Annotated in this window: 77 protein-coding genes and 1 pseudogene; 36 read left to right on the top strand and 42 right to left on the bottom strand. The window is 68.8% G+C overall.

Going from position 1 to position 99,371, the window contains the following annotated elements; genetic code table 11:
* Positions 1 to 18 precede the first annotated feature (18 nt).
* A complete protein-coding gene (locus QZ749_RS20465) occupies positions 19 to 213 on the bottom strand; it encodes a hypothetical protein (RefSeq protein ID WP_296950602.1) in 195 nt (64 codons plus the stop codon).
* A gap of 54 nt (positions 214 to 267) precedes the next feature.
* The gene (pssA, locus tag QZ749_RS20470; RefSeq protein ID WP_296950605.1) at positions 268 to 1,059 is read right to left on the bottom strand and encodes a CDP-diacylglycerol--serine O-phosphatidyltransferase; all 792 of its coding nucleotides are present in this window, start codon (positions 1,057 to 1,059) and stop codon (positions 268 to 270) included.
* 143 nt (positions 1,060 to 1,202) lie between these two features.
* Between pssA and QZ749_RS20475 the strand changes: the two genes are divergently transcribed.
* Positions 1,203 to 2,180, top strand: a complete 978-nt coding sequence (locus tag QZ749_RS20475; RefSeq protein ID WP_296950607.1) for a CAP domain-containing protein — start codon at positions 1,203 to 1,205, stop codon at positions 2,178 to 2,180.
* 37 nt (positions 2,181 to 2,217) lie between these two features.
* Positions 2,218 to 2,862 carry an Hpt domain-containing protein gene (locus tag QZ749_RS20480; RefSeq protein WP_296950612.1) on the top strand — a complete coding sequence of 215 codons (645 nt, stop codon included), beginning with the start codon at positions 2,218 to 2,220 and terminating at the stop codon, positions 2,860 to 2,862.
* Positions 2,863 to 2,872: 10 nt separating this feature from the next.
* Here the strand turns inward: QZ749_RS20480 and QZ749_RS20485 are convergent, their stop codons facing one another.
* The 3 genes from QZ749_RS20485 to QZ749_RS20495 all read right to left on the bottom strand — a co-directional run bounded on the left by QZ749_RS20485 (position 2,873) and on the right by QZ749_RS20495 (position 4,839).
* Entirely contained in the window at positions 2,873 to 3,085 is a 213-nt protein-coding gene (locus tag QZ749_RS20485; RefSeq protein ID WP_296950614.1) for a hypothetical protein, read from the bottom strand.
* Between the two features lie 374 nt (positions 3,086 to 3,459).
* Positions 3,460 to 4,023 carry a DUF1439 domain-containing protein gene (locus tag QZ749_RS20490; protein ID WP_296950615.1) on the bottom strand — a complete coding sequence of 188 codons (564 nt, stop codon included), beginning with the start codon at positions 4,021 to 4,023 and terminating at the stop codon, positions 3,460 to 3,462.
* Positions 4,024 to 4,083: 60 nt separating this feature from the next.
* Complete coding sequence (locus QZ749_RS20495) at positions 4,084 to 4,839, bottom strand: SDR family NAD(P)-dependent oxidoreductase (RefSeq protein WP_296950617.1); 756 nt, start codon at positions 4,837 to 4,839, stop codon at positions 4,084 to 4,086.
* A gap of 102 nt (positions 4,840 to 4,941) precedes the next feature.
* Here QZ749_RS20495 and QZ749_RS20500 point away from each other — a divergent pair, with 102 nt between their 5' ends.
* Positions 4,942 to 5,853: a LysR family transcriptional regulator gene (locus QZ749_RS20500; RefSeq protein ID WP_296950620.1), complete on the top strand. Its 912-nt coding sequence runs from the start codon at positions 4,942 to 4,944 to the stop codon at positions 5,851 to 5,853.
* Positions 5,854 to 5,898: 45 nt separating this feature from the next.
* Here the strand turns inward: QZ749_RS20500 and QZ749_RS20505 are convergent, their stop codons facing one another.
* The 7 genes from QZ749_RS20505 to rpmH form a co-directional block, all read right to left on the bottom strand.
* Positions 5,899 to 8,112 carry a hypothetical protein gene (locus QZ749_RS20505; RefSeq protein WP_296950622.1) on the bottom strand — a complete coding sequence of 738 codons (2,214 nt, stop codon included), beginning with the start codon at positions 8,110 to 8,112 and terminating at the stop codon, positions 5,899 to 5,901.
* On the bottom strand, positions 8,109 to 8,801 hold the full coding sequence (locus QZ749_RS20510; protein WP_296950624.1) for a hypothetical protein: 693 nt from the start codon (positions 8,799 to 8,801) through the stop codon (positions 8,109 to 8,111). The genes QZ749_RS20505 and QZ749_RS20510 overlap by 4 nt, the downstream gene beginning before the upstream one ends.
* A 99-nt stretch (positions 8,802 to 8,900) precedes the next feature.
* Positions 8,901 to 10,280, bottom strand: a complete 1,380-nt coding sequence (gene mnmE, locus QZ749_RS20515; RefSeq protein WP_296950627.1) for a tRNA uridine-5-carboxymethylaminomethyl(34) synthesis GTPase MnmE — start codon at positions 10,278 to 10,280, stop codon at positions 8,901 to 8,903.
* A 176-nt stretch (positions 10,281 to 10,456) separates the two neighbouring features.
* On the bottom strand, positions 10,457 to 12,115 hold the full coding sequence (gene yidC, locus QZ749_RS20520) for a membrane protein insertase YidC (RefSeq protein WP_296950628.1): 1,659 nt from the start codon (positions 12,113 to 12,115) through the stop codon (positions 10,457 to 10,459).
* 9 nt (positions 12,116 to 12,124) lie between these two features.
* Positions 12,125 to 12,382 carry a membrane protein insertion efficiency factor YidD gene (yidD, locus tag QZ749_RS20525; protein ID WP_296950630.1) on the bottom strand — a complete coding sequence of 86 codons (258 nt, stop codon included), beginning with the start codon at positions 12,380 to 12,382 and terminating at the stop codon, positions 12,125 to 12,127.
* Positions 12,379 to 12,837, bottom strand: coding sequence for a ribonuclease P protein component (rnpA, locus tag QZ749_RS20530; protein ID WP_296950632.1), 459 nt, complete (start codon positions 12,835 to 12,837; stop codon positions 12,379 to 12,381). The genes yidD and rnpA overlap by 4 nt, the downstream gene beginning before the upstream one ends.
* 33 nt (positions 12,838 to 12,870) lie before the next feature.
* Complete coding sequence (gene rpmH / locus QZ749_RS20535; protein ID WP_040378179.1) at positions 12,871 to 13,005, bottom strand: 50S ribosomal protein L34; 135 nt, start codon at positions 13,003 to 13,005, stop codon at positions 12,871 to 12,873.
* A 357-nt stretch (positions 13,006 to 13,362) separates the two neighbouring features.
* Here rpmH and dnaA point away from each other — a divergent pair, with 357 nt between their 5' ends.
* The 3 genes from dnaA to gyrB all read left to right on the top strand — a co-directional run bounded on the left by dnaA (position 13,363) and on the right by gyrB (position 18,763).
* Entirely contained in the window at positions 13,363 to 14,781 is a 1,419-nt protein-coding gene (gene dnaA / locus QZ749_RS20540) for a chromosomal replication initiator protein DnaA (protein WP_296950652.1), read from the top strand.
* Between the two features lie 117 nt (positions 14,782 to 14,898).
* Complete coding sequence (dnaN, locus tag QZ749_RS20545) at positions 14,899 to 16,005, top strand: DNA polymerase III subunit beta (RefSeq protein WP_296950655.1); 1,107 nt, start codon at positions 14,899 to 14,901, stop codon at positions 16,003 to 16,005.
* A gap of 253 nt (positions 16,006 to 16,258) precedes the next feature.
* Entirely contained in the window at positions 16,259 to 18,763 is a 2,505-nt protein-coding gene (gene gyrB / locus QZ749_RS20550) for a DNA topoisomerase (ATP-hydrolyzing) subunit B (protein WP_296950657.1), read from the top strand.
* A 56-nt stretch (positions 18,764 to 18,819) separates the two neighbouring features.
* On the opposite strand, the gene QZ749_RS20555 is transcribed toward gyrB, so the two are convergent.
* From QZ749_RS20555 to QZ749_RS20575, 5 genes are all read right to left on the bottom strand, one after another.
* Positions 18,820 to 19,119 (bottom strand): hypothetical protein, encoded by a 300-nt coding sequence (locus tag QZ749_RS20555; protein ID WP_296950659.1) that lies wholly within the window; start codon positions 19,117 to 19,119, stop codon positions 18,820 to 18,822.
* A 28-nt stretch (positions 19,120 to 19,147) separates the two neighbouring features.
* A complete protein-coding gene (locus QZ749_RS20560) occupies positions 19,148 to 22,354 on the bottom strand; it encodes a DUF3427 domain-containing protein (RefSeq protein ID WP_296950662.1) in 3,207 nt (1,068 codons plus the stop codon).
* A 48-nt stretch (positions 22,355 to 22,402) separates the two neighbouring features.
* Positions 22,403 to 23,548 carry an acyltransferase gene (locus QZ749_RS20565; protein ID WP_296950663.1) on the bottom strand — a complete coding sequence of 382 codons (1,146 nt, stop codon included), beginning with the start codon at positions 23,546 to 23,548 and terminating at the stop codon, positions 22,403 to 22,405.
* A gap of 173 nt (positions 23,549 to 23,721) precedes the next feature.
* Positions 23,722 to 24,945, bottom strand: coding sequence for a PHA-depolymerase-like protein (locus QZ749_RS20570; protein ID WP_296950665.1), 1,224 nt, complete (start codon positions 24,943 to 24,945; stop codon positions 23,722 to 23,724).
* 172 nt (positions 24,946 to 25,117) lie between these two features.
* Complete coding sequence (locus tag QZ749_RS20575) at positions 25,118 to 25,885, bottom strand: PEP-CTERM sorting domain-containing protein (RefSeq protein WP_296950667.1); 768 nt, start codon at positions 25,883 to 25,885, stop codon at positions 25,118 to 25,120.
* Positions 25,886 to 26,220: 335 nt separating this feature from the next.
* Here QZ749_RS20575 and QZ749_RS20580 point away from each other — a divergent pair, with 335 nt between their 5' ends.
* The 9 genes from QZ749_RS20580 to QZ749_RS20625 all read left to right on the top strand — a co-directional run bounded on the left by QZ749_RS20580 (position 26,221) and on the right by QZ749_RS20625 (position 37,809).
* Complete coding sequence (locus tag QZ749_RS20580; RefSeq protein WP_296950669.1) at positions 26,221 to 27,669, top strand: dihydrolipoyl dehydrogenase; 1,449 nt, start codon at positions 26,221 to 26,223, stop codon at positions 27,667 to 27,669.
* A gap of 423 nt (positions 27,670 to 28,092) precedes the next feature.
* Entirely contained in the window at positions 28,093 to 30,504 is a 2,412-nt protein-coding gene (locus QZ749_RS20585; protein WP_296950671.1) for a TonB-dependent receptor, read from the top strand.
* On the top strand, positions 30,504 to 31,652 hold the full coding sequence (locus QZ749_RS20590; protein WP_296950673.1) for a glycerophosphodiester phosphodiesterase: 1,149 nt from the start codon (positions 30,504 to 30,506) through the stop codon (positions 31,650 to 31,652). Before QZ749_RS20585 ends, QZ749_RS20590 begins: the two co-directional genes overlap by 1 nt.
* A 123-nt stretch (positions 31,653 to 31,775) precedes the next feature.
* On the top strand, positions 31,776 to 32,402 hold the full coding sequence (locus QZ749_RS20600) for an HAD hydrolase-like protein (RefSeq protein ID WP_373896844.1): 627 nt from the start codon (positions 31,776 to 31,778) through the stop codon (positions 32,400 to 32,402).
* 114 nt (positions 32,403 to 32,516) lie between these two features.
* Complete coding sequence (locus QZ749_RS20605) at positions 32,517 to 32,984, top strand: MarR family winged helix-turn-helix transcriptional regulator (RefSeq protein ID WP_296950674.1); 468 nt, start codon at positions 32,517 to 32,519, stop codon at positions 32,982 to 32,984.
* Between the two features lie 2 nt (positions 32,985 to 32,986).
* Entirely contained in the window at positions 32,987 to 35,050 is a 2,064-nt protein-coding gene (locus QZ749_RS20610) for an FUSC family protein (protein ID WP_296950675.1), read from the top strand.
* Complete coding sequence (locus tag QZ749_RS20615; protein WP_296950676.1) at positions 35,047 to 35,253, top strand: DUF1656 domain-containing protein; 207 nt, start codon at positions 35,047 to 35,049, stop codon at positions 35,251 to 35,253. Before QZ749_RS20610 ends, QZ749_RS20615 begins: the two co-directional genes overlap by 4 nt.
* A 9-nt stretch (positions 35,254 to 35,262) precedes the next feature.
* Positions 35,263 to 36,267, top strand: a complete 1,005-nt coding sequence (locus QZ749_RS20620; protein WP_296950679.1) for an HlyD family secretion protein — start codon at positions 35,263 to 35,265, stop codon at positions 36,265 to 36,267.
* A gap of 9 nt (positions 36,268 to 36,276) precedes the next feature.
* Positions 36,277 to 37,809, top strand: coding sequence for an efflux transporter outer membrane subunit (locus QZ749_RS20625; RefSeq protein WP_296950681.1), 1,533 nt, complete (start codon positions 36,277 to 36,279; stop codon positions 37,807 to 37,809).
* Positions 37,810 to 37,938: 129 nt separating this feature from the next.
* Here QZ749_RS20625 and QZ749_RS20630 read toward each other — a convergent pair whose 3' ends face one another.
* The 3 genes from QZ749_RS20630 to QZ749_RS20640 are packed head-to-tail and all read right to left on the bottom strand — an operon-like array spanning position 37,939 to position 41,752.
* Positions 37,939 to 40,158 (bottom strand): xanthine dehydrogenase family protein molybdopterin-binding subunit, encoded by a 2,220-nt coding sequence (locus QZ749_RS20630; protein WP_296950683.1) that lies wholly within the window; start codon positions 40,156 to 40,158, stop codon positions 37,939 to 37,941.
* The gene (locus QZ749_RS20635; RefSeq protein WP_296950685.1) at positions 40,155 to 41,162 is read right to left on the bottom strand and encodes a xanthine dehydrogenase family protein subunit M; all 1,008 of its coding nucleotides are present in this window, start codon (positions 41,160 to 41,162) and stop codon (positions 40,155 to 40,157) included. Before QZ749_RS20635 ends, QZ749_RS20630 begins: the two co-directional genes overlap by 4 nt.
* An 8-nt stretch (positions 41,163 to 41,170) precedes the next feature.
* The gene (locus QZ749_RS20640) at positions 41,171 to 41,752 is read right to left on the bottom strand and encodes a (2Fe-2S)-binding protein (RefSeq protein ID WP_296950687.1); all 582 of its coding nucleotides are present in this window, start codon (positions 41,750 to 41,752) and stop codon (positions 41,171 to 41,173) included.
* Between the two features lie 222 nt (positions 41,753 to 41,974).
* On the opposite strand from QZ749_RS20640, the gene QZ749_RS20645 reads away from it, so the two are divergent.
* Positions 41,975 to 42,397 carry a hypothetical protein gene (locus QZ749_RS20645; protein WP_296950695.1) on the top strand — a complete coding sequence of 141 codons (423 nt, stop codon included), beginning with the start codon at positions 41,975 to 41,977 and terminating at the stop codon, positions 42,395 to 42,397.
* A 63-nt stretch (positions 42,398 to 42,460) separates the two neighbouring features.
* Here QZ749_RS20645 and QZ749_RS20650 read toward each other — a convergent pair.
* Both QZ749_RS20650 and folE read right to left on the bottom strand, forming a co-directional pair.
* Positions 42,461 to 42,736: pseudogene (locus QZ749_RS20650) on the bottom strand (transposase); the annotation flags it as partial.
* A 188-nt stretch (positions 42,737 to 42,924) separates the two neighbouring features.
* Positions 42,925 to 43,491 carry a GTP cyclohydrolase I FolE gene (gene folE / locus QZ749_RS20655; RefSeq protein ID WP_296950698.1) on the bottom strand — a complete coding sequence of 189 codons (567 nt, stop codon included), beginning with the start codon at positions 43,489 to 43,491 and terminating at the stop codon, positions 42,925 to 42,927.
* Positions 43,492 to 43,635: 144 nt separating this feature from the next.
* On the opposite strand from folE, the gene QZ749_RS20660 reads away from it, so the two are divergent.
* A complete protein-coding gene (locus tag QZ749_RS20660) occupies positions 43,636 to 44,520 on the top strand; it encodes a hypothetical protein (RefSeq protein ID WP_296950701.1) in 885 nt (294 codons plus the stop codon).
* A gap of 9 nt (positions 44,521 to 44,529) precedes the next feature.
* On the opposite strand, the gene nudC is transcribed toward QZ749_RS20660, so the two are convergent.
* The gene (nudC, locus tag QZ749_RS20665) at positions 44,530 to 45,348 is read right to left on the bottom strand and encodes an NAD(+) diphosphatase (protein ID WP_296950703.1); all 819 of its coding nucleotides are present in this window, start codon (positions 45,346 to 45,348) and stop codon (positions 44,530 to 44,532) included.
* A gap of 738 nt (positions 45,349 to 46,086) precedes the next feature.
* Between nudC and QZ749_RS20670 the strand changes: the two genes are divergently transcribed.
* Positions 46,087 to 47,202 (top strand): carbamoyltransferase C-terminal domain-containing protein, encoded by a 1,116-nt coding sequence (locus QZ749_RS20670; RefSeq protein WP_296950706.1) that lies wholly within the window; start codon positions 46,087 to 46,089, stop codon positions 47,200 to 47,202.
* 137 nt (positions 47,203 to 47,339) lie between these two features.
* Complete coding sequence (locus tag QZ749_RS20675) at positions 47,340 to 48,392, top strand: glycosyltransferase family 9 protein (RefSeq protein WP_296950710.1); 1,053 nt, start codon at positions 47,340 to 47,342, stop codon at positions 48,390 to 48,392.
* Positions 48,393 to 48,416: 24 nt separating this feature from the next.
* Here QZ749_RS20675 and QZ749_RS20680 read toward each other — a convergent pair whose 3' ends face one another.
* A complete protein-coding gene (locus tag QZ749_RS20680) occupies positions 48,417 to 50,048 on the bottom strand; it encodes a methyl-accepting chemotaxis protein (protein ID WP_296950713.1) in 1,632 nt (543 codons plus the stop codon).
* A 204-nt stretch (positions 50,049 to 50,252) separates the two neighbouring features.
* Between QZ749_RS20680 and QZ749_RS20685 the strand changes: the two genes are divergently transcribed.
* Positions 50,253 to 51,092: an AraC family transcriptional regulator gene (locus tag QZ749_RS20685; RefSeq protein WP_296950716.1), complete on the top strand. Its 840-nt coding sequence runs from the start codon at positions 50,253 to 50,255 to the stop codon at positions 51,090 to 51,092.
* Between the two features lie 289 nt (positions 51,093 to 51,381).
* Here the strand turns inward: QZ749_RS20685 and QZ749_RS20695 are convergent, their stop codons facing one another.
* Positions 51,382 to 52,548, bottom strand: a complete 1,167-nt coding sequence (locus QZ749_RS20695; RefSeq protein WP_296950719.1) for an MFS transporter — start codon at positions 52,546 to 52,548, stop codon at positions 51,382 to 51,384.
* 639 nt (positions 52,549 to 53,187) lie between these two features.
* On the opposite strand from QZ749_RS20695, the gene QZ749_RS20700 reads away from it, so the two are divergent.
* Positions 53,188 to 54,378 carry a DUF418 domain-containing protein gene (locus QZ749_RS20700; RefSeq protein ID WP_296950723.1) on the top strand — a complete coding sequence of 397 codons (1,191 nt, stop codon included), beginning with the start codon at positions 53,188 to 53,190 and terminating at the stop codon, positions 54,376 to 54,378.
* A 7-nt stretch (positions 54,379 to 54,385) separates the two neighbouring features.
* Here QZ749_RS20700 and QZ749_RS20705 read toward each other — a convergent pair whose 3' ends face one another.
* Positions 54,386 to 55,279: a LysR substrate-binding domain-containing protein gene (locus QZ749_RS20705; protein WP_296950725.1), complete on the bottom strand. Its 894-nt coding sequence runs from the start codon at positions 55,277 to 55,279 to the stop codon at positions 54,386 to 54,388.
* Positions 55,280 to 55,382: 103 nt separating this feature from the next.
* On the opposite strand from QZ749_RS20705, the gene QZ749_RS20710 reads away from it, so the two are divergent.
* The 7 genes from QZ749_RS20710 (at position 55,383) to QZ749_RS20740 (ending at position 66,458) form a co-directional block, all read left to right on the top strand.
* Positions 55,383 to 56,363, top strand: a complete 981-nt coding sequence (locus QZ749_RS20710) for a DMT family transporter (RefSeq protein WP_296950727.1) — start codon at positions 55,383 to 55,385, stop codon at positions 56,361 to 56,363.
* Between the two features lie 337 nt (positions 56,364 to 56,700).
* Positions 56,701 to 57,219 carry a gluconokinase gene (locus QZ749_RS20715; protein WP_296950729.1) on the top strand — a complete coding sequence of 173 codons (519 nt, stop codon included), beginning with the start codon at positions 56,701 to 56,703 and terminating at the stop codon, positions 57,217 to 57,219.
* 104 nt (positions 57,220 to 57,323) lie between these two features.
* Positions 57,324 to 60,356 carry a TonB-dependent receptor domain-containing protein gene (locus QZ749_RS20720; protein ID WP_296950731.1) on the top strand — a complete coding sequence of 1,011 codons (3,033 nt, stop codon included), beginning with the start codon at positions 57,324 to 57,326 and terminating at the stop codon, positions 60,354 to 60,356.
* A gap of 12 nt (positions 60,357 to 60,368) precedes the next feature.
* Complete coding sequence (locus QZ749_RS20725; RefSeq protein WP_296950735.1) at positions 60,369 to 61,682, top strand: gluconate:H+ symporter; 1,314 nt, start codon at positions 60,369 to 60,371, stop codon at positions 61,680 to 61,682.
* Between the two features lie 16 nt (positions 61,683 to 61,698).
* A complete protein-coding gene (locus QZ749_RS20730) occupies positions 61,699 to 64,731 on the top strand; it encodes a glycosyl hydrolase family 28-related protein (protein ID WP_296950738.1) in 3,033 nt (1,010 codons plus the stop codon).
* A 7-nt stretch (positions 64,732 to 64,738) separates the two neighbouring features.
* Positions 64,739 to 65,623: an alpha/beta hydrolase gene (locus QZ749_RS20735; RefSeq protein WP_296950741.1), complete on the top strand. Its 885-nt coding sequence runs from the start codon at positions 64,739 to 64,741 to the stop codon at positions 65,621 to 65,623.
* Between the two features lie 22 nt (positions 65,624 to 65,645).
* A complete protein-coding gene (locus QZ749_RS20740; RefSeq protein WP_296950744.1) occupies positions 65,646 to 66,458 on the top strand; it encodes a ThuA domain-containing protein in 813 nt (270 codons plus the stop codon).
* A 135-nt stretch (positions 66,459 to 66,593) separates the two neighbouring features.
* On the opposite strand, the gene QZ749_RS20745 is transcribed toward QZ749_RS20740, so the two are convergent.
* Together QZ749_RS20745 and QZ749_RS20750 are read right to left on the bottom strand one after the other, a co-directional pair.
* Complete coding sequence (locus QZ749_RS20745; protein WP_296950747.1) at positions 66,594 to 67,418, bottom strand: alpha/beta fold hydrolase; 825 nt, start codon at positions 67,416 to 67,418, stop codon at positions 66,594 to 66,596.
* An 80-nt stretch (positions 67,419 to 67,498) separates the two neighbouring features.
* Entirely contained in the window at positions 67,499 to 71,719 is a 4,221-nt protein-coding gene (locus QZ749_RS20750; RefSeq protein ID WP_296950751.1) for an ATP-binding protein, read from the bottom strand.
* 188 nt (positions 71,720 to 71,907) lie between these two features.
* Here QZ749_RS20750 and QZ749_RS20755 point away from each other — a divergent pair, with 188 nt between their 5' ends.
* A complete protein-coding gene (locus QZ749_RS20755; RefSeq protein WP_296950754.1) occupies positions 71,908 to 73,692 on the top strand; it encodes a ClcB-like voltage-gated chloride channel protein in 1,785 nt (594 codons plus the stop codon).
* 14 nt (positions 73,693 to 73,706) lie between these two features.
* On the opposite strand, the gene QZ749_RS20760 is transcribed toward QZ749_RS20755, so the two are convergent.
* The 3 genes from QZ749_RS20760 to ssb all read right to left on the bottom strand — a co-directional run bounded on the left by QZ749_RS20760 (position 73,707) and on the right by ssb (position 76,223).
* Positions 73,707 to 74,567 (bottom strand): hypothetical protein, encoded by an 861-nt coding sequence (locus QZ749_RS20760; RefSeq protein WP_296950758.1) that lies wholly within the window; start codon positions 74,565 to 74,567, stop codon positions 73,707 to 73,709.
* A gap of 9 nt (positions 74,568 to 74,576) precedes the next feature.
* Positions 74,577 to 75,545, bottom strand: a complete 969-nt coding sequence (locus tag QZ749_RS20765; RefSeq protein WP_296950761.1) for a glycosyltransferase family 2 protein — start codon at positions 75,543 to 75,545, stop codon at positions 74,577 to 74,579.
* A 183-nt stretch (positions 75,546 to 75,728) separates the two neighbouring features.
* Positions 75,729 to 76,223 (bottom strand): single-stranded DNA-binding protein, encoded by a 495-nt coding sequence (gene ssb / locus QZ749_RS20770; RefSeq protein ID WP_296950765.1) that lies wholly within the window; start codon positions 76,221 to 76,223, stop codon positions 75,729 to 75,731.
* A 487-nt stretch (positions 76,224 to 76,710) separates the two neighbouring features.
* Here ssb and uvrA point away from each other — a divergent pair, with 487 nt between their 5' ends.
* The 3 genes from uvrA (at position 76,711) to QZ749_RS20785 (ending at position 81,509) form a co-directional block, all read left to right on the top strand.
* Positions 76,711 to 79,560 carry an excinuclease ABC subunit UvrA gene (gene uvrA / locus QZ749_RS20775; protein ID WP_296950767.1) on the top strand — a complete coding sequence of 950 codons (2,850 nt, stop codon included), beginning with the start codon at positions 76,711 to 76,713 and terminating at the stop codon, positions 79,558 to 79,560.
* 84 nt (positions 79,561 to 79,644) lie between these two features.
* The gene (locus QZ749_RS20780) at positions 79,645 to 80,439 is read left to right on the top strand and encodes a hypothetical protein (protein ID WP_296950769.1); all 795 of its coding nucleotides are present in this window, start codon (positions 79,645 to 79,647) and stop codon (positions 80,437 to 80,439) included.
* Positions 80,439 to 81,509: a GSCFA domain-containing protein gene (locus QZ749_RS20785; protein ID WP_296950771.1), complete on the top strand. Its 1,071-nt coding sequence runs from the start codon at positions 80,439 to 80,441 to the stop codon at positions 81,507 to 81,509. Before QZ749_RS20780 ends, QZ749_RS20785 begins: the two co-directional genes overlap by 1 nt.
* A gap of 3 nt (positions 81,510 to 81,512) precedes the next feature.
* On the opposite strand, the gene QZ749_RS20790 is transcribed toward QZ749_RS20785, so the two are convergent.
* The 3 genes from QZ749_RS20790 to QZ749_RS20800 all read right to left on the bottom strand — a co-directional run bounded on the left by QZ749_RS20790 (position 81,513) and on the right by QZ749_RS20800 (position 87,304).
* The gene (locus QZ749_RS20790; protein ID WP_296950774.1) at positions 81,513 to 83,108 is read right to left on the bottom strand and encodes a beta-xylosidase; all 1,596 of its coding nucleotides are present in this window, start codon (positions 83,106 to 83,108) and stop codon (positions 81,513 to 81,515) included.
* A gap of 195 nt (positions 83,109 to 83,303) precedes the next feature.
* The gene (locus QZ749_RS20795; RefSeq protein WP_296950777.1) at positions 83,304 to 85,256 is read right to left on the bottom strand and encodes a phosphatase PAP2 family protein; all 1,953 of its coding nucleotides are present in this window, start codon (positions 85,254 to 85,256) and stop codon (positions 83,304 to 83,306) included.
* Positions 85,257 to 85,435: 179 nt separating this feature from the next.
* Positions 85,436 to 87,304, bottom strand: coding sequence for a phosphoenolpyruvate carboxykinase (GTP) (locus QZ749_RS20800; RefSeq protein WP_296950780.1), 1,869 nt, complete (start codon positions 87,302 to 87,304; stop codon positions 85,436 to 85,438).
* Between the two features lie 370 nt (positions 87,305 to 87,674).
* Here QZ749_RS20800 and QZ749_RS20805 point away from each other — a divergent pair, with 370 nt between their 5' ends.
* Positions 87,675 to 88,673, top strand: coding sequence for a D-2-hydroxyacid dehydrogenase family protein (locus QZ749_RS20805; protein WP_296950782.1), 999 nt, complete (start codon positions 87,675 to 87,677; stop codon positions 88,671 to 88,673).
* A gap of 53 nt (positions 88,674 to 88,726) precedes the next feature.
* On the opposite strand, the gene QZ749_RS20810 is transcribed toward QZ749_RS20805, so the two are convergent.
* Complete coding sequence (locus tag QZ749_RS20810) at positions 88,727 to 89,485, bottom strand: L-asparaginase (RefSeq protein ID WP_296950785.1); 759 nt, start codon at positions 89,483 to 89,485, stop codon at positions 88,727 to 88,729.
* A 139-nt stretch (positions 89,486 to 89,624) separates the two neighbouring features.
* On the opposite strand from QZ749_RS20810, the gene QZ749_RS20815 reads away from it, so the two are divergent.
* Positions 89,625 to 90,110, top strand: a complete 486-nt coding sequence (locus QZ749_RS20815) for an asparaginase domain-containing protein (protein ID WP_296950789.1) — start codon at positions 89,625 to 89,627, stop codon at positions 90,108 to 90,110.
* Positions 90,111 to 90,182: 72 nt separating this feature from the next.
* On the opposite strand, the gene QZ749_RS20820 is transcribed toward QZ749_RS20815, so the two are convergent.
* The 3 genes from QZ749_RS20820 to QZ749_RS20830 all read right to left on the bottom strand — a co-directional run bounded on the left by QZ749_RS20820 (position 90,183) and on the right by QZ749_RS20830 (position 93,359).
* Positions 90,183 to 91,079: a recombination-associated protein RdgC gene (locus QZ749_RS20820; RefSeq protein WP_296950793.1), complete on the bottom strand. Its 897-nt coding sequence runs from the start codon at positions 91,077 to 91,079 to the stop codon at positions 90,183 to 90,185.
* Positions 91,080 to 91,168: 89 nt separating this feature from the next.
* Positions 91,169 to 92,245: a DNA polymerase IV gene (dinB, locus tag QZ749_RS20825; RefSeq protein ID WP_296950796.1), complete on the bottom strand. Its 1,077-nt coding sequence runs from the start codon at positions 92,243 to 92,245 to the stop codon at positions 91,169 to 91,171.
* An 88-nt stretch (positions 92,246 to 92,333) separates the two neighbouring features.
* Positions 92,334 to 93,359 carry an aldo/keto reductase gene (locus QZ749_RS20830; RefSeq protein WP_296950799.1) on the bottom strand — a complete coding sequence of 342 codons (1,026 nt, stop codon included), beginning with the start codon at positions 93,357 to 93,359 and terminating at the stop codon, positions 92,334 to 92,336.
* A gap of 82 nt (positions 93,360 to 93,441) precedes the next feature.
* Between QZ749_RS20830 and QZ749_RS20835 the strand changes: the two genes are divergently transcribed.
* On the top strand, positions 93,442 to 94,392 hold the full coding sequence (locus QZ749_RS20835) for an AraC family transcriptional regulator (RefSeq protein ID WP_296950801.1): 951 nt from the start codon (positions 93,442 to 93,444) through the stop codon (positions 94,390 to 94,392).
* 88 nt (positions 94,393 to 94,480) lie between these two features.
* Here QZ749_RS20835 and blaOXA (QZ749_RS20840) read toward each other — a convergent pair whose 3' ends face one another.
* Genes blaOXA (QZ749_RS20840) through QZ749_RS20855 form a run of 4 tightly spaced genes read right to left on the bottom strand, consistent with a single transcriptional unit; the run spans position 94,481 to position 98,318 of the window.
* Positions 94,481 to 95,254, bottom strand: a complete 774-nt coding sequence (blaOXA, locus tag QZ749_RS20840) for a class D beta-lactamase (RefSeq protein WP_296950803.1) — start codon at positions 95,252 to 95,254, stop codon at positions 94,481 to 94,483.
* A 2-nt stretch (positions 95,255 to 95,256) separates the two neighbouring features.
* A complete protein-coding gene (bla, locus tag QZ749_RS20845; protein ID WP_296950805.1) occupies positions 95,257 to 96,117 on the bottom strand; it encodes a subclass B3 metallo-beta-lactamase in 861 nt (286 codons plus the stop codon).
* 30 nt (positions 96,118 to 96,147) lie between these two features.
* Positions 96,148 to 97,941 (bottom strand): class D beta-lactamase, encoded by a 1,794-nt coding sequence (gene blaOXA / locus QZ749_RS20850; RefSeq protein ID WP_296950808.1) that lies wholly within the window; start codon positions 97,939 to 97,941, stop codon positions 96,148 to 96,150.
* Positions 97,938 to 98,318, bottom strand: coding sequence for a BlaI/MecI/CopY family transcriptional regulator (locus QZ749_RS20855; protein ID WP_296950811.1), 381 nt, complete (start codon positions 98,316 to 98,318; stop codon positions 97,938 to 97,940). Before QZ749_RS20855 ends, blaOXA (QZ749_RS20850) begins: the two co-directional genes overlap by 4 nt.
* Before the next feature lie 151 nt (positions 98,319 to 98,469).
* Between QZ749_RS20855 and QZ749_RS20860 the strand changes: the two genes are divergently transcribed.
* Positions 98,470 to 99,371 (top strand): IS1595 family transposase (locus QZ749_RS20860; RefSeq protein WP_296950815.1); only part of this gene is annotated, 902 nt, incomplete at its 3' end.

The following is a 99,371-nucleotide window of genomic DNA, read 5'->3' on the forward strand; positions in this document are numbered from 1 at the left end:
ACGGCGGAGCCGTCCACCCTACGCAGGGTCGTCGTCCACGTACACCTTCGGCGGCGCGATGCCCGTCCAGCCGCCCTTCCACGCGATGTTGAGCAGCAGCGTCGCCCCGATGTAGAACACGAAGAACAGCGCGAAGAAGCGCGTCTGCAGCAGCGCCAGTTCGCGTAGGGTGGACGGGTTCCCCGTCCACGCGGCGATACGCGACGCCGGCATACTGCACGACGAATCGAAGGATGACTGGACGCGTGGACGGCGGAGCCGTCCACCCTACGCAGGGTCGTCGTCCACGTACACTTTCGGCGGCGCGATGCCCGTCCAGCCGCCCTTCCACGCGATGTTGAGCAGTAGCGTCGCCCCGATGTAGAACACGAAGAACAGCGCGAAGAAGCGCGTCTGCAGCAGCGCCAGCAGCGCCACGCACACGCCCAGCCCCACGAACACGGCCTTCGACCTGGGCTGCTTGGAGCTGGGGAAGCGCACCGTCGACACCATCAGCGTGCCCACCGCCACCATCAGCAGCATGACCAGGAAGGCGTACGGCATGGTCGCCACCGGATCGGGCCAGGCCACGACCACCGAGGCCACGCAGGCGGCGCCGGCGGTGATCGGCATGCCGACGAAGTAGCGCGGGTCGGTCTTGCCGACCATGACGTTGAAGCGCGCCAGGCGCAGCGCGCCGCAGGCGACGAACACGAAGCAGGCCAGGCCGCCCATGCGCACCAGGGTCGGGTGGGCGGCGCCCAGCTGCGCGAAGCCGTAGCAGTACAGCAGCAGGCCGGGGGCGCAGCCGAAGTTCATCACGTCGGCGATCGAGTCGAGCTGCACGCCGAACGCCGACTGGGTGTTGGTGGCGCGCGCCACGAAGCCGTCGAGCGCGTCGAACACGCCGGCCAGCACCAGCAGGATCGCGGCCAGCCGGTAGTCGGCCGGATCGCCCACCGGCGCATTGTCCACCGAGATCACGATGCTGCCGAAGCCGCAGGCGATCGACAGCAGGGTCACGAAGCTGGGCAGGGCGAACTTGGCGCGCGCGAGGCGCTGCTGGCGGGTGGGTTTCAAGTTGTTTGCTCGACAAGACTGGAGAATGGCTTATTTTACATGGGCTTACCTGCATGCGCGGGTGCGCCCGGAGATGTCGCCGGCAGCCGATTTCGCCTAGAATGGTGGCTCTTTTGGCGGACCGACGAATGGGGAGTGAGAAGATGAGCAAACTGCATCGCGCCAGGGCCATCGCGGCCGCGCTCGCCGCCGCCCTGGCGCTCGCCGCCTGCGGCGGCAACGACAACACCAACGATGGCAGCAATACCGGCAACGCGGGCGGCTCGAGCGGCGCGCCGTCGGGCGGGTTCTCGGGCGTGGATGCGAACGCGCCCACCCTCACCAACAACGTCGCCACCGACGGCCTGGCCTGGATCAACTACCGCCGCACGCAGGTCGGCATGTCCACGCTCGCGCGCAACGGCCGCATCGACATCGCCGCCCAGGGCCACTCCGACTACCAGCGCATCAACAACACGGTCACGCACGACCAGACCGCGGGCCGCCAGGGCTTCACCGGCGTGACGCTGCAGGACCGCCTGGCCGCGGCCAACTACACGATCCAGGGCGCCAACGCGATCGGCGAAGTCATCTCGGCCGCCAGCAACAACTCCGGCTTCTACATGGCCGAGGAACTGATCACCGCCATCTACCACCGCTTCGTGATCTTCGAGCCGGTGTTCAAGGAAGCCGGCACCGGCGCGGCGGCGGCATCGAACGGGTACAACTACTTCACCGCCGACTTCGCGGCCAGCAACGGCTTCGGCGCGGGCATCGCGGCCGGCACCCTGGCCACCTGGCCGTTCAACGGCCAGGCCCAGGTCCCGCCCAACTTCCTCAGCGACCAGGAAGAACCGGATCCGGTGCCGAACCAGAACGAGGTCGGCTACCCGGTCAGCGTGCACACCAACCTCACGCGCACGCTGACGGTCCAGACCTTCACCATCCGCGCGCGCGGCGCCGCCAGCGACATGTCGACGCGCCTGCTGGCCTACGGCAAGGACACGAACACCACCACGCGCTCGGCCGCCGCCATCGTGCCGCTCGCCAGGCTGGCCGCGGCCACCACCTACGACGTCACCTTCATCGGCGCGATCGACGGCACGGCCGTCAGTCGCACGTGGTCGTTCACGACCCGCTGACCAGGCCCGCCAGACCAGCGTCCCGCCCCGTCCGTTCATGCGTATTTCCCCAGGCCTGCCCCCGCTCCCCGACGCCACCGCCGTCCCGGCCGTGGACCATGCGGGCGGCGTCGCCCGCCTGATGGGCGACGCCGCCCTGTTCGCCCGCGTGCTCGGACGCTTCCGCAAGGAATACCGCCAGGCCGCCGCCGGCATCCGCCAGGCGCTCGATGCCGGCGACCTGGTGCTGGCGCAGCGCCGCGCCCACACCCTCAAGGGCGCGGCCGGCATGATCGAGGCGGTGCCGCTGGGCCGGCAGGCCCAGCGCCTGGAACACCTGCTGCGCGCCGGCAGCGACGGTGGCGGCGACGTGCCCGCCATCCTGGCGCGGCTGCAGGAGGAACTCGACAGGGTGCTGGGAGAGCTCGATGCGCTCGCCGCCACGCTGCCGGAACGGCCGGCCGCGCGCCCCGCGCGCGTCGCGGCGCAGGGACGGCACGATGCGCGGGAAGATGCACTGGAGCGGCTCGCGGCCCTGCTGGACGAGGGCAATGGCGACGCGGTCGACCTGGTGCGCGACGCGGCCGCAGCGCTGGGCGCGCGCCTGGGCCAGGATGCCTACCGCGAGGTGGCGCAGGCCGTCGAGTCCTTCGATTTCGACGGCGCGCTGGAGCTGCTGCGGCGCGCGGCGCCCGCGGGCTGAACCCGGCCGCTCAGCGGGTGTATTCCGCTTCTTCGTCGAACGCGTCGGAACAGGACTTGCCGCAGAAGCGGCGCACGCTGTCGAGCGGTTTCTCGCAGTACCAGCATGCCCCCTTGGGCGGCAGGCTCAGGCGGGCCGGCACCGTCGCATGGGCGATCGACGCGGCGATCAGCGGCTCGACGGCCACGCTCTTGTCCGGAAAACTTTCCTGTGTCGTTTCCAAGGTTACCCCCTTACCGGCAACACGTCAGCGTTGAACAGCGACGGCCTGGACGGCAATCGTCGATGACGCTGAGATTACTTCAGTGGAACACCGTGTGCATGAGAATCCGCAAGCACTGCGGATGCATTGCATGCTTTTCCAGCTTATTTCCCAAGTCATTGCCCAAGTCATTGCCCAAGCAGTGTGCGCCGATTGCGGCGCCGCCGCAACGGCCGTCGCAAGCGATGCCGTAGAAACAACGCGTGCGCGCGCCCGTGGCAATCATTGCGACCGCTACCGCGTCATCCAGCTGCCGGAAATAATAGCAGTAATATCAAGCTCGCCATCGGGGTGTTCAATCGTGCATCGCGGCCGTGTCGGAATTGCGACGGGCGTCAGCGCTGCGGTTCGAGCGTGACGAACAGCGCGCCGGGCGCGGTTTCCAGCCGGGTCGGGACGAACTGCACGCCGGCGTAGCGCAGGTCTTCGGGGCGGAACGCATAGACCGGCATGTCGCGCACCAGCTGGTTCACGAGCAGGTCGGCGGCGCGTTCGAGGTCGCGCGCGCGGCGGCCGTCCATGCCGGCGATGTCGAAGCGGTCGACGTGGGTGTCGCCCAGGAACACGGCGTTGCGCGCGGCATCCAGCACCAGGTGGCCGGACAGCGCCATCGTGCCGTTCCAGGACTGGCGCAGGAACGGCGGCGCCACCGACACGTCGAGCAGCAGCGCCACGCGGTCGGTTTCCGGCTGGACGACCACTTGCGGGCGGGTCAGGCGCACGTCGAACAGGTCGAGCAGGCGGTTGTTCAGGGGGAAGCGGCGCTCCAGCCCGGCCTGCAGGCGCGCCTGCGACAGTTCGACGCGGCGCGGTCCGATGACGCTGGCGCACGACGCCAGCAGGCCCGCGCCCAGGAGTGCCGCCGCCCCGATGCCGACATCGCGTCGCGTGATTGCCATGCCTGTTCCCCTTCGAATCGATGATGGGGCAAGCCTAGCACATCCGCGGCAGGCCGGCGCCTACAGCATCATGCCGCCCGAGGCCTCGATGCGCTGGCCGGTGATCCAGCCATTGTCTTGCGCCAGCAGCGCCGCCGCCGCCGCGCCGATGTCGTCCGGCAGGCCGGCGCGGCCCAGCGCCGTGAACGAGGCGACCATGCGGTTCACGTCCGGGTTGTCGCGCACCATGCCGCCGCTGAAATCGGTCTCGACGGCGCCCGGCGCCAGCACGTTTACGGTGATGCGGCGTTCGGCCAGCTCGCGCGCCTGGTAGCGCGTCAGCACCTCGACGGCGCCCTTGGCCGCGCCGTACACGCCGGAACCCGGGAGGCTGACGCGCGCCAGGCCGCTGGACACGTTCAGGATGCGCCCGCCGTCCGCCAGCAGCGGCGCCAGCGCCTGCGTCAGGAACACGGGCGCCTTGAAGTGCACGGCCACGATGGCGTCGAACTGCGCCTCGGTGACCTCGGCCAGCGGCGCGTGCAGGCTGGTGCCGGCGTTGTTGACGAGGATGTCGAAGCGCTCGCGCCCCCAGCCGGCCAGCAGCGCGCGCAGCGTGCCGGCGAAGGGGGCGAAGGCGCGGCTGTCGGCCACGTCCAGCTGCAGCGCGGCGGCGCGGCGGCCGAGCTCCTCCACCTGCGCGACGACCTCGCGCGCCGCCGCGTCGTTGGCGTGGTAGGTGATCACGATGTCGGTGCCGGCGCGCGCCAGGTGCAGCGCCATGCTGCGCCCGAGGCCGCGGCTGCCGCCGGTGATGAGTGCGATGCGTTGGGTCATGTAGACTCTCCTTGGAAAGAGGTCCAGTATATTTTTCAGGAATCGCGCAATAAACTCCCCGCTTCTGCATGCACTTTGCAGATTGCGCGCATAATCCTCGCCATGGACGAACTCGACAACATCCAGGTCTTCCTCAAGGTCGCGGAGCTGGACAGCTTCAGCGGCGCCGCGCGCCAGCTCGGCCTGCCGAATGCCACCGTGTCGGCCGCCGTGCGCCGGCTCGAACAGGACCTCGGCGTGCGCCTGCTGCAGCGGACCACGCGGCGCGTGCAGATGACGCAGGAAGGCGAAGCCTTCTATGCCCGCAGCCGCGCGCTGCTGGGCGAATTCGAGGACATGCGCGGCATGTTCCGCCGCGGCGCGGACAGCCTCGTCGGCCGCCTGCGCGTCGACATGTCGGTGGGCATGGCCACCAGCGTCGTGCTGCCGCGCCTGGGCGAATTCCTGGCGCGCCATCCGCAGCTGCAGGTGGACCTGGGCACGGCCGACCGCCGCGTCGACATCGTGCGCGAAGGCTACGACTGCGTGCTGCGCGCCGGCCCGCTGGCCGATTCCAGCCTGGTGGCGCGGCCGCTGGGCAGCTACCGCATGGTCAACTGCGCGGCGCCCGCCTACCTGGAACGCCACGGCACGCCGCGCACCCTGGCCGACCTGGCGCGACACCGCATCGTCCACTACGACGCCCTGCTGGCGGGCAGCAGCCCGCTGTGGGAATGGTTCGACGGCCGCGCCACGCAGACCGCGCCCGTGGGCGCGGCGCTGACCGTGAACGGCACCGCCGCCTATGCGGCGGCCTGCGTGGCCGGCCTGGGGATCGCACAGATCCCGGAAGCCGGCGTGCGCGACAAACTGGCGGACGGCACGCTGGTCGAGGTGATGCCGGACTTCCGGCCGGCGCCGATGCCGGTCAGCTTCGTCTATCCGAGCCGCAGGCACGTGCCGGCGCGGGCGCTGGCGTTCATGGACTGGGTGGCGGGACTGCTGGCGCCGTGGCTGGAGCCGGCGGTGTCCTAGGCTGGCGCGCCGGGGGAGCGCACCCACCGTCCGCGCCTGCCGCCATCAATAGAAATACGGCGTCTTCTTCGCCCACGCGTTGCCGGGGAAGCGCTTGTGCAGCAGCGTGAACGCCTTGCGCGACAGCCCCTTGGCGTCCGGGTCGAGGCAGCCGCCGCGCGTCGAGCGCACCACGGCCGACAGCAGCCAGGGCAGCTCCGGATCCGCCGGCTGGCTGGATGCGCGGGCCAGCACGTCGTCGCCGACGACGCCGGTCGCCGTCCTGAGCGGCGCCAGCTGCGCCAGCTCGGCGCGCAGCGCGGCCGCGTCGCCCACCTGCGGCGGCGGCGGCAGGCGCCACGGGAAGCCCGGCGCGGCAAGCTCGGGCTCGGCCCGGAACGAACACCACATCGAGGCGACCGCCTCCTCGTCCGGCACGCGCGCCACCTTCTCGGCGTGCATCGGCAGTTCGGCACCCAGGCCGTAGCGCATCGCGGCCACCAGCACGACGTGGCGGCGCTGCGCGGCCGACGGCGCCTGGCGGTAGCGCGCGGCGGCATCGGCCAGTTCCGGCGCCAGCGCGGCCAGCAGCGCCGCGGCGTCGTTGCCCTGGCGCGGCAGGTCGAGCAGGCCGGCGCGGATCCAGGCGGCGCCGGCGATGCGCGCGCGCAGCGGCGCCGGCAACGTCTCCAGGCGCGCCAGTTCGACCATGTCGGCCACCGCCAGGTGGCGCTTGAACCAGGCCAGGCCGTCGTCGTTGATCATGTCCTCCTGGTTGCCACCGGCCGTCCCGTCGCCCATGCCCGCATAGTCGACGTTGGTGCGCAGCAGGTAGGCGCCGGCGTCGCGCACCGATGTCGCCAGCGCGAAGCGTTCCTCGCGCAGCAGGTTGCAGGTGGCCGGCGACAGCGTGCGCCGCAGGGCCTCGTCGGCGATCGCGCGCGCCGGCCCGGCCTTGCCCTGCAGCCGGTACAGGCGCGCCAGGTGATAGCGCACGGTGACCCAGGCAGGATCGCCGGCCGGCACGGCCAGCGCCGCCTGCTCGACGTCCGCCGCCATGGTCTCGGACAGCATCAGCGCGGCCACCAGCCAGGGGCGCTGGGCGCCCTGCTTCCAGCGCGCCAGCGCATGGCCGGCCTGGGCGGCGCAGGAGGGCTGCTCGCGGCCGTAGCCGCAGGCGCGCAGCGTCTCGATCCAGTCGGCGAACGCATGGCCGGCCCGGGCCTGCGCCTGCCGCGGCGCGGCGCCGTCCATCAGCACCGACCAGTCGCCCAGGCGGTCGAGCGCGTACGGGTCGGCCTTGGGGTCGTCCAGGTAGCGGCTCAATTCCTCCAGCCGGGTCTCGGGCGTGAGCGCGGCGCGCATCGAGCGCAGCAGCGCGCGCGTCGCCTCGTGCATCGACTGCAGCGCCGCGTCGGCCAGGACGGCGGCGCCGCGCCGCTCCAGCGCCTGCGCGCGCGCCTCGCGCTGCGCCGGCGGCGCTTCCCTGGCGTCGGCCACGGCGCGCCGCACCTCGGAGCGCAGGGCCAGGTAGGCGCCCAGCCCCTGCATCGGATGGCCGGCCGTGGCGCCGATGCGCTCGAACAGGGCGGTGCTGTCGGCATACCGTTCGCCGTGGAAGCTCCAGGCGGCGCGCTGGTAGTCGCGCAGCTGGCGCCAGTAGGCCGGCTCGGACGCGGGCAGCGGCTGCGGCGCCGCGAGCGGCGGCCGCTTGTCCTCGCCGAACTGGTAGCGCGCGTCCTCGGTGCGCTGGCAGGCTTCGCCGACCTGGTACTGCGCGCGCAGCCAGCCCTCCACGCGGGCGCGGCTGGCATCCGGGCGCGCCGCCAGCTGCGCCAGCGTGGCGCGCGCCTGCGCGTTGGCGGCCGGGGCGCAGGCGACCATCCAGCGCGCGGCCGGATCGTCGGCCGCCAGGCCCATGGCGGCGGCGCCACGGCGGACCATGTCCGCCTCGGCCTTGCCCTCCGGCGAATCGGCGTCGATCCAGCCCTGGGCGAAGGCGCTGCCGTCGGCGCGCGCCAGGCCCTGCGGCGTGCCGGGCGACTGCGCGGCGGCGGGGCCGAGCATGATCGCGCGCCACGCGGCATACAGGTAGACGCGGCGCATGCCCGGCTGCAGCACGCCCAGCTCGCCGGCCTGGAAGCGCGCGAGCGGGATGTCGGGCTTGGTGTAGGCCTTGAACATCGTGTAGCTCGGCCCGTAGTCGCCGCTGGCGAGGGCGGTCGCCGCCGTGGCGAGCAGGATTGCGGTGGCGGCGGCCAGCGCCGGCTTGTTCTTCATGGAGCGTCCTTCCATCCTCGTTCGTCGAACCAGTAAGTGCGGCGGTAGCGCCCCGCGACCTCGCGCGGGAACGGTTCCTGCCGCGAAAAGCCGGCGCTGCCGGCACGGCACGATGGATGCAGCGCCTGCGGCCGCCGCGCGACAATCTCGCGCAGCGGCCGGTTGTCGCGCCCCATCCGGAAAAACATCGGCACCACCTCATCGGCCGCCAGGCCGTCGAGCCAGGCCGGGGAGCGGCACCACCAGGCCAGCGCGGTGACCGAAAAGCGCAGGTCGCGCGGCAGCGCGGCGCGGATGTCGGCCACCAGCGCGCGGTAGTCCTCGCGCTGCGACGGCCGGGCTTCCAGGTCGAGCTGCACCCAGCCCGACGTCGACGCGCGCGCCGCCCGCGCCATCGCATCGAGGATGGTGGCGCGCGCCATGCGCAGGCTGGCCGGCGGGCGCAGCACGTCGATCTCGACGTGCACCACCGGGATCACGCGCGTGCCCGCGGGCAGCCGGCGCGGCCGGGCGCCGGGACGCACCAGCACCCGGTCGCCGGCCAGCCAGACGTGGCGGTCGACCACGGCGACGGCGGCGCGCGAAAAGGCGGGGATGGTGGCGTCCTTCCACAGCCAGGCGATGGCGTCGGGAGGCGGAGCGAAGGCGGCAGGCAAGGTGGCGGCTGGCGAAACGTCGATGGCCGCCATGGTAGCAAGGATCGGGGCGTGCAATGCTCACACATCGTTGCAGTGCGCGCAGAAACGAACGACCCCGCCGGGGCGGGGTCGTCGCGGGGAGGCGATCGCTTACTTGCCGATGCAGAACCGGCTGAAGATCACCCCCAGCAGATCGTCCGGCGTGAACTGCCCGGTAATGCTGGACAGCTGGTCCTGCGCCAGGCGCAGCTCCTCGGCGAACAGGTCGAGCGACTGGTCGTCCTGCGCCGCGTGGCGGCCGGCCATGTCCAGGTGCTCGCGCGCGGCGCGCAGCGCGAGCAGGTGGCGTTCGCGCGCCAGGTACAGCGACTCGCCGGTCTGCTGCCAGCCGGCGATGCGCAGCAGTGCCGCGCGCAGCAATTCGATGCCGGTCTTCTCGTGCGCCGACAGGTAGATGTGGGTGGCGTCCGCGCTCTCGTCGACGCCCGGCTGGTGGCCGGACAGGTCGATCTTGTTCCAGACGCGCACCACCGGCACGCCGGCCGGGAAGGCGGCGACGATGTCCTCGTCGGCCTTGGCCGGGCCGAGGCTGGCGTCGAGCAGGTGCAGGATCACGTCGGCCTTGCCGACTTCTCCCCAGGTGCGTTCGATGCCGATGCGCTCGACCACGTCGATGCCCTCGTCGATGGCGCGGATGCCGGCCGTGTCGACGATGTTCAGCGGGATGCCCTCGACCTGGATGGTCTCGCTGACCTTGTCGCGCGTGGTGCCGGCGATCGGCGTGACGATGGCCACGTCCGATCCGGCCAGCGCGTTCAGCAGCGAGGACTTGCCCACGTTCGGCTGGCCCACCAGCACGACGTTCAGGCCCTCGCGCAGCAGCGCGCCCTGGGCGGCCTGGCGGAACACGGCGTCCAGCGCCGCGACGATGCCCGTCAGCTGGCCGCGCGCGTTGGATTTCTCGAGGAAGTCGATTTCCTCTTCCGGGAAGTCGAGCGTGGCCTCGACCAGCATGCGCAGGTCGATGGTCTTCTCGACCAGCGCGTGCACGACCTTCGAGAAGGCGCCGGACAGCGATTGCGAGGCCGACTTCGCGGCGGCCTCGGTGGATGCGTCGATCAGGTCGGCGACGGCTTCGGCCTGGGCCAGGTCGAGCTTGTCGTTCAGGAAGGCGCGCCGGGTGAACTCGCCCGGCTCGGCCAGGCGCAGGCCGAGGTGAGCGCCCGCTTCCAGCACGCGCGCGAGCAGCATGCGCAGCACGACGGGGCCGCCGTGGCCCTGCAGTTCCAGCACGTCCTCGCCGGTGTAGGAATGGGGTCCCTTGAAGTACAGGGCCAGGCCTTCGTCGATGACGGTGCCATCCGCAGCCTTGAACGGCAGGTAGGTGGCGTGGCGCGGGGCGAGCGTCGTGCCCGGGAACAGGGCGTCGACCAGGGCGCCGAGCGCCTTGCCGGAAGCGCGCACCACGCCGATGCCGCCGCGGCCCGGGGCGGTGGCGATGGCGGCGATGGGGGAGGTGTCGAGTTTCATGGGGAGATTGTAGTCGATTGCTGCGGTCGCCCCGGCGCAGGCCGGGGTCCAATTTCTGCAAGCGCTGACGTAACGCGTGCAAGATTGGACCCCGGCCTGCGCCGGGGCGACGGATCTTGTTCTTTCAATAAAAAAAGCCCGTGCAGGCACGGGCTTCCCTTCGACGCGCGGCGCGCTTACTTGGCCGGCGCGAACTTCTTGGTGATGACGTACTGCTGCGCCATCGAGATCAGGTTGTTGACCACCCAGTACAGCACCAGGCCGGACGGGAAGAACAGGAACACGACCGAGAACGCCAGCGGCATGAACAGCATCATCTTGGCCTGCATCGGATCGGCCGGCTGCGGGTTCAGCTTCTGGGTCACGAACATCGAGATCGCGTACAGGATCGGCAGGATGAAGTACGGGTCCGGCGCGGTCAGGTCGTGGATCCACAGCACCCACGGGGCGCCGCGCATCTCGACGGAAGCCAGCAGCACCCAGTACAGCGCCAGGAACACCGGCATCTGCACCAGGATCGGCAGGCAGCCGCCCAGCGGATTGATCTTCTCGGACTTGTACAGCTCCATCGTGGCCTGCTGCATCTTGACCGGATCGTTCTTGAAACGCTCGCGGATCGCCTGCATCTTCGGCGTCACGGTCTTCATCTTGGCCATGCTGCGGTAGCCGGCCGCCGACAGCGGGAAGAACAGCAGCTTGATCAGGATGGTCAGGGCGATGATGGTCCAGCCCCAGTTGCCGGTCATCTTGTGCAGCTGGTCCATGGTCCAGAAAATCGGCTTGGCGATGATCGCCGCCCAGCCGTAGTCGCGCACCAGGTCCAGGCCCGGGGTCACGTTTTCCAGGATGTGCTGGACCTGCGGGCCCGAGTACAGGCGGCTCGCGTTCGAGATCGTCGCGCCCGGGGCCACGGTGCCCAGCGGCAGGATCTCGCCGATCGCGAACAGGTTGTTGCCCAGGCTCTTCGTGTAGATGTCACGCTGGACTTTTTCCGGCGCGATGAAGGCCGAGACGAAGAAGTGCTGCGAGATCGCGATCCAGCCGTCGGTGGCCTTGCTCGTGTGCTCGGCGCTGCCCTTGGCGATCTTCTCGAAGGTCAGCTTCTCGTAGTGGTTCTGCGAGGTCCACAGGGTCGGGCCCGTGTAGCTGCTGTTGAAGAAGGTGTCGCCTTCCGGCTTGCTGCCGTCGTGCTGCAGCTGCATGTACAGCGACGGCGAGACCGGGGCCTGGGTCAGGTTGGTCACGTCGTGGCGCACGTCGATCACGTAGTCGTTGCGCTTGAACGTGAAGGTCTTGGTCAGGCGCACGCCGCCCTGCTCCGCGTCCAGCACGACCTGCACCTGGTTGTTGGCATCCAGCGTGCGCGCGCCCGGACGGACCGTGAACGGCGTGTTGTGGTTCGGCAGGACGCCGGCCGGGCTGGCGCCGGTCAGGCCGGTCTGGGCCAGGTAGACGCGCGCGCCGTTGTTCTGGAACAGCACCTGGTTCTTGGTCGGGTCGATCTTGTCGCGGTACTGCAGCAGTTCCAGGCGGCGGATGACGCCGCCGGCGGTGTCGATGTCGACCTTGTAGACGTCGGTGGTGACGGTGACGATCTGGGTCTGGACCGGCGCGGCGGGCGCGCCCGCGGCAGGGGCGGCGCCCGGCACGGTCGACGGCGTCGTCGCGGCCGGCAGGTCGTTCACCTTCGTCGGGGTCGGCGCGGTGGCGACCTTGGCCGGCGGCGCGGCCGAGAACATCGACTGCTTGCCGTTGGCCACCATCCAGTCGTTCCACAGGACGACCAGCGAGACGGCGAACACGATCCACAGGATGGTACGTTTATTGATTTCCATTGGTCTTATTCAGGAATGCTTGCAACCGCAAGCGGTTGGTGGGGATTGCTCCCCGGGACGAGGCACCGGATCGACGCCGCCCGGATGCCACGGGTGGCAACGGCAGACGCGGCGCATGGCCAGCCAGCTGCCGCGCGCCGCGCCATGGACCTTGACGGCTTCGATCGCGTAATTGGAGCAAGTCGGATAGAAACGGCAATTCTGCCCGAGCATCGGAGACACCATCAACTGGTAACCGCGCAACAGCCAGACGAGCAGCCGGTTCATGACTGTCCCGGCGGCGTCTGGGTGGGCGGCGGCGCAGCCGGCACTGCCTGTGCCGCCGCCGCCGCGGGTACGGGCTTGCGCGCGCGCGGCGCCTGCGACGCGAACAGGCGCGCCAGTTCGGCGTGCAGCAGCGTCTTCAGGGCGGCATTGGTCGCCGGACCGGTCTTGGTATTGACCGGCCGCGCCAGGCGCACGATGCAGTCGAGCGCCGGCAGCTGCGCCGTGCGGAACAGTTCGCGCGTGATGCGCTTGATGGTGTTGCGCGTCACCGCGCGCGGCGCGAAACGCTTGGCCGCGACGACGCCCAGCCGCGCATGAGGCAGGGCATTCGGTCGCGTGTAGAGCACGAAATGCGCGGTTTTTTGCGAGGGGCGCAAACGAAAAACGGATGAAAACTCATCCGTTTTTACGATACGCCGAACGCGCGCGAAGTCGTGCGAACCTTCGCCAGTCATGGGCTGACCGCGATCGACAGCGGCTTTGCCGGCTTAGACAGCCAGGCGCTTGCGGCCCTTGGCGCGGCGAGCGTTCAGGACTTGGCGGCCGCCACGGGTAGCCATGCGTGCGCGGAAGCCGTGCGTGCGCTTGCGACGGACGACGGAAGGTTGGTAAGTACGTTTCATGGTGGTCTCGCTTAAAGCAAATTAGAATGCAAAATCGGTAACCTGCTGCACAGGAGCAGGTTGTGCGCCAATGACATTTCGCAGTTGTTAAGCCAGCGTCACGCCACAGCAGAGCTTGTCGCCCATGCGCGTGATATCGCTTTGATATTGCGTGCGGGCGGGGAACCCTGAATTAGACCCTATTCCGCATTCGACTGTCAAGGCAACCGTTGTGTCAAGACAGCATTGGCAAGCCGGAAATGCGCTTGCCCGGCCTGTCCAGCCTGTTGAGATTTCGGTGGAAAAAGTACGTCGCGCCTGTGGATAACTTGCGAGAACACAGGTAAAATAGAGTGTTACGCTTAACTTAGTCGATGTATGGATAACTTTTGGCAGACCTGTTCCAAGCAGTTGGAACTCGAGCTGACGCCGCAGCAATATACCGCGTGGATCAAACCGCTGGTCGCCCTGGATTACGAGGACGGCAAGCTGCGCGTGGCCGCGCCGAACCGCTTCAAGCTCGACTGGGTCAAGACGCAATTTGCCAACCGCATCACCGAACTGGCTTCCCAGTACTGGGAGCGGCCGGTCGACGTCCTGTTCGTGCTCGACCCCAAGCTGACGGCGGCGCGCAAGCCCGCCCCCGCGCCGGCCCCTGCGCCGGCGGCGCCCTACATGGGCGGCGCGGTCGGCATCAATGCGGCCGCCGACAAGACCGTGCCGGAAACCCCGGTGGTCACGCCGGACAACGTCATCGCCAACAACCCGCGCCGCGAGCAGAGCCGCGTCAACCCGGACCTGACGTTCGAGAACTTCGTGACCGGCAAGGCCAATCAGCTGGCGCGCGCCGCCGCGATCCAGGTCGCCAACAACCCGGGCGTGTCGTACAACCCGCTGTTTTTCTACGGCGGCGTGGGCCTCGGCAAGACCCACCTGATCCATGCGATCGGCAACCAGGTGATGGCCGACCAGCCGGGCGCGCGCATCCGCTACATCCACGCCGAGCAGTACGTGCGCGACGTCGTCACCGCCTACCAGCGCAAGGGCTTCGACGACTTCAAGCACTATTACCACTCGCTGGACATGCTGCTGATCGACGATATCCAGTTCTTCGGCGGCAAGAGCCGCACGCAGGAAGAGTTCTTCTATGCGTTCGAGGCGCTGATCGCCGCCAAGAAGCAGATCATCATCACGTCGGATACCTATCCGAAAGAGATCACCGGCATGGACGACCGCCTGATCTCGCGCTTCGACTCGGGCCTGACGGTCGCGATCGAACCGCCGGAACTGGAAATGCGCGTGGCGATCCTGATGAAAAAGGCGGAGTCGGAAGGCGTCGTGCTGAACGACGACGTCGCCTTCTTCGTCGCCAAGCACCTGCGCTCCAACGTGCGCGAGCTCGAAGGCGCGCTGCGCAAGATCCTGGCCTACTCGCGCTTCCACGGCAAGGACATCACCATCGACGTGGTGAAGGAAGCGCTGAAGGACTTGCTGTCGGTGCAGAACCGCCAGATTTCGGTGGAAAACATCCAGAAGACCGTCGCCGACTTCTTCAACATCAAGGTCGCCGACATGTATTCGAAGCGCCGCCCCGCGAACATCGCGCGGCCGCGCCAGATCGCGATGTACCTGGCCAAGGAACTCACGCAAAAGAGCCTGCCGGAAATCGGCGAGCTGTTCGGCGGCCGCGACCATACGACGGTGCTGCATGCCGTCCGAAAAATTGCCCAGGACCGGGCCAAGAATGCCGAATGCAACCACGAGTTGCACGTGCTGGAACAGACGCTGAAGGGCTGATGCCGGAGCGGGAGGCTCCCCTGCTCCACCATTGGAATCGGAGGGTTTTTCCGTAGTGATTTCTGGCAAAATATTGCGCAAACAACATTTTCACCTATAAATACTACCGAGGATAATATGCAACTGGTCAAATCCACCCGAGACACGCTTCTCCGGCCACTGCAGATCGTGAGTGGTATTGTCGAGCGTCGGCATACCATGCCGATTCTGGCCAATATCCTCATCCGCAAGGACGGCGAAAGCGTCTCGTTCCTGTCGACCGACACCGAAGTGCAGATCACCACGCTGGCGAACATCGGTTCGGGTCCGGAAACCACCGGCACCACCGTCGCCGCCCGCAAGCTGCTGGACATCCTGCGCGCGCTGCCGGAATCCGGCGACGTCACGATGACCCTGCTGAACAAGCGCCTGACGGTGCAGAGCGGCAAGTCGCGCTTCGCCCTGCAGACGCTGGCGGCCGAGGAATTCCCGACCGTCGCCGTGGCCGACACGCACAACGCCACCGTCACCCTGCCGCAAAAGACGCTGAAGCACCTGTTCAACATGGTGCACTTCGCGATGGCCCAGCAGGACATCCGCTACTACCTGAACGGCCTGCTGCTGGTGCTGGACGGCAACAAGGTGATCGCCGTCGCCACCGACGGCCACCGCCTGGCGTTCGCCCAGGTGGAAGCCGAGCAGGAATTCGAGCGCCAGGAAGTCATCATCCCGCGCAAGACCATCATCGAACTGCAGCGCCTGCTGGAAGAAAGCGACGACACGGTCCGCCTGGACATCGCCGCCTCGCAGGTGAAGCTGACCTTCGCCGACATCGAGCTGGTTTCGAAGCTGGTCGAGGGCAAGTTCCCGGATTACACGCGCGTGATCCCGAAGGGCTACAAGAACGATTTCACCATCGGCCGCGAAGAACTGCTGCGTTCGCTGCAGCGCGCCGCGATCATGACCAGCGACAAGTTCAAGGGCGTGCGCTGCCTGATCGCCCCGGGCTCGATGAAGATCAGCTCGACCAACGCCGACCAGGAAGAGGCGGTCGAGGAACTGGAAATCGACTACGGCGGCGACGCGATCGACATCGGCTTCAACGTCACCTACCTGCTGGACGTGCTGAACAACCTGAAGTGCGAGCAAGTGAACATCGCGCTGGGCGACTCGAACTCGTCGGCGCTGATGTCGATTCCGGACAACGGCGACTTCAAGTATGTCGTCATGCCGATGCGTATTTAATTAGGGCAAAGCGCCCATATATTCGTCCTGTGCCGCGCAGGTTCTGGCGGCAGTGGTTGAGCGGGGAACTTGGGTCCCCGCCTGCGCGGGGACGACGGCTCGAAGGCCAGCGGCCCCTCCCCGTCGTTCCCGCGAAAGCGGGAACCCATGCTGAGCTGACCAACACCAGCACTGCACCCCTCCCCCAACCTGGCGACAAGACCGCAGCCACAACCTGCGCCGTCTGATTCACACGTTATTTGAGAAAGCAGTCATGTCCGAGAACACGCAAGCAGTAGTGGAAACCTCCGCCGCCAAGGCGGACGATTACGGCGCATCGTCGATTCAGATCCTGGAAGGCCTGGAGGCCGTGCGCAAGCGTCCGGGCATGTACATCGGCGACACCTCGGACGGCACCGGCCTGCACCACCTGGTGTTCGAGGTGCTGGACAACTCGATCGACGAGGCGCTGGCCGGCTACTGCTCCGAGATCCACGTCACGATCCACTCCGATAATTCCATCTCGATCACCGACAACGGCCGCGGCATCCCGACCGGCGTCAAGATGGACGACAAGCACGAGCCGAAGCGCTCGGCGACCGAGATCGCCCTCACGGAACTGCACGCCGGCGGCAAGTTCAACCAGAACGCCTATAAAGTGTCGGGCGGCCTGCACGGCGTCGGCGTGTCGTGCGTGAACGCGCTGTCGAAGCTGCTGCGCGTGACCGTGCGTCAAAAAGGCAAGGTGCACCAGCTGGAATTCTCGCGCGGCGTGCCGCTGGACCGCATCGTCGAGGTCGTCGACGGCGTCGAAGTCTCGCCGATGAAGATCCTGGGCGACACCGACAAGCGCGGCACCGAGGTGCACTTCTGGGCCGACGAGGAAATCTTCACGACCGTCGAGTTCCACTACGAGATCCTGTCCAAGCGCATCCGTGAACTCTCGTTCCTGAACAACGGCGTCAACATCAAGCTGTCCGACCAGCGCACCGGCAAGGAAGAAGTGTTCGCCTTCGAGGGCGGCACGCGCGGCTTCGTCGAGTACATCAACAAGGCCAAGACCGTGCTGCACCCGACCGTGTTCCAGGCGACCGGCGAGCGCGTGTCGGAAAACGGCACCAACATCTCGGTGGACGTGTCGATGCAGTGGAACGACGCCTACAACGAGCAGGTGCTGTGCTTCACCAACAACATCCCGCAGCGCGACGGCGGCACCCACCTGACCGGCCTGCGCGCGGCGATGACGCGCGTGATCAACAAGTACATCGACGAGAACGACTTCGCCAAGAAGGCCAAGGTCGAGATCTCGGGCGACGACATGCGCGAGGGCCTGACCTGCGTGCTGTCGGTGAAAGTGCCGGAACCGAAGTTCTCGTCGCAGACCAAAGATAAACTGGTGTCGTCCGAGGTGCGCGGCCCGGTCGAGGAAATCGTCGCGAAGACGCTCACCGACTTCCTGATGGAAAAGCCGAACGACGCCAAGATCATCTGCGGCAAGATCGTCGAAGCGGCGCGCGCGCGCGAAGCGGCCCGCAAGGCCCGCGACCTGACCCGCCGCAAGGGCGTGATGGACGGCCTGGGCCTGTCCTCGAAGCTGGCCGACTGCCAGGAACGCGACCCGGCGCTGGCCGAACTGTACATCGTCGAGGGCGACTCGGCGGGCGGCTCCGCCAAGCAGGGCCGCGACCGCAAGTTCCAGGCCATCCTGCCGCTGCGCGGCAAGGTGCTGAACGTGGAAAAGGCGCGCTTCGAGAAGATGCTGTCGTCGGAACAGATCACGACCTTGATCGCGACGCTCGGCACCTCGATCGGCCCGGACGAGTTCAACGTCGACAAGCTGCGCTACCACCGCATCATCATCATGACCGACGCGGACGTCGACGGCGCCCACATCCGCACCCTGCTGCTGACGCTGTTCTATCGCCAGATGCCGCAGCTGGTCGAGCGCGGCCACATCTACATCGCCCAGCCGCCGCTGTACAAGGTCAAGGCCGGCCGCGACGAGCGCTACCTGAAGGACGACGTCGAGGAAGCGAGCTACATGATGAAGGTGGCCCTGAACGGCGCCGCCCTGCTGCCGAAGGAAGGCGAGGACCCGGTCACCGGCGACGCGCTGGGCGACCTGGTCGACAAGTACAACAAGGCCAACGCGATCATGATGCGCCTGTCGCGCGTGATCGACCGCGCGGCCCTGTCGGCCATCATGACCGGCGTGACGCTGGACCTGTCGACGCAAGCCGCCGCCGAGCAGTCGGCGCAGGCGCTGGCCGACGCGATCCACGACCCGAGCGTGAAGGTGGGCGTGCGCTCCGACGAACTGTCGGACAAGCACAGCCTGCGCATCGAACGCATCCGCCACGGCAACGTGCAGGTGACGTCGATCGACGCCGACTTCACCGCCGGCGCCGACTACGCGACCCTGGCCAACTCGGCCGCGACCTTCCAGGGCCTGATGGGCGAAGGCGCCATCATCCGCCGCGGCGAAGGCGAGAAGATGAAGGAATCGCTGGTGCGCGACTTCCAGCAGGCCATGGAATGGCTGCGCGACGAAGCCGAGCGCGGCGTGTCCAAGCAGCGTTACAAGGGCCTGGGCGAGATGAATCCGGAACAGCTGTGGGAAACCACCATGGATCCGACCGTGCGACGGTTGCTGAAGGTGCAGATCGAGGATGCCATCGCGGCGGACCAGATCTTCACTACGCTGATGGGCGATGAAGTCGAGCCGCGCAGGAACTTCATTGAGAGTAATGCGTTGCAGGCGGGTAATATCGACGTTTAAGTCGCGTGCGTACACAAGAACGGCCCTCCTTGGAGGGCCGTTTTTTTATCTAGCACTCAGTCGAAATGCTTGCACATCTTGCTGCAGGACTTGGCAAGCGCGGCTTGCATCCGCTCCGTTTCGACGACCTCTTCCTGCTCCAGCGCCTTCGCTTTCTGCGGATCGGTTTCCCGCCGCCTCTGTTCCTGGATGCTCCTGAGCTTCTGGACAAATTCCGGCTTCATCGACGCCGGTTCCTCGAAGGCCAGCGTGGTACAGCGGCGATAGCAGGCTTCCGCCTTGTCGGCGGCTTGCGCGTTCGCCTTCGAACAGCAAAAGACGGTACCCAGCAAGACAATCCACATCAGGTTTTTCATTCCAGCCTTTCCTTGGTTGAATGGATGACTACGAGCGCAGCACACTGAAGCTGCTGAACGCCGCAGCCGGCAATGGCTGCGCCAGCTTCCAGGTGATGTTCATCGGCCGTTCGCCATGGCTGTGCTGGAAGGTCACCGGGCCGCAGGCCAGATAGGCGCTGTCCTGGTCCGTGCGCACGAACAGCTGGAAGGTCCAGCCATTGGCCGCGTCACCCACGCTGTCGAGATAGCGCCGGCCGGCGGCCGTGGTGGGCGCCGCGCTGTTCTGCGACTGCCAGTGGAACAGGTCGTGGCTCAATGCGTAGTCGTGGTAGGCGATCGTCTCGTGGAAACCGCTGCGCTTGTCCAGCGTCACGAACATGAGCTCGGTCTTGCGCTCAGGCATACGGTACACACCCATATTGAAAAAGGGACGCTTGTGCGCTGTCTGCAACCCGACCGCCGTCAGGATTTCGTTCAGCCGGTAATGCGCATGCAGGCACAGCGGTGTCCACGCCAGGCCCGGCAGTGGAATCGCATGCGGCAGCGCATTGCCTTCGAGGACCTGTGCCAGCTCCGCGAGTTCGCCGGCGACCGCCGGGTGCGCGTGCAAGCGTTGCAGGAAGGCGTGGCCGCTGCCCTTGCGGCTGAGGGCTCCATCCACCTGGTAAGCCAGCATCTGCAGGCGCATCGTATCGACATCGTCCAGCAGCAGGTCCGGCGCATGTGCCGCTCCCGCCTTCGCCATGAGGGCAATCTGTGCCGGATCGTCGATGTGCAGCAGCGCCGTGAAACGCCGGCCGAAATAGTCGTCTTCCGGTCCCGCTTCGCCGACGATCAATCCGGCAGTACGGCGCAGCGCCGTCCAGCCGCTGCGCCCCGTGCTGCGGTAGACGTCGTCGATGTCCAGCGCCTGGTCATGAAGGAAGCGCGCCAGCGTGATATCGCGCCGTCCTTGCAGGCTCGCATACGCCAGCAACTGGGTCGTCATGCGACGCCAGCTCTGGTTGGTAAGCTTGCGCAGGCTGTCCAGGATCTGGTCGCGCCCCTGCTTCTGCAACTGGATATGGCAGCCGGCCGGCAGCTGGCTGAAGCCGTGTTCGACGGCATCGGTCAACTGGCGCCGGTTCATGCCGGTGATCGCGCCCAGCAGGTGGTCGAAGCGGAAATCCGCCGAATGCTGGCCGATGAAGTCGAGGATCAGGCAGCTTTCCTTGCCGCTCGACAGACGCAGTCCGCGGCCGATCTGCTGCTGGAACAGGACCGGGCTTTGCGTGGGGCGCAGCAGCAGCAGCGTATCGACCACGGGAATGTCGACGCCTTCGTTGAACAGGTCGACCGTCACCAGCACGCACACGTCGCCGCTCGCCAGCGCCCGCGGCGCGGCCTCGCGCTCCGCCGGCGACGATTCGCCCGTGAGGCACAGGGCCGGCAATCCCGCCGCATTGAATTGCGCCGTCATGAAGCGCGCATGCGCCACGCTCACGCAGAACGCGATCGCCCGGCTTTTCCTCGGATCCGCGCTCAGGCGGCGCCACTCGTCGCCGATCATCCGGGCGCGCATCATGTCGCCCGTCAGGAGCTTGTCGAGCGAGGCCGCCTCGCCCGGCTGGTGCCACGGAACGTGGCGGAAGTCGGTACGGTCGTCGCAGGCGAAATATTCGAACGGCGCCAGCAATTGCAGGTCGAGCGCATGCCACAGGCGCAGCTCCACCGCCGGGCTGCCGTCCGGCCGGTTGTCGAAGTACGGCAGGATCGACCGGCCATCGCTGCGCTCCGGCGTCGCGGTCAGGCCCAGCAGGATGGTGCTGTCGATCCGGCGCGCGACCGCATCGAAACTGGCCGCCGCCAGGCGATGGCATTCGTCGAACACGACGCCATGCCAGTAGTCGGCACCATACCGCGCCAAGAGGTCGTTGCTGCGGACGCTGTCGATGGTGGCGAACAGGTGGTCCGGGTTGTCCATGCGATGCTGACCGCTCAGCAGCTGGCCGAAGCCCGGGTCGCGCAGCACTTCGCGGTACGTGCGCAAGGCCTGCTGCAGGATCTCGATCCGGTGCGCGATGAACAGCAGGCGCGGCCGGCCGCCGTACTGCGCGCACAATCGTTGGTAATCGAAGGCCGCCACGACGGTCTTGCCCGTCCCGGTGGCGGCGACGACCAAGTTGCGCATGCGCCCGTGCTCGCGCTCGGCCTGCAATTGCTCGAGCATTGCGCGCTGGTAATTCTTCGGGCTGAGGTCGAAGAAGCTGAGCACATTGGCAGGTTGCGCGGCATGTGCGCCACCGCCTTTTTCAACGGCGATCGCCCTGTCCAGCGCCGCGCGATGCGCCGGCTGGGCCGGATCGTAGGCCACGAATTCCGTGTCGTGCCACAGCGTCTCGAAGTGGGCTTGCGCCTGCTGGAACATGGCGCCTTGCCCGCGTTCGGCAAACTTTACCGTCCACTCCAGGCCACCGGCCAGGGCGGCCTGGGTCAGGTTGGCGCTGCCGACGTAGGCGGTCCCGAAACCGCTATTCCGCTCGAAGATCCAGGCCTTGGCGTGCAGGCGCGTGCGCCGGCCGTCCAACGAGATCCGCACTTCGCAATTCGGCAGGCGCGCCAGTTCGTCGACGGCTTGCGCTTCGGTGGCGCCGATATAGGTGGTGGTCAGGATGCGCAGCCGGGTGCGTGCTTTTCCAGCACCATCCAGCGCCGTCATGCCCTGCAGGACGTCGCGGATCTTGCGGATGCCCGAGACGGTGATGAAGCTCATCAGGATGTCGACCCGGTCGCTGCTGGCCAGTTCGTGGCGCAGCTCGTTCAACAGGGCCGGGGATGCCCTGGCGGCGGTGAACAGCCAGGGCGAGGTGACGCCGGTATCGGGAACGACGGGCGCCTGGCGGGTACGGTGGACCGCCCTCAGACTGCGCGCGGGCGCAGCCAGCAGGCGAATAGTGGAGGCGGCATCCTGCTCAGGATATTGCGCCGCCAGCCGATGGCGCAGGTCGACGAGCGTTGCATTGACCAGTTCCAGCTGCGCCTGCAGCCGCGCGGTCTTGCCGCTGGCGTCGGCTTCATCGCGCTCGCCCGGCCTGATGTCCGCCAGCACCTGGGCCAGCTGGTCGGCGAGCGCCTCCGCCAGGCGCCGCGCCGCGTCTCCTTCGTCGAGTGCATCGAGCGTGTATTGATCGCGTTGATAGTACTGCCCGAGTTCATCGACCAGCTCGTTCGTGAGAAGCTGGTCGTACAGGCCATCGTGCAAGGTGCGCGGCATCGGCTGGGAGACTGGCAAAAAAGCCAGTATATCCCGAGAGCAATGAGCCTATCGAAGAACGCGCGCCGCCTTGGTGGAATAGGCCGGCAGCACCGCCGGCTTCACGAGCGCCGCCAGGATACGTCCCAGCGGCGCCTCCACCCAGCGACAGAACGCCGCCCCCGCCGCCACGCTGGTCATCCAGGCGGCGACGACACCCGCCAGCTGCCAGTGCGCTTCTTCCGGCGCAAACCGCGTGAACGCCGCGTTGACGACCAGGCACACCGGGAAGTGCACCAGGAAGATCGAATACGAAATCTTGCCGAGGTAGTTGACGAGCGACCAGCCGCGGCTGGCGCAGGCGCTCAGCCGGGTACGGCCGAACAGGAACAGCACGCACATGACGACCGCCGCCACCGCGATGCGGATACGGAAGTCCAGTTCCAGCGCCAGCAGCGTCGGCACCACCATCAGCAGCCACAGCGCACTCGTGGACGCGGTCCCGCGGCGCGGGTCGCTCGCCCACCAGGCCAGCACGCCCAGTCCGTAGCTGCCGAAGAAGTACGGCGCCCACACGTCCCAATCGGCGTCGCGGTTGAAATGGAACAGCGAGACGCCGGTCGCCGCCAGCACCAGGACGGGCATCAACCACGGCACGCGCCTGCCGCCGGCCAGCCATCCCGACACCCACAGCAGCAGCGTCAGCGATGCGTACAGCTGGAAATCGATCGCCACGTACCAGGCACCGGCCGACAGCGCTTCGTAACCCAGCACGTCGTGCAGCAGCAGCACGTGCGCCATCAGTTGCGCCACGCCGGCCGGTGCGGAAATCGAATCGTGGTCCATCCACGTGCGCGCCAGCGCCGAGGCGCCGATCGCCAGCAGCATGGCGACGATGAAGGCCGGCGCCAGCTTCAGGTAGCGGCGCCAGATCGTGGCGAAGGGCTGCGCAATGCCGGGCAGGCCGTGCGGAGACAGGGACTTGGCGGCCAGGAAGCCGCCGATGACGAGGAAGACCTGCACGGCGACGCGGCCGTAGGCATCGAGCCAGTCGACCGTGCCCGGCATCAGCGGACGCGCGACGTCGGCCATGGGGCCATAGAACGCCAGGTGGTGCAGCACGATGAGCTGCGCGGCGCCGGCCTTCAGGAGGTTAATCAGGCCAAATTGTGGGGGGACCGTTGCCGTCGGTCGGGGTGCTCCTGTCGTCTTCATGGGGTCCTGCCGGGCTGTTCAACAAAGCCCGCACGCCAATATGCATGACCATCTTGTCATATTGTCGAGCGGGCCTGCATCATAGCCGAGCCGGGGTCATGCGGGCCGCGCGTTACATCTTGTAACTTCTGTCTTTACGGCTTTTTTATGCGCCATCTTCACTAAACTGGAGTTCAAGAACAACTCCCATACGCGTAATACCCCGCCGCCGTCTGCCTCACATCGGTATAGGCCGTCACCAGGTAATACCCGAGATACTGGTTCGAATTGGTCGCATACACCTGGCTGCCCGCCCCCACGTAGGCGCGGCCGGCGGCCACGTGCGCGACGTTGCTGGCATACCAGTGGCTGCACGAGAACGGCGCCGCGGCATTGCCGCCGACGATCTTGTCGATCATGGTCTTGATCGCCACCATCTGGCCGCCGCTCTTGGCCGGGAAGTTGACGTCGTCGTAGCCCCACCAGTCCCAGCAACCGCCGGGGTTGGCGGCGGTGGCGTTCGCCTGCGGGTACAGGACGATGATGCGGTTGGTGTCGGCCCAGCGGTTGTAGCCGGCGTTCTGGTAGAACGCGCTGCCCACCGTGGACGCGTTCTGCAGGCAGCCGTGGAAGGCGACGTGCAGGCGGCACGACTGGCCGCTGGCGCAGGCCGCCGGCACGTAGGCGTAGCCGCTGCTGGCCATGCCGTGCGCGGTCGGGTTGAAGTTGCCCCAGAACGCGGCCTGGTCGAAGTTGATGAAGCTGCCGGTCAGCGTACCCGGGTTCTTCGCGTTCAGGCTGCCGTACAGCCATTTCAGGATCTCGCCGGCCGTGTCGAAGTTGCAGTTGTTGACGTAGGGGTTGCCGTTGACGGCGCAGCCGTTGCCGTAGAAATCGGTCGGCATCGCATGTTCGGCCGCCAGGTTGTTCTTGTACTGGATGTTCGCCGCCGGCAGGTAGTTGGCGTACATGGTGCGCAGGTCGTTCATGACGGGCTGGCGCACCGTCGCGTCGAGCGTGCCCGACAGCAGGTAGACCTTCGAGCCGGCCATATTGCTTGTCGGGTCGATGTAGCCGTTGCCGGACCACGTGTTCACGACCGAGATCAGGTACGGCAGGTTGCGCGAGGCGGTGTCGAGCATGCACGGCCCGACCGAGATGGCGGCATTGCCCTGCGAGCAGTAGACCGGGCCGCCGGCGACGATGCCGGCGCCCTTCCTGATCGTCTTCGAGTAGGCGAAGTGCATCTGGGCCGCCATGTGGGCGCCGGACGAGAAGCCGGAGACCGACACGTCGTTGACGCTGACGTTGTACTTCGGCAGGGTGACGGCGGCGGAAGCGCCGGTGGCCAGGGATAGGACGGACAGGCCGAGGACGGCGGCCGCCAGGCGGGCGGCCGCGCGATGCTGGATATTCATGTTGTCTCCGTATGGTTGTTGTGTTCGCCTCTTGTGAAGACGAAGTCAACTGCTGACAATTGACGGAGACCAGAATAGTTGAGCGGCCAGCACAATCAAGCGCCAGCGATGTGCGCGCACGATCACATCGCTGTGCGAAATGTCGCACCCGCCCGGGTCGGCGGGACGATCCTCAAGCCCGCTTGTTCGCGGACCTGCGGCGGCGGCCCATCAGGCCGATCAGGCCCAGGCCGCCCGCCAGCATGGCGACGTTGGCCGGTTCCGGCACCGGGCTAATCGAGATGTTGTCGACGGCCACGTCGTACGCCGTCCAGCCATAGACGTAGCCCGGCGTGAAGGTCGTGAAGGCGATCTCGTCGACGCCCGCCAGCACGTCGGCGAAGGTGCGGCCCGGCGGCAGGCCCGGCTCGAGCTCGGTGCCGCCGTAGCCGCCCCAGCCGCTCGGCAGCATCGACGAGGCCGTGTCGCCGATGGTCACGCCATAGTGCTTCCAGCCGCCGTTCGCGGCGCTGATCTCGCCCAGGTTGTACCAGACGCTGGTGTACGGCATGCCGCCGTAGGCGTTGTCGTAGTCGCGCAGTTCGACGATCAGGTTGCGGCTGACCTCGCGGCCGTCGTACTGGATCGCATTCGCCAGCACGTCGATGCCGAGCGTGACCGCGCCGAAGCGGCCGTAGTCGCCGGTAAAGGCGCCGTTGCTGCTGTTGAGCCAGTTCAGGCCGAAGGTTTCCACGTAGCGCGTGTGCAGCGCGGGCGCGCCGTTGCCCAGCGACGTGTCGATCCAGTTGCCTTCGTTGCCGTCGTAGGCCGGGCCGGCGTACCAGCCCTCGTCGCCTTTCGAGAAGTCGGTCGTGGTCCCGGGCGCCGCCGATGCGGCGGTCGCGGTGGCCAAGGTGGAGACGGCGGCGAATACTACCCCAGCGAGTGCTTTCGTTTTCATGCGTTCCTCGTAGTGTGGGTCAATGGATGCCGGCGCCACGCTCGCGTCCTGCGAGACGACGCATCCGGCCAGTCCATGCTGAGAGCGTGCATATGCAATGTCAAACGTGCGCCTGCAATGAATTTCACAAATTTGTCGCCGAGTACCACCGGGATGTCTCGAATTGTCGCGTGGTGCATGCACCCTGCATGGATGTGCCGAATCCGGTACACCCGCGCACGACGGCGGTGCGCCAGGATGAGACGGATGGGCAAATCGGTGCAGCGGCCGGGCATGGCGCTTGTGGCCGCGACGCGACACACTGGCCCCATCGCACTCCCCTCGAAAGGCATCCCATGAACCACCTGACAGTCGACGTCGCCATCATCGGCGCAGGCAGCGCCGGCATGAGCGCCTACCGCGCCGCGCGCGCCCATACCGACAAGGTCGTCGTGATCGAATCCGGCGCCTACGGCACCACCTGCGCGCGCGTGGGCTGCATGCCGAGCAAATTGCTGATCGCCGCCGCCGAAGCCGCCCATGCGGTCGACGGTGCGCATCGCTTCGGCATCGACGCCGGCCGCGCCGGCATCGACGGAAAGGCCGTGATGCAGCGCGTGCGCGCCGAGCGCGACCGCTTCGTCGGCTTCGTCGTCGAGGCCGTGCAGGCCTGGCCCGACGACCATCGCCTGGTCGGCCATGCGCGCTTTTTGTCGCCGCACGAACTGGACGTCGGCGGCCATACCGTCGTCACGGCCGGCCGCATCGTCATCGCCACCGGCTCCAGCCCGGCGATCCCGTCCGGCTGGCGCGAGACGCTGGGCGAGCGCCTGGTCGTCAACGACGACGTGTTCGACTGGGACGACCTGCCGGCATCGGTGGCCGTCGTCGGGACCGGCGTGATCGGCCTGGAGCTGTCGATGGCGCTGGCGCGCCTGGGCGTGCGCGTGCGCCTGTTCGGACGCGGCAACCGCGTCGGTCCGCTGACCGATCCGGCGGTGGCCGACAAGGCGCGGACCATCGTCCGGGCCGCGCTGCCGGCGTCGCTGGAAGCGGAGCGCATCGAGCCGGTGCGCGCCGGCGAGCGGGTGCGCGTGCGCTGGCAGGAGGACGGCGCCCGCCACGAGGAAGACTTCGACTTCCTGCTGGCCGCCACCGGCCGCCGGCCGAACCTGCGCGGGCTGGACCTGCAGCGCGCCGGCATCGAGCTGGACGCCTTCGGCATCCCGCACGCGGACCGCCACACGCGCCGCATCGGCAAGTCGCACATCTTCATCGCGGGCGACGCGGCCGACGACGTCGCGCTGCTGCACGAGGCATCCGACGAGGGCCGCATCGCCGGCGACAACGCGGGCCGCTACCCGGACACGATCGTGCGCCCGCGCCGCACGCCGCTGACGGTGGTGTTCAGCGATCCGCAGATGGTCATCGCCGGCGCAAGCCACGGAGAACTGGAACGGCGCGGCGCCGACTTCGTGTCCGGCGCGGCCAGCTTCGACGACCAGGGCCGCAGCCGCGTCATGGGCCGCAACCTGGGCCAGCTCCAGGTGTACGGCGAACGGGGCACCGGCCGCTTCCTCGGCGCCGAGATGATCGGCCCGGACGCGGAGCACATCGGCCACCTGCTGTCCTGGTCGGTGCAGCACGGCCTGACGGTGCAGCAGATGCTCGACAGCCCGTTCTACCACCCGGTGGTGGAAGAAGGATTGCGCACGGCGCTGCGCGCGCTGAAGGACAGGCTGGGCTTGCCGCTGCCGGCGCTGGAGGGCTGCCTGGATTGCGTGGCGGCGCCGGCGGTGCCCTGAACATCACGCTGCCCGTGCTCGCGCCGGCGCAAGGTCGACGGCACGACGACGTCTGCGGATGCGCCCCGCCTGGGCGCCACGCGGCTGGAGGTCGGGCCGACCCGCGGCGTCGGCGCCTTGTCGGACAGGGAGCGCATCGGGCAGTCACGCCTTGCCGCCTGCGGGTCGATGGTCCTGGTGCAGGCGCTGTCGTCGACGCGGCCGGACGCGGCCGGATCGCCGACCTGGATGTCGACGGGGTCCGCGTCGGCGCCCTGCGCCGCCTGCTCGACAGCGCTGCGCATTCCCGCCACGCACGCCACGCCGTGAAGAGCAACATTACAAGCTGGACAGGTCATCGAGGTTTCATCGTCCGGTAACGCGGCCGTCATGCTGGCTGGCTAAGCTGCGGTCCATTTTTAACCGCCGCAGAGCAACCCGACGATGACTCCCACCAAGCCCGTTGCATCCCGTCCTTCCTTCCTGCGTCCTTCGCTGATCGCCATCGCCGCGGCCACGCTGTGCGCCTCGCTGGCCCATGCGGAAGACGTCGCCGCCGTCGCCACGGCCGACGCGCCGGCGCCCGCCATCCAGGACACCACGCCCGCCGGCGCCATCGCCACCGTCGAGATCTCGACCCGCAAGACGCGCTCCTCGGTGGCGCTGTCCGGCACCGAGATCCAGAAGGTGCTGCCCGGCGTGAATCCGCTCAAGGCGCTGCAGGCGCTGCCGGGCGTGAGCTTCCAGACTGCGGACCCGTGGGGCAACAACGAGCAGAACCTGTCGCTGTTCGTGCACGGCTTCGGCGGCTCGCAGCTCGGCTACACGATGGACGGCGTGCCGCTCGGCGACCAGCAGTACGGCAACTACAACGGCCTGGCGCCGCAGCGTGCGCTGACCAGCGAGAACGTGCGCAGCGTGGTGCTGGCCACCGGCGCCGGCGACCTGGGCACGGCGTCGACCAGCAACCTGGGCGGCACCATCGAGACCTATTCGCGCGATCCGTCCGCCAACCGCAACGTCGACGTCCAGCAGACGCTGGGCAGCCACCAGGCCACCCGCACCTTCGTGCGCTACGACTCGGGCGACATCGGCGGCGGCAACAGCTTCTGGGTGTCGGCCCTGCACCACGAAGCCAAGGCCTGGGACTTCGACGGCCGCCAGAGCAACGACCAGTTCAATGCCAAGTTCGTGCACCAGGGCGACGCCGGCAAGCTGACCGTGTTCGTCGACTGGTCCGACAAGACCGAGCCGAACGAGGATTCGACGCTGCACAAGGCCGGCACGCCGTCGCCATACACCCGCCCGTTCCTGTACCCCGACTTCGCCGCGGCGCTGGCCTACCTGGGTCCGGACGGCTCGCCGCCGGCGTCCGCCAAGGAAAACTTCCGCAACTACTACAGCGACGCCCAGCGCACCGACAAGCTGGCCTACGCGAAGTACGACGCCTACCTGAGCGATAACCTCACCTGGTCGAACCAGTACTACTTCCACCACAACGACGGCGTCGGCGTGGTCGCCGGTCCGATCAACCAGGCCGGCCTGCCGGCGCTGTTCAAGGTCTACCTGCCGAACCAGGACTTGAAAACCGTGTTCGGCAATTCCGGCTACGCCACCCGCACCACCGAGTACAGGATCAACCGCCAGGGCTGGCTGTCGAACCTGCGCTGGGAACTGGATGCGCACCGCATCCAGGCCGGCCTCTGGTTCGAGCACAACAACTCTGGCGCCTACCGCCGCTGGTACGCGCTGGACGTGAACCACCCCAGCACGCCGTACCAGCGCCCGTCGAATCCGATCATCACCCAGTACGGCAGCGACATCGACAACAAGGTCGTGCAGCTGTACCTGCAGGACGAGTGGAAGCTGCGTCCGGACCTCGTCGTGCAGGGCGGCTTCAAGTCCAGCCTGCAGTTCGCCGATGGCCGCTTCCCGGTGAACCAGCTGCCCGCGTCGATCGGCAACGGCTCGACGGGCCTGCCGGAAGGCCGGATCGACACGAAAAAATGGTTCCTGCCGCAGCTGGGCGCGCGCTGGGACGTCACCCCGTCGGACCAGCTGTTCGCCAACGTGCAGAAGAACCTGCGCCAGTTCGTGACCTACGGCGGCGGCGGCAATTCGCCGTGGAGCCTGTCGTCGCAGGCGGCGTTCGACTATTTCAAGGCCACCGCGAAGCCGGAGACCTCGCTGACCTACGAACTGGGCCTGCGCGACTCGCGCAAGCTGGACCTCGGCGCGCTGACGGCCTTCGACGGCCAGGTATCGGTCTACCACGTCGACTTCCACGACCGCCAGCTGGCGGTGAGCTCGAACCCGATCATCACCTCGTTCGCCGGCGGCACCACGATCCTGTCGAACGTGGGCGACGTCAAGACCGACGGCGTCGACCTGGCCGGCACCTTCCATTTCGGCCGCACGTTCTCGTTCTACGATGCGATCTCGTACAACCGCTCGAAGTACCAGGACAGCTATATGTCCGGCACCACCCTCGTCCCCACTGCCGGCAAGTCGGTGCCGAACTCGCCAGAGTGGATGAACAAGTTCGTCGCCACGCTCAAGCCGGGCGCCGACGTCGAGGTGCAGCTGACCGGCGACTACGTCGGCAAGCGCTACGCCACCTATACCAACGACCTGTCCATCGCCGGCTACTTCCTGATGGGCCTGAACGTCTCGGGTAGACTGCCGGTACCGTCGGCCATCGGCGCGGTGAAGAACCTGCGCTGGTCGGTCGGCGTGACCAACCTGCTCGACCGCGAAGGCGCGCTGCAGCCGGTGGTCGGCCAGCCGAGCGGCAGCTACGCGACCTACCCGATCGCGCCGCGCATGGGTTTCATCACGTTGAAAGCGGATATCTGATGACGCACACGATCCTCCTGCCGGCCCCCGGGCGCCGGCGCTTCCTGCAAGGCGCCGGGGCCGGCGCCGCCCTGTCGCTGCTGCCGCCCCTGGCCCTGGCGCAGGCCACGCGCCTCGATCCCGCATCGAAGCCGACCCTGTACGCGCACCGCGGCGCCAGCGCGCTGCGACCCGAGCACACGCTGGCCGCGTATGCGAAGGCGATCGCCGACGGCGCCGACTTCATCGAGCCGGACCTGGTCTGCACCAGGGATGGCGTGCTGGTCGCGCGCCACGAGACGGCGATCACCGACACCACCGACGTCGCCCGCCGCGCCGAGTTCGCGTCGCGCAAGACCCGCAAGACCATCGACGGCGAGGCGCACGAGGGGTGGTTCGTGTCCGACTTCACGCTGGCCGAACTGAAGACGCTGCGCGCCGTCGAGCGCCTGCCGGCGATGCGCGGCACGCGCTACGACGGCCAGTTCCAGGTGCCGACCTTCGAGGAAGTCATCGACTTCGTCGCCGCGGAAAGCGCCGCGCGCGGGCGCGTCATCGGCATCATCCCGGAACTGAAGCACGCGACCTGGTTCGCCGCCGCCGGCCTGCCGCTCGAGGACCGCTTCGTGTCGACGCTGAAGGCGCACGACTACACGCGGCGCGCGCCGGTGACGGTGCAGTCGTTCGAGACCGCCAACCTGCAGGCCCTGCGCAAGACGCTCGGCAAGCGCGACGCCACCAACGTGCGCCTGGCCCAGCTCGTGGTGGCCGGCGGCGACTACGACAGGCTGCGGCCGGCCGACGTCGCGGCCGCCGGCGGCAAACTGACCTACGGCGACATGGTCACGGCGCGCGGCCTGCGCGACATCGCCGCCTACGCCGACGTGGTGGCGCCGAACACGCGCGCCGTGATCCCGCTGGGCAAGGACGAACGCCTGCTGGCGCCGACGACGCTGGTGGCGGACGCGCACCGGGCCGGCCTGCAAGTCGTCGTCTGGACCTTCCGCCCCGAAAACGCCTTCCTGGCCGCCGACTTCCGCAGCGACGCCGGCCCGGCGGCCCGCCACGACGCCGGCTCGATCGCCGAAATCCGCCGCTACCTCGCCACCGGCATCGACGGCCTGTTCTCCGACGACACCGCACTGGCCCGCACCGCCATCGACGGCTGACCCAGCGCAAACCGGGGTCAGAGCCGGGGTCAGAGTAAAATTTTTGGAAATATCTTTGTAGCCATTTCCAAAAACCGGGCTCTGACCCCGGCTCTGACCCCGGTTTGATGATGGTCATGCGACATGCTTTATCGACTCGTTATTTTTGATTTCGACGGCACGCTGGCCGATTCTTTTCCGTTCTTTCTCGGCGTGTTCAATATCATTGCCGACCGGCACGGTTTCCGGCGCATCGATACGTCGCGCGCGCATGCGTTTCGCCACTACGACACGCGCAGGATGATGCGGCACGTCGGCATGCCCGCCTGGAAGCTGCCGCTCGCATCGAAAGATTTCATCGGCATGATGCAGGACGGCGCCCATCGCATCGCGCTATTCGACGGCATCGCCCAAACCCTGCGGCACCTGCATGCGCGCGGCGTGCGGCTGGCCGTGGTGTCGTCGAATTCCGAGCACAACGTGCGCACGATCCTCGGGCCGGAACTGGCCGGCCTGATGCGCCAGTTCGAATGCGGGATGTCGATCTTCGGCAAGGCCAGCCGGATCCGCGCCGTGCTGCGCGACCAGCACACGGCCGCGGCGCAGGCGCTCTACGTCGGCGACCAGGCCACCGACGCGCAGGCCGCGCGCAAGGCCGGGGTCGCGTTCGGCGCCGTCCACTGGGGCTATGCGGCCATCGAGGCGCTGCGCCTCGAGCGCTGCGCCGCCGAGTTCGTCACGCCGGCGGATCTGCAGGCCATCGCACCGTAGGGTGCCTACCTACGTAGCATCCCGTAGCGCGTCCTCCTTGAAGGAAAATACTTCGCATGCTAAACTTTAGCTTATAAACAGTGATTAAGCCAATATTTACGCAGCGAAGTTTCCATGCCCCTTTCCGACCAGACCCTGAGCAGCCTGACGGCCGCCCTCACCCAAGCCTCGCGCGCCTACCGCGCCGCCGCCGACAAGGTCGCGGCCGATTTCGGCCTGTCGCAGGCCACCGGCCTGCCGGTGCTCGTCATCAGCCGCTTCGGCGGGAACGGCGTGCGCCCGGGCGTGCTGGCCGAGACGCTCGGCCTGGAGGCCTCGTCGCTGGTGCGCGTCGTCGACCACCTGATCGATTCGAAGCTGGTCGAGCGCCATGACGACCCGCAGGACCGCCGCGCCAAAATCCTGCGCCTGACGCCGGAAGGCGACCGGGCCGCCGACCGGATGAACGAGGCGCTGACGCCGTTCCGCCGCAAGCTGTTCGGGGCGTTCGAGCCGGCCGACGTGGAAGGCTGCCTGCGCGTGCTGGCCGGGCTGCCGGCCGCGATCCTCGCCGTCCAGGGCCAGGCCGACGACGCCAAATAAGCATGAAACTCGCTTCCCGCGCGGAGGTCCTGTTCTCCGTAAAGTCTTTCGCGGCAGCGATGCTCTCGGTCTACCTATCGATGCGCATCGGCCTGCCGCGCCCGTTCTGGGCGATGATGACCGCCTACATCGTCTCGGCGCCCTTCGCCGGGCCGACCCGTTCGAAGGGCGTGTACCGCGCCCTCGGCACCCTGCTGGGCGCGGTGGTCGTCACCTTCCTGGTGCCGCGCCTGGTCAACGCGCCCGAGCTGCTGTCGCTGGCGCTGGCCCTGTGGATCGGCGGCTGCCTGTACTTCTCGCTGCTCGACCGCACCCCGCGCTCCTACATGCTGATGCTGGCCGGGTACACGGCCGGCCTGATCGCCTTCCCCGCCGTCAGCGAACCGCAGGCGATCTTCGACATCGCCCTGGCGCGCGTGGAGGAAATCACGCTCGGCATGACCTGCGCGACCCTCGTGCACAGCCTGGTGCTGCCGCAGAGCTTCGGCCCGGTGCTGCTGGCGCGCCTGGACCATGCGGTGCGCGACGCCCAGCACTGGATCCGCGACGCGCTCAACCCGGCCGGCGACAAGCGCGCCGCCGCCGAGCGCCGCAAGCTGGCCGGCGACATCACCGAGCTGCGCCTGATGACCACCCACCTGCCGTTCGACACCTCGCACCTGCGCTGGACCGAGAAGGCCGTCAACGCCCTGCAGGAGCGCCTGGCCAGCTTCGTGCCGGTGGTCTCCGGCGTCGAGGACCGCCTGGCGGCGCTGCGCGAGCTGGGCGCCGATGCCGTGTCGGAGCGCTGGAGCGGCCTGCTGGCGCGCGTCGGCCACCTCACCGATGCCCCCAAGGGCAGCGCGCTGGACGCGCAGGGCGCGCGGCTGCGCAGCGAGATCGACGCGCTGGCGCCGGCCGTCAGCCGCGACCTCGGCTGGATCGGCCTGGTCGAGCTGAACCTGGCCGCGCGCCTGCGCCGCCTGGTCGACATCTGCATCGAGACGCGCACGCTGCGCCACCACATCGACGCCGGCGTCGAGGGCCGGCTGGGCCGGCTGCCGGACGCGGTGCGCCAGCTGCCCGGCGTGCCCGTCAGCGCGCTGCACCAGGACCGCGGCATGGCCCTGCTGTCGGCCTTCGCCGCCGTGTTCGCGACGCTGGCCTGCTGCGCCATCTGGATCCTGACCGCCTGGCCGTCCGGCGCCGCCGCGCCGATGATGGCGGCCGTGCTGTGCTGCTTCTTCGCGGCCCAGGACGATCCGCTGCCCTTCATCAAGGGCTTCCTGAACTACACGGTCTATTCGATCCCGCTGTCGGCCGTCTACCTGCTGGTGCTGCTGCCGGCCGTGCACAATTTCGAGAGCCTGGTGCTGGTGTGCGCCCCGGCGTTCCTGGTGATGGGCGTGCTGGTGGCCCGGCCTTCGACGTTCGGCAGGGCGATGCCGTTCCTGTTCGGCATCTGCTTCACGCTGGCGCTGATCGACACGCACACGGCCGACCTGGTGTCGTTCGCCAACGGCATGACCGCGCAGCTCGTCGGCCTGGTGGCCGCGGCCGTCACCACCGCCGTGTTCCGCCGCGTCGGTGCCGGCTGGACCGCGCGCCGCCTGCTCAAGGCCGGCTGGAACGAGCTGGCGCGCCTGGGCGGCGGCGAGCGCGTGACGCTGGCCGAGTTCTCGGCGCGCATGGTCGACCGCGTCGGCCTGCTCACCCCGCGCCTGGCGCTGGCCGGCGCGCACCAGGACCTGCAGGCGGTCGACGCGCTGCGCGACCTGCGCGTGGGCCTGAACATGACGCTGCTGCAGGACGTGCGCCCGCAGCTCGGCCGCGGCGAAGCGGCCCTGAAGCCGCTGATGGACCTGCTGGCGCGCCATTTCGCCCGGCGGCCGCGCGTCGACCCGCAGGGCGAGGCGCAACTGCTGGACGCGATCGACAACGCGCTGCGCGCGCTGTGCGACGGTACCCGCGACGACGCCCAGCGCGAAGCCCTGGCCGCCCTCACCGGCATGCGCCGCGACCTGTTCCCGCAGGCGGCCCCCTACCAACCCTCCCGCACCACTGACATCCACGAGGAGATCCGATGATCGGCGAAGTCAGCATCTACGGCCTGTTCGTTCCTCCCCTGCTGCTGCTCGTGCTGGCGGCGCTGGCGGTATCGCGGCTGCTGAACCTGGTCCTGGCCAGGACCGGCTTCTACCGCCTGGTCTGGCACCCGGCCCTGTTCGACCTTTCCCTGTTCGTCATCGTGCTCGGCGCACTGACCTATTTCACACGCAATCTGTCCTGAGTTCCTGAGATGGCTATCAAATTTTCCTTGCCGGCGCTGGGCCGGATCGGCATCACCCTCCTCGCCGCCGCGGGCGCGGCCTATGCTGGCTGGCAGATGTGGCGCCACTACGAAGTGGAACCCTGGACGCGCGACGGCCGCGTCAAGGCCTATGTGGTGCAGGTCGCGCCCGACGTCACCGGCCAGGTGGTCAAGGTCTACGTGCACGACAACCAGCAGGTCAAGGCGGGCGAGCCGCTGTTCGACATCGACCGCGCCCGCTTCGAACTGGCGCTGCGCCAGGGCGAGGCGCAGGTGACGGCGGCCGAGGCGGCGCTGGCCCAGGCGCTGCGCGAGAACAAGCGCAACACCCAGCTCGACGACCTGGTCTCGCAGGAGACGCGCGAGCAGGGCCAGACCCGCAGCGACCAGGCGCGCGCCGCGCTGGCCCAGGCGATCGTCAACCGCGACACGGCGAAGCTGAACCTGGAGCGCACCCGCGTGGTGTCGACCGTCGACGGCATCGTCACCAACCTGGACCTGCGCGAAGGCGCCTATGCCAGCGCGGCGCACCCGGTGATGGCCGTGGTCGACAGCAGCTCGTTCTACGTCGAAGGCTATTTCGAAGAGACCAAGCTGCCCGGCATCCAGGTCGGCGACCGCGTCGACGTGACGCTGATGGGCACGCGCACGCCGATCAAGGGCCACGTCGAGAGCTTCGCCGAAGGCATCGCCGACCGCGACCGCAGCACCGGCGCCAACATGCTGCCGAACGTGAACCCGACCTTCAACTGGGTGCGCCTGGCCCAGCGCATCCCGGTGCGCATCGCGCTCGACCCGGTGCCGGCGAACGTGCGCCTCGTCGCCGGCCAGACCGCGACGGTCAAGGTGACCGGCGCGCCGGCACCCGCCGGCCCGGCGCCGACCGCCCCCGCCGCGCCGGCCACCCGGGCGGTGGCCGCCGCCACGCCCGCGCCCATCGCCACCGTCGCCGCCGTTCCCGCGGCAAAACCGCCCGCGGCCACCACGCACTGATCGCCCGCCATGAATCGCATCCGTACCATCGCCAAGACCGTCCTCACCCCGGCCGCCCTCGCGGCGGCGCTGGCCGCCTGCACCACGGTCGGCCCCGACTACCACGTGCCGCAGGAGGCGGTGGTCCGGCGCCCCGCCGCCAACGCCCCCTTCCTGGGCGCCGCCGAACGGCCCTACAAGGCCGAGCCGCTGCCGGCCGACTGGTGGCGCCTGTACCAGGACCCGCTGCTCGACAAGCTGGTGGCGAAGGCCTTCGGCGCCAACGCCGACCTGCGCGTGGCCGCCGCCAACCTGGCGCGCGCGCACGGCGTGCTGGAAGAAGTCGAGGAAAAGAAGCGTCCCGAAGTCGAGGGCAGCGTGGCGCCGCTGTACGGCCGCATCGCCGGCGCCTCGATCGGCCTGCCGGAACAGCTGCCGCGCACCGGCATCTACGACGGCGACGTCAAGGTCTCGTACCAGCTCGACATGTTCGGCCGCATCCGCCGCGCCATCGAGGCGGCCGAGGCCGACCGCGAAGCCGCGCAGGCGGCGGCCGACCTGGCCCACGTGATGGTCGCCGCCGACACCACGCGCGCCTATGCCGAAGCCTGCTCGGCCGGCTACCAGCTGAAGGTGGCGCAGGAATCGGTCGACCTGCAGCGGAAATTCGTCAGGCTGACCGCCGAGCGCATGCAGCGCGGCCGCGGCATCGCCATCGACAACAGCCGCGCCCAGGCCCAGCTCGAACAGTTGCGCGCCAACCTGCCGCCGCTGGAGGCGCGCCGCCGCACCGCGCTGTACCGCCTGGCGGTGCTGACCGGCGAGGTGCCGAGCGCGTTCCCGGCCGAGGTCGCGCAATGCGCGACGCCGCCGCGCGTGGCCAGCGCGATCCCGGTCGGCGACGGGGCCGCCCTGCTGCGCCGCCGTCCCGACGTGCGCCAGGCAGAGCGCCTGCTGGCCGGCGCCACCGCGCGCATCGGCGTGGCCACCGCCGAGCTGTATCCGAACATCGCGCTGGGCGCCTCGTTCGGCGGCGTCGGCTTCATGGACCAGTTCGGCGACGCGAACACCTGGAAGTTCGCGCTCGGCCCCCTGATCTCGTGGAACCTGCCGGCGACCAGCTCGGCGCGCTCGCACATCGCCCAGGCCGAAGCCGGCACGGCCGGCGCGCTGGCGCGCTTCGACGCGGTGGTGCTGAACGCCCTGCGCGAGACGGAAAGCGCGCTGACCGTCTATGCCCGCGAGCTGGACCGCAATGCCGCCCTGCGCGCCGCGCGCGACCAGAGCGCCCTGGCATCGCGCCAGACCGCCAGGCTGTACCAGTTCGGCCGCACCGACTTCCTGTCGGCGCTGGACGCGGACCGCACGCTGGCCAATGCCGAGAGCGTGCTGGCGGCCTCGGATGCGCAGCTGGCCGCGGACCAGGTGCAGTTGTTCCTGGCGCTGGGCGGGGGCTGGGAGAACACGCACGCGGGGCATGGCGAGGGGCACGGCAAGACCAACGAACGACACGCCGTGGACAAGGACGACAAGGCCGGGCACGTGGCACGGCGCGCGCAATAAGGCACACTTCGCACGTCGCCCCCGCGCAGGCGGGGGTCCAATTTCGGGTGTGTCGCAGGGAATGGATGCCGGCGCCGTGCATGCGAAACTGGGTCCCCGCCTGCGCGGGGACGACGTGCAGGTGGCCTTTTACAACAATTTATCCAGCGTCACCGGCAACTCCCTCACCCGCCTGCCGGTCGCATGGAACACCGCGTTCGCGATCGCCGCGGCCACGCCGGTGATGCCGATTTCCCCGATGCCCTTGGCCCCCAGCGGATTGACGTGCGGGTCGTCCTCGTCGACGATCTGCACGTCGATGTCGCCCACGTCGGCATGCACCGGCACGTGGTATTCGGCCAGGTTGCCGTTGGCGGCGCGGCCGGTGCGGCCGTCGACCAGCGTTTCCTCCAGCAGCGCCATGCCGATGCCCCAGACGATGCCGCCCATCAGCTGGTTGTAGCCGGTCTTCTCGTTCAGCAGGCGCCCGACGCCGTACACCCCCACCACGCGCGGCACGCGGATCTCGCCCAGGTCCTCGTCCACCGTCACCTCGACGAACACGGCGCCGAAGGCGTGCATCGAATACCGCTGCCGCTCGGCGCCCGGCTCGGCCCGCGCCGTCGCCTCCACCGGCGCGCCGTGGCGCGCCACGATGTCGGCCATGCGCTCGCGCCGCGCGCTGTCGTCCAGCAGGTACAGTTCGGCGCCGTCGGCGCCGCGGTCGACGCCGACTCGGTCAGGCGTGGCGCCGTACAAGGGAGAACGCGCGTCCGCCGCCGCGATGCCGATCAGCTTCAGGCGCAGGGCGCGTCCCGCCGCCTGCACGGCCGGCGCCACGCTGGCCACCGTGGTCGAACCGCCCGACACCGGCGCCTCCGGCATGTGCGCGTCGCCCAGCGCGAAGCGGATGCGGTCGAGCGGCATGCACAGCGTCTCCGCGGCCACCTGGCTCATCACCGTGTAGGTCCCGGTTCCCAGGTCCTGGGTGCTGGAGCGGAACACGGCCGTGCCGTCGGGCAGCATGGTCGCCGAACACGCGGCCGGAGAGCGATTGGCCGGGTAGGTGGCCGTCGCCATGCCCCAGCCGACCAGCTTGCCGTCGCGGCGCAGCGCGCGCGGGCGCGGGTCGCGCTCGCGCCAGCCGAAGCGCTCGGCGCCGATCTCGTAGCACTGGCGCAGCGACTTGCTGGACCAGGGCAGGTCCTTGCCGGGATCGCGCTGCGCGTCGTTCGCCAGGCGCAGGTCGAGCGGGTCCATGCCCAGTTCGAGCGCCAGCTCGTCCATCGCGGATTCGAGCGCGAACGATCCCGTGGCCTCGCCCGGCGCGCGCATGAAGGTCGGCGTGCCCGCGTGCAGGCGCGCCAGCCGGTGCGTCGTCTCCCGGTTCGGACTCGCGTACAGCATGCGCGTGACGATGCCGCAGGGTTCGATCCAGTCCTCGAGCATCGAGGTGTGGGCGATGGTGTCGTGGCCGATGGCCGTCAGGCGCCCGTCCGGCGTCGCCGCCAGGCGCAGGCGCTGCTCGGTGCGCGGGCGCTGGCCCACCGGCCCGAACATCTGCGCGCGGTCCAGCACCAGCTTGACCGGGCGTCCCAGCCGCCGGGCCGCCAGCGCCGCCAGCACGACGTGCGACCACGCCGAGCCCTTCGAACCGAATCCGCCGCCGACGAACGGGCACAGCACCGTGACGTGTTCCGGCGCCATGCCGAAGATGGCGGCGACGGTGCGCTGCACGCCCTTCATATACTGGGTCGAATCGTGCAGCGTCAGGCGCTCGCCGTGCCACTCGGCGATCGTCGCGTGCGTCTCGAGCGGGTTGTGGTTCTCGACCGGCGTGGCATAGGTCGCGTCCACGCGCGCGCCGCCCGCCGCCATGCCGGCCTGCAGGTCGCCCTGGCGCGTGTCGGGATCGTCCCCCTGCACCTTGCCGGGCGGGTAAGACGCCTGCTTCGCCTGCCCGAAGTCGAGCGCGGCGGGCGCCGCCTCGTACTCGACGCGCAGCAGCGCGGCCGCCGCGCGCGCGCGTTCGAACGTGTCGGCGACGACCACGGCGATGGGCTGGTTGTTGTAGTGGACCGTGTCTTCCTGCAGCAGCGTGAGGCGGCGCCCGCCCGGCGGCTGGACCTTGCCGTGGCGGGTGTCCGGCGGCAGGCGCGGGACGTTCTCGTGGGTCATCACCAGCAGCACGCCCGGCAGCGCGCTGGCGGCGGCGTCGTCGATGCGCAGCACGCGGCCGCTGGGGATCGTGCTGGTGACCAGCACGGCGTGGGCCAGGCCGGCGACGGGATGCTCGGCCGTGTAGCGCGCCGCGCCGCTGACCTTGGCCCAGGCGTCGGTCCGGTTGACGGGTGCGCCGATCGTGCTCATGCGGATTCTCCCTGGATGCCGGCCGCGCGGCGCACGGCGCGCGCCACCGCGCGCCCGGCCAGCTCGACCTTGAAGGCGTTGTGCGGATACGGCCGGGCACCCGCCACGGCCGCGGCGCCCGCGCGCGCCAGCAGGGCGGCGTCGAGCGCGGCCAGCGGCCGGCCGCGCAGCAGGTCCTCGGCGGCCCGGGCGCGCCATGGCTTGTGCGCCACGCCGCCCAGCACGATGCGCGCGTCGCGCACCGTCCCGCCGTCGAGGTCGAGGGCGGCCGCCACGGCCACCAGTGCGAAGGCGAAGCTGGCGCGGTCGCGCACCTTCAGGTAGTGGGCGTTGCGCGCGAACGGCGACGGCGGCAGTTCGACCGCCACGATCAGTTCGTCCGCGGCGATCACGGTGTCGTCCTGCGGCCGGTCTTGCGGCAGGCGGTGGAAGTCGCCGATGGCGACCCGCCGCGCACCGTCCGGCCCCTGCAGGCAGACGACGGCGTCGAGCGCGGCCAGCGCCACGCTCATGTCGGACGGGTTGGTCGCGATGCAGTGCGGGCTGGCGCCGAGGATCGCGTGCAGGCGCTGGTGGCCGTCGATGGCGTCGCAGCCGGAGCCGGGAGCGCGCTTGTTGCAGTGGACAAAGGCCGGATCGGTGAAGTAGTGGCAGCGCGTGCGCTGCAGCAGGTTGCCGCCGACGGTCGCCATATTGCGCAACTGGACCGAGGCGCCGTTCAGCAGCGCGTCCGACAGCAGCCGGTAGCGCGCGCGCACCAGCGGATGGTTGGCGGTCGCCGTGTTGCTGGCCATCGCGCCGATGCGCAGGCCGCCGTCCGGCAGGGCGTCGATGGCGGCCAGGTCGAGCCGGCTGACGTCGACCAGCCGCAGGGGCCGCTCGATGCCGCTCTTGTAGAGGTCGAGCAGGTTGGTGCCGCCGCCGATGAACTTGCTGCCGGGCTGGCGCGCCAGTTCGATCGCGTGGGACACGTCGCGCGCCCGTTCGTACAGGATCGATTGCATGCGGCCTCCTAGGATGCCTGGCGCAGGACCACGCTGTGGATGGCCTTGACGATGTTGGGATAGGCGCCGCAGCGGCACAGGTTGCCGCTCATGCGCTCGCGGATCTCGTCCGGCGACAGGGCGCCCGGCGCCAGCTGCTCGCCCTCGGTCAGGCGGCTGGCGTGGCGCGCCTTGACCTCGTCGAGCAGGGCCACGGCCGCGCAGACCTGGCCCGGCGTGCAGTAGCCGCACTGGAAGCCGTCGCAGTCCATGAAGGCCTGCTGCACCGGATGCGGCGCGTCCGCATGCGCCAGCCCTTCGACGGTGACGATCTCGCGCCCGTCGTGCATTACCGCCAGCGTCAGGCAGGCATGGATGCGCTGGCCGTCGACCAGCACCGTGCAGGCGCCGCACTGGCCGCGGTCGCAGCCCTTCTTGGTGCCGGTCAGGCCCAGCACCTCGCGCAGCGCGTCGAGCAGGGTCACGCGCGGCTCGACGCACAGGCTGCGCTCGGCGCCGTTGATGCGCAGGACCAGCGGCTGCGGTGGCACGGAGGGTGGGGCCGCGCCCGCGGCGTGCCGTCCGGAGAGGTAGGGGTCGTCATCCGACATCGGTGTCCTCGCTTCCTGCGATCGTTGGCGATGGAGCGATCATGGAGGAATTCGCGAATATGCGGAGCGCGCCACGGCGGCGTCTTCCGTGCAGTTCTTCCAAGAAATCAGCAGTTGCGCGCCAATTCTGCGAAAAAGCCGCACGTGCGCCGTTGCGAGCGCCGGACAGGGGTTCTATACTCGCAAAGTGATGCACCCAAGCATCTTCGATCAGGAACGAGCATGCGCACCTCCCCCCTTCTGCTGACCCCACTGTTGCTGCTGTCCGGCTGCGTCAACGATTCGACCAGCTACCTCATCGACGGCAGCGACCACGCCATCACGGTCATGGTCACGCAGGACTATTTCTGGAGCAAGCAGGCCAGCCTGAGGGTGATCGCCGCGCGGCTGCCGGATTGCCAGCGCCAGTTCGACTTCGGCAAGACGTCGATGGACGACCTCAACGTCGAGCTGTTCTCCACCGGCGAACAGACCTTCCTGCTGCGCGCGGGCGACGCGATGTGGCAGGTGGAAACCGGGCAATGCACGCAGCTGGGCGACCCGTCGGACGACGTGCAGGCCCAGCCGATCGGCGTGTTCCACTTCGACGACAAGAAGCACCTCGTGTTCGAGCCGGCGGAAGGCGCCGCCGCCACCGCCCGGTAAGCGCGTCCGACGGCGTCAGCGTTCCCCGGTCAGCTGGCGCAGGCGCGCGATCTCGACGGCGCGCCCCAGGCGCTCGAGCGCCTGCTCCAGCAGCGTGCGGTTACCCTCGCGCAGCATCGTCCATTGCGTGAAATACTCGTGCACGGTGCGCCAGGGCGGGAATTCGGGCGGCATGCTGCGCCAGGCATTGCCGGTCTGCAGGAAATACAGCACCGCGCAGAACACGTCGTACAGGTCGTGCTTGCGCGGCCGGGTCTTGCGGCGCGCCGCCTCCAGCATGTCGCGCACGGTCTCGAACTGTTCGCGCGATACGTCGCTCGGAAATTCTGGCCTGGCCATGGTAATCGCCTCAAAGTGACTTGGAGACGCATGATTCGGAACAGGTTCCCGAGCGGCCATCGATGGCCACGCTTCCGTCCGGAAGCGTGGCTGGCATCAGCGCACGCGGCCGGTCTCCGTAAATACGGAGTCTAGCAGCGTGTCCGGCATCTGTCGCGGTGTTCGCGTGCGGTAGCGGAAAAACGGCCTCAGTCGCGCGCCAGGGCCAGGAATTCCGTGCGCAGCGCCAGGTTGGGCTGCAGTTCGCCGAGCAGGGCCGAGGTGATCGTTTCCTCGCCCGGGGTGCGGATGCCGCGGCTTTCCATGCACATGTGGCGGCACTTGACGACGACGCCCACCGCCTTCGGCTCCAGCACTTCCATCAGCGTATTGGCGATCTGCACCGTCAGGCGCTCCTGCACCTGCAGGCGCTTGGAAAACACGTCGACCAGGCGGGTCAGCTTCGACAGGCCGACGATCTTCCCGTTCGGCAGGTAGCCGACGGTCGCCTTGCCGAAGAACGGGGCGAGGTGGTGTTCGCAATGGCTGTAGACGGGGATGCCGCGCACCACGATGAGTTCGTTGTACTCCTCGGCGCCGTCCTCGAAGGCCTTGAGGATCGCGACCGGGTCCTGGTCGTAGCCGGAAGTCCAGTGCTTCCAGGCCTTGGCGACGCGCGCGGGCGTCTCGTGCAGGCCGGGGCGGTCGGGATCCTCGCCGATCGTGCTCAGGAAGCGGCGCCAGTCGCGTTCGGTAAAGGGGTCGTTGTCGGACATGGTCGGTCGTCGCAGTGTCGATTGCCCGAAGTATATCGAAAACGGCGGGCGGCCAGCGTCCGCACGCACCTTGCGCAAACCGGACGCTGGCGCGGCGCGGATGCGCTAGCGTGGCCGGTGTCCCATCACGCGCGGAGAACGATTATGCTCGGCAGCACTGTCCTGGAAGTCGCGATCGGCCTCACGTTTTGCTATGGCACGCTCGCCCTGATCGTCACCACCCTGCAGGAAGCGCTGGCGGCGGCGTTCCGCCTGCGCGCCAACACCCTGCTGGCGGGCATCAAGAGCATGCTCAACGATCCCCATTTCGACGGGCTGGCGCGCGCCGTCTACGCCCATCCGCTGGTCAACCCGCATGCGGACGGCAGCGCCCGCACCGAGCGCGAACTGCCGTCGCGGCCGTCCTACATCGAACCGGCGCACTTCGCCATCGCCCTGGTCGACAGCCTGTGGCAGGCGCCGGCCGGGTTCGCGCAGCTGGGCGGCGCCATCGACACCATCCCCGACCCGCAGCTGCGCCGCGCCATGCAGGGCCTGTACGGCCGTGCACGCGACCTGCAGCAATTCCAGGACATGCTGGCCGGCTGGTTCGACAATGCGATGGCGCGCATGTCGGGCGCCTACAAGCGCAGCCAGCTGCTGGTGTCGCTGCTGGTCGCCCTGCTGCTGGCCATCCTGTTCAACGTCGACAGCATCCACCTGTTCCGCACGCTGTGGCAGCAGCCGACGCTGGTGGCCCACCTGCGCGACGTGCCCGGCGCGCTCGACGACGGCACGCTGAACGCCCTGATGGCGCTGCCGATCGGCTGGAACGGGCTGCCGAAGGCGCTCGACGGCGACTTCGCGCTGCAGGCGGCCGGCTGGCTCATCACGGCCTCGACGGCCCTGTTCGGCGCGCCGTTCTGGTTCGACCTGATGCAGCGCGTGGTGCGCCTGCGCGGCACCGGCGCCAAGCCCGACGAGCTGCCGCTGGCGCTGCGCGTCGAAGGCCGGATCGCCGCCTCGGCGACGGCCACGCCGGCGCCGTGACGGGAGCGTTCACTCCGGCGGCCGGTGGGCGTCGACCAGCATGCTCGAGATCGACACCTGCGGCACCCGCTCCGGCCACGCGTCGCCCGGCCCGAACCAGCGCGCCTCCACGATTTCCGCCGGGTCCACGCGGATCTCGCCGTCCAGGTAGTCGGCCGTGAACGCGATCATCAGCGAATGCGGGAACGGCCAGGACTGGCTGCCGAAATAGCGCAGGTTGTGCACGCGCAGGCCGACTTCCTCGAACACTTCGCGGTGCACCGCTTCCTCGACCGACTCGCCGGCCTCCAAAAAGCCGGCCAGCGGCACGAAGCGCTTGACCGTGTACTGGGCGTGCTGGGCCAGCAGCACCTGGTCGCCGCGCCGCACCAGCACCATCATCGCCGGCGAGATGCGCGGATACGCCATGTGGCCGCAGTGCGCGCACTTGAAGCAGCGCTCGCCCGCCGCCAGCAGCATGCCGCTGCCGCAGGCGCCGCAGAAGCGGTGCGTGCGCGCCCATTCCGCCAGCTGCGCCGCGCGCGCGGCCACGCCCAGCAGCGCCTCGTCGAACTCGCCGAACAGCGAACGCAGGCCGCGCCAGGCATGGCCGGCCGGCAGCGGCGCCTCGACGTCGGTCCAGCCGGCTTCGGCATAGCGGCCGTCGAGCAGGCCGACCGGCTGCATGCGCAGCGGGTCGACGCCGAGGCCGCGCAGCACGTCGCGGTCCGGCAGGGCCAGGTCGGCCTCGCGCACCAGCAGGCGTCCGGCATGGAAAAGGAAGGTCAGCGGCGCGGCGTCGTCGCGGGGCGCCAGCAGCGGGGTGAACGAGGCGGGAGTCTGGAGCATGGTATCCGTAGGGGCGCAGATGAGCATAGGAAACTGATCGTTCGATCATACCGGCTTTCGCCCGGGCCTTCAGCGCATGAACTAATCCGGCTCATCCGACTCCAACGCTTTGCTGGACAGTAGCGGGCCGCCGCACGGGCAGCCGCTGGCGAACACGCGAGGAGGAAGCCGTGAACGATGCCCCGGTCGTACTCGGAATCAATCGATCCCAGGACGCCGCCGCCTGCCTCATGCAGGGCGGCCGGGTGCTGTGGGCGATCCGCAAGGAACGCCTCGTGCGCCACGGGCAGGCGCGCGGCGGGCCTGGCGATGTCCGCGACGTCTACGGCCCGCGCCTGCCCTGGCCCGCGCGTCCGGTGGACGTCGTGGTCGAATGCGTCGCGCCGGACGACGAGGCGCACGATCCGGCCCCGTACCGGGACGAGCTGGCCGCCGCGCTGCGGCTGGCCCCCGCCTGCCGGCATGCGCGCATCTCGCAGCACCTGGCCCACGTCCACGGCGCCTTCCACCCGTCCCCGCTGCGCGACGCCGCGGTGCTGGTCACGGGCCCGGGCAGCCCGGCGGCGCGCCTCGCCGACCACTGGAGCGGCGCCGCCTGGGTGCCGGGCACCTGGATCGAAGTGGCCTCGTGCTACCGCGCCGACCGCGAACGCGTGCACTGCATCGGCAAGCAGCTGTGGGACGGCGACGCCGCCCACGCGGCCGGCCTGGGCATGTTCCACACCCTGCTCGCCGGCATTGCGCCCGCCGGCGCGGACCGCACGGCGTGCGCACCGGCGCGCCGCGGCGATCCCGACGCGCCCGGCCTGCCGCCGCTGGACGTGGACGCCGGCCAGGTACGCATCCCGCCCGCCTGGATCGACGCCCTGGGCGACGGCGGGCGCCGGCGCGACGGCCGGCCCGGCGCGGCGCCCGGCCACGCCGCCGCTGCCGCTGCCGACCTGGCGGCGGCCGGGCCGGCGCGCCTTCGAGGAGGCGCTGCTCGCGGTGGCGCGCTGGCTGCATGCCGAAACCGGCCTGGGCAGCCTGTGCCTCGCGGGCGACGCGGCCCTGGACGGCCTGGCCAACGCCCGCCTGCTGCGCGAGACGCCGTTTCGCAACGTGTTCGTGCCGCCGGCCCCGGACCGTGCCGGCATGGCGCTCGGCTGCGCGCTGTACGGCCTGACGGCGCTGGCCGGGCAGCGCGACACCTGGCGCTGGACCCGCGACGACCTCGGCCCGGCGCAGGCGCCCCAGCACGTCGCCGCGGCGCTGGCCGGACACGCCGACCTGCGCATCGAACGGCTGCCCGACGCGGCATCCCTGTGCGCGCGCATGCTCGCGCTGCTGTGCAGCGGCCGGGTGCTCGGCCTGTTCCAGGGCAGCAGCGAGTTCGGCCCGCGCGGGCTGGGCCAGCGCAGCATCCTGGCCGACGCGCGCGGCGCCGGCATGCATGGCTGGATCCGGGCCGGCACCGGGCAGCCCGCGGGGTCCGCGCCGCCGGCATGCATGGTGCTCGAAGAGCGCGCCGCGGCCTGGTTCGACCTGCCCGGCGCCTCGCCCTTCCGCCAGTACGCGGCGCCGCTGCGTCCCGCGCAGGCCGCGCGGGTACCGGCCATCGCCGATGCCGGCGGCCTTGCCTGTGCGCAGACGGTCGGTCCGGAAGGCGACCCGTTGTTGCGCAGCCTGTTGCAGGGTGTCGAGGCACGCACCGGCGTGCCGGTCCTGCTCGCCGCCGACCTCGCCGGCCGCGACGAACCGCTCGCCGAGACCCCGGCCGAGGCCGTGGCGCTGTTCCAGCGCACGCCGCTGCATGCGCTGGCCATGCCGCCCTTCCTCGTCACCAAGCGCGTCGAGCCGGCGCTGCCGCCGTGATCCCGTCCGACCGGCTGCCGGCCCTGCCAGCCATGCCGGCAATGCCGCCTGCGCGGGAGTGGCACCAACCGCGCATCGAACGCCATCGCATCGAACGCCGCCGCATCGAACGAGAACCAGACCGGAAGGAACCGACCGTGTACCGCCGACCGCTGCTGCAACGCCTCGACCTGCCCTCGGTCGTCGTGTTCCGGGCGCGCCACCTGGGCGACATGCTGTGCGCCGTGCCCGCCCTGCGCGCCCTGCGCGCCGCCCTGCCGCGCACGCACATCGCGCTCGTCGGACTGCCCTGGGCACAGCAGTTCGCGGACCGCTTCGCCCACTACGTGGACGAATTCATCCCCTTCCCCGGCCATCCGCTGCTGCCCGGGCAGGCGGTGCGCCAGGACGGCCTGGCGCGCTTCTACCACGGCCTGTGCGCGCGCGGCTTCGCGCTGGCGATCCAGCTGCACGGCAGCGGCGACGCCAGCAACGAGATCGTCAGCGGCTTCGGCGCGCGCGCCATGGCGGGCTTCTGCCGCGGCGCTGCCGTCGCACGCGAGCACATGGTGCTGTTTCCGTATTCCGACGTCGGCGCCGAGCCGGAACGGCTGCAGCGCCTGATGCAGCAGCTGGGCGCCTCGCAGGCGGGAAGCGCGCTGGAATTCCCGCTGTCGCGCCAGGACGACGAGGCATTGCGCGACAGCGGCGTCGGCGCCGGCCTCGCGCCCGGGTCCTACCTGTGCATCCATCCGGGCGCGCGCCGGCGCGACGCCTGCTGGCCGCCGCAACGCTTCGCCGAGGTCGGCGACCGCCTGGCCGCCGAGTTCGGCCTGCAGGTCGTGCTGACCGGCGCGGCCGACGAAGCGGACCTGACCGCCGCGGTGGCCGCGCACATGCGCCACGCGGCGATCGATGCGGCCGGTGCGCTCCCGCTCGGCGCGATGGCGGCGCTGCTGCGCGACGCGCGCCTGCTGCTGTGCAACGACACGGGCGTCTCGCACATCGCGGCGGGATTGCAGCTCAGGAGCGTGGTGGTGTTCCGCCAGCCCGACATCGCGCGCTGGGCGCCGCTCGACCGCCTGCTGCATCGCTGCATCTGGGACCCGGACGCGGAGCGCGCCAGGGTGGTGCTGCAGCATGCGCGCGCGCTGCTGTCGGACACGTCGCCGGGCCGGCAGCGCAGCGTCGGCATATGGCCCTACTGGTGAATGCCGTGCCGGCGCCGGGCGGCCTCAGGCCAGGGTCAGCGCCTGCGCTTGCGTCTGCGTTTGCGCCCGCATCTGCGCCTGCATCTGTGCCTGCGCCAGGCGGAACACGCCGGTCATCTGCGCCAGGGCGGCGGCGCGCGCTTCCAGCGACTGCGAAGCGCCGGCCGCCTCCTCGACCATGGCCGCGTTCTGCTGCGTCACCTGGTCGATCTGGCCGATCGCATCGTGCAGCAGCTCGATGCCGATGCGCTGCTCCTGGCTCGCCGCCGTGATCTCGCCCACGATGTCGGCCACCCGGCGGATGCCCGCGACCACGTCGCGCATCGTCGCGCCGGCCTGTTCGACCTGGCGGTTGCCGTCGCCGATCTTCTCGACCGAGTCGGCAATCAGCGCCTTGATTTCCTTCGCGGCGGCGGCCGAACGCTGCGCCAGCGTGCGCACCTCGCTCGCCACCACGGCGAAGCCGCGGCCCTGCTCGCCCGCGCGCGCCGCCTCGACGGCGGCGTTCAGCGCCAGGATATTGGTCTGGAACGCGATGCCGTCGATGACCGCGATGATGTCGACGATCTTGCCGGCCGACGCGTTGATGTTCCCCATCGTGTGCACCACGTCGGCCACCGCCGCGCCGCCCCGGGTCGCGACTTCCGACGCCGTGGCCGCCAGCGCGTTGGCCTGGCGCGCATTGTCGGCGTTCTGGCGCACGGTGGCGCTGAGCTGCTCGACCGCGGCCGCCGTTTCTTCCAGCGTGCCGGCCTGCTGCTCGGTGCGCACGGACAGCTCGGCATTGCCGGCGCTGATCTCGGCCGACGCGCCGGCGATCGCATCGGCGCCGGTACGCACTTCGCCGACGATGCGGGCGAGGCCGGCATTCATCTCGCGCAGCGCTCCCAGCAGCTGGCCGAATTCGTTGCGCGATTCCGGCCGGATGTCGCAGCTCAGGTCACCCTGCGCGACACGGCGGGCCACGTCCACCGCTTGCTCGAGCGGTCGCAGGATGGTGCGCACCAGGAACACGGCGGCGCCCAGGCCGACCAGGCAACCGGCCGCGATGATCAAGCCCATCAGGATATTACGGTTGCGGAATTCCTCATGGATCAGCGTGGCGTTGGCGTCGCTGCGCTCCACCAGGAACGCCTGCAGCGCCTCGTAGGCCGGCTGCGCCTTCTTGTAGCCCGGGTTGACCTGCCGGATCAGGATCCGCTCCGCTTCGCCCCACTGCCCGGCTTCGAGCGCCCTGGTGGCGGCCGCGATGTGGGCGACGCCCAGCCCGTCGCTCTGCGTGTACCACGCCCGCACCAGCGCCTTCGCCTCCTCGGTACGCAGGGAAGCGTCGAATTCGTCGCGCTCGCGTTCCAGCGCGCGGGTATTTTCCGCGATGGCCTGGTAATGCACCGACAAGGGGTGGTCGTGCATGGTGGCGTATTCGGTCGCCGGATTGTGCTGCAGGGCCTGCAGCAATTGGCTGCGGTTGGTTTCCATGCGCAGCATCAGGTTGCCGATCATGGTGCGCTGCTGCGCGTCGCGCAGGACCGACGTCTCCAGGGTGGCCACGGCCTTGCTGGTGGCGAAGTACCCCATGGCGCCGACGGTCAGCACCACGGCGATGAGCACGGCGATGACGGCCGCGATGAGATATTTGATGCTCAGGTGTCGCATGTGATTGCACTGTCTGTAAAGGGTCGGCGCGGAAGGAATACGGTCGGAGAGGCGCCTGGCTCAAAACCGTCATTTCTTTTCATTAATATCTATTATTGAAAAGAAATAATCGTTGTATTATCGCCAGAATCGTCAATTCTTGCTGTACAGACACTTTGCAGATCGTCCAGAATAACTGACTTTTTCTCTTTTCAGATGTTCCTCATGGACAAACTTTCAACCTTGCTGGGCCGCGTCGCCTTTCACGCGCGCGTCTTCTTCCATGGGGACTTCTGTGGCGCCAACCGGTTCGGGCCGGACGGCACGAGCGGCCACCTGCACCTGGTCCGCCAGGGGCCGGTCGAGTTCGTCCACGAGCAGGCGCCGCCGTTGCGCATCGAGGAGCCGGCGCTGGTGTTCTATCCGCGCGGCACCCGTCACGCATTGCGCGTGCCGGAGGGCGCCACCGCCACGCTGCTGTGCGCGGAAATCGCGTACCAGGGCGGCTGCGTCCATCCGGTCGCGCGCGTGCTGCCCGACTGCATGGCGATCCCGCTGCGCGAGCTGGCGTCGATGCGGCACACGCTCGACGTGCTGTTCGCCGAGGCCGAGGCGCGCGCGCACGGCTGCGACGTGATCCTCGACCGCCTGTGCGACGTCCTGATGATCCAGGTGCTGCGCCACGAGTTCGCGCGCGGCAACCTCGACATCGGCATCCTGGCCGGCCTGGTCGACCGCCAGCTGGCGCCGATCCTGGACGCCATGCACACACGGCCGCACGAAGCCTGGAAGCTGCAATCGCTGGCGCAGCTGGCGTGCATGTCGCGCGCCGGCTTCGTGGAGCATTTCCGCAACGTGGTCGGCATGCCGCCGATGGAATACCTGACGCGCTGGCGCATCGGCGTGGCCTGCAGGCTGCTGCGCGACGGCCTGTCGGTCAAGGCCGTCAGCGCCCAGGCCGGCTACACGAGCCCGCCCGCGTTCACGCGCGCCTTTACCGGACACGTGGGCATGTCGCCGCGCCAGTGGCTGCGCGAGCGCGCGGCCTTCGCGGCGGGCGACTGAACAAAAGCGCGGCGCGATCCACCTGCAGAACGTGAACGGCTGGCACAGCCGCTTCAAGACCTGGCTGCTGCGCTTTCGCGGCGTGGCCAGCCGCTACCTGCTCGACTACTCGGGCTGGCAGCGGATACTGGACGACAAACGGCCGACCACACCGGCACTGCTGCTGCGCGCAGCGGTCCCGTTCGGCAAGCGGCCGGACGGCGGCACCCCTCATTCACTACCGCGAACAGCGCCAACAAAAAAAAGGCGGCGCCACCGGCGCCGCCCGACAAGGAAGAACGGAAACGACTTACTTGAGCATCGTCGACCGGCCGGCCACGACGGCGATCAGCAGCGCCAGGCCGCCCACGTAGGCGATGGCGATCTGCATGCCCAGGCCCTGGGCGATGGCGCCCAGCACCGGCGGCCCCATCAGGCTGCCGCTGTAGGCCATGCTGGCCACGCCCGCCAGCGCCGCCGGGCCTTGCGCGCCGGCCGCGCTGAACACGAACGGGAACACCAGCGACAGGCCCAGGCCGGCGACGGCAAAGCCGAACAGCGCGACATGGGCGTTCGGCGACAGCACGGCGAAGAACAGGCCGGCCGCACCCAGCATCGCACCGCTGGTCACCAGGGGACGGGCGCCGTAGCGCACCTTCAGCTTGTCGCCCACCAGGCGGGCCAGCAGCATCATCACCGAGAAGGCCGACAGGGCCAGCGGCGCCAGGCCGTCCGACGCGCCGAAGTGTTCTTTCAGGAACACGCCGCTCCAGTCGGCGATGCTGCCTTCGGCCATCGACCCCAGGAAGCCGATCAGGCCCAGGAACAGCAGCGGACCGCGCGGCAGCGAGAACGCCTTCTTTTCGACGGTGGCGTGGCCCTCGTCCTCTTCCAGCATGGTATAGGCGGCATACAGCACGGCCGCCAGCGGCAGGGCCAGCATCAGGAAGTGGGTGGCCGGCAGGATGTGCAGGCTGGCCATCAGGCTGCCCAGCGTGGCGCCCGCCAGGCCGCCGGCGCAGCCGAGGCCGTGCAGCGTCGATAGTTCCGACTTGCCGGTGCGCTTTTCGCGGCTAGTGGCCGACGAGTTGATGGCGACGTCGAACGTGCTGGCGGTAATGCCCAGGCTCAGCACGGCCATCATCAGCAAGGGCACGGTCGGCGCCACGCCGATGGCCACCAGCACGCACAGCAGCGCCAGGCCCGACAGCAGCAGCGTCTTGCGCGCACCGAAGGCGCCCATCATGCGCGACGAGATCGGGTACGACAGCACGGCGCCGAGGCCGCCGCACAGCAGCACCATCGACAGCGCCGAGTGCGAGACGTGCACGCGTTCGGCCATCGCCGGGATGCGGCCGGCCCAGGACCCCATGATCACGCCGAACAACGCGAACAGGATCGGCAAGGCATACGGCTGGGCTTGCGACAGGGACAGGTTGCGCGACGCAGTGCTGGAAACGGGCACGGGATGTTGCATGGGGTGGGTATCTCTTCTCGATGTAGGGTTGGCAGTTCCCGCCGAGTCCTTCGGCCTGGTCATCGCTTGCCAACGGGGGGTCTGAAAGCACGACGCCAACCGTGTATGGTTGGCGTCAGGAAAGCTGATGGGAGGCAATTCTACGCATCTGGAGAATTTTTTGGTTTTCCACGCGGAAAAAAATTCCTACCGTTTGTAACCTTGCAGCGAAGCGTTGCAGATTGCCGACAACGTTTTCAAGATCGACTGAGCATTTAGCGATTTCGCGTCATTAAGCACCTTTTTGGCGCATTTTTTGGCAAAAAAGACGCGTGATATCCGGCATTCACCGAACCGATGAAGGTTCGTGAAAACACGTATCTGGAACCATTCCCGCCGTGAATATATCGCCCAAGGCCTGGCGCATGAGCCATCCACGACACAATCTCGAAAGAATATACGTTTCAACAATTACCGATATATAGAAGAAACTTTATCGACAGGATGACAAGGTGCACGACCCGGCGCTGCGCGCCAGCCGTGGCAATCCAGGGCGTCCTGGCCCGTCCTGCCGGCCGGCCATGCGCACAAGAAAAAGGTTGACCGTGGAATCGTTACCATTCCAGAATGGCCGGCAGTGCCCGCACGGATTGGACAACGATGACCTCTTCTTCCCGCCTCGACCTGGTCGACGCCCTGCGCGGCTTCGCCATCGTCTCGATCATGCTGTTGCATAACATCGAGCACTTCGACCTGTACTTCGCGCCGGAGGGCCTGGCGCCCTGGATGAAGACGCTGGACCAGGGCATCTGGACCGCGATGTTCGCCGTGTTCGGCGGCAAGTCCTACGCCATCTTCGCCCTGCTGTTCGGCGTCACCTTCCAGCTCCAGCACGACGGCCGCGCCGCGCGCGGCGAGGATTTCCGCGCGCGCTTCGCCTGGCGCATGCTGCTGCTGCTGGGGTTCGGCCTGGTGAACACGGCGTTCTACCAGGGCGACATCCTGTCGCTGTACGCGGTGCTGGGCCTGGCCCTGATCCCGGTGGCGCGCCTGCCCGACCGGATCGTATTCGGCATCGCCTGCCTGCTCACGCTACAGCCGGTCGCCTGGATCGAGGCGCTGGGCGCGCTTGGCCAGGCGCCGGCGAAGCTGCCCGACCCGGCATCCTGGGCCTATTTCGGCCGCGCCACCGAATACATGATGCATGGCTCGGTGCTCGACGTCTGGATCGGCAACCTCACCAACGGCAAGCAGGGCGTGCTGCTGTGGAGCTGGGAGATGGGGCGCATCCTGCAGATCCCGGCGCTGTTCATGTTCGGCATGCTGGCCGCGCGCGCCGGCCTGTTCGCGCGCTCCGACGCCAACCGCCGGCGCTGGCGCCGCATCTTCCTGGGCGCCCTGCTGGCGCTGGCCCCGCTGTGGTTCGTCCACGCCCACTTGGACCAGTGGATCGCCGTCGAGGCCGTGCGCCGCCCGCTGGCGGCCGTCACCGGGCCGCTGGCGAACCTCGCCGCCATGCTGCTGCTGGTGACCGGCTTCGCGGGGCTATACGCCCGCCGGGGGGGCGCGCGCGTGCTCGGCGTATTCCGGCCGCTGGGCCGCATGAGCCTGACCAGCTACATGATGCAGTCGCTGGTCGGCACCTTCCTCTACCACGGCTTCGGACTCGGCCTGTACCGCGTCACCGGCACCACGCACGCCCTCCTGATCGGCATCGCGCTGGCGCTGCTGCAGGGCCTGTTCAGCGCCTGGTGGCTGCGGCGCCACCGCCAGGGTCCGCTGGAAGCGCTGTGGCACCGTCTCACCTGGATCGGCGCCGCGCGCCTGCCGTCCTCCTCGCGCGCCGCCTGACGCGCCGTCAGCCCGGCGACTCCGGCGTCAGGTAGCCGAGCAACTGGCGCCCGTGCAGCGACAGGGCGTCCCAGCCGCGGATGCAGATGCGCAGCTCGCGCGTGGCCCAGGGGTCCAGCAGCAGCACCTGGCGCACCGGCAGCTCGGCCTGGTAGCGGCCGGCGGCGGCCTCGGGCAGCATCGCGATGCCGGCATCCTGCGCCACCAGTTGCACGATGGCGTCGAAGGCCGGCGCGCGCACGCGGATCTGCAAGGGCCGTCCATTGCGCGCCGCCATGTCCTCGATGAAGCGCTGCATCGCGCGCTCGGACGGCAGGCAGACGAACGGGTAGTCGAGCGCATCCCGGAAGCGCGCTTGCCCCGCCTGCGCCAGCGGATGGCCGTCCGGCACCGCCAGCACCAGGCGGTCGTGGCGAAACGGCAGCGTCAGCACGGCGCTGGTCGCCATGTTCCCGTCCAGCACGCCGATCTCGGCGTCCCCGCCCTGCACCGCCTGCAGCACGCCCGCGCTGTTGCGCTCGATAATCTGCAGGTCGACGTCCGGATAGTCGGCCAGGAAGGGACCGAGCGCCGCCGGCAGGAAGGTACTGTTGGCCACCGTCGTGCCGGCCAGGCGCAGCGTGGTGCGGCGGCGCCCGCCCAGGTCGCGCATGGTGTCGGCGAAGCGGCCCGCTTCCAGCAGCACGCCGCGCGCGCGGTCGAGCAGCAGGCGTCCGGACGGCGTCGGCGTCATGCCGTCGGCGTGGCGCGCGAACACGGCGAAGCCGCACTGGTCCTCGAAACGGCGCAGGCGGTTGCTGGCGGCCGACAGGGCGACCGGAAAAGCGGCGGCGGCCTTGCTCAGGCTGCCGGTATCGGCGATCGCCACGATCAGCCGCAAGTCGACGAGATCGAAGTGCATCGGTTGAAGCCTTATCGAAAACAGAAGGCTGAGTCCACGAATGACGCATTCTAGCCCGATTGCTTTCGCGCCAGAATAAGGTATCTCGTTCCGGACCCCTGCCATGACCTTTCCCGCCTTCTCCCTGCGCCAGTGGGCGCGCGACGGCCGCCTGTACGCCATCCTGTCCGCCGCCGGCTTCAGCCTCAAGGCCATCTTCGTCAAGCTCGCCTATGGCGCCGCGCCGGTGGATGCGCTGACCCTGCTGGCGCTGCGCATGGGCATCGCGCTGCCGCTGTTCGGCTGGCTGGTGTGGATGGCGCGTGGCGCGGCCACGGCAGCGACGGCGCGGCTGGACGGGAAGGATGCGCTGCGCATCCTGCTGCTGGGCACGGTGGGCTACTACCTGTCGAGCCTGTTCGACTTCTACGGCCTGCAAACCATCAGCTCCGGCCTCGAGCGCCTGATCCTCTACCTCTATCCCACGCTGGTGCTGGTGTTCCAGGTGCTCTGGACGCGCCGCCTGCCGGCCGCGCGCACCGTGCAGGCGATGGCGATCTGCTACGCCGGCCTGGGCATCGGCTTCGTGCACGACCTGGCCCAGGCCGGCCATGGCCGCGCCATCTGGGTCGGCGCCGCCTGGGTGTTCGCCAGCGCCGTCACCTATGCGCTGTACTACCTCGGCACGGGCGCCATGATCAAGCGGCTGGGCTCGATGCGCCTGGCGGGCCTGGCCGGCGGCGCCTCCGCGCTGCTGGTGCTCGCGCACTTCGTGGTGGCGGGCACGCCGGCGCTCCTGTGGACGCTGCCGGCCAGCGTCTGGTGGAACGCCGGCCTGATGGCCGTGCTGTCGACGGTGCTGCCGGTGTACTGGATGGCGCTGGCGATCCAGCGCATGGGCGCGGCCCAGGCGGCGGCCATCGGCAGCCTGGGCCCGGTGCTGACGATGCTGGCGTCGTGGCTGGTGCTGGACGAGCCGATGTCGCTGTTCCAGGCCGGCGGCCTGGCCCTCGTCATGGTCGGCGTGGCGCGCCTGAAGCCCCGGCCCGCGCCGGACGCGGCCCAGGCGGCCGAGGCCGCGCCGCGGCGCAAGCTGTTCGCCTGACGACCGGCCGCCACGTTGCGCCATCGTGCCACCGACGGTCCCGCCACAGGCGGGACCGTTGCCGTTTCTCCCCTTGCAACCGTGTTCAACACGCAACAGTCGCGGCAATCGATTCTGCTGTGCACACATGATAGCGCTATCATCGCAGCGCATCATTTTCCCTCTATGGCGCCCTCCGGCGTCATGCAAAGCGAATAAATTTCTGTCTTTACATACTGCACCGCAGCATGAATTGTGCTTTACAAAAATTCTCGCCGAGTCCAACTTATCAAAAAAAATGATAGCGCTAACGGTGCCTACTTCGGAGACATACATGCCACCAGCAAGCGATTTACCTATGCAATCCGCCTATGACGGCCGATGGGTCGTCATGGGCGTCAGCGGGTGCGGGAAGAGCACGATCGGTGCCGCCCTCGCCCATGCCACGGGCGTTCCCTTCATCGAGGGCGACGAATTCCACCCCGACGACAACGTCGCCAAGATGTCGGCCGGCATCCCCCTCGACGACGCCGACCGCGCCGGCTGGCTCCAGGCGCTGGCCGCCCGGATCCGCGCGGCGCACGACGGCGGCACCGGCATCGTGGTGTCGTGCTCGGCGCTCAAGCGCCGCTACCGCGACCTGCTGCGCGAAGCCGATCCCGGCCTGCGCTTCGCCCACCTGAGCGGACCGCGCGAACTCATCGAACAACGCATGCGCAGCCGCGCCGGCCACTACATGCCGGCTTCGCTGCTGGACAGCCAGCTGCGCGACCTCGAACCCCTGCAGGACGACGAAGCCGGGCTGACCCTCGACATCCTGCAGCCCCCGGACGAGCTGGTCGCCAGCATCCGGGAACACGAACACCGGACGGAGTAAAGCAGCAGCAAGATCAGCCAGATCGCGTCGCATCCCGGGCGCCGCCTCCCACCGTCCGCGGGGGCACGCCGACCACACTATAAAAAACGGAAACGGAGACAATCATGCGTACAACATTACCAAGGACTCTCATCAACCTCGCCGTCGCCAGCGCCTGCGGCATGCTGGGTTCGGCCCATGCCCAGCAACAGGCCGACGCGGCCCCGCCGCCCGCGGACAGCACGGCGGCCAGCGCCGATGCGCAGCAGCCGGCGCAGCAGCCGGCCGCGCCCGTGGACACGACCAGCGCCACCGTGGCGCCGGCCACGGAGGGCGCCACCAACGTGGTGCGCATCTCCGGCTCGCGCATCGCCGCGCGCGGCTTCTCGCAGCCGACCCCGACCACCAGCCTGACCAGCGCGGACCTCGAGAAATCGGCCAAGCCGAACCTGTTCAACACGCTGGCCGAACTGCCGGCCCTGCAGGGCAGCACGGGCCGCACCACCAGCACCAACAGCACCAGCAGCGGCATCCAGGGCCTGTCCTCGCTGTCACTGCGCGGCCTCGGCCCGATCCGCACGCTGACGCTGCTGGACGGCCAGCGCGTGGTCGGCGCCAACGTCACCGGCGTCACCGACGTCAGCCAGTTCCCGCAACTGCTGGTCAAGCGCGTGGACGTGGTCACCGGCGGCGCGTCCGCCTCCTACGGTTCGGATGCGGTGGGCGGTGTCGTCAACTTCATCACGGACAAGAAATTCACCGGCTTCAAGGCCAATATCGAAGGCGGCCAGACCAAGTACGACGACGACAAGAGCGGCACGCTGCAGGCGGCCTGGGGCCGCGGCTTCCTGAACGACCGCCTGCACGTGACGGTCAGCGGCGAATTCAGCAAGGAAAACGGCATCGACTCGCCGGGCTTCGGCGAAGTCGGCGCGGGCGGGCGCGACTGGTACCGCAACACCGTGTTCGAACGCCGTCCGCTGTCGCAGACCACCGACGGCCGGCCCGAATACCGCGTGATCGACCACGCCCAGCAATACCAGTACGCGAAGTACGGCCTGATCACCAGCGGCCCGCTGCAGGGCACCGCCTTCGGCGCCGGCGGCGTGCCGTACCAGTTCCAGTACGGCTCGAACGGCGTGCCGACCCGCACCGGCCAGGTGACCAACTGCGTCAACCCGTTCTGCGTCGGCGGCGACCTGTCGGGCAGCGTGGGCGCCGGCACCAACCTGGCGATGAACTTCAAGCGGCAGGTGGCGTACACCCGCATGTCCTGGGACCTGGACGCGGACAACGAGGTCTACTTCACCGCCAACTGGGCGCAGGTGGCCTCGCACTTCTCGCCCAACCCGGGCGCGGCCAAGCAGGCCAACCTGACGATCCAGTGCGACAACGCCTTCCTGCCGCCCTCGATCGCCGCCGCCTGCGCCACCAACAACATCACCAGCTTCCAGTACGGCACGGCCAACGGCAACTTCCCGGCCAACATCAACGTGCACCCGACGCGCACGCAGCGCCGCTTCGTGGTCGGCGCCGACGGCAAGTTCGCGCTGTTCGGCCGCGACTGGTCGTACGACGCCTATGCGACGCATGGCGAGAACACCACGAACATCAACGTCCACGACATCACGCTCAACACCCGCTACAACAATGCGATCGATGCCGTGCGCCTGGCCGACGGCAGCATCGTCTGCCGCAACGCGGTCGCGCGCGCCAACGGCTGCGTGCCGCTGAACATCATCGGCAACAATCCGATCAGCGCCGCCGCCTGGGGCTACGTGGCGCCGGCCGCCGGCCCGATCCAGCGCACCACGCAGAGCCAGGACGTGGCCAGCATCAACTTCAACGGCGAGCTGCTCGACGGCTGGGCCGGTCCGATCTCGATGGCGACCGGCGCCGAATACCGCCGCGAGAAGTACACGGTGCAGGGCGACCCCTACGGCGCCGGCGTCGCGCCGGAATCGCTGTCCGGCCCCGGCTATCCGCTCGACCCCACGCTGAACGCCCCGGTGGGCAACAACTGGTACGCGGGCAACTACCATAACGGCACCGGCGCGTACAACGTGCGCGAGGCCTACGTCGAGTTCAACGTGCCGGTCCTGAAGTCCGCCACCTGGGGCGAGGCCAACGTGAACATCGCCGACCGCCAGACCAAGTACAGCACGGCCGGCAGCAACGGCACCTGGAAGCTGGGCGCGACCTGGAAGACCCCGATCGACGGCCTGCGCCTGCGCGCCGTCACCTCGAAGGACGTGCGCGCCCCGAACCTCTCGGAACTGTACGCCGCGCCGGTGGTCGTCAACAACCAGGTCCAGTACCAGGGCAACACCGTCAGCGTCCAGCAGCGCACGGTGGGCAACACCAACCTGCGTCCGGAAACCGCGCGCAACAACTCCTTCGGCATCGTGCTGAGCCAGCCGAGCTGGGCGCCGGGCTTCTCGGTCTCGCTCGACTACTTCGACATCAAGGTCGACGACGTGATCTCGACCCTGTCGATCCAGCAGGAAGTCGACCTGTGCGTGGCCGGCAACCAGGAAATCTGCTCGGCGATGGTGCTCAACAGCCCGGGCAACAACTATGTCACGGTGCAGAACTTCAACCTGGCTTCGCTGCATGCGAAGGGCTTCGACGTCGAGACGGCCTACCGCAAGAACCTCGACGCCGTGGGCCTGCCGGGCCGCTTCACGTTCCGCGCGCTGGCCACCCGCAACCTGCACTTCATCACCGATTCGGGCGTGGTCGGCACGATCCCGAGCGAGGGCGCGGGCGTCAACCTGGGCAATACGCCGAAGTGGAAGCTGCTGGCCTCGCAGACCTGGGACGGCCTGATGAACGACAAGCTGAGCCTGACCCTGACCGAACGCTGGTTCAGCGACGGCAAGTACAGCAACGAGTACATCGAGTGCCAGACCAACTGCCCGGTGTCGACGCTGATCCACCCGACCATCTACAACAACAAGATGAAGGGCGCGACCTACCTCGACTTCGGCGGCAGCTGGAACATCTCGAAGCAGCTGATGTTCTACTTCAAGGTCGACAACCTGACCGACCGCGATCCGGAACCGGCGCCGCAGGCCAACCCGAGCTTCGCGGTCAACCCGGCCCTGTACGACGTGGTCGGCCGCACCTACCGCGCCGGCCTGCGCTACAACTACTGACCGGACGCGGCCATGTGGAACATGGTGTCCGTGCTGCTGGCGGTGGGCCTGCTGACGCTGCTCATCGCCTGGGGCAAGGTGCAGCCGCTGCTGGCCTTCGTGCTGGCGGCGCTGGCGGCGGCCCTGCTGCTGGGGGTCCCGCCGGAGAAGATCCCCGGCGCGATCGAAAAGGGGATCGGCGACCTGCTCGGCTCCCTGGTCGTGATCATCTGCCTGGGCGCCGTGTTCGGCAAGCTGATCGCCGACAGCGGCGCGGCGCGCCGCATCGCCGCCAGCCTGATCGGCCGCACCGGGCCGGCGCGCATCCCGGTGGCGATGACCGTCACCGGCTTCGTGGTCGGCCTGCCGCTGTACTACAACGTCGGCTTCGTGCTGATGGTGCCGCTGATCTTTTCCCTGGTCCGGCAATCCGGGCGGCCGGCGGTGGCGCTCGGCATTCCGCTGCTGGCCGGGCTGTCGATCGCGCACGGCTTCCTGCCGCCGCACCCGTCCGCCACCGCGCTGGTGGCGGCCGTGCACGCCGACATGGGCACCACGCTGCTGTACGGCCTGCTCGTGGCGATCCCGACGCTCGTCATCGCCGGCCCCGTGTTCGCCATGAGCCTGCGCCACATCCGCGGCGAACCGGCCGCCATGTTCCGCACCGAGGAACTGCCCGACACGCCGCTGCCCGGCGCCTTCAACAGCTTCGCCACCGCGCTGCTGCCGGTGGTGCTGCTGGCGGGACTGACGCTGCTGACCTTCCTGCGCCCGGCGCTGGCGCAGCCGCTGGCCTTCTGGTCCAACCCGCTGGTCGTGATGCTGGTGTCCTATGGCGTCGCGGTCTGGACGCTGGGCCTGGGACGCGGACGCACGCTGGCCAGCGTGATGCAGGGCGCCCAGGAAGCGCTGCGCGAGATCGCGCCGATCCTCCTGATCATCGCCGGCGCCGGCGCCCTCAAGCAGGTGCTGGTCGATTCCGGCGTCAGCGCCCAACTGGGCGCGCAGCTGGCCAGCCTGCCGGTGCCGCCGCTGCTGCTCGGCTGGTCCGTGGCCACCCTGATCCGCATCTGCCTTGGCTCGGCCACCGTGGCCGGCGTGACGGCCGCCGGCGTGGTCGGGCCGCTGGTGCAGAGCTCCGGCTGCGACCCGAACCTGATGGTGCTGGCGGTCGGCGCCGGCAGCCTGATGTGCAGCCACGTCAACGATTCCGGCTTCTGGATGTTCAAGGAGTATTTCGGCCTGTCGCTGAAGGACACCTTCCGCTCCTGGTCGCTGATGGAAACCCTGGTCGGCGTGTTCGGCCTGCTGTTCGTGCTGCTGCTGTCATTGTTCGTCACTCGATAAAAACATAGGGGACAAAATGAGGTATCCACTTTCCGCCCGCCGCGCGGGCAGCGCCCTGGTGCTGCTGGCCGCGGCGCATGCCGCCACGGCATACGCTTCCACTTCCAGCTACCAGGCCATGCCCGACGACCCGCACGCCGTCGTCGTGCGCGCCAGGGGCGACGGCAAGGCCGACGACAGCGCCGCCATCCAGCAGGCGCTCGACGCCGCCGCCAACAAGGGCCAGGGCGGCATCGTGTTCCTGCCCTCGGGCCGCTACCGCCTCACGCGCAGCCTGGTGATCCCGCTGGCCGTGCGCGTCTACGGCGTCGGACCGACCCGCCCGGTGTTCGTGCTCGCGCCGAACACGCCCGGCTACCAGCAGGGCGTGGCGAACATGGTGATCTTCGCCGGCGGCGACCAGTACACGGTCGGCAAGGTGCCGATGCCGGTGCCCGGCGCCGTCCCGTTCGATCCGGTGAACAACCCCGTGCGCGACGCCAATTCCTCGACCTTCTATTCGGTGCTGTCGAACGTCGACTTCGAGATCGGCGACGGCAACCCGGCCGCCGCCGCGGTACGCATGCACACCGCCCAGCACTCCAACCTGAGCCACATCGATTTCCACATCGGCTCGGGCCTGGCCGGCGTCTACCACGTCGGCAACGTCGGCTACGACCTGAAGTTCCACGGCGGCCGCTACGGCATCCTGGCCGAGAAGACCTCGCCGGCCTGGCAGTTCACGCTGGTGGATTCGACCTTCGACGGCCAGCGCGACGCCGCCATCCGCGAGCACGAGGCCGGCCTGACCATGGCCAACGTCGAGATTCGCAACACCCCGGTCGGCGTCGAGATCGACCGCGGCTACGGCGACTGGCTGTGGGGCTCGGACGTGCGCTTCGAGAACGTGTCGAAGGCGGCGCTCGTCGTCAGCAACGAGGACAACGTCTACACGCAGGTGGGCTTCGAGCGCGCGCTGGCGCGCAACGTGCCGACCTTCGTCCAGTTCCGCGACAGCGGCAGGAAACTCGCCGGCACGGGCCGCGACTACCAGGTCAGCGAATTCAACTACGGCTTGACGCTGTCCGGCATGGGCGAACCGGGCAAGTTCGCGACCAACTACAAGACGGCCGCGCTCCCCGCCCGGGCCGCGGCCGCGCCGGTGCTGCGCGCCCTGCCGCCGATGAAGGACTGGGCCAACGTGCGCAGCTTCGGCGCCAAGGGCGACGGCACGACCGACGACACGGCCGCCATCCAGAAGGCCATCGACAGCAAGCGCACCGTGTACCTGCCGCTCGGCTTCTACGTCGTCAACGACACCATCCGCATGAAGCCGGACACCGTGATCGTCGGCCTGCATCCGGGCCTGACCCAGCTGCTGCTGCCGAACGGCTCGCCGAAATTCCAGGGTGTCGACGGGCCCAGGGCGCTGCTCGAGAGCGCGCGCGGCGGCGACGCCATCGTGTCCGGCATCGGCCTGGCCACGGGCGAAGTCAACCAGCGCGCCGTGGCCCTGCTGTGGCGCGCCGGCGAACGCTCGCTGGTGGACGACGTGCGCATCCAGGGCGGCCACGGCACCCGCCTGTACGACGGCAGCCGCGCCGACCCGTACAAGAAGGATGCCAAGTTCGACACCACCGCCTACTGGGACCGCCAGTACCCGAGCGTCTGGGTGACGGACGGCGGCGGCGGCACCTTCAGCGGCATCTGGTCGCCGAGCGGCTATGCGCAGGCCGGCTTCTACGTGACCAACACGAAGACGCCGGGACGCGTGCTCGAACTCTCGGCCGAGCACCACATCCGCGCCGAGATCGTGCTGGACGGCGTGGAGAACTGGACCTTCCTGGCGCCGCAGACCGAGGAAGAGGTGCGCGACGGCATGGACTCGGTCTCGCTGGAGATCCGCAACTCGAAGAACCTGCTGTTCGCCAACTACCACGGCTACCGCGTGACCCGCTCGATCAAGCCGATGCCGGCCGCCGTGCGCATCACGAATTCCAGCGACATCCGTTTCCGCAACGTGCACGTGAACGGCGAAAGCGGCTTCGCCACCTGCGACGAGAACGGCTGCGCCACCTACCTGCGCGCCTCCAAGTACCCGTACGAGAACGCCATCGTCGACACGAAGACGAAGCTGGAAGTGCGCGAGCGCGAGTTCGCCGTGTTCGACTACGGCGGCAAGCAGGCCGCCGGGCCCGCCGTGCAAGGAAAAGTCGACAAGCTGGAAGGCGATTTTTATTCGATCGCCGGCGCCGCCGTCGACGCGCAGGGCAAACTGTACTTCGTCGACCGCCACTTCAAGCGCATCTACAGCTGGACGAAGGACGAAGGCCTGGTCGTGGTGCGCGACGCGCCGCTGGACCCGGTCAACCTGGCCGTCGACCGCGGCGGCAACGTGATGGTGCTGTCCTCGCACGGCAAGGAGGCCAGCGTGTACGCCTTCAAGCCGGGCACGCCCGGCACCGACATCGCGATGATCCTCCCGACGCCGGTGGCGCAGCGCGCCGGCGCCCGGGTGGCGATCCCCGTCAACTTCTGGCAGAACGGCGAATTCCAGGACCAGATCGATCCGAAGACCTACGAGTTCACCACGCTGGCCGAGATGTTCGCGCGCGACGTGGCCCTGCCCAAGGCGCGCGAATACGTGTCGCCGGACGGCAGCCTGGTGCTGCCGGCCTACCGCGTGCTGCGCCAGGGACCGCCGGACCACCTGGGCTACCGCTGGTCGGACACGCTCGACACGCACGGCTTCACCTACGGCCGCGTGGGCGAGCGCGTGGTGTTCACCAACGGCTCGGAAAACCGCACCTTCAGCGGCCTGCTGAACGCCGGCGGCGGCATCACCGACCTCAAGATGGTGGCCAACCGCGGCGGCGAGAGCGCGGCGGTGGGCCCGGACGGCAAGGTCTACGTGGCCAACGGCCAGGTGTTCGTCTACGGCCAGGATGCCATGGAGCCGGTGGGCCGCATCGACGTGCCGGAACGGCCGCTGCAACTGATCTTCGGCGGACCGGACAAGCGCACGCTGTTCATCCTGACCCACCACAGCCTGTATTCCACCAGGATCTGAACCGGCCATGAAACGATTCCTCGCCCCCCTGCTGCTGTCGCTTTCCTGCGCCGCCGCCCTTGCCCAGCAACCGGCCGCCGCGCCCGTGGTCAAGCTGTGGCCGGACGGCGCGCCCGGTTCCGGTCAGCGCCGCGCCGAAGCGGAAAAGGTCGCCGACGGCGTCTACTTCAGCAATATCCACGACCCCTCGCTGACGGTATCGCGCGCCGACCCGCGCCATGCGAACGGCGCCGCCGTCGTCATCGTGCCGGGCGGCGGCCACCGCATGCTGGTGTTCCAGAACGAGGGCATGGTGGCGGCGAAGACGCTGAACCGCATCGGCGTGTCCGCCTTCGTGCTGAAGTACCGGCTGGCGCGCGACCAGGGTTCGACCTACGACATCGAGCGCGACGCCGCCGCCGACCTGCGCCGCGCCGTGCGCTGGGTGCGCGCGCACGCGGCCGAGTACGGCATCGATCCGAAGCGCATCGGCACGATGGGCTTCTCGGCCGGCGGCGAGCTGGTGGCGCTGGTGGCGGACAATCCGGAACCGGCGGCCCCCGGCAAGCGCGACGCGCTCGATGCGGTGAGCAGCCGCCCCGACTTCCAGGTGCTGGTGTATCCGGGACCGCTGGGGTCGCCGGCGAAGGCGGCGAAGGGCGCGCCGCCGGCCTTCATCGTGGCCGGCTCGAAGGACACGTGCTGCATGCCGCCCGCGCTCGGGCTGTACCAGCAACTGGTCGCATCGGGCGTGTCGGCCGAGCTGCACCTGTACGCCGACACCGACCACGCCTTCAACATGGGGCAGCGCGGCGAGCGCGTCTCGCTGCAGCACTGGCCGGACCGGCTGGCCGACTGGCTGGCCGACGGCGGCTGGCTGGTGCCGGGCGGCGCCAGCGTGCCGGCGCCATGAACGCACTGCTCGAGGAAAACGAATGAAATCTGTCTTGATGCCGGCCGCCGCGCTGGCGACTATTCTGGTGCTGGCGCCAGCCACCGTGCCGGCCGCGACGCTCACGCTGGCGCCGGGCGCCGGGACCGACATCCAGTACAAGGTGCTGGTGCTGGCCATTCCGAACAAATACCACTACGAATACATCCCGGTGGCGCGCGACAGCCTGGAACACCTGGCCAAGCTGCACGCGTTCCAGCTCACCTACACCAACAAGCCCGAGATGTTCGAGGGCGACCTGAAGCAGTACGCGGCGGTGGTGTTCCTGAATACCCCTGGCGAAGAGCTGAATCCAGCGCAGCGCGCGAAGTTCGAGCAGTACATGCGCGAAGGCGGCAATGCCGTCGTCGTGCACCGCGCGGCGATCACGCCACCGAACAACTGGGTCTGGTACGAGAAACTGGTGGGGCGCTCGTTCACCAACCACCCGATGCTGCAGACCGCCGCCGTCGACGTGGTCGACAAGGGTTTTCCGGCCGCCTACGGCATCCCGCAGCGCTGGATGTGGAGCGACGAGTGGTACGTGACCACCAATCCGTACGACGTGCGCATCAACCCGGTGCTCAACGTCGACGAGCGCACCTACGATCCGGAAAAGATCTGGCCGGGGCAGGTGTCGAAGGGCATGGGCAAGGAACACGCGGTGGCGTGGTACCACCATTACGAAAAGGGCCGCGTGTTCGTCACCACGCTGGGGCACTACGTCGAGATGTACCGCGATCCGCAATACCTGGCCCACCTGATGGGCGGGATCTGGTGGGCGGCGACGGGGAAGGGACAAGTAACGGGACGCTAGCGTTTGACGGGCCACGCTGCATCCGCATGTCGCCCCGGCGCAGGCCGGGGTCCAAGTTTCGCGCGCTGCCGTGATGCGTGCCAATTAGGCCCCGGCCTGCGCCGGGGCGACGGTTTCATGGCTAGTGGCTGAAGATCAAGACTTCAGGAACTCCAGCATCAAGGCATTCAGTTGCTGCGCATGCGTCGCCGCGAAGCCGTGCGGCGCGCCCTGCAGCACTTCGAGGCGGCTGCCCTTCACCAGCGCGTGCGTACGCTGGCCCGAGACCTCGATCGGCACGATGCGGTCGGCGTCGCCGTGCGCCACCAGCGTCGGCACGTCGAACTTCGCCAGGTCGGCGCGGAAGTCGGTGGTGCCGAACGCCACGATGCACTGCATCGTCGCCAGCGGCGAGGCCGCCCACGCCAGCCACTTGCTAAAGGCCAGCAATTCCTCGCCATCGTCGCCGGCCTCGTGCAGGTTGTAGAAGTCGTGGAAGAAGTCGCCCAGGAAGGCCAGGCGGTCCTGCTTGACGCTGTCGTACATGCCGTCGAACACCGACTTGTCCACGCCTTCCGGATTGTCGTCCGTCTTGAGCAGGTAGGGCGGCACGGCGCCCAGCAGCATGGCCTTCGCCACCCGTTCCGTGCCGTGGCGGCCGATGTAGCGCGCGACTTCGCCGCCGCCCATCGAGAAGCCGGCCAGCACGGCGTCGCGCAGGTCGAGCTGGGTCATCAGGTCGTGCAGGTCGGCCGCGAAGGTGTCGTAGTCGTAGCCCGCGGTCGGCCGGCCCGACTGGCCGAAGCCGCGGCGGTCGTAGGCGATCACGCGGTAGCCGGCCTCGGACAGCGCGGTGATCTGCGACTCCCACATGCGGTGGCTCAGCGGCCAGCCGTGGATCAGCACCACGGGCTGGCCCTGGCCCTGCTCGTAGTAATACAGTTCGGTGGGGTTCGGGCCGGAAGTCTGGATGGTCGGCATGGCGCTCCTTTCGTGCGGTTGGCTGGAGCCGGACAGTGTAAGCCGACCCCGCCGGGCGCTTCGCACGATTGCCGCCAGGATCACCCCCTGGCGCGCGCCCCCACGTCGCGCAGCAGCGCTTCCACGCTGCCGAAATCGGCCGGCTTGGTGAAATGGGCGTCGAAACCGGCCGCGCGCGAGCGCAGGCGGTCCTGCTCGGCGCCCCAGCCGGTCAGCGCCACCAGCGTCGCCTGGCCCATGCCCTCGAGCGCGCGCAGGTCCGGCGCGACCTCGAAGCCGCTGCGGTCGGGCAGGCCGATGTCGAGGAACACCGCATGCGGGCGGAAGCCGGCCGCCATCGCCAGCGCGGTGGCGCCGTCGTGCACCACGCGCACCGCATGGCCGCGCATCTCGAGCAGCGATCCCAGCGTGGAGGCGGCGTCGACGTTGTCGTCCACCACCAGCACGCGCAACGCGCCCTCGGCCGGGGCCGGGGGCGCGGCGCCGCCGCCCGGCTGCGCCGCGGCCTGCGTCCCCGCCGCCGCCGCGCCCAGCGGCAGGATCACGGTGAAGCGGCTGCCCAGGCCGACACCACCGCTTTCCGCCGTCACGCGGCCGCCGTGCAGCTCGACCAGGCGCTTGACCAGGTTCAGGCCGACGCCCAGGCCGCCCTGCGCCATGTTGTGGATGTTCTGCGCCTGCGCGTACATGTCGAACACGTGCGGCAGCATGTCGGCGCCGATGCCGATGCCGTTGTCGATCACCGAGACCGCGATCTCGTCCACGGCGACCCAGGCCTCGACCTCGATGCGGCCGTCCTTGGGCGTGTACTTGGCGGCGTTGTTGACCAGGTTGCTGAGCACCTGGGCGATGCGGTGGCGGTCGACGTGCAGCGTCACCGGCTCCTCCGGCAGGCGCACGTCCAGGCGGTGGCGGCCGGCGTCGACCAGCGGCATGCTGATCTCGACGGCATCGCCCACGACCTGCTGCAGCAGCACCGGCGCGCGGCGCAGCTCGACCTTCCCTTCCGACAGGCGCGCCATGTCGAGCAGGTCGTCGACCAGGTGCACCATGTGGTCGACCTGGCGCCGCATCATCGCCTGCACGTCGGCCACGCCCGGCGCGCCGCCCGAGCGGATGCGCATCAGTTCCAGTCCGGTGCGGATCGGCGCCAGCGGATTGCGCAGCTCGTGCGCCAGCGTGAACAGGAACTCGCTCTGCATGCGGTTCTTCTCGATCAGTTCCGCCGCCAGGCGCTGCAGCTCCTGCTCGGCGTGCTTGTGCGTGCTGATGTCGAAGGTGACGCCGTCGAAGCGCCCCGGCCGGCCCTTGTCGTCCAGGTCGCACCAGCCGATCGCGCGCAGCCAGCGGCCGCCGCTGCGGAGCTCCAGGTCGAGCGGCGCGCCGTGCTCCAGCGCGTGCGCGATCCCGGCGTGCAGGCGTTCGCGGTCCTGCTCATCCACGGCGGCCGGCAGCGCGCCGGCCGGCACGTCGCGCCGCTCGCCCAGTCCCAGGTGGGCCGCCATCTGGTCGTTCAGCTGGAAGCGCTCGAACGGGGCGTCGGCGTACCAGACGCCGATGTCGCCGGCGCGCGCCACTTCCTCCAGGCGCGCCTGCAGCATCGTGCGCACGTGCACGTCGACCACGGTGCCGACGTAGCCGCCCGGCTGGCCGTCCTCGCGCGTGCGCGGCGCGCCGGAATCGACGAACCAGCGATAGGTGCCGTCGTGGCGGCGCAGGCGGTAGTCGAACGAAAACGGCGCCTGGCGCGCGTTCGCCTCGAGGAAGGCATCGCGCGCGCGCGCCAGGTCGTCGGGGTGGACGTTGTCGAGCCAGCCCAGGCCCAGGTCCTGCTCGGGCGTGCGGCCGGTGTAGTCGTACCAGCGCTTGCTCAGGTAGGTGCACTGGCCGTCCGGCCCGGTCGTCCACAACATGATGGGGGCGACGTCGATGAGCGAACGGAAGTAGGTCTCGCGCATTTCCAGCGCCTGGCGCTGCAGCCGGCGCTCGCGCGCCAGGTCGAGCTGGCGCTGCACGCGCGCCAGCAGCTCGCTGGCGGCGAAGGGTTTCACCAGGTAGTCGTCGGCGCCGGCCTGCAGGCCCTCGACCTTGGCTTCCTCGCCGGCGCGCGCCGACAGCAGCATGACCGGCAGGTGGCGCAGCGCGTCGCTGGCGCGGATGCGCGCGATCAGGCCGAAGCCGTCCAGCCTGGGCATCATCACGTCGCTCAGCAGCAGGTCGGGCGGATCGCGCAGCAGCGCCGCGTAGGCGGCCTCGCCGTCGGCGCACACGCCGACGTCGGCATGCGGATCGAGCAGCGACTTCAGGTAGGCGAGCATGTCGTTGTTGTCGTCGGCGATCAGGATGCGCGGGCGCGCGGCCTGCGGCGCCAGGATGCCCGCCATGGCCGGCCCGGCGCCGGCCGGGGACGATGGCGCGGCCGACGGCTCGTCCGGCAGCCAGCGCAGCGCCTCCTCGACGAAGGCGGCGCCCATGCGCCCGCCGGTGCCGCCGGTGCCGCCGGTGCCGCCCGGCTGCTCGTCCGGCGCCGCGTCCCCGGCGGACGGCTGCAGCACGCGGTCCTCGGGCAGGTGCGCATGGCCGAACGGGATGTCGACGTCGAAGCGGGTGCCCTCGCCCAGCGTGCTGCGCACGGCGATGGCGCCGCCGTGCAGGCGCACCAGTTCCTGGATCAGCGCCAGGCCGATGCCGGTGCCCTCGAAGGTGCGGCCCGGCGTGCCCTCGATGCGGTGGAAGCGCTCGAACACGCGCGGCAGCTCGGCGTCGGGGATGCCGCTGCCGGTGTCCTGCACCGACAGCCGCGCCATGCCGTCGCGGCGCGCCAGCGTGACGGTGACGCCGCCGCGCAGCGTGAACTTGAAGGCGTTCGACAGCAGGTTGAAGACGACCTTTTCCCACATGTCGCGGTCGACGTAGACGGGTTCGCCCAGGTCTTCCAGCACGACGCGGTAGGCCAGGCCGCCCTTTTCCATCGCCGACTCGAACACGCTGGCCAGGTCGGCCGTCAGGCGCGCCAGGTCGAGCGGCTCGTAGTGCGCCTGCACCCGGCCCGCCTCGATGCGCGAGAAGTCGAGCAGGGAGTTGACCAGCTTGAGCAGGCGTAGCGCGTTGCGGTGGGTGACGTCGATGCGGCGCCGCTGGGCGGGGCCGAGCGGCTCGTCGCGGTTGGCCAGGGCATCGTCGAGCGGCCCCAGGATCAGCGTCAGCGGCGTGCGGAACTCGTGCGAGACGTTGGAAAAGAACGCGGTCTTGGCGCGGTCGATCTGGGCCAGTTCCTCGGCGCGGCGCTGCTCCTTCTCGTAGGCCACCACGTTGCCCACCGCGGTGTTCACGGCGGCGCCCAGCAATTCGTAGAAGTGCAGGTAGTCGGCGTCCAGCGCGCGCGCCGCGCTGACGCCGGCGACGACGAAGCCGAACAGTTCCTGCTGGCCCGGCACCGTCACCGGCAGCACCATCGCCACGTCCGGCGGCGCGTCGTAGGGACCGCACTTGACGCCCGCGAAGCGCGGCGCCAGGCCGTCGATGCGCTGCGCCGCGCGCGCCTGCGCGGTGCGCGCGAACGGCCACAGGGTATCGTCCAGGGGCAGCTCGGCCGGCGCCAGGCCGGTAGCCGCATCGAGGCCGGCGCTGCTGCGCAGCACCAGCCTGCCGCTGTCATGGTCGATCTGGTACAGCAGCACGAACGGCAGGTCGAGCGCCAGGTTCGGGTATTGCGCCTCGAGGTCGCGCCCGATGTCCTGCACCGCGCGCGCGTCGGCGATGGCCGCGCTCAGGTCGCGCAGGCACTGGGTGCGGCGCGCGCTGAGCACCGATGCCGTCGCCTCCGAGATCGGGTGGAAGATCCCGCCCACCTCGCCCGACTCGTCCCGGATCGGCGAGAACGAGAAGGTCATGAACGCTTCCTCGAGGTAGCCGTAGCGGTCGAGGAACATGCGCTGGTCGCGGATGTACGTGCCCTCGCCCTTGTGGGCACGGTCGAACTTGTCGCCCACCACGGGCAGGGCGCTGGCCCAGACTTCCTTGAAGGCGCCGCCCATCGATTGCGGATGCAGGTCGCCGCAGATGGGGCGGTAGGCGTCGTTGTAGATCTGGATGTCGTCCGGTCCCCAGGCGATCAGGATCGGAAAGGTCGAGGACAGGCACAGGCTGACCGACGTGCGCAGGCTCTGCGGCCACGTCGCGGGCGGCCCCAGCGGCGTCTTCGACCAGTCCATGGTGCGGATCAGGGCGCCCATCTCGCCGCCGCCGGCAAGCCAGCTCAGGTCGTCGGTTGCGGCGGAAAGGGGGCTGGCAGGGGACATGGAGACAGGATTCAAGGAAATTGATGATGATCGCCACCATATTTTAAGCCAGGTGCGCCGGCGAATTGCGCAATTTACAAATTCGCCGGGACGGCGGCCGCGCATCGGCAGGGCCCCGCCCGCCTCGTTCGTGCGAAGCGGTCGCCATTCTTCCTATAATGGCGCCTGTCCCGTCCCCGATGCCGCCGATGCCCCCGACCGTTCGCCACGCCCGATTCCTCCTTGCCGCCGGCAGGCTCGGGCGCCTCGTCGCGCGCCTGCGCGGCCTGCTGCACGCCAATGCGTTCCTGCTGTGGGGCGCGCTGGTGGGCGTCATCGGCGCGCTGGCGACCGTCGCCTTCCGCGACGGCCTGGCCTTCCTGCAGTCGCTGCTGTTCGGCCATGCCGGCTCCTTCGTCGAGATCGCGACCGCCCTGCCCTGGCAGGCGCGCCTGCTGGTGCCCTGCGCCGGCGGCCTGCTGGCCGGATGCCTGCTGGTGCCGGCGCGCCGCGTCGGCGCCGGCGCACGCGCCGACTACATGGAAGCGGTGGCCGTCGGCGACGGCCGGGTGCCGGTGGGGCTCACCCTGCTCAACAGCGCGTCGTCGCTGCTGTCGATCGCCTCCGGCGGCTCGATCGGACGCGAAGGATCGATGATCCAGCTGGCGGCGATGAGCGCCTCCGTGACCGGCCGCCTGGCCGGCTTCGCGACCACGCGCCTGCGCCTGCTGGTGGCCTGCGGCGCGGCGGCTGGCATCGCCGCGGCCTACAATGCGCCGATCGCCAGCGCCTTCTTCGTCACCGAGATCATCCTCGGCGCGATCACCATGGGCAGCCTGGGCCCGATCATGGTGGCGTCGGTCGTGGCCAACATCACCATGCGCCGCCTGCCCGGCTACCATCCGACCTACGAGATGCCGGCGTTCGCGCCCGTCGCCAACCTGGAGGTCGCCTGGTTCGTGGCATTGGGCGTCCTGGCGGGCCTGGCGGCGCCGGCCTTCCTGTACGCGCTGCAGCAGGCGCGGCGCCTGTTCGCCGCCGGCGCGCTGCCGCTGCCGCTGCGCCTCGCGCTGGGCGGGCTGGGCGTCGGCGCGATCTCCGTCTGGGTGCCGCAGGTGTGGGGCAACGGCTACAGCGTGGTGAACGGGCTGTTGCACCAGTCGTGGCTATGGCAGGCGGTGCTGCTGGTCCTGGCCTGCAAGATCGTCGCCACCCTCCTGACCAGCGGTTCCGGCGCCATCGGCGGCATTTTCACGCCCACGCTGTTCGTCGGCGCCGCCGTCGGCCACCTGTTCGCGCTGCTGCCGCAGGCCCTGTCGCCGGCCACCGCATCGACGCCGGCCGCCTACGTCGCGGTCGGCATGGGCGCGACGCTGGCCGCCGCCACCAGCGCGCCGCTGATGGCGATCCTGATGATCTTCGAGATGACGCTCAGCTACTCGCTGATGCTGCCGCTGATGCTGGCCTGCGTGGCCGCCCACGCCGTCGCGCGCGCCGTCGGCGGCCCGTCGATGTACGAGATCACTGCCCGCCGCGCCGCCGACGAGACCGAGCGCGAACGCCTGCACGCGGTGCGCATGCGCGAACTGGTCCGCCCGGCCGAGACCGTCCTGCCGGAACAGGCGGCCATCGCGGACGCGGCGGCGATGTTCCGCCAGCATGCGGTGCGATACCTGTACCTGGTCGACGCGCGCGGCCGCTACCGGGGCGCGGTGGCGCTGCAGGACGTGGCCGCGCTGTACCAGGAGTGCGGCGAGGCGGCCGGCGGCGGCGCCTGCGCCGCGATCGCGCGTACCGACGGCCTGCCGCTGGTCACCGCCGGGATGGGGCTGGACGATGCCTTGCGCCAGTTCATGCGCCACTTCGGCGAACGCCTGCCGGCCGTGGCCAGCGACGCAGATCCGGAACTGCTGGGCGCGGTGCACAAGACCGACGTGCTGGATGCCTACGTGCGGCTGAACCAGGCGCCGCTGGGCATCCATCCCGGCGCGTGACGGCGACGCTCCCGTCAGCCCTCGCGGCCGGTCAGGCGGCTGCGGATCCGGGAAGAATAATATTTCAGCTTTTCCGACTGGGATGCGCATTCGGCGAGCACCGGCACATAGTATTTTTTCCAGGCCGGCGGAATGGCGCGGGGAATTTCGCACTCGATGAAGCGCTTGCCGACGCTGGCCGTGCGCAAGGTCTTCAGTTCGACGAAGGGGTCGACGCCCAGCGACGCCAGGTAGCGGTAGAACGGCCCGTCGGCCAGGTCGACGGGCGAGTCGTGGCGCATCACGAAGCGGTCGTTGACCGCCATGCTCAGGTGCTTCAGCTTCGCATACCAGTGATATTCGAGGCCCCACGTCGAGATCGAGTCCGAGAACCCGCCGATGACCGCCATCAGGCCTTCCTTCGAAAAGATGGGGGCCATGACTTCGACGAAGCTGACTTCGCGCCAGCCGCCGCCGTTCCTGGCTTTCAGGAAGTCCCAGTAGGTGCTCGAATCGCGCGCGACGGCAGCCTGGTACAGCGTCTTGCCGCTGGCGGCGCCGTCGCGCAGGAAGCGGACCAGGTCGGGGAAGGCGATGCCGACGTCGGGATCGAAGAAGGCGAAGGATTCGAAGTCGAGCATGTCCGGATGATCGGCGAAGAACAGCCGCGCGGCGTCGAACTTCGACATGCCGCCCCGGATGAGCCAGCAGTTCTTGTCGATCGGGAAATCGATCGGTTGATATTGCGACAGCACGACGATGACGTCCTCGTGGTCCGCGTAATCCTTCAGGCACAGCGGGTATTTCTGCCCGCAGCGGATGAACAGGATGAACCGCCCCGTTGTCTTGCCGACCTGGTCGACGTCGATCGTCCTTGCATTGAGATTCAGCGCCATGTTTGTTTCCTATCCTTGCAGATTGCCGACGGCATCCGTGCCGGCCTGTTTCAGGCGCGCGGCGCCGTGCACGTCGCCCTCGAAATGCCAGATCTCGGGAGCGGCCCTGTCGCTGCTCCGGCGCGCGCCGGACAGGCGGCTGCGCACGAAGCGCGTCGCGCCGGCGAGTTCGTGCAGGCAGTAGTCGCGGTGCCCCTGCCGCAGCAGCGAGCGCAGGCGCCAGTACCAGTTCTTGAGGTAGAGCTTCCTGGCACGCGATTCCAGGATGGTCTTCATCGACAGCGCGCCGCGGCCGAACGCGTAGCCGCAATACAGTTTTTTCACGTCGTTTTCGAGCCTGCGGCGATGGTGGTGGAAGACCACGACGGCGGGATCGTAGCGGCCGGTGAATCCCAGCAGCGATGCCCGGATCAGCACATCGGTGTCCTCGCCCGAATCGAACGTCGTTCCGGCGCCGAGGTGCGGATCGAAGCCATCGACGGCTTCCAGCAGTCTGCGCGTGCACGAGAAATTGGCGCCGATGATCTGGCCGGACTCGATGTGGCTGTGCGCGGGATAGAAGACCGGCTGCGTCGACGTCTGGATCGTGATGGGCGCGTCGTCCGGGTCGAACAGCAGGACGCGCCCGCCGACGTAGCCGAGGTCCGGCTCGCGGAAGGCGCGCACCACCGCCACCAGCCAGTCTTCCTGCGGATAGCAGTCGTCGTCGGTGAAGGCGACGATCGCCCCGCGCGCGGCGCGCCACCCGGCATTGCGCGCATTCGACAGCCCGGCCTTTTTCTCGCGCACCACCTGGATCGGGATCGAGGCGTGCAGGGAAAACTCCTTGAGGATGTCGAGGGTATTGTCGCTCGAGTTGTTGTCCACGAAGACCAGTTCCCAGCTGACATCGGGCGGTTGCAGGTCGCGCAACTTCGCCAGCGTCTCGGGGAGGCGCGCGGCGCGGTTTCTCGTGCATATGACGACACTGAGGTCCATCCAAGTTCCTTTCGGCAGGTACTACTCGTGCGAGCGTTCGGTCCCGGTAGTGCGGGCTTTCCTTGAGTCTACAATTATAGGATTGTCTACAAAATCATGGCGATTCGATACGCACGGTGCCGGAAAGAAAAACGCCCCGCAGCAGGGCTGGCGGGGCGTTGCTTGTGGCCGTTCTGTTGTGTTTTAGAACGGAATATCGTCGTCCATGTCCGAGAAGTTCGGCGCCGGTTTCGGCTGCGGACGGGCGGCCGGTGCCGGCGGCGCCTGGCGCGGGGCCTGCTGGCGCGGGGCTTCATAGCCGCCGTCCATGTCCATGCCCATGTCGTTGCCGCCGCCCATGCCCTGGCGGCCACCCAGCATCTGCATGTTTTCCGCGATGATGTCGGTCGCGTAGCGCTCGATGCCGTCCTTGTCGGTGTACTTGCGGGTCTGCAGGCGGCCTTCGACGTAGACCGACGAACCCTTCTTGAGGTACTGGCCGACGATCTCGGCCAGGCGGCCGAAGAAGGAAATGCGGTGCCACTCGGTCAGCTCTTTCTGCTCGCCGGTGTTGCGGTCCTTCGAACGGTAGGACGTGGCCACGGCGATGTTGGCGATGGCGTCGCCGCTCGGCATGTAGCGGATTTCCGGATCGCGGCCGAGGTTGCCGACGATGATGACCTTGTTGACTGATGCCATTTTTGAAACTCCTTTGGATGGTCCCTGGCTCTGCATGGTGACTAAGCGCCAGGGAAACTGTTTGAAAGCGGTCCGCTATTATGCTGTTCAGGTGCACTGGAACGCAACTGATTCAGCATGGACCGGACGCCTGGTTCGACAGCATCCGGTCAGACCTGGATGTGAGGCCGAAGTGCCCCATTTGGAAGAGACGCAGGTCAACATTCTTCGCTAACCGTCGGGCTAGGCAAGCCGAAATTTTTTCGTTTTCTGGCGAGTCTGCCATTGAATTGCCCCCTACCCGGCACACATACGGAACACGCGCGTGCACGCCACGCGACAGCTGTTTTCAAGTCGTCATTTCAAGGTATTAACGTCGGCATGCTTTCTTCGCCGGCGCCATACCACTGTAAATAAAAACAGGTACACTAGCGAGTTCCCCGTCCGGCCGCCCACCGTCGACAGCGTGCGCCGGCCCGCAACCCTTCGAAAGCTGATAAAGAGATTAATGGAACAAATCCGTATCCGCGGCGCCCGCACGCACAACCTCAAGAACATCAACCTCGACCTGCCGCGCAACAAGCTGATCGTGATTACCGGCCTGTCGGGTTCCGGTAAATCCTCGCTCGCCTTCGACACGCTGTACGCCGAGGGACAGCGCCGCTACGTCGAGTCGCTGTCGGCCTATGCCCGCCAGTTCCTGCAGTTGATGGAAAAGCCGGACGTCGACATGATCGAGGGCCTGTCCCCGGCCATTTCGATCGAGCAGAAGGCGACCTCGCACAACCCGCGCTCGACCGTCGGTACCGTGACCGAGATCCACGACTACCTGCGCCTGCTGTACGCCCGCGTCGGCACGCCCTACTGCCCGGACCACCCGCACGAGCCGCTGGCCGCGCAGACCGTGTCGCAGATGGTCGATGCCGTGCTGGGCATGCCGGAAGGGACCAAGCTGATGATCCTGGCGCCCGTCGTCGCCAACCGCAAGGGCGAGCACGGCGACCTGTTCGCGGGCATGCAGGCCCAGGGCTTCGTGCGCTTCCGCATCCAGAGCGGCACGGCGGCGGCGAAGATCTACGACGTCGACGACCTGCCGAAGCTCAAGAAAACCGAGAAGCACACGATCGACGTCGTGATCGACCGCGTCAAGGTCAACGCCGACATCAAGCAGCGCCTGGCCGAGAGTTTCGAGACCGCGCTGCGCATCGCCGACGGCCGCGCCGTGGCCTACGAGATGGACACCGAGAAGGAACACATCTTCTCGAACAAGTTCGCCTGCAACGTCTGCGGCTATTCGCTGCAGGAGCTGGAGCCGCGCCTGTTCTCGTTCAACAACCCGATGGGCGCCTGCCAGGAATGCGACGGCCTGGGCCACATCGAGTTCTTCGATCCGAAGCGCATCGTCGCCTTCCCCAACCTGTCGCTCGCCTCCGGCGCCGTGAAGGGCTGGGACCGCCGCAACCAGTTCTACTTCCAGATGCTGACGAGCCTGGCGGACCACTACGGCTTCGACCTCGACAAGCCGTTCGAGCAGCTGGCCAAGCCGGCCCAGGACGCCGTGCTGTTCGGCTCGGGCAAGACCAATGTGCCGTTCGCCTACGTCAACGAACGCGGCCGCACCGTGATCCGCGAGCATACCTTCGAGGGCGTGGTGAACAACCTGCAGCGCCGCTACCGCGAGACCGATTCGATGGCGGTCAAGGAAGAGCTGGCGAAGTTCATCAACCAGAAGGAATGCCCGACCTGCAGCGGCGCGCGCCTGCGTACCGAGGCGCGCTACGTCAAGATCGGCGCCGGCGACCAGCAGCGTGCCATCTACGAGGTGGCCAGGACCCCGCTGCGCGACTGCCTGAAGTACTTCGCCGGCCTGGAACTGACCGGCGCCAAGAAGGACATCGCCGACCGCGTGATCAAGGAAATCGTCGCGCGCCTGAAGTTCCTGAACGACGTCGGCCTGGACTACCTGTCGCTGGACCGCAGCGCCGACACCCTGTCGGGCGGCGAAGCCCAGCGCATCCGCCTGGCCTCGCAGATCGGCTCGGGCCTGACCGGCGTGATGTACGTGCTGGACGAGCCGTCGATCGGCCTGCACCAGCGCGACAACGACCGCCTGATCGCCACGCTGAAGCACCTGCGCGACATCGGCAACAGCGTGCTGGTGGTCGAGCACGACGAGGACGCGATCCGCACCGCCGACTACATCGTCGACATGGGACCGGGCGCGGGCGTGCACGGCGGCGCCGTGATCGCCGAGGGTTCGCTCAAGGACATCCTCAAGAACAAGCAGTCGCTGACCGCGCAATACCTGAGCGGGCGCAAGAAGATCGAGGTGCCGAAACAGCGTACCGAGGCCGATCCGGAACGCCAGCTGGTGATTACCGGCGCCACCGGCAACAACCTCAAGAACGTCTCGCTGGAACTGCCGGTGGGCCTGCTCACCTGCGTGACCGGCGTGTCCGGTTCCGGTAAATCGACGCTGGTGAACGACACGCTGTACCCGGCCCTGTCACGCCACCTGTACGGCTCGCAGACCGACCCGGCGCCGCACGAGGCGATCCACGGCCTGGAGCACTTCGACAAGGTCATCTCCGTCGACCAGGCGCCGATCGGCCGCACCCCGCGTTCGAACCCGGCCACCTATACCGGCGTGTTCACGCCGATCCGCGACCTGTTCGCCACGGTGCCGACCGCGAAGGAACGCGGCTATTCGGCGGGGCGCTTCTCGTTCAACGTCAAGGGCGGCCGCTGCGAGGCCTGCCAGGGCGACGGCGTGGTCAAGGTCGAGATGCACTTCCTGCCGGACGTGTACGTGCCCTGCGACGTCTGCCACGGCAAGCGCTACAACCGCGAAACGCTCGAAGTCCAGTACAAGGGCAAGAACATCACCGAAGTGCTGGACATGACGGTCGAGGACGCGCACGAGTTCTTCAAGCCGGTGCCGGTCATCGCCCGCAAGCTCCACACGCTGCTGGACGTGGGCCTGGGCTACATCAAGCTGGGCCAGAGCGCGACCACGCTGTCGGGCGGCGAGGCGCAGCGCGTCAAGCTGTCGCTGGAACTGTCCAAGCGCGACACCGGCCGCACGCTGTACATCCTGGACGAGCCGACCACCGGCCTGCACTTCGCCGACATCGACCTGCTGCTGAAGGTGATCCACCGCCTGCGCGACCAGGGCAACACGCTCGTCATCATCGAGCACAACCTGGACGTGATCAAGACGGCGGACTGGATCGTCGACCTGGGTCCGGAAGGCGGCGCGGGCGGCGGCACCATCGTCGCGCACGGCACGCCGGAAGAGGTGGCGGACAACCCGTCCAGCGTCACCGGCAAGTACCTGAAGCCGCTGCTCAAGCAATAAGCAACAGGCGGGAAACCGGCCGGCGATCCGGCCGGTTTTCTCTGCTAGAATCGGTAGAACATTCTCCTGAGCAAGAAAGCGCGCATGATTTATATCCTGGGCATGAGCCACATCCACCCGGTGCTGGATGCCTGCGCCGTCGACGGCTTCGACGCGCAGAAGGCCAAGATCATGAACGACAGCGCGCCGGCCTTCGTCGACTGGGACACCGCGCCCGGCCTGCTGCCGGCGCCCGTCAAGGCGGCCAACATCCACATCGGGCAGTTCGCCCTGCACTGGGGACCGGCGCTGGCGCAGATGACCGCCCCGGGCGTCGTCGGCGTGGTGCCGGGCTTCCAGGAATTCCTCGCCACGATCGACCGGGCCACGCCGGGCAACGTGCTGTTCGCCTTCATGCACGGTGAGGAATACCACCACATGAGCGTGCGCGAGTACAACGCGCCCTACGATTTCGAGCTGCCGGCGCGCCCCGACCTCGGCTTCGCGCCCGGCCGCCAGGTGGTGCCGCTGGAATTCGTCGAGCGCCAGGCCGATTATTTCCTGCAGCGGGCCGTCGCCAACCTGTCCGCGCTGCGCAGCTTCCTGCCGGGCATGCGGATCGTGAACGTGATCTGTCCGCCGCCGAGCACGCCGGGCGAGGAGCTGGGCGGTCCGCCCCATCACTTCGTGCGCCTGAAGAACTACCTCGTCTATGCGCATGCGCTGCATGCGGCAGCCACGCGGATCGGTATCGACACCCTGCGCCCGCCCGCCGCCGCGCTGACGCCCGAGGGCCTGCTGCAGGAACGCTATGCCGAAGACCCGGTCCACGGCAACAGGGACTATGGACTGATGGTCATCGCGCAAATGAAGGACCTGATCATGCAGGAGGCCCGCTGATGCATCCCTACTCGACACTGCCGGCGCGGAATTTCTGGAAGAAGTTCGTCTCCGATTCGCCCTGGCGCGACTTGGGCCTGAACGACCGGCCGAAGTTCGCGCTCCAGCCCAGCGACCGCATCGCCACCGCGGGCAGCTGCTTCGCCCAGCACATCGCGCGCTACATGGCGCGCGTGGGCATGGCGCCCTACAGCGCCGAACCGGCGCACACGCTGCTGCAGGAATTCGGCGGCGACGTCGATAGCTACAAACTGTTTTCCGCCCGCTACGGCAACATCTACACGATCCGCCAGTACCTCGAGCTGTTCCGCCAGGCCTTCGGCCTGATGCCGATCATCGAGGACTTCGTCGAGCAGGACGGCCGCTGGTTCGACCTGCTGCGCCCCAGCGTGCAGAAGGAAGGCTTCGCCAGCCTGGCTGAAGCACGCGCCGACCGCGCCTACCACCTGGGGCGCGTGCGGGCCATGTTCGAAACCGCGGACATCCTGGTGTTCACGCTGGGCCTGACGGAATCGTGGTGCCACGCGCAACACGGCTACACCTACCCGGTCTGCCCGGGCACCGTGCGCGGCAGCTACGATCCGGCGCTGCACGCCTTCCACAACTTCACCTGCACCGAGGTGGTCGCGGACCTGGAAGCGATGATCGCCGAGGTGGCGCGCGTGAATCCGGGCGCGCGCTGGATCCTCACCGTCTCGCCGGTGCAGCTGGTCGCCACCAACAGCCACAACAACGTGCTGCTCGCCTCGTCCTATTCGAAATCGGCGCTGCGCGCCGCGGCCGGCGAGGTGGAAGCGCGCCACGCGCACGTCGCCTATTTCCCCTCCTACGAGATCATCAACCATCCGGCGTCGTACGGCCAGTACCTGTCCTCGGACCTGCGCGACGTGACGGAACGCGGGGTGGCGCACGTGATGGACTGCTTCCTGTCCAGCTACTACGGCATCGGCGCGGCCGAGGAAAGGGTGGCGCCGGCGCCGCTGCAGGAAGCCGCCGCCCCCGTGCCGGCGCCGATGCTGCCGCCGGTCGAGTGCGACGAGTTGATGAACGCGCCAGCGGAGCGGCGCTGACGGTCAGCGTCCGGCCGGCGCGATCTTCACCAGCACCGCATCGTTCGCGCGCATGGCCACGTCCACGCTGGCCGTGCCGTTCGCGCCCACCGTCACGCGGCGGGTTTCCGGCTTGTCCCGCGTGCGTTCCTGCAGCCTGGCCAGCTGGCTTGCCGCCAGCGTCTTCGGGCGCCCCATCCCGATGTACGCCGTCGGCGCATCGTTGGCCTGGAAACCGGTGCGGTAGACCTGCATCGTGTACGTGCCGGGCCTCATCCCCTTCAGTGCGAGCCTCAGCGGCGCCGCCTTGCGGGTCGGCTGCACGACGGTATAGAAATTGCGGTTGGTGGCCCGGCTCTGGTCCGGCGTGTGGAAATCCCAGGCCAGCACCTGCACGCCGCCGCCCGCGTCGCGCGCCACCCAGGCCTGCTTGTCGGCGGTGCGGATTTCCCGGTCGCCCAGCTGGTTCAGGTATTTGTAGGCGAACCAGGCCGGCTTGCGGATGCCCTGCGGGTTCATCAGGCCGAAGCCGCCCTCGAACGGCGCCGTCGGCGGCCCCGGCTCCTCGAACAGGTCGGTATAGGTCCAGTAGCTCATGCCCTGCGCGATCCCCTCGGTCGCCTTCAGCTTGCTCAGGATATAGGCCGCGCCGATGTAGGAATCGTGCACGACGTCGCGCGGGTTGTAGCTGGTGCTCCATTCCGTGAAGTAGAGCGGCAGCCCGGGCAGGTAGGACGCCTCGATCTCCTGGCGGACCTTGCGCACGTCGGCCACGATGGCGTCCGGGTTCGGCGACAGCTTGGTGTCTTCCTTGCCGCTCTCGTCCAGGAAGCCGCCGTCCACCCCGTAGGTGTGCGTGGTGACGAAATCGACCGCCGCCCCGCTCTTTTGCGTGTGCGCCAGGAATTCCGGCACCCAGGCCGCGCCGGCCGTCGACGGGCCGCCCACGCGCAGTTGTGGATCGATCGCCTTGATGGTGCGCGCGGTCAGGTCGTACAGCGCGAAATACGCGGGCTGGTCGGCCTTTTCCCAGAAGCCGTCCAGGTTCGGCTCGTTCCACACTTCGAAGAACCAGGTGCGCACCTCTTCCTTGCCGTAGCGCTGCTGCAGGTGGCGCAGGAACGCGTCGACCAGCGCTGCCCATTGATCGTGCTTCGGATGCGAGGTATTGCCCTTCCAGTAGAAGATGGTCTGCGCCGAGGTCTTCATCGCGTCCGGCGTGAAGCCCAGCTCGACGAAAGGTTTTATTCCCATGCCCAGCAGCTTGTCGAAGAGGTAGTCGATCCTGGTCCAGTCGTAGACCGGCTTGCCGTCCACCACCTTGTAGGTGCCGAGCACGTCGTGGAAGATCGCGTGGAAGCGGATGTATCGGAAGCCCAGCTCGTCCTTCGCGATCTTCAGTTGCGCCAGGCTGTCGTCGCGGATCAGCGTGCCGGGATAGTCGGAACCGACCGACAGGTCGGCGAAGCGGTCGCGCGCCGTGGTCGGCGCGTCCAGGTCGATGGCGATGGTGCGGGTTCCCTCGGGAACCGCGGGGGCCGCCGCCATGGCAGGCACGGAAAAGGCGGCGGCAAGCGCCAGCGCCACGGCGCTGGAGAACAGGGTACGACGATGTCTCATGATCATTATCCTTGTGGCGTCGAATGTCCATGGATGGAAATGTTTGCGCTAACACTCATCCGGCCGCCCAGAATAATGGATAAGCAGGTTTTAGTAAAACAAAAGGTGCTGGCCGGGCCTGCGCCGGGCAGCACCGGCCATCGATGACGACATGGGCAGCTTGCGCTGCCCTGGCGCCTGGCCTACGCGTGCGGATCAGCCATCGATGCGGACGTCGACGCCGTCGCTGGCGTAGGACACGCTCGCCTTGTAGCCCTCGGCCACGACGGTGGTGAATACGCCCTTGCGCGCGCCCGCCGTCAGCACGCGATAGCTGGTGCCTGCCGACGGCTTGACGCCGTCGGCGAACCGGATGCGCAGCGTGCCGCCGACGATGGTGGCCGTGCCCTTCACCGCCACGAGGCCGGCGCCGCCGGCGCCGAGCGTGATGTCCAGCGTTCCCTTGTCGAGCTGGGCATAGTTGCCGCCGATGGCGAGCTGGCCCCTGGTCTTGCTCGCCAGCGTGCCGGCACCGCCGACATAGACGTCGCCCACGCCCAGCGCGCCGTCGGCATCGGCCTCCAGGGTGCCGCCGTCGACCTGGGTGCCGCCCGTGAAGCTGTTCTTGCCGTACAGGGCCAGGCGGCCGCTGCCTTTCAGCGTCAGCTTGCCACTGCCGGAAATATCGTTACGCCAGGCATCCATCGCATAGAAACCACCCCGCGCCGCGTCCATCGTCACGACGACATTGCCGTTGAAGGCACCGTAGCCGTCGGCCGCGGCGAACAGGTTCAGGCGGCCCCAGCCCTCGGGATCGTCCAGCACCGGATAACCGGAAGCGATCGCGGTGCTCTTGAGCACCGCGCGGCGCTGCGCGTCGCTCAGGTAAGGCAGGCGCGTCTCGAGCAGCACTTCGGCGCCTTTCGGCACGGCCGCCGGCACGTCGGTGGCGCCGATCCGCGGCAGGCCATAGGTCATGCGGCGCACGTAGTTCGCCTTGCTCGCCGCGTAGTCGGCGAAGCGGTCGGTGGCGGCGCCGGCGGACACGGCGTAGGCCGGGAAGGTGGCCGCGGTCGTGTTGGTCAGCTTCATGAGCGTATCGTGCGCCTGGGTCACGGCGGCGGCCCGGGTCGCGCTGCTCGCGGCGAGCAGGTTGGCGGCGGCCACGGCCTGCGCCTGCACGCGGCCGCTGATCACGTCCAGCGGCGAATGCATGCCGGCCAGGATGCGGCTCTCGCCCAGTTCCAGGCCGCGGCCGAGCAGTTGCTGGAAGCGCTCCGGCAGCACGTAGGCCATGGCCACCGCATTGCGGGTCGCTTCGGCCGAGTGGCCGCTGGTGAAGCCGCCGTCGGTCGGCGGCGTGGTGCTCTTGGCCGGTTCCAGCTGCGGCAGCACCTTCACGGCCGTGCTCCAGCGATACGGGCGGGCATACTTGTAGAAGCGCTTGGCCGGCTCGGTCGAGCCGTTGTTGCCCATCGCGTTGACCAGGTCCACCACCTTGCCGAAGTCCGCGTTGGCGTCGCCGCCGACGCCGTTGTTGTTGCCGCCGTCGTCGTACTTGACGGTCGTGGCGTCGGCCGGCACGCCGGTGATCGTGGTGGTCGCGCGCGCGGCGCTGCGCCATGCGCCGGTCAGCGGCCCCATGCCCTCGGTCACGCTGTAGCCCTTGTTGCGGCGGTCGTCCAGGTAGGCCAGCTGGGCCTGTTCCGGCGTGCGGTTCGCCGTGGCCTTCACCACATAGTCGATGTTCGCATCGTGCACGGCGGCGTTGACGACCGTACCGCCGTTGGTGCCGTCGTTCGGCACCCCGGTCCAGGTCGAGGCGACCACCGCGGGGAAGCCGTCGACGGCGGGCGCCGTGACGCCGGCATCGACGATTTCGGTCAAGGGCTTCCAGATGGCGAGCATGCCGCCCAGCACGCGCACGCCGGCATTCGTGGCCAGGGTGGCATAGCGTGCATCGCCGCGCTGGTTGGTGGCCGCCGTGTCGACGAAGGCGACGACGGCGGGCACCGGCACGTTCTCGACGAATCCCGGATCGGCCGGCGCCGCCGGCGCGGTGGTGACGGGCGCGAGGTCGGGACCGTCGTTGCCGCCACCGCAGGCGGCGAGCATGGACAGGACGGCGATCGAGACGAGCGTACGGGCGTGAGGGGACGTGCGCGGCATTGCGGGCTCCGGAAAAAGGATGATGAAGCCGCGCATTATTCTTCTGCGACATGACCGGGCGATGACACGGCGTCCATGAAAAAAGGGACAGGCGTGCGCCTGTCCCTCTTCCATGCCGCTGCGGCGCATGCCGCAGTCGTCGTCTACCCGCGGTTTCCCCGCAGTTTCCCCGCTACTGATTACCTGTCGTCCAGGCTTTGCATCAGCTTCTGCCTGGTGGCCACCAGTTCCTGCGGCAGGCGGTAGGCAAGCTTGTCGAACAGCTCGGCATGCAGCGCGAGTTCCTCGCGCCAGGCCGCCTTGTCGATGGCGGTGATGGTCGTGAACTGCTCGGCGCTGAACGCGACGCCGGTCCAGTTCAGGTCGCCGTACGACGGCGTGGTGCCGAACATGTGCTCGATGCCGCCGGCCTGGCCGTGGGTGCGGTCGAGGATCCACTTCAGCACGCGCATGTTGTCGCCGTAGCCCGGCCACACGAAATTGCCCTCGGCATCGGTGCGGAACCAGTTGACGCAGAAGATCTTCGGCAGCGCGGCCGGGTTCTTCTCGGCCACCTTGCGGCCCAGGTCCAGCCAGTGCTGGAAGTAGTCGCTCATGTTGTAGCCGATGAACGGCAGCATCGCGTACGGGTCGCGGCGCACGACGCCCATCTGGCCGGCGGCGGCGGCCGTCGTTTCCGAGCCCATCGTCGCGGCCATGTAGACGCCCTCGGTCCAGTCGCGCGCCTCGGTGACGAGCGGGATGGTGGTCGAGCGGCGGCCGCCGAAGATGAAGGCCGAGATCGGCACGCCGGCCGGATCGTCCCAGGCCGGGTCGATCACCGGGTTCTGGGTGGCGGCCACGGTGAAGCGCGCGTTCGGGTGCGCGGCCTTGGTGCCGGACGCCGGGGTCCAGTCCTTGCCCTGCCAGTCGATCAGGTGCGCAGGCGGCTCCTTGGTCATGCCTTCCCACCAGACGTCGCCGTCGTCGGTCAGGGCGACGTTGGTGAAGATGACGTTCTCGCGCAGCGAGGCCATGCAGTTGGGATTGGTCTTGTCGTTGGTGCCCGGGGCCACGCCGAAATAGCCGGCTTCCGGGTTGATGGCGACCAGGCGGCCATCCTGCCCCGGCTTGATCCAGGCGATGTCGTCGCCGATGGTGGTGACCTTCCAGCCGTCGAAGCCGGCGGGCGGGATCAGCATCGCGAAATTGGTCTTGCCGCAGGCCGAGGGGAACGCGGCGGCCACGTAGTGCTTGTCGCCCTGCGGCGATTCCACGCCCAGGATCAGCATGTGCTCGGCCAGCCAGCCGGTGCCGCCCTGCTGCGCTTCCTGGTAGCCCATGTTCGAGGCGATGCGCAGCGCGAAGCACTTCTTGCCCAGCAGCGCATTGCCGCCGTAGCCGGAACCGAAGGACCAGATCTCGCGGGTTTCCGGATAGTGCACGATGTACTTGGTGGCGTTGCACGGCCAGCGCACGTCCTGCTGGCCGGCGGCCAGCGGCATGCCGACGCTGTGCACGCAGGGCACGAACTCGCCGTCCTCGCCCAGCACGTCGTACACGGCGCGGCCCATGCGCGTCATGATGCGCATGTTGACGGCCACGTAGGGCGAGTCGGACAGCTCGACGCCGATGTGGGCGATCGGCGAGCCCAGCGGGCCCATCGAGAACGGCACCACGTACATGGTGCGGCCGGCCATGCAGCCGTCGAACAGGCCGTTCATCGTCTGGCGCATCTCGGCCGGGTCGACCCAGTTGTTGGTGGGGCCGGCCTGTTCCTTCGTCGCGGAGCAGATGAAGGTGCGGTCCTCGACGCGCGCCACGTCGCTCGGGTCCGAATGCGCCAGGTAGGAATTCGGCCGTTTTTCCGGGTTCAGCCGCTTCATCGTGCCCGCCTCGACCATCCGGGCGCACAGGCGGTCGTACTCTTCCTGGGAACCGTCGCACCAGTAGATGGCGTCGGGTTTCGTCAGGGCGGCGATGTCGGCCACCCAATTGATGAGTTTATCGTGCTTGATGTAAGCTGGGACGTTCAGTGCGGCGACGCCGCTCATCACGGGCTGGTTCATAGCGCTACCTCCAATGCCAATTAAGAATCCTTGTCTCTGTCCCGGCACGGCAGGATCGTCGAAGCGGCGCCGGGGACCCGGCGCCCGCGATGGGGGCTGCGGCGGTCTTGTCGCCAGCCCGGTGCGGCGCCGCATGCGTGGCATGGCGCGCAATCGTCAGGCTGGGGGGAACTGTTCAATGCCCTTGGATGATGTCGATCTGACATCGCAGGTCTTTATGTCTGGCCGATTCTACACCCCTGCCAAGGCGTTTCAAATGCTTCAACAACAAAAATGTAGGAATTTTGACCCAGTAATGTAGTAGGTTATTTGGCATCATCCAGATCCTGTCATTTCATTACGTTTTCAGCCGGAATCCGCGTAACTATTTATGAAAATTGCCATTCTCGACGACTACCAGGACGCCGTCCGCCACCTCGACGCCTTCCGCATGCTGGATGGCCACGAGGTCAAGGTGTTCCACAATTCCACGCGCGGCCTGGGCCAGCTGGCGATCCGCCTGGCCCCCTTCGACGCGCTGGTCCTGATCCGCGAACGCACGGCCTTCCCGCGCGCCCTTCTGGCCAGGCTGCCGAACCTGCGACTGATCTCGCAGACCGGCAAGGTTTCCGGCCACGTCGACGTGGCGGCCGCGACCGAACTCGGCATCGCCATCGCCGAGGGCGTCGGCTCGCCGGTGGCGCCCGCCGAGCTGGCCTGGGCGCTGATCATGGCGGCCAGCCGCAAGATCGTCCCGTATGCCAACAATCTGAAGGAAGGGCTGTGGCAGACGGCCTCGATCAATCCCGTGCTCAACGGCCTGGGACGTACCCTGAAGGGCCGCACGCTGGCAATCTGGGGCTACGGCAAGATCGGGCGCATGATGGCCGGCTACGGCAAGGCGTTCGGCATGCAGGTGATGGTCTGGGGCAGCGCGGCGAGCCGCCAGGCGGCGCAGGACGACGGCCACCAGGCCGCGCCGTCGCGCGCGGCCTTCTTCGAGCAGGCCGACGTGCTGACGCTGCACCTGCGCCTGGGCGACGCGACGCGCGGCATCGTGACGGCCGAGGACCTGGCGCGCATGCGCCACGATGCGCTGTTCGTGAATACCAGCCGGGCCGAGCTGGTGGCGGACGGTGCGCTGGAGGAAGCGCTGCGGCGCGGCCGGCCGGGCCATGCGGCGCTGGACGTGTTCACCGACGAACCCCTGGCGCCCGATGCGCCGCTGCTGAAGATCCCGACGGTGCTGGCGACGCCGCACCTGGGCTATGTGGAGAAGGACAGCTACGAGTTGTATTTCAGCAAGGCGTTCGAGAACGTGGTGAATTTCGCGAACGGCAATCCGACCAACATCCTCAATCCGGATGCGGTCGGCAAGCGACCAAGCTGATGACGCAGGGTGGGCACCCCGTGCCCATCCTGCGGAAAGATGCGCAGTCCAGCCTACCGCAGTTCCGGCTCGCCCGTGAAGTTCGGCTTGCGCATCGGCATCTCGTGCCGGCGCGTCCAGAGTCCGGCCCAGCCCGGCGGCCATGCGATGGCCGGGCCGGCATAGGCCGGCAGGCCGGCGCGCACGGCCACCACCGGCACCGGCGGCATGTCGACGAGGCCGCCGGCCCTGGGCGGGGGCGGCATGTCGAAGGAATACATGTAACCGGGCAGCAGCGCGTCGCACACGCCCGCGAACCAGGCCGTGTGGTCGTCGTCGCGGCCGAGCGCGCGCGCCAGGCCTTCGGGGTCGAACTTCGCCAGTGCATGGACGAGCTCGTCGGTACTGGCGCCGGGCGCGTCGCCCCAGCCCATGACGGGATTGTTGTTGTAGTCGGCGCCCGAGCCGTACCAGCCTTCGCGCCAGGGGCGCTGCATCCAGTCGCGCTGGCCGGCGAACAGGTGCCAGCGCCAGTGCAGGCCGGACGGCTTGGGCCAGGAGTGCAGGTACAGCTTTTCGTAGCCGGCCTGGTGCAGCGCGCGCACCATCGCCATCAGGCGCGCATGCGGCATGCGGTCCGGCGGCGAGCGGCGGAACAGGATGGCCTCGCCATCCGCGTGCTGCACTTCGTCGGTGGAGAGATTGAGGTCGAGCGTGCGCGCTTCATTGCCGAAACGCGCGGAAATCCACCCGGTCAGGAGATTGACGTGGGTGATGACGCCATAGCCGCGATGGCGGTGGAAAATGACGGTGCCGGGAGCGACGGGTTTCATTGACGAGAGAGGGCGCATGCCCATGAATAAGGGGCCGGGATACTCAGCCGATCCGGTAGATTCTAGCGTTTCGCATGCGGTTACACTACCGTTTGCGGCTATCATTACCCACCTTTTTTCACTGCGTTTTCAAATCATCATGACTTTGCGGATCATCGCCACGGGCGGCACTTTCGACAAACACTACAACGAACTCAATGGCGTCCTGGGCTTTGCCGAAAGCCACTTGCCGGAAGTTATTGCACGCACCCGCATGACCATTCCGGTCGCGCTCGAAGTCGTCTCCCTGCTGGACTCGCTCGACATGCAGGATGCCGACCGCCGCAAGGTGCTGGACGCCTGCCGGGCCGCCAGCGAGCAGGCCATCGTGATCGTGCACGGCACCGACACGATGCGCGAGACGGCCGAGGTGCTGGGCGCGGCCCTCTCGGACAAGACGATCGTCTTCACCGGCGCCATGATCCCCTACGAGATCGCCAATTCGGACGCGCTGTTCAACTTCGGCTTCGCCTGCGGCGTCGCCCAGGTCCTGCCGGCCGGCGTCTACGTGGCGATGAACGGCAAGATCTTCAACTGGGACAACGTCGCCAAGAACCGCGCGCAAGGCGTGTTCCAGTCGACCTGAAGGAAGTCCCGACAAGAACGGCCCGGAAGCTTCCGGGCCGCGATGCGACCGCCGTGGCGCGGTCGCGGCGGGTCACGCCTTCGCTTCGCCGCCCAGCGCCTCGACCAGGTCGGCCAGCATCTTGGCCAGTTCGCCGGTCATCAGCATGATGTCGTTGTCGAAGCGCTCGTCGTCGCTGTAGGTGATGGTTTCGTTTTCCTTGATCACGTCCAGCGGCTTGATGCCCTTGACCGCCAGCTGCTCGGTCAGCACCAGCGAGATGCGGCTGTTCCAGGTCAGCGCCAGGCGCGTGCACTGCTTGCCCGCGGCGATGTGGCGGCGGATGTCTTCCGGGTCCAGCGAGTGCTTCACGTAGCGCACGGCGGCCTTGCTCTCGCCGGTGGCGCGCAGTTCCGTGTCCTGGTCGATCGTGAAGTTGTATGGCGCTTCGTCCGATTCCAGCCAGCCGGTCATCACGGCCACGGGCGAACTCTGCACGCGCAGCGATTCCAGCGGCAGCTTGTCGACGGCCTTGAGCAGCAGCTTGATGACGTCGTCGGCCTTGTTCGGGCTGGCGGCATCGACCACCAGCCAGCCGTTGACCGGGTCGATCCAGGTCCAGACGTTGCTGCGGATCGAGAACGCGCGCGGCAGCAGTTCGTCGGCCACGCGCTCCTTCAGTTCCTTCATCGCCTTCTTGCCCGGCGGGAAGCCCTGCTGCTCTTCCAGTTCGGCCGCCTTGGCCTTGGCGACCTGGTTGATGACCGAGCTCGGCAGCAGTTTCTTTTCGGTGCCCAGCATCATCAGCATCTGCTTGTTGACCACGTGGACCAGCTTGCCGTTGCCGCGCGGCGAGTCCCAGCCCTGGCGCAGCAATTCATTGCTGGTGGCCGGCGTGAACGCCTGGGACTGCAGGGCGTCTTCCATCTGTTCGGGGGTGAATGCCCAGTTCCGGGGCAGGCGGTAAATCTGCAGATTCTTGAACCACATAAGGTTGCTCTCAGTTATCTTGGTATTGCAAAGGAACGACATTCTACACGCTGCCCGGCAGCAGTTTTCATGTCGCGGGATGGGGTTTTTCAGGATGTTGCGAGTTCGTCAAACAGGCTCAGCTGCTCCACCTGCTCGCTGTCGGCCAGGCGCACGCCGACGCCCAGCAGGCGCACCGGACGGCTGGCGCGCTGCCAGCCGGTTTCCATCAGGCGCCGGTAGGTGTCCAGGCTGGGCGCATGGCCCACGCATTCGACGGTGGTTTGCTGGAAGTCGGAAAACTTGACCTTGACGAAGAGCTTGTTGATGAATTTTTCGGCACCGTTGCGCTTGATCCGGCCCTGCAAGTGTTCCATCAGTTCGGGCAGCAGGGCCAGGCAGGCCGTCAGGTCGGGCACGTCGGGCGTATAGGTTTCCTCGGTGCTGATCGATTTGCGCTCGCGTACCGGATTCACGTCGCGCTCGTCGATGCCGCGGCACAGATTGTACAAACGCGTGCCGAAGGAGCCGAAATGCTGCTGCAGCTTGTCCAGGCTCCAGGAACGCAGATCGCCGCAGGTCTGGGCGCCCAGGCGGTTCAGCTTGGCGGCCGTCACCTTGCCGACGCCGAACAGTTTTTTCACCGGCAGGTCGGCGACGAAGGCGTCGACTTCGTCGGGGCGCACCAGGAACAGGCCGTCCGGCTTGTTCCAGTCGCTGGCGATCTTGGCCACGAACTTGTTCGGCGCCACGCCGGCCGAGGCCGTGATGCCGACCGTCTCGAAGATGCGCCGGCGGATCTCCTGGGCGATCAGGGTCGCGCTGCCCTTGCAGTGGGGGGAATTGGTGACGTCGAGGTAGGCTTCGTCCAGCGACAGCGGTTCCACGAGTTCGGTGTAGTCGCGGTAGATCTCCATGATCTGGCGCGAGGCGATCCGGTACTTCTCCATGTTCGGCGGCATCAGGAGCAGGTCCGGGCACAGCTTGAGCGCGGTGGCGGTGGCCATCGCCGAATGGATGCCGAAGCGGCGCGCTTCGTAATTACAGGTGGCGATGACGCCGCGCTGGTCCGCGCGGCCACCGACGGCGAGCGGCTTGCCGCGCAAGGACGGATCGTCGCGCATCTCGACGGATGCGTAGAAACAATCGCAATCGCAGTGGATGATCTTGCGGACGGGGTCGTTCACTCTGGGGCGGGCGCCCCGGCGCCGGGACGACTACTGTTATTGCATACAGTATCGCCCGGATTGCCATCCGCGTGCAAGCGCTACGTTCTCAAGCCAGGAAACGATCGCGGTGGACGTTGGTCATCGCCTGCACCCAGCCCGGGTAGGCGCGCGGCAGCGCGGTGCCGGCGTCGAGTTCGGCCAGGTCCTCGGCCGTCAGTTGCACGTCCAGTGCGCCCAGGTTGTCGCGCAGCTGCTCGATGCGACGCGCGCCGACGATGGCGCAGGTAACGCCTTCCTGCGCCAGCACCCAGGCCAGCGCCACCCGCGCGGCGCTGACGCCGTGGCGCCCGGCCACCGGCCGCAGGGCCTCGATCGCGCGCAAGCCGTGTTCCGGCTCGACCGGCGGGAAGTCGATGTGGGCGCGGCGCGAACCCTGGTCGGCGGCGTTGTCGCGGCTGATCTTGCCCGACAGCAGGCCGCCGGCCAGCGGACTCCAGGCCATCACGCCCAGGCCGGCGTCGCGCGCCTGCGGCAGGATGGCGCGCTCGATGTCGCGCACCGCCAGCGAATAGCAGGCCTGCACCGAGACGTAGGCCGACCAGCCGTGCAGGGCCGAGATACCGAGCGCCTTGGCGACCTGCCAGGCGGCCAGGTTGGAGCAGCCGATGTAGCGGATCTTGCCGGCGCGGACCGCGTCGTCGAGCGCGCGCAGGGTCTCTTCCATCGGGGTCAGGCCGTCGAAATTGTGGATCTGGTACAGGTCGACGTGGTCGGTGCGCAGGCGGCGCAGGCTGGCCTCGAGCGCCTGCATGGTGTGCAGGCGCGACTGGCCGGCGTCGTTCGGCCCCTCGCCCATCGGCGCGTGGTACTTGGTGGCCAGCACCACCCGGTCGCGGCGGCCCTGCAGCACCTCGCCGAGCAGGCTTTCCGATTCGCCTTCGGCATACACGTCGGCGGTGTCGATGAAATTGATGCCGGCATCGAGGGCGGCGCCGACCAGGCGGTCGGTATCGGCCAGCGCCAGCCCGCCGACCTTGTCGTAGGGCGGCCTGGAGGCGCCGCCGAAGGTCATGGCGCCCAGGCACAGGCGTGATACGATGATGCCGGTCTTTCCGAGTCGTCGGTATTGCATGGGGTAATTCCTTCCTGTCGATACGATGACGACAGTCTAGAAGCCGACGTACCGCCCGACCATGCTCCACGATCCAGATCCGATGCGCGCGCGTCCAGCATCCGGCGCCGATGATGCCGGCGATCCCCTGTCCGACGTGCTGGCGCTGCTGCGCATCGAAGGCGGCGCCTCGCTGCGCATCGCCGCCGGCGGCGCCTGGTCGCTGCGCCTGCCGGCCTACGCCTACCTGAAATTCATCGCCCAGATCGAAGGCCGCCAGTGGATCCTGGTCGACGGCGCCGAGGCGCCGATCTGCCTGGAACCGGGCGACTGCCTGGTGATGCACGGCGGCCGTCCGTTCGTGGTGGCGAGCGACCTGTCCTTGCCCCCGGTCGACGGGGTCGCCCACTTCGCCGGCGCCCACCAGGGCGAGGACGGCAACGTGCGCTGGGGCGATGGCGAACCCGACGTGGTGGCGGTGGCCGGCCGCTTCGAGGTCGCCCCCGCGCAGCGCGCCCTGCTGGCCGAGATCCTGCCGCCGGAACTGCACGTGAAGGCGGCATCGAGCGCCGCCCCGGCCCTGCGCGCCCTCCTGGACCTGTTCCGCGACGAAGCCGGCGCCGGCGCGCCCGGACAGCGCCTGGTGGTGGCCAACCTGGCGCGCATCGCCCTGGTACAGGCGCTGCGCGCCGGCGGCGCGCACGGCGGGGCCGACGGCTGGCTGGGCGCGCTGGCCGACCCCAAGGTCGGCCCCGCCCTGCGCCTGCTGCACGGCGACCCGGCGCGCCACTGGACCCTGCCCGAACTGGCCCAGGCCAGCGGCATGTCGCGCTCGGCGCTGGCGCTGCGCTTCAAGACCCTGGTCGGCAAGGCGCCGCTGCAATACCTGCAGCACTGGCGCATGCGCCTGGCGCAGCAGGCGCTGCGCCAGGGCAGCGAGCCGGTGGCCACCCTCGCCTGGCGCCTCGGCTACGCCTCCGAGAGCGCCTTCAGCGCCAGCTTCAAGCAGCACACCGGCATGGCGCCGGGGCAGTTCCGGCGCGCGGCCGCCTGAAGGCACCAAAGCGACGCCGCAATCGCATCGCTGGCCACGGGACCGTCGCCCCTGCGACGGCAGGGGCGGCGTCGCAGTATGAGTATGCCTAGCGCGCCGCCTGCGCCAGCATCTCCGGCAGGGCCTCGAGGAAGCGATCGCGCGCCAGGAAGCTGGCCGGTATGTCGTCCGGATCGCTCGCGTCCTTGCGCAGCAGGTGGGCAAACACGAAGGTCCGCGGTCCCTGCGCCGCCCAGCCGACGTACCAGCCGTAGCCGGACGACGCGCCGGTCTTGCCCGAGACGTCCCATGCGCCGATGCGCTTGTAGGCGACCAGGCGCGCCGTCATGTCGTAGGCATGCGGGCTGACGCCGAGCTGGCGGTTGACGATCCTGCGCAGGAAGGACAGCTGTTCGAACGGCGAGATCTTCAGGGACGAGCCGATCCAGGACAGCGTCAGGCCATCGTGGTCGGCGTCGCCCGAGACGTCCCGGTTGCCGTAGCCGAAGCGTTCGACGTAGTCCCGGAACCGGGCCATCCCGAGCGCCGTCGTGACCTGCTGCGAATACCAGACCACCGATTCGCGCATCCAGCGCGCCGGATCGGCCGGCTGCTTCCAGCTGTCGCGCCAGTCCGGATAGCCTTCGCGAAAGGGCAGTTCCGGATGATGCTCGTCCTTCAGGACCGCCGCGTCGTAGCCCATCAGGGCGATCGCGATCTTGAAGGTCGACGCCGGCGTGACCCGGGTCCGGCAGTCGCCGCGCTGCACGGCGATGCGCCCGGTCGATGCGTCGGCGACGATGGTGCAGATGTCGGCGGCATGCGCGCACGCCATCGACAGGAAGGCGAGGCAGGCGGCGAGGACCGATCGGGTGCGCGCCATCGTCAACCGCCCTTCGCTTCTTCGGCCAGCGTGCGCTGCAGCCAGGCGCGGCCCTTGTCCGCATAGGCCTTGCAGCCGTTCCCGTCGATGAAGTCTCCGCGCGCCTTGCGCTCCCACAGCCCGCTCGCTTCCGGGTGGGCGGACACCAGCACGTCGCACGGCAGGCCGGCCACCGTCGCGATCGACTTCTCGATGTCGGCGCGCGCGCCGGGATAGCGGGCGTCGCCGCTGTAGCGGAAGCCGCCCGCGGTGACCGCGGTCAGGCTGTCGGCATATACCATGGCGACCGTCCTGCCATGGTCGGTCTCGCGCCAGGTCCAGCTGACGCCGCCCTGGGTGTGGCCCGGCGTGTAGTGCGCCGTGAGCGCCAGCGGTCCGAGTGTCACGACCTCGCCGTCACGCACCACGCGGGTATTGGCCACCGGCGTCATCGGACTGTCCACCAGGCCCGCGTACTGCGGATCGCCCTTGTCCGGCAGGCCGCTGCGCAGCACCGGCTCGCTCTTCGCGCTGCCCAGCACCACCGCGCCCGAGGCGCGCTGCAGCGCGGCGACGCCGCCGGCATGGTCGAAGTGCTCGTGCGAGGTGAGGATGTAGCGGATGTCCTCCGGCTTGAAGCCGAGCTGGCGGATGTGCCGCAGGATCTGCGGCGCCGCCGCCGCGGTGGCGCCGTCGATCAGGATGTGGCCGGCGGGCGACGTGACCAGCAAGGCCGACAGGCCGTGGGTGCCGACGTACCAGGTGTTGCCATGGACCTTGAACGGTTCCTGCGGCGCGGTCCAGGCGTCCGGGTCGGCGTGCGCGCCCGGCAGGGACGACAGGGCGCCTGCCAGCAGCGCGGCGTGGATGATGCGGGTCTTCATGGTGTCTCCGTGGTGGTGAAAAACCTGTGCCTACAGCGTCGGCAGGCGCTGCTCCAGTTCGCGCAGCATGGCGTCGCGCACGCGCGCGCCGGCATACGTTCCGTCCTGTTGGGCTTGCTGTTCCAGGCGCGCGAACACCAGCGTGCGGCCATCCTTGCTGGCCCAGCCGACGAACCAGCCGAGCATCTGCCCCGCCTGTTCGCTGCCGTCGGCCCGGCGCGCCATGGCGGTGCCGGTCTTGCCGTGGATGCGCCAGCCGTTGCCGAGGGTGCGCACCTGGAGCAGGCGCGCGCTCGTCTCGTACGCATGGCGCGATAGCGGCAGGCTGCGCGTGGCCACCTTGCGCAGGAAGGCGACCTGCTCGTCGGCCGAGATCTTCAAGGTCGGGCTGAGTTCGGACAGCGCCAGCGCCGGATCGCCGGGCGCGCCCGACAGGTCGCGGTTGCCGTAGCCGAAGCGGTCCAGGTAGTCCTGCACGCGCGCCGCGCCCAGCCGCGTCGCGACCTGCTGCGAATACCAGACCGTGGAATTGCGGATCCAGCCGGCCGGATCGGTGTCGGCGCGCCAGGACGGCTGCCAGTCGGCGTAGCCCGGCTTGAACGGCAACCGGGGCGCATGCTCGTCGCGCAGCAGGCCGCTGTCGAAGCCCATCAGGACCAGCGGGATCTTGTAGGTCGAGGCCGGCGTCACCCGTTCGGCGCAGCGGCCATCGCGCACCAGGGCGGCGCCGCCGGCGGCGTCGGCGATCTCGGTGCAGGCGAGCGGCGCGGCGGCCGCCGACAGACCCGGCTCGGACAGGCGGGGCGCCGGCCAGGCATCGACCGGCACGCCGGCCTGCCAGGCCAGGGCCGGCTGGAACGCCAGGTTGGCCAGGAACACCGCCGCCAGGCCGGCCACGGCCAGCACCCGGGCGCGGCGGCCGGCGCCGCCCTTGATCGGCTCGCGGATCAGGGCGATGCGCACGGCCAGGGTGTCGGTGCGGACGGCGCCGAAGGCCAGGGTGGCGCCGATCGGGCGGTGCTGCAGCCTGAGTTGCGCCAGCAGCGCCGCGGCATAGGCCTTGCGCTGGGCCGGGGGGCGGCCGCGCAGCACGTCGCGGTCGCAGCCGAGTTCCTGGGCCCAGCTCAGGCGTTCGCGCAGCAGGCGCATGAAGGGGTTGAACCAGAACGCGAGCTGCAGCGCCAGGCCGGCCGCCATCCAGTACAGGTCGCGCCGGCGCCAGTGGGTCAGTTCGTGCTCGACGATCATCTCGCGCTGCAAGGCGTCGAAGTCGCGCAGGTGGCGCGGCAGCAGCAGGCGGGCGCGCGCCGGGCCCAGCAGCATCGGCGAGATCGGCGCGTCGACCTCGATCACGACCGGCCGGGCGCCGCCCGGCAGGCGGCGGCCGTGCGCGGCCAGGGCGTCCAGCACGCGCCGCGCGCGCAGGAGGCGCAGCAGCATCCAGGCCAGGCCCGCCAGGTAGCATGCGGCCCAGGCGCGCGCGGTCCAGGCCAGCCAGGACGACTCGTGCGCCCGCGCGGCCGGCGCGGCGGCGGATGCCGGCGCGGCTGCGGGCGCGGCGCGGGCGCCTTCCTGCGGCGGTGGGACGATCGCCTCCATCTCGATCACCGGCACCACCTGCAGGCGCCCGCCATGCGGCAGCAGCACGACGGCGAAGGCCGCGGCCACCGTGAGCTGGGCCAGCAGCCAGGTCGTGCGCTGGATGGCCAGGGCCGGCAGGCGGCGCCGGAGCAGGGCCGCCAGGCCCCAGACGCACAGGCCGGCGCCCAGGCAGCCGGCGCTGGCCAGCAGGAAGCGCGCCAGGACGATGTCGAGCGCGCTCATGGCGATTCCGGCTCTTCCGGCCAGTGCTGCAGCATCTGTTCGAGGCGGGCCAGTTCCCGCTCGTCGACCAGCTTGCTGCCGGTGAACATATTGACCGGCAGCGGCGTGTCGATCTCCATCACGCGCTTGCCGAAGTCGTGGGCGAAGGCGGCCAGCGTGCCGACCTTTTCCAGCACCGCCTCGTAGACCTGCACGCCGTGGCGCACCTGCTGGGCGACCATGCCCTTCTCGAGCATGCGCTCGAGGGTCTTGCGGGTCGACGAATAGGACCAGCCGAGTTCCTCGGCCACCTGCTCGTGGATCTCGCGCGCGCTCAGCGGGTGCTGGCGCCACAGGGCCTTCAACAGGCTGAGTTCGGATATCGAGGGGATGGACATGGCGGGCTCTCGTGGTGTGACCGATATCGCAATCATGCGACACCTGTCGCAATTTTGTCAAATAAAAAGGCGCTGTTCGCGTTAATTCTGCGAACCGGATTTGGTCCTGGCTGTCTTACCCATTGTCGAGGTAACTCATGGGGAGACGGCGATGCAGGCTCTGGCGTTCGACGACGTGCTTGCCGCGCTCGAAGCGTTACCGCTGTGTACGCAGGATCTCGCGCGCCTGCGCAGCTGGCTGGCCTCCATCGCCGATCCCGGCGAATGCATCGCCCTCATCGAACAGGCCGCCGGCCGGCCACCCTGTCCACGTTGCCGCGCCACGCGCGTCCACCGCTGCGGCAGCGCCAGCGGCTTGCAGCGCTATCGCTGCTGCCGCTGCGGGCGCAGCTACAATGCCTTGAGTGGCACACCGCTGGCGCGCCTGCGCCTCAAGGAGAAATGGCTCGCGTACCTGCAGTGCGTGCTGGAATCGCGTACCGTGCGCGACGCCGCGGCCGTCACCGGCGTGCACCGCACCACCAGTTTTCGCTGGCGCCACCGCTTCATTCCGGGCGCCATGCACGAACGCGCGCCGACGCTGTCGACCATCGTCGAGGCGGACGAAACTTACTTGCTCGAATCGCAGAAGGGATCGCGCACCCTGGACCGTCCGGCGCGCAAGCGTGGCGGGGTCGCCAGGCGCCGCGGCATCAACCGCGACCATGCGTGCCTGCTGGTAGCGCGCGACCGCAGCGGACAAACGCTCGATTTCCATACCGGACGCGGGCCGGTGACGGCGGCGCAGCTGGAGCGTTGCCTGCAGCCCGTGCTGGCGCCCGACGTCCTGCTGGTCAGCGATGCAGCGCAAGCCTACAAGACCTTTGCCGCCAGGACGGGCATCACCCATGAAGCGGTCAACCTGCGAGCAGGTATCCGCACGCGCGGCGCGATCCACCTGCAGAACGTGAACGGCTGGCACAGCCGCTTCAAGACCTGGCTGCTGCGCTTTCGCGGCGTGGCCAGCCGCTACCTGATCGACTACTCGGGCTGGCAGCGGGTGCTGGACGACAA

This window comes from uncultured Massilia sp., from assembly GCF_913773735.1.
Classification (GTDB): domain Bacteria; phylum Pseudomonadota; class Gammaproteobacteria; order Burkholderiales; family Burkholderiaceae_D; genus Telluria.

Excerpts from the sequence above, each read along its gene's own strand:
- QZ749_RS20765 (WP_296950761.1), bottom strand. The coding sequence starts at position 75,545 with ATGGACCTCAGTGTCGTCATATGCACGAGAAACCGCGCCGCGCGCCTC.
- QZ749_RS20830 (WP_296950799.1), bottom strand. The coding sequence starts at position 93,359 with ATGCAATACCGACGACTCGGAAAGACCGGCATCATCGTATCACGCCTG.
- ssb (WP_296950765.1), bottom strand. The coding sequence starts at position 76,223 with ATGGCATCAGTCAACAAGGTCATCATCGTCGGCAACCTCGGCCGCGAT.
- QZ749_RS20495 (WP_296950617.1), bottom strand. The coding sequence starts at position 4,839 with ATGACCCAACGCATCGCACTCATCACCGGCGGCAGCCGCGGCCTCGGG.
- QZ749_RS20625 (WP_296950681.1), top strand. The coding sequence starts at position 36,277 with ATGAATCGCATCCGTACCATCGCCAAGACCGTCCTCACCCCGGCCGCC.
- QZ749_RS20585 (WP_296950671.1), top strand. The coding sequence starts at position 28,093 with ATGACTCCCACCAAGCCCGTTGCATCCCGTCCTTCCTTCCTGCGTCCT.
- QZ749_RS20735 (WP_296950741.1), top strand. The coding sequence starts at position 64,739 with ATGAAACGATTCCTCGCCCCCCTGCTGCTGTCGCTTTCCTGCGCCGCC.
- QZ749_RS20500 (WP_296950620.1), top strand. The coding sequence starts at position 4,942 with ATGGACGAACTCGACAACATCCAGGTCTTCCTCAAGGTCGCGGAGCTG.
- QZ749_RS20760 (WP_296950758.1), bottom strand. The coding sequence starts at position 74,567 with ATGGCGCTGAATCTCAATGCAAGGACGATCGACGTCGACCAGGTCGGC.
- QZ749_RS20560 (WP_296950662.1), bottom strand. The coding sequence starts at position 22,354 with ATGCCGCGCACCTTGCACGATGGCCTGTACGACCAGCTTCTCACGAAC.
- rpmH (WP_040378179.1), bottom strand. The coding sequence starts at position 13,005 with ATGAAACGTACTTACCAACCTTCCGTCGTCCGTCGCAAGCGCACGCAC.
- QZ749_RS20575 (WP_296950667.1), bottom strand. The coding sequence starts at position 25,885 with ATGAAAACGAAAGCACTCGCTGGGGTAGTATTCGCCGCCGTCTCCACC.
- QZ749_RS20600 (WP_373896844.1), top strand. The coding sequence starts at position 31,776 with ATGCTTTATCGACTCGTTATTTTTGATTTCGACGGCACGCTGGCCGAT.
- QZ749_RS20645 (WP_296950695.1), top strand. The coding sequence starts at position 41,975 with ATGCGCACCTCCCCCCTTCTGCTGACCCCACTGTTGCTGCTGTCCGGC.
- QZ749_RS20610 (WP_296950675.1), top strand. The coding sequence starts at position 32,987 with ATGAAACTCGCTTCCCGCGCGGAGGTCCTGTTCTCCGTAAAGTCTTTC.
- QZ749_RS20720 (WP_296950731.1), top strand. The coding sequence starts at position 57,324 with ATGCGTACAACATTACCAAGGACTCTCATCAACCTCGCCGTCGCCAGC.
- QZ749_RS20815 (WP_296950789.1), top strand. The coding sequence starts at position 89,625 with ATGACTTTGCGGATCATCGCCACGGGCGGCACTTTCGACAAACACTAC.
- QZ749_RS20580 (WP_296950669.1), top strand. The coding sequence starts at position 26,221 with ATGAACCACCTGACAGTCGACGTCGCCATCATCGGCGCAGGCAGCGCC.
- QZ749_RS20640 (WP_296950687.1), bottom strand. The coding sequence starts at position 41,752 with ATGTCGGATGACGACCCCTACCTCTCCGGACGGCACGCCGCGGGCGCG.
- QZ749_RS20590 (WP_296950673.1), top strand. The coding sequence starts at position 30,504 with ATGACGCACACGATCCTCCTGCCGGCCCCCGGGCGCCGGCGCTTCCTG.
- QZ749_RS20695 (WP_296950719.1), bottom strand. The coding sequence starts at position 52,548 with ATGCAACATCCCGTGCCCGTTTCCAGCACTGCGTCGCGCAACCTGTCC.
- nudC (WP_296950703.1), bottom strand. The coding sequence starts at position 45,348 with ATGCTCCAGACTCCCGCCTCGTTCACCCCGCTGCTGGCGCCCCGCGAC.
- folE (WP_296950698.1), bottom strand. The coding sequence starts at position 43,491 with ATGTCCGACAACGACCCCTTTACCGAACGCGACTGGCGCCGCTTCCTG.
- QZ749_RS20680 (WP_296950713.1), bottom strand. The coding sequence starts at position 50,048 with ATGCGACACCTGAGCATCAAATATCTCATCGCGGCCGTCATCGCCGTG.
- yidC (WP_296950628.1), bottom strand. The coding sequence starts at position 12,115 with ATGGAAATCAATAAACGTACCATCCTGTGGATCGTGTTCGCCGTCTCG.
- QZ749_RS20795 (WP_296950777.1), bottom strand. The coding sequence starts at position 85,256 with ATGCCGCGCACGTCCCCTCACGCCCGTACGCTCGTCTCGATCGCCGTC.
- QZ749_RS20555 (WP_296950659.1), bottom strand. The coding sequence starts at position 19,119 with ATGAAAAACCTGATGTGGATTGTCTTGCTGGGTACCGTCTTTTGCTGT.
- QZ749_RS20620 (WP_296950679.1), top strand. The coding sequence starts at position 35,263 with ATGGCTATCAAATTTTCCTTGCCGGCGCTGGGCCGGATCGGCATCACC.
- QZ749_RS20810 (WP_296950785.1), bottom strand. The coding sequence starts at position 89,485 with ATGAAACCCGTCGCTCCCGGCACCGTCATTTTCCACCGCCATCGCGGC.
- QZ749_RS20510 (WP_296950624.1), bottom strand. The coding sequence starts at position 8,801 with ATGGCGGCCATCGACGTTTCGCCAGCCGCCACCTTGCCTGCCGCCTTC.
- QZ749_RS20630 (WP_296950683.1), bottom strand. The coding sequence starts at position 40,158 with ATGAGCACGATCGGCGCACCCGTCAACCGGACCGACGCCTGGGCCAAG.
- QZ749_RS20820 (WP_296950793.1), bottom strand. The coding sequence starts at position 91,079 with ATGTGGTTCAAGAATCTGCAGATTTACCGCCTGCCCCGGAACTGGGCA.
- dnaA (WP_296950652.1), top strand. The coding sequence starts at position 13,363 with ATGGATAACTTTTGGCAGACCTGTTCCAAGCAGTTGGAACTCGAGCTG.
- QZ749_RS20570 (WP_296950665.1), bottom strand. The coding sequence starts at position 24,945 with ATGAATATCCAGCATCGCGCGGCCGCCCGCCTGGCGGCCGCCGTCCTC.
- QZ749_RS20755 (WP_296950754.1), top strand. The coding sequence starts at position 71,908 with ATGCCCCCGACCGTTCGCCACGCCCGATTCCTCCTTGCCGCCGGCAGG.
- blaOXA (WP_296950808.1), bottom strand. The coding sequence starts at position 97,941 with ATGAGCGCGCTCGACATCGTCCTGGCGCGCTTCCTGCTGGCCAGCGCC.
- QZ749_RS20480 (WP_296950612.1), top strand. The coding sequence starts at position 2,218 with ATGCGTATTTCCCCAGGCCTGCCCCCGCTCCCCGACGCCACCGCCGTC.
- bla (WP_296950805.1), bottom strand. The coding sequence starts at position 96,117 with ATGAAGACCCGCATCATCCACGCCGCGCTGCTGGCAGGCGCCCTGTCG.
- QZ749_RS20475 (WP_296950607.1), top strand. The coding sequence starts at position 1,203 with ATGAGCAAACTGCATCGCGCCAGGGCCATCGCGGCCGCGCTCGCCGCC.
- QZ749_RS20710 (WP_296950727.1), top strand. The coding sequence starts at position 55,383 with ATGACCTTTCCCGCCTTCTCCCTGCGCCAGTGGGCGCGCGACGGCCGC.
- QZ749_RS20700 (WP_296950723.1), top strand. The coding sequence starts at position 53,188 with ATGACCTCTTCTTCCCGCCTCGACCTGGTCGACGCCCTGCGCGGCTTC.
- blaOXA (WP_296950803.1), bottom strand. The coding sequence starts at position 95,254 with ATGGCGCGCACCCGATCGGTCCTCGCCGCCTGCCTCGCCTTCCTGTCG.
- QZ749_RS20465 (WP_296950602.1), bottom strand. The coding sequence starts at position 213 with ATGCCGGCGTCGCGTATCGCCGCGTGGACGGGGAACCCGTCCACCCTA.
- QZ749_RS20800 (WP_296950780.1), bottom strand. The coding sequence starts at position 87,304 with ATGAACCAGCCCGTGATGAGCGGCGTCGCCGCACTGAACGTCCCAGCT.
- QZ749_RS20805 (WP_296950782.1), top strand. The coding sequence starts at position 87,675 with ATGAAAATTGCCATTCTCGACGACTACCAGGACGCCGTCCGCCACCTC.
- QZ749_RS20750 (WP_296950751.1), bottom strand. The coding sequence starts at position 71,719 with ATGTCCCCTGCCAGCCCCCTTTCCGCCGCAACCGACGACCTGAGCTGG.
- QZ749_RS20740 (WP_296950744.1), top strand. The coding sequence starts at position 65,646 with ATGAAATCTGTCTTGATGCCGGCCGCCGCGCTGGCGACTATTCTGGTG.
- QZ749_RS20635 (WP_296950685.1), bottom strand. The coding sequence starts at position 41,162 with ATGCAATCGATCCTGTACGAACGGGCGCGCGACGTGTCCCACGCGATC.
- QZ749_RS20705 (WP_296950725.1), bottom strand. The coding sequence starts at position 55,279 with ATGCACTTCGATCTCGTCGACTTGCGGCTGATCGTGGCGATCGCCGAT.
- gyrB (WP_296950657.1), top strand. The coding sequence starts at position 16,259 with ATGTCCGAGAACACGCAAGCAGTAGTGGAAACCTCCGCCGCCAAGGCG.
- QZ749_RS20605 (WP_296950674.1), top strand. The coding sequence starts at position 32,517 with ATGCCCCTTTCCGACCAGACCCTGAGCAGCCTGACGGCCGCCCTCACC.
- QZ749_RS20660 (WP_296950701.1), top strand. The coding sequence starts at position 43,636 with ATGCTCGGCAGCACTGTCCTGGAAGTCGCGATCGGCCTCACGTTTTGC.
- QZ749_RS20565 (WP_296950663.1), bottom strand. The coding sequence starts at position 23,548 with ATGAAGACGACAGGAGCACCCCGACCGACGGCAACGGTCCCCCCACAA.
- QZ749_RS20855 (WP_296950811.1), bottom strand. The coding sequence starts at position 98,318 with ATGTCCATCCCCTCGATATCCGAACTCAGCCTGTTGAAGGCCCTGTGG.
- QZ749_RS20725 (WP_296950735.1), top strand. The coding sequence starts at position 60,369 with ATGTGGAACATGGTGTCCGTGCTGCTGGCGGTGGGCCTGCTGACGCTG.
- uvrA (WP_296950767.1), top strand. The coding sequence starts at position 76,711 with ATGGAACAAATCCGTATCCGCGGCGCCCGCACGCACAACCTCAAGAAC.
- QZ749_RS20615 (WP_296950676.1), top strand. The coding sequence starts at position 35,047 with ATGATCGGCGAAGTCAGCATCTACGGCCTGTTCGTTCCTCCCCTGCTG.
- QZ749_RS20780 (WP_296950769.1), top strand. The coding sequence starts at position 79,645 with ATGATTTATATCCTGGGCATGAGCCACATCCACCCGGTGCTGGATGCC.
- QZ749_RS20785 (WP_296950771.1), top strand. The coding sequence starts at position 80,439 with ATGCATCCCTACTCGACACTGCCGGCGCGGAATTTCTGGAAGAAGTTC.
- QZ749_RS20745 (WP_296950747.1), bottom strand. The coding sequence starts at position 67,418 with ATGCCGACCATCCAGACTTCCGGCCCGAACCCCACCGAACTGTATTAC.
- QZ749_RS20490 (WP_296950615.1), bottom strand. The coding sequence starts at position 4,023 with ATGGCAATCACGCGACGCGATGTCGGCATCGGGGCGGCGGCACTCCTG.
- yidD (WP_296950630.1), bottom strand. The coding sequence starts at position 12,382 with ATGAACCGGCTGCTCGTCTGGCTGTTGCGCGGTTACCAGTTGATGGTG.
- QZ749_RS20790 (WP_296950774.1), bottom strand. The coding sequence starts at position 83,108 with ATGAGACATCGTCGTACCCTGTTCTCCAGCGCCGTGGCGCTGGCGCTT.
- rnpA (WP_296950632.1), bottom strand. The coding sequence starts at position 12,837 with ATGACTGGCGAAGGTTCGCACGACTTCGCGCGCGTTCGGCGTATCGTA.
- QZ749_RS20730 (WP_296950738.1), top strand. The coding sequence starts at position 61,699 with ATGAGGTATCCACTTTCCGCCCGCCGCGCGGGCAGCGCCCTGGTGCTG.
- mnmE (WP_296950627.1), bottom strand. The coding sequence starts at position 10,280 with ATGAAACTCGACACCTCCCCCATCGCCGCCATCGCCACCGCCCCGGGC.
- QZ749_RS20685 (WP_296950716.1), top strand. The coding sequence starts at position 50,253 with ATGGACAAACTTTCAACCTTGCTGGGCCGCGTCGCCTTTCACGCGCGC.
- QZ749_RS20835 (WP_296950801.1), top strand. The coding sequence starts at position 93,442 with ATGCGCGCGCGTCCAGCATCCGGCGCCGATGATGCCGGCGATCCCCTG.
- QZ749_RS20715 (WP_296950729.1), top strand. The coding sequence starts at position 56,701 with ATGCAATCCGCCTATGACGGCCGATGGGTCGTCATGGGCGTCAGCGGG.
- QZ749_RS20505 (WP_296950622.1), bottom strand. The coding sequence starts at position 8,112 with ATGAAGAACAAGCCGGCGCTGGCCGCCGCCACCGCAATCCTGCTCGCC.
- dnaN (WP_296950655.1), top strand. The coding sequence starts at position 14,899 with ATGCAACTGGTCAAATCCACCCGAGACACGCTTCTCCGGCCACTGCAG.